This is a genomic window from Chryseobacterium sp. SIMBA_038 (assembly GCF_046535115.1).
In the GTDB taxonomy this organism is placed as follows: domain Bacteria; phylum Bacteroidota; class Bacteroidia; order Flavobacteriales; family Weeksellaceae; genus Chryseobacterium.
Genome location: NZ_JAWRXH010000001.1, coordinates 1,268,772 through 1,353,591, shown reverse-complemented (window position 1 = coordinate 1,353,591; position 84,820 = coordinate 1,268,772). Strand labels below are relative to the sequence as shown.

General features: G+C 34.5%; 76 protein-coding genes and 2 pseudogenes (1 of these 78 running past the window's edge). 47 read left to right on the top strand and 31 right to left on the bottom strand.

Going from position 1 to position 84,820, the window contains the following annotated elements; genetic code table 11:
• The first annotated feature begins 838 nt into the window (after positions 1-838).
• Together SB689_RS06160 and SB689_RS06155 are read left to right on the top strand one after the other, a co-directional pair.
• Positions 839-1,195 (top strand): MBL fold metallo-hydrolase, encoded by a 357-nt coding sequence (locus tag SB689_RS06160; protein ID WP_410691274.1) that lies wholly within the window; start codon positions 839-841, stop codon positions 1,193-1,195.
• Between the two features lie 17 nt (positions 1,196-1,212).
• Entirely contained in the window at positions 1,213-1,896 is a 684-nt protein-coding gene (locus SB689_RS06155; RefSeq protein ID WP_410691273.1) for a hypothetical protein, read from the top strand.
• Positions 1,897-4,893: 2,997 nt separating this feature from the next.
• Here the strand turns inward: SB689_RS06155 and ygiD are convergent.
• The 3 genes from ygiD to SB689_RS06140 all read right to left on the bottom strand — a co-directional run bounded on the left by ygiD (position 4,894) and on the right by SB689_RS06140 (position 7,418).
• Positions 4,894-5,913, bottom strand: a complete 1,020-nt coding sequence (gene ygiD, locus SB689_RS06150; RefSeq protein WP_410691272.1) for a 4,5-DOPA dioxygenase extradiol — start codon at positions 5,911-5,913, stop codon at positions 4,894-4,896.
• A 22-nt stretch (positions 5,914-5,935) separates the two neighbouring features.
• Positions 5,936-6,502 carry an ester cyclase gene (locus SB689_RS06145; protein WP_410691271.1) on the bottom strand — a complete coding sequence of 189 codons (567 nt, stop codon included), beginning with the start codon at positions 6,500-6,502 and terminating at the stop codon, positions 5,936-5,938.
• An 85-nt stretch (positions 6,503-6,587) separates the two neighbouring features.
• A complete protein-coding gene (locus SB689_RS06140) occupies positions 6,588-7,418 on the bottom strand; it encodes a helix-turn-helix domain-containing protein (RefSeq protein ID WP_410691270.1) in 831 nt (276 codons plus the stop codon).
• Positions 7,419-7,592: 174 nt separating this feature from the next.
• On the opposite strand from SB689_RS06140, the gene SB689_RS06135 reads away from it, so the two are divergent.
• Positions 7,593-7,772 (top strand): SDR family NAD(P)-dependent oxidoreductase, encoded by a 180-nt coding sequence (locus SB689_RS06135; RefSeq protein WP_410691269.1) that lies wholly within the window; start codon positions 7,593-7,595, stop codon positions 7,770-7,772.
• Positions 7,711-8,253 (top strand): SDR family oxidoreductase, encoded by a 543-nt coding sequence (locus tag SB689_RS06130; RefSeq protein ID WP_410691268.1) that lies wholly within the window; start codon positions 7,711-7,713, stop codon positions 8,251-8,253. The genes SB689_RS06135 and SB689_RS06130 overlap by 62 nt, the downstream gene beginning before the upstream one ends.
• 24 nt (positions 8,254-8,277) lie before the next feature.
• On the opposite strand, the gene SB689_RS06125 is transcribed toward SB689_RS06130, so the two are convergent.
• From SB689_RS06125 to SB689_RS06105, 5 genes and pseudogenes are all read right to left on the bottom strand, one after another.
• Positions 8,278-8,409, bottom strand: a complete 132-nt coding sequence (locus SB689_RS06125; RefSeq protein WP_410691267.1) for a hypothetical protein — start codon at positions 8,407-8,409, stop codon at positions 8,278-8,280.
• Positions 8,406-8,702 (bottom strand): hypothetical protein, encoded by a 297-nt coding sequence (locus SB689_RS06120; RefSeq protein ID WP_410691266.1) that lies wholly within the window; start codon positions 8,700-8,702, stop codon positions 8,406-8,408. Before SB689_RS06120 ends, SB689_RS06125 begins: the two co-directional genes overlap by 4 nt.
• The gene (locus SB689_RS06115; RefSeq protein ID WP_410691265.1) at positions 8,703-9,125 is read right to left on the bottom strand and encodes a hypothetical protein; all 423 of its coding nucleotides are present in this window, start codon (positions 9,123-9,125) and stop codon (positions 8,703-8,705) included.
• 58 nt (positions 9,126-9,183) lie between these two features.
• A pseudogene (locus tag SB689_RS06110) lies at positions 9,184-10,228 on the bottom strand (SDR family NAD(P)-dependent oxidoreductase).
• A gap of 214 nt (positions 10,229-10,442) precedes the next feature.
• Entirely contained in the window at positions 10,443-12,908 is a 2,466-nt protein-coding gene (locus SB689_RS06105) for a glycosyl hydrolase family 95 catalytic domain-containing protein (RefSeq protein WP_410691264.1), read from the bottom strand.
• 396 nt (positions 12,909-13,304) lie between these two features.
• Here SB689_RS06105 and SB689_RS06100 point away from each other — a divergent pair, with 396 nt between their 5' ends.
• Positions 13,305-13,550 carry a hypothetical protein gene (locus SB689_RS06100; RefSeq protein ID WP_410691263.1) on the top strand — a complete coding sequence of 82 codons (246 nt, stop codon included), beginning with the start codon at positions 13,305-13,307 and terminating at the stop codon, positions 13,548-13,550.
• Between the two features lie 340 nt (positions 13,551-13,890).
• On the opposite strand, the gene SB689_RS06095 is transcribed toward SB689_RS06100, so the two are convergent.
• Positions 13,891-14,226: a hypothetical protein gene (locus SB689_RS06095; RefSeq protein WP_410691262.1), complete on the bottom strand. Its 336-nt coding sequence runs from the start codon at positions 14,224-14,226 to the stop codon at positions 13,891-13,893.
• Positions 14,187-14,717 (bottom strand): glycosyltransferase, encoded by a 531-nt coding sequence (locus tag SB689_RS06090; protein WP_410691261.1) that lies wholly within the window; start codon positions 14,715-14,717, stop codon positions 14,187-14,189. The genes SB689_RS06095 and SB689_RS06090 overlap by 40 nt, the downstream gene beginning before the upstream one ends.
• A 381-nt stretch (positions 14,718-15,098) precedes the next feature.
• Between SB689_RS06090 and SB689_RS06085 the strand changes: the two genes are divergently transcribed.
• Positions 15,099-15,515: a hypothetical protein gene (locus tag SB689_RS06085; RefSeq protein WP_410691260.1), complete on the top strand. Its 417-nt coding sequence runs from the start codon at positions 15,099-15,101 to the stop codon at positions 15,513-15,515.
• A gap of 298 nt (positions 15,516-15,813) precedes the next feature.
• Here SB689_RS06085 and SB689_RS06080 read toward each other — a convergent pair whose 3' ends face one another.
• Together SB689_RS06080 and SB689_RS06075 are read right to left on the bottom strand one after the other, a co-directional pair.
• On the bottom strand, positions 15,814-15,981 hold the full coding sequence (locus tag SB689_RS06080) for a bacteriocin-like protein (protein WP_410691259.1): 168 nt from the start codon (positions 15,979-15,981) through the stop codon (positions 15,814-15,816).
• Between the two features lie 62 nt (positions 15,982-16,043).
• Positions 16,044-21,914, bottom strand: a complete 5,871-nt coding sequence (locus SB689_RS06075) for a PKD domain-containing protein (protein WP_410691258.1) — start codon at positions 21,912-21,914, stop codon at positions 16,044-16,046.
• A gap of 241 nt (positions 21,915-22,155) precedes the next feature.
• On the opposite strand from SB689_RS06075, the gene SB689_RS06070 reads away from it, so the two are divergent.
• Together SB689_RS06070 and SB689_RS06065 are read left to right on the top strand one after the other, a co-directional pair.
• Positions 22,156-23,874: a helix-turn-helix domain-containing protein gene (locus tag SB689_RS06070; protein ID WP_410691257.1), complete on the top strand. Its 1,719-nt coding sequence runs from the start codon at positions 22,156-22,158 to the stop codon at positions 23,872-23,874.
• 473 nt (positions 23,875-24,347) lie between these two features.
• Complete coding sequence (locus SB689_RS06065; protein ID WP_410691256.1) at positions 24,348-25,097, top strand: hypothetical protein; 750 nt, start codon at positions 24,348-24,350, stop codon at positions 25,095-25,097.
• 106 nt (positions 25,098-25,203) lie between these two features.
• On the opposite strand, the gene SB689_RS06060 is transcribed toward SB689_RS06065, so the two are convergent.
• Positions 25,204-25,533, bottom strand: coding sequence for a helix-turn-helix domain-containing protein (locus tag SB689_RS06060; protein ID WP_410691255.1), 330 nt, complete (start codon positions 25,531-25,533; stop codon positions 25,204-25,206).
• A 1,319-nt stretch (positions 25,534-26,852) separates the two neighbouring features.
• Here SB689_RS06060 and SB689_RS06055 point away from each other — a divergent pair.
• The 8 genes from SB689_RS06055 (at position 26,853) to SB689_RS06020 (ending at position 37,779) form a co-directional block, all read left to right on the top strand.
• Positions 26,853-27,785 (top strand): hypothetical protein, encoded by a 933-nt coding sequence (locus SB689_RS06055; RefSeq protein WP_410691254.1) that lies wholly within the window; start codon positions 26,853-26,855, stop codon positions 27,783-27,785.
• Between the two features lie 4 nt (positions 27,786-27,789).
• Positions 27,790-28,767, top strand: a complete 978-nt coding sequence (locus SB689_RS06050; RefSeq protein ID WP_410691253.1) for a hypothetical protein — start codon at positions 27,790-27,792, stop codon at positions 28,765-28,767.
• Between the two features lie 525 nt (positions 28,768-29,292).
• Complete coding sequence (locus SB689_RS06045) at positions 29,293-30,435, top strand: tetratricopeptide repeat protein (protein WP_410691252.1); 1,143 nt, start codon at positions 29,293-29,295, stop codon at positions 30,433-30,435.
• A gap of 160 nt (positions 30,436-30,595) precedes the next feature.
• Positions 30,596-31,978, top strand: a complete 1,383-nt coding sequence (locus SB689_RS06040; protein ID WP_410691251.1) for a tetratricopeptide repeat protein — start codon at positions 30,596-30,598, stop codon at positions 31,976-31,978.
• Between the two features lie 64 nt (positions 31,979-32,042).
• Positions 32,043-33,491: a transcriptional regulator gene (locus tag SB689_RS06035; protein ID WP_410691250.1), complete on the top strand. Its 1,449-nt coding sequence runs from the start codon at positions 32,043-32,045 to the stop codon at positions 33,489-33,491.
• 388 nt (positions 33,492-33,879) lie between these two features.
• Positions 33,880-36,780, top strand: a complete 2,901-nt coding sequence (locus tag SB689_RS06030; protein WP_410691249.1) for a DUF6923 family protein — start codon at positions 33,880-33,882, stop codon at positions 36,778-36,780.
• A 34-nt stretch (positions 36,781-36,814) separates the two neighbouring features.
• Positions 36,815-37,336, top strand: coding sequence for a hypothetical protein (locus tag SB689_RS06025; RefSeq protein ID WP_410691248.1), 522 nt, complete (start codon positions 36,815-36,817; stop codon positions 37,334-37,336).
• 23 nt (positions 37,337-37,359) lie between these two features.
• On the top strand, positions 37,360-37,779 hold the full coding sequence (locus SB689_RS06020) for a transposase (protein WP_410691247.1): 420 nt from the start codon (positions 37,360-37,362) through the stop codon (positions 37,777-37,779).
• Between the two features lie 437 nt (positions 37,780-38,216).
• Here the strand turns inward: SB689_RS06020 and SB689_RS06015 are convergent, their stop codons facing one another.
• Entirely contained in the window at positions 38,217-38,690 is a 474-nt protein-coding gene (locus SB689_RS06015; RefSeq protein ID WP_410691246.1) for a hypothetical protein, read from the bottom strand.
• 599 nt (positions 38,691-39,289) lie between these two features.
• Between SB689_RS06015 and SB689_RS06010 the strand changes: the two genes are divergently transcribed.
• Both SB689_RS06010 and SB689_RS06005 read left to right on the top strand, forming a co-directional pair.
• On the top strand, positions 39,290-40,720 hold the full coding sequence (locus SB689_RS06010; RefSeq protein WP_410691245.1) for a transcriptional regulator: 1,431 nt from the start codon (positions 39,290-39,292) through the stop codon (positions 40,718-40,720).
• Between the two features lie 346 nt (positions 40,721-41,066).
• On the top strand, positions 41,067-42,032 hold the full coding sequence (locus SB689_RS06005; RefSeq protein WP_410691244.1) for a hypothetical protein: 966 nt from the start codon (positions 41,067-41,069) through the stop codon (positions 42,030-42,032).
• A gap of 410 nt (positions 42,033-42,442) precedes the next feature.
• On the opposite strand, the gene SB689_RS06000 is transcribed toward SB689_RS06005, so the two are convergent.
• Both SB689_RS06000 and SB689_RS05995 read right to left on the bottom strand, forming a co-directional pair.
• Entirely contained in the window at positions 42,443-43,039 is a 597-nt protein-coding gene (locus SB689_RS06000; protein WP_410691243.1) for a Crp/Fnr family transcriptional regulator, read from the bottom strand.
• Between the two features lie 537 nt (positions 43,040-43,576).
• Positions 43,577-44,173, bottom strand: a complete 597-nt coding sequence (locus SB689_RS05995) for a Crp/Fnr family transcriptional regulator (protein ID WP_410691242.1) — start codon at positions 44,171-44,173, stop codon at positions 43,577-43,579.
• Between the two features lie 361 nt (positions 44,174-44,534).
• Here SB689_RS05995 and SB689_RS05990 point away from each other — a divergent pair, with 361 nt between their 5' ends.
• The 12 genes from SB689_RS05990 to SB689_RS05935 all read left to right on the top strand — a co-directional run bounded on the left by SB689_RS05990 (position 44,535) and on the right by SB689_RS05935 (position 56,088).
• Complete coding sequence (locus SB689_RS05990) at positions 44,535-45,131, top strand: Crp/Fnr family transcriptional regulator (RefSeq protein ID WP_164463292.1); 597 nt, start codon at positions 44,535-44,537, stop codon at positions 45,129-45,131.
• A 540-nt stretch (positions 45,132-45,671) separates the two neighbouring features.
• Positions 45,672-47,816: a catalase gene (locus SB689_RS05985; protein ID WP_410691241.1), complete on the top strand. Its 2,145-nt coding sequence runs from the start codon at positions 45,672-45,674 to the stop codon at positions 47,814-47,816.
• 54 nt (positions 47,817-47,870) lie between these two features.
• The gene (locus tag SB689_RS05980) at positions 47,871-48,482 is read left to right on the top strand and encodes a DUF4142 domain-containing protein (protein ID WP_410691240.1); all 612 of its coding nucleotides are present in this window, start codon (positions 47,871-47,873) and stop codon (positions 48,480-48,482) included.
• Between the two features lie 215 nt (positions 48,483-48,697).
• Positions 48,698-48,958 carry a CCC motif membrane protein gene (locus SB689_RS05975; RefSeq protein WP_410691239.1) on the top strand — a complete coding sequence of 87 codons (261 nt, stop codon included), beginning with the start codon at positions 48,698-48,700 and terminating at the stop codon, positions 48,956-48,958.
• Between the two features lie 179 nt (positions 48,959-49,137).
• On the top strand, positions 49,138-50,304 hold the full coding sequence (locus SB689_RS05970; RefSeq protein ID WP_410691238.1) for a zinc-dependent alcohol dehydrogenase: 1,167 nt from the start codon (positions 49,138-49,140) through the stop codon (positions 50,302-50,304).
• 57 nt (positions 50,305-50,361) lie between these two features.
• Positions 50,362-50,862 (top strand): CinA family protein, encoded by a 501-nt coding sequence (locus tag SB689_RS05965; RefSeq protein WP_410691237.1) that lies wholly within the window; start codon positions 50,362-50,364, stop codon positions 50,860-50,862.
• A 5-nt stretch (positions 50,863-50,867) separates the two neighbouring features.
• Entirely contained in the window at positions 50,868-51,662 is a 795-nt protein-coding gene (locus tag SB689_RS05960; protein WP_290300587.1) for an SDR family NAD(P)-dependent oxidoreductase, read from the top strand.
• A gap of 11 nt (positions 51,663-51,673) precedes the next feature.
• Positions 51,674-52,426, top strand: coding sequence for an SDR family oxidoreductase (locus SB689_RS05955; RefSeq protein ID WP_410691236.1), 753 nt, complete (start codon positions 51,674-51,676; stop codon positions 52,424-52,426).
• Positions 52,427-52,436: 10 nt separating this feature from the next.
• Complete coding sequence (locus tag SB689_RS05950) at positions 52,437-53,906, top strand: alpha-amylase (RefSeq protein WP_410691235.1); 1,470 nt, start codon at positions 52,437-52,439, stop codon at positions 53,904-53,906.
• A gap of 48 nt (positions 53,907-53,954) precedes the next feature.
• On the top strand, positions 53,955-54,608 hold the full coding sequence (locus SB689_RS05945) for a DUF6766 family protein (protein WP_410691234.1): 654 nt from the start codon (positions 53,955-53,957) through the stop codon (positions 54,606-54,608).
• 28 nt (positions 54,609-54,636) lie between these two features.
• The gene (locus SB689_RS05940; protein ID WP_410691233.1) at positions 54,637-54,843 is read left to right on the top strand and encodes a hypothetical protein; all 207 of its coding nucleotides are present in this window, start codon (positions 54,637-54,639) and stop codon (positions 54,841-54,843) included.
• Positions 54,844-55,818: 975 nt separating this feature from the next.
• Complete coding sequence (locus tag SB689_RS05935) at positions 55,819-56,088, top strand: DDE-type integrase/transposase/recombinase (protein WP_410691232.1); 270 nt, start codon at positions 55,819-55,821, stop codon at positions 56,086-56,088.
• Positions 56,089-56,362: 274 nt separating this feature from the next.
• On the opposite strand, the gene SB689_RS05930 is transcribed toward SB689_RS05935, so the two are convergent.
• The 4 genes from SB689_RS05930 to SB689_RS05915 form a co-directional block, all read right to left on the bottom strand.
• The gene (locus tag SB689_RS05930; protein ID WP_410691231.1) at positions 56,363-57,658 is read right to left on the bottom strand and encodes a hypothetical protein; all 1,296 of its coding nucleotides are present in this window, start codon (positions 57,656-57,658) and stop codon (positions 56,363-56,365) included.
• A 248-nt stretch (positions 57,659-57,906) separates the two neighbouring features.
• Positions 57,907-58,239 (bottom strand): helix-turn-helix domain-containing protein, encoded by a 333-nt coding sequence (locus SB689_RS05925; RefSeq protein ID WP_410691230.1) that lies wholly within the window; start codon positions 58,237-58,239, stop codon positions 57,907-57,909.
• 29 nt (positions 58,240-58,268) lie between these two features.
• Positions 58,269-58,730 (bottom strand): transposase, encoded by a 462-nt coding sequence (locus SB689_RS05920; RefSeq protein ID WP_410691229.1) that lies wholly within the window; start codon positions 58,728-58,730, stop codon positions 58,269-58,271.
• A gap of 161 nt (positions 58,731-58,891) precedes the next feature.
• Positions 58,892-59,185: a hypothetical protein gene (locus SB689_RS05915; protein WP_410691228.1), complete on the bottom strand. Its 294-nt coding sequence runs from the start codon at positions 59,183-59,185 to the stop codon at positions 58,892-58,894.
• Between the two features lie 465 nt (positions 59,186-59,650).
• On the opposite strand from SB689_RS05915, the gene SB689_RS05910 reads away from it, so the two are divergent.
• The 13 genes and pseudogenes from SB689_RS05910 to SB689_RS05850 all read left to right on the top strand — a co-directional run bounded on the left by SB689_RS05910 (position 59,651) and on the right by SB689_RS05850 (position 72,289).
• Entirely contained in the window at positions 59,651-61,252 is a 1,602-nt protein-coding gene (locus SB689_RS05910) for a helix-turn-helix domain-containing protein (protein ID WP_410691227.1), read from the top strand.
• A gap of 960 nt (positions 61,253-62,212) precedes the next feature.
• On the top strand, positions 62,213-63,619 hold the full coding sequence (locus SB689_RS05905) for a hypothetical protein (RefSeq protein WP_410691226.1): 1,407 nt from the start codon (positions 62,213-62,215) through the stop codon (positions 63,617-63,619).
• Between the two features lie 138 nt (positions 63,620-63,757).
• Positions 63,758-64,193, top strand: a pseudogene (locus SB689_RS05900) (IS3 family transposase).
• Positions 64,194-64,314: 121 nt separating this feature from the next.
• Positions 64,315-66,129, top strand: a complete 1,815-nt coding sequence (locus SB689_RS05895; protein WP_410691225.1) for a hypothetical protein — start codon at positions 64,315-64,317, stop codon at positions 66,127-66,129.
• Positions 66,130-66,227: 98 nt separating this feature from the next.
• Complete coding sequence (locus SB689_RS05890; protein ID WP_410691224.1) at positions 66,228-66,812, top strand: hypothetical protein; 585 nt, start codon at positions 66,228-66,230, stop codon at positions 66,810-66,812.
• A 247-nt stretch (positions 66,813-67,059) separates the two neighbouring features.
• Entirely contained in the window at positions 67,060-68,067 is a 1,008-nt protein-coding gene (locus SB689_RS05885; RefSeq protein WP_410691223.1) for a terpene synthase family protein, read from the top strand.
• Positions 68,068-68,179: 112 nt separating this feature from the next.
• The gene (locus SB689_RS05880) at positions 68,180-68,521 is read left to right on the top strand and encodes a site-specific integrase (RefSeq protein WP_410691222.1); all 342 of its coding nucleotides are present in this window, start codon (positions 68,180-68,182) and stop codon (positions 68,519-68,521) included.
• Between the two features lie 94 nt (positions 68,522-68,615).
• On the top strand, positions 68,616-68,924 hold the full coding sequence (locus SB689_RS05875) for a tyrosine-type recombinase/integrase (RefSeq protein WP_410691295.1): 309 nt from the start codon (positions 68,616-68,618) through the stop codon (positions 68,922-68,924).
• Positions 68,925-69,178: 254 nt separating this feature from the next.
• Entirely contained in the window at positions 69,179-69,496 is a 318-nt protein-coding gene (locus SB689_RS05870) for a hypothetical protein (protein WP_410691221.1), read from the top strand.
• Positions 69,497-69,702: 206 nt separating this feature from the next.
• Entirely contained in the window at positions 69,703-69,924 is a 222-nt protein-coding gene (locus SB689_RS05865) for a hypothetical protein (protein ID WP_410691220.1), read from the top strand.
• Between the two features lie 187 nt (positions 69,925-70,111).
• Positions 70,112-70,936 carry a KGG domain-containing protein gene (locus SB689_RS05860; RefSeq protein WP_410691219.1) on the top strand — a complete coding sequence of 275 codons (825 nt, stop codon included), beginning with the start codon at positions 70,112-70,114 and terminating at the stop codon, positions 70,934-70,936.
• A 63-nt stretch (positions 70,937-70,999) separates the two neighbouring features.
• Complete coding sequence (locus tag SB689_RS05855; protein ID WP_410691218.1) at positions 71,000-71,587, top strand: ferritin-like domain-containing protein; 588 nt, start codon at positions 71,000-71,002, stop codon at positions 71,585-71,587.
• 162 nt (positions 71,588-71,749) lie between these two features.
• Positions 71,750-72,289, top strand: coding sequence for a CinA family protein (locus SB689_RS05850; protein ID WP_410691217.1), 540 nt, complete (start codon positions 71,750-71,752; stop codon positions 72,287-72,289).
• A 113-nt stretch (positions 72,290-72,402) separates the two neighbouring features.
• Here the strand turns inward: SB689_RS05850 and ccoG are convergent, their stop codons facing one another.
• The 8 genes from ccoG to SB689_RS05810 form a co-directional block, all read right to left on the bottom strand.
• Positions 72,403-73,857, bottom strand: coding sequence for a cytochrome c oxidase accessory protein CcoG (ccoG, locus tag SB689_RS05845; protein WP_410691216.1), 1,455 nt, complete (start codon positions 73,855-73,857; stop codon positions 72,403-72,405).
• 65 nt (positions 73,858-73,922) lie between these two features.
• Positions 73,923-75,440 (bottom strand): FAD-dependent oxidoreductase, encoded by a 1,518-nt coding sequence (locus SB689_RS05840; RefSeq protein ID WP_410691215.1) that lies wholly within the window; start codon positions 75,438-75,440, stop codon positions 73,923-73,925.
• Positions 75,441-75,517: 77 nt separating this feature from the next.
• Positions 75,518-75,775 carry a GlsB/YeaQ/YmgE family stress response membrane protein gene (locus SB689_RS05835; RefSeq protein ID WP_346585912.1) on the bottom strand — a complete coding sequence of 86 codons (258 nt, stop codon included), beginning with the start codon at positions 75,773-75,775 and terminating at the stop codon, positions 75,518-75,520.
• Between the two features lie 190 nt (positions 75,776-75,965).
• Entirely contained in the window at positions 75,966-76,808 is an 843-nt protein-coding gene (locus tag SB689_RS05830) for a transporter (RefSeq protein WP_410691214.1), read from the bottom strand.
• A 24-nt stretch (positions 76,809-76,832) separates the two neighbouring features.
• Positions 76,833-77,795 (bottom strand): YihY/virulence factor BrkB family protein, encoded by a 963-nt coding sequence (locus tag SB689_RS05825; protein ID WP_410691213.1) that lies wholly within the window; start codon positions 77,793-77,795, stop codon positions 76,833-76,835.
• Positions 77,796-77,946: 151 nt separating this feature from the next.
• Complete coding sequence (locus SB689_RS05820) at positions 77,947-78,414, bottom strand: PA2169 family four-helix-bundle protein (RefSeq protein ID WP_410691212.1); 468 nt, start codon at positions 78,412-78,414, stop codon at positions 77,947-77,949.
• A 295-nt stretch (positions 78,415-78,709) separates the two neighbouring features.
• On the bottom strand, positions 78,710-79,117 hold the full coding sequence (locus SB689_RS05815) for a hypothetical protein (protein ID WP_265427265.1): 408 nt from the start codon (positions 79,115-79,117) through the stop codon (positions 78,710-78,712).
• Positions 79,118-79,134: 17 nt separating this feature from the next.
• Entirely contained in the window at positions 79,135-80,409 is a 1,275-nt protein-coding gene (locus tag SB689_RS05810; RefSeq protein ID WP_410691211.1) for an NAD(P)/FAD-dependent oxidoreductase, read from the bottom strand.
• A 239-nt stretch (positions 80,410-80,648) separates the two neighbouring features.
• On the opposite strand from SB689_RS05810, the gene SB689_RS05805 reads away from it, so the two are divergent.
• The 4 genes from SB689_RS05805 (at position 80,649) to SB689_RS05790 (ending at position 83,310) form a co-directional block, all read left to right on the top strand.
• Complete coding sequence (locus SB689_RS05805) at positions 80,649-80,891, top strand: hypothetical protein (protein WP_410691210.1); 243 nt, start codon at positions 80,649-80,651, stop codon at positions 80,889-80,891.
• A gap of 393 nt (positions 80,892-81,284) precedes the next feature.
• Positions 81,285-81,695, top strand: coding sequence for a single-stranded DNA-binding protein (locus SB689_RS05800; protein ID WP_410691209.1), 411 nt, complete (start codon positions 81,285-81,287; stop codon positions 81,693-81,695).
• Positions 81,696-81,736: 41 nt separating this feature from the next.
• The gene (locus SB689_RS05795) at positions 81,737-82,810 is read left to right on the top strand and encodes a DUF932 domain-containing protein (protein ID WP_410691208.1); all 1,074 of its coding nucleotides are present in this window, start codon (positions 81,737-81,739) and stop codon (positions 82,808-82,810) included.
• 56 nt (positions 82,811-82,866) lie between these two features.
• The gene (locus SB689_RS05790; protein WP_410691207.1) at positions 82,867-83,310 is read left to right on the top strand and encodes a JAB domain-containing protein; all 444 of its coding nucleotides are present in this window, start codon (positions 82,867-82,869) and stop codon (positions 83,308-83,310) included.
• A 393-nt stretch (positions 83,311-83,703) separates the two neighbouring features.
• Here the strand turns inward: SB689_RS05790 and SB689_RS05785 are convergent, their stop codons facing one another.
• The 3 genes in view from SB689_RS05785 to traN are tightly spaced (at most 9 nt apart) and all read right to left on the bottom strand, a layout consistent with a single transcriptional unit that may run on beyond the window.
• Positions 83,704-84,150: a DUF3872 domain-containing protein gene (locus SB689_RS05785; protein WP_410691206.1), complete on the bottom strand. Its 447-nt coding sequence runs from the start codon at positions 84,148-84,150 to the stop codon at positions 83,704-83,706.
• A 9-nt stretch (positions 84,151-84,159) separates the two neighbouring features.
• Positions 84,160-84,720: a conjugal transfer protein TraO gene (locus tag SB689_RS05780; protein WP_410691205.1), complete on the bottom strand. Its 561-nt coding sequence runs from the start codon at positions 84,718-84,720 to the stop codon at positions 84,160-84,162.
• Between the two features lies 1 nt (position 84,721).
• Positions 84,722-84,820, bottom strand: partial view of a conjugative transposon protein TraN gene (gene traN / locus SB689_RS05775; protein ID WP_410691204.1) — the 3' end only. 801 nt of this gene lie beyond the right edge of the window; the window shows 99 of its 900 coding nt (coding positions 802-900); the start codon falls outside the window, past its right edge; it ends in the stop codon at positions 84,722-84,724.

Genomic DNA, 84,820 nt, shown 5'->3' with positions numbered 1-84,820 from the left:
TTAGTAAGTTTATAAACCGAAAATCCTCCTTAAAGATTTAAACCAAAATGTCTAAATTGGTTTGAAGACATACATTTAATGACCAAGAGAATGTCAATAATTTCTAATAGGTATCATTTACTAAAATTTTTTTTATGTTTCATACCTAGAATTACCAAAACAATAAAAAAGATTAATCTGGCTTATTTTGGAATCAAAAACAAAAAAAATGGCTCAATTTAGATTAAATTGGAGCCATTTGGGCGTTTGTGAACTTACCAGGACTCTATTCAAACCATTTACTACAAGACATAGATAATATTTTGAAGGTTCTAGATGGTATTTAAGTTATACTTTGATATATTAAAAATCATAAGAATACCAAATTGTATTCAGGATTTGTCTCATTTAGTGATAGGAGCGATGGCTGGATGTTTTTACCTTGGCTGCATTTTTATCCGTTTCATATTGAAAAACTTCCTAATCCAGTTATCTAATCAATCAACAAGTGGTATATGCGGCATGGAATTAACTGGCTGATTATTAGTTAGATTTTGCCGTTCGGTTGGATTAGTGTAGTAGATTGCCAGTAGTTTACGGACAAATCGATTATATTGTATAGGTAAAATCCTTATTTTTATAAAAAACTAAAAACTCTCAACTATGAAACTACAAATTACCCAGATGGTCAATCGGGGCAAGCATGATTATGAGAAGGTACTGATCAATACCTTAGATAATACGAATCTCCTTCTTTCTATACATCAGGATCAGAACAACGATTCCAGAAAATCACTTTGCACATCTAAGATTAAAACAAACCTTTAATTTAAATCGACACAAATACTCCAACGATAAAATGAGTTTATTGATAAGAATTTTACAGACAAAATGTGGTGATTCCATACTTATAAAATTAGGTAAGGCACCTGTTCAAAATATATTGGTTGATTCGGGTTATGTGGATACCTATAAAACCGCGCTAAAACCACAGATGAATGAATTTGACAAACCAAGTGAAAATTTTAAACTGTGGATTCTAACCCATCTTGATGCGGACCATATCAATGGATCTGTTGCTTTTTTTCGTGACAAAAAATTCGCACCCTCCCGAATGCCGGAAGAAATTTGGTTCAACTGTTTCAACCGCTTCAACATCATTGAGAAATCGTCCGCAAAAAGTGTAGAAAAAGGTATCGAATCAGAGACTTTCTAAAGGGTACCAAAACGCTATTGAACAATGAAGTCCTTGCAGAAAAACAATGGGAGATTAATGGACTAGCAATAGAGGTAATTGCGCCAGAAAAACCCCAATACGATTTGCTGGGGGAAAAATGGGAAAAAGAGGAAGCAGCATTTCATAAAAAAAACTCCAACAAGCTTAAAGCTGTAGAAGAGAGTGACTACAAATATCCGATAGAAGAACTAGTTAAAAAATCCGATAGGAAAGAGAGCAAGAAGGATATTAATAACTTGAGCAGCATAGCGTTTATATTAACCTACGATGGTAAAAGGATCTTGTTTCTAGGTGATGCAACCCCAACAACAATAAAGCAGGGATTACAGGAATATCTGAACAAAAGCGGTGAGCAGAGGATCAAGTGTGAATACGTAAAGTTGCCGCATCATGGAAGCATCTATAATTATAGCGAATCGCTCTTTGACCTGATCGACTGCAACCAGTTTGTTATCTGTGCCAATGGGGATAACTCGCATAAACTTCCAAACAAGGAGACGCTCTCGAAGATTTTATGCCACCCTAAAAGGAATATAGAAGAGAAAATAAATTTCATATTCAATTACAGTAATCCGACGTTAAAATCGATATTCAAGGTTGATAAAAGCGCAAGTAAGAAATACAATTTTGACTGTTCGTTCCCTAAAGGATCTGAAAAATACTATGAAATAAAACTTTAGCGCTCATGGGAAATGGGAATTTAATTTCAAAAGTTGCGGTTAGGATAAATTCTAAAGATAAATATACCGGCAGTGGTTACGTTTATCTACCCAACGTGGAATCTGAATGGATTTACATTATTACAGCTAAACACTGTATTTACGGTAAAGCATTTAGGGCCTTGCCTGACGAGAATAGGATTAAAATATCAAGAAAGATAGGGGATTCGGATGGACTTGTCTCTTATCAGTTAACAGACTCCGATTCAATTATTGTAAAGAAACAAAACAAACCGGATATTGTTGTGCTCCGAGTGTGGCGTAAAAGTATAGAAGCCGTTTTAGGAAAATTCCCGGTTACTTATCTTTCAAATTTTGAGCAGGAAGAGCTTAGCGGTGTTTTCAAAGGTTTTCCTTCGCTGACCAACAACGAGATTCCTTGGACTGCCAATGTTAATATTATCGCTCCAGATAGTGAAGGGGCGAATATCCATGGGCAATGCAGTATAGATTTCAACGATGAAAATACTTCTGGGGACTACAATGTAGAAGGCTTTTCCGGAAGTGGTTTATGTATTGAAGTCAATGGGAAATTATTTTTAATAGGTATAGTATCTGAGTACCACGAAGCAGGGCGCCGTTTCGTAGCCGGTAAAGTGGCTCCTTGGATAACAGATCAAATTAAGGATATGGCCATAGTAAGTGCTAGGGCTGAACGTGTTCTTCCATCAGAAAATGTGCTACAGCATAACAAAACGGCTATTCGCTCCCTTGGACCGCGATATTCCCCCGATATAAATGTAGAAGTTCCGATCCTTCGAAATTTTGAGTCACTTGCAGCAACCAAAGTAAAAAGTGAAGAACTAGAGCAGGCCTTAAAAACGGTGACTAATGCCTATACAAGACTACTGGATCCCTATTCAAAATTGATAAAGACTGAACGGACTCATTTTAATAGGAAACGGGTGACTATATCCTTCTCTGATGACCCATCTGTTACGGTAAGCGGTAAAGGAATTATCATTGCCATCGGTGAATTTATATCATATTTTTCAAAAGCATTTAAATCCGAAAGACTGCTTGAGCTTGACTGGTTAGAGCTCGCTAAGAAGCGACGTAGAATGTATGATTTCAGTTCGAGACTTTATAGCATGATCTACTCAAATCGTAGCTCTAATATATTTACGGCCACGGTTGTATATGAGGATTTTGAAAAAGCTTCTTCAAATCTGTATCAGGAGTCAGAAATGTTTCTTGGAGCGGGGTATGGGTACGGCGAGCAGGTCATCGTCCTAGATGGTGAGCCGGGATCCGGAAAGTCACATCTTCTGGCAGACATCGTGACGAAAAGAGCGATAGAAAATAAATTTACCCTGTTTTTCCTCGGGCAGAATTTTGATGGAAAAAACGAGCCTTGGAATCAGATACTGACGCAACTCAACTTCAGTTGTGATCTGCAAACCTTTTTTAACATTGTTAATGAAAAAGGTAAAATTATAAATGAGCGGGTCTTAGTAATGGTTGATGCCATTAATGAAGGTGAAGGAGTTGTTGCCTGGAAAAGTGGTTTTCGGGAGTTTATCGAACATATAAAACCATATCCATACATGGGACTCGTTATCAGTTACAGGACAACGTATAGGACATTTATGTTTGGGGATGATAATTTTTTAGGCATCCGTACAATCCATCATTCTGGCTTTTCTGGCTTTGAGCGTGAAGCATTTGCCTCTTTCGCAAAACACTATGGTGTGCCTGTTGATAGTATTCCGGTTCTTACCAAGGAATTTGGTAATCCATTATTCTTGAAACTATTATGTATTGGGCTGAAAAGGGATACAAGCAATATCAGAAATTTGAAGAAAATTGGTATTGACAGGATATTTAGATACTACATTGAACATGTTAACCGTGAAATAGGACAAGGAAAACACTTTAAGTATGCGTGGCATAAAATAAACCATGTCAGCCGTGTTCTTAAGCGTTTTACTTCTACTGTTGTGGTTGATGGTGAGCGTGACATCGAATATGAGAAAGCTTTTTTGCTTACTGAGGATGTTGTGCACCGTTTTTTGGGAAAACCCCAGTTTTTGGATAAACTTATAGAAGAAAATATTTTTATCGACAGCATCAGATATACATCACCAAAAGAACTAGGTTATTGCGTTACCTATGGCTACGAAAGGATGGGAGATCACCTGATAGCGACAGAACTTATAGCCGGTCTTCAATTTCCACTGGCATCGGATTGGCACAAGGTAGGAATGTTTGGTAAAATTCTTTTAGATCGTGATTCAAGAATAGAGAATCAGGGATTAATCGAAGCCTTAAGTATCCAGTTTCCAGAACAAAAGCAGACTGAATTTTTTGAAGTCCTACCTGACAACTTACGATATGATCTATCAATCGTAAAGGGTTTTTATACTAGTTTTTCTTGGCGTGTTGTACAGGTCGACACCAACAAACTCGAAACGTTTACCGAAGGTTATATAGAAAACCAAGGTCTATCGAATACTTCATTCTATGACGAGATCGTTGGCATGTGTTTAGAGACGGATCAGCCTTTCAATGCCCATTTTCTGCATAGAATGCTGCTTGGTTTCTCATTGGCTGACCGTGATGCATCATGGACAATTTATTTAAGTGACAAGCATACTGATGGTTCAGAAGATAATGAGATAAATGCGGTATCAAGGCTTTTGAAATGGGGCTGGGGGATTAATGATGGATCTGTTTATGACGATGAAACAATAACACTTGCGGTGACAACGATTGGTTGGTTTCTGACCAGTACCAATAGAAGCCTGCGGGATATATCGACCAAAGTCCTGATTTATATTTTCCTGACCTATCAGGATCACCTGCTTGATTGGATTGAAAAGTTCAGGTCTGTCAACGATCCATATGTAACCCAGCGTGTTTTTGCAGTTGCATATGGATGTGCCATAAAATCCTCCGGGGAACGTCTAAAATCAATAGCAGATTTAGTTTACAATAAATTCTTTAAAACTACAGAGGTTAATCCGGATATACTCGCCCGCGACTATGCAAGAAGTATAATTGAATACGCTGTCTTCCGCAAAGTAGGTGTTTATGAACGTGATAAAATGCGTCCCCCATACAAGAGTTATATTGAAACCACACTTCCATCCAATAAGAAATCTCTGCCTTGGAAGAAGAAGTGAAAAATGGTACTGGAAGTGAATTTAATGGCGCTACCTTAATTTTCAATTCGATGGTGACAGAGAAAGGTAGAAGCGGTAAGTAATGTTCAGGAGTTGGGATAGACATTTGAACTTCTTTTCCCAACTGGTCATATCTGATTAAAGATTTGTGGTCGCCTTTTGTGATGAGGTTTTTCAGTTTTTCATTCGCAGTTGTTGCCCAGTCAAAAGCATATCCCGGAACCATCATTTTATCCCACGCGGCCATTCTCAGATTGTGAACGGTATTTCCACTTCCGATAATTAAAACGCCTTTTCTTCTCAATGCTGAAAGTTCTTTTCCTAAAGCATAATGATATTCAGGACCTTTGGTATAGTCCATACTCATTTCGATAACAGGAATATCTGCGTTGGGATAAAGAAATTTTACAACCGTCCAGCATCCGTGGTCAAGCCCCCAGTCTTCATTCAGTCCAACTTGTGTCGAAGTGATGAGTTTCTGTGTTTCCAAAGCCAGGTCCGGACTTCCCGGCGCAGGATATTGCACATCAAATAATGCCTGAGGAAATCCGCCAAAATCGTGGATGGTCTGTGGCTGCTGCATTGCGGTTACAAATGTTCCTCTTGTTTCCCAGTGTGCAGAGATACAAAGGATTGCTCTCGGTTTCGGCAATGTTTTTGCGACAGCCTGGAAACCCTGTGTAAAGATGTTGTCATCAATTGCATTCATCGGGTTTCCGTGTCCCAAAAAAAGTACCGGCATTCGTTCTGTGGGAGCCAGATTGTCTGTTAAACTGTGCAATGTATTGAGTTTCATCGCAGCGGCTCCAAGTGGTAAAAGTGCCATAGCTTTTAAAAAATCTTTTCTATTCATAAAAAATCTGTAGCCAGATTTGTTATTTGTTCATAATTTGATCCATATAAGACTTGTTGTCCCAGAACAGGTACTCTTCGCTCATTGTTCCGTCTGTATTCCAGATTCCGATGGTTGCCATTGGAAGTTTGAATTTTTTTCCTGTTGGCTGAATGAATGTTCCGTCACCAAGCGGCATTGGTTTGGTGAAAGTCCCTTCCATATAACCCATCACGGCAGTCATATTTCCGCTACCCAATTTCAACGGGTGTTCTTTGATTCTTGTATCCGGTGCGTAAACGAACATTGCATCCAAAGTTTTGATGTGTTGCTCAATTCCTTTTTCGGTGTGTCCGTCAGGGAAATGTACCAGGATATCTTTAGCGTGGCTTTCGTGAAGTCTCGTCCAGTCTCTGTTGCTGAATACGGTGTAATCCAAAGTGTCGAAAGTTGCTAGGTTTTTAGCGATGATTTCGTTGGACGCAGCTAATTCTTTAATTTGTTTTAAAGCTTTATCAGATTCAGCTGATTTTTTAGTTTGTGCGTTGGCTGTGAACATTGTTACGAATGCTGCAGCGATTAATCCTTTTGTTAAGAATGATGTTTTCATTTTTTGTTTGTTTAAAAATTATGGTACAAATTTCCGAAACAAACGATATGAAGAGATAACACAAATCGGCAGAATAGTTGTGATTTTAGGAAATGATCTTTGCCATTTCTTTTCGGTATTCCGAAGGCGTGAAGCCGGATTTCTTTTTAAAAGCGTGGGTGAAATAGGTTTTTTCATTAAAGCCAAGCTCGTAGCCGATCTCGGCAATCGTCTTATCGGTGGTGAGTAGGAGATTTTTGGCTTCGGTCAGTTTTCTGGTTTCAATGATCTCTGAAACGCTTTGATGTAAAATATCCTGACAGATGAGGTTCAAGTTTCTTGTACTCATAAAAAGCTTCTCTGCATAGAAATTCACATCTTTGGCTTCCATAAAATATTCATCCAAAAGTTTCAAAAAATTCTTGAACGTATTGCTCTGGATTTTTTTAGATTCATCATTATTGAGGTTGAGCTTTTTCCTTTCTGATTCAATAATTGTAAATAAACTGCTGAGTAATTGTCGTATAACTGACAAATCGGGGTTTGGTTGATTGTATTCCTGAAAGATAATTTCACAAATAACATTCAATCTGCCAAAACATTCATCCGTTTTCAGACAAATGTTCGCCTTGTCGTGATACGTAGAGTAGAGCTGAAAAACCGTATCAGCAATGAATTCACTTTTAAAACGAATCGCCCAGATGTCACATTTTCCATCTTTTGCCAATGGTCTCACGCGATGAACTTTGCCCTGCGCAATGAAGCTGACGAACGGTGCGTCCATTACTTGAGATTTAAAATCGATAAAATGTTCCAGCTGACCGGACTTTCCAATCAATAATTCTTCGAAATCGTGGTTGTGTGGTTCATTGTCTAACTCGCTGATTCTTTGGGATTCAGCTAAATCTATTTTAAACATTTTGAAAATGTCATTCATCATCTTAAATTAAACAATAAATTTAATGAAATTTGCTTTACAACAATCATTATTTTGTACTGAAGCTATAGATAAATTATTCAGCCAGATTGTTTTTTTTGAACATATCTTTTGGTAAATTTATGTCTTAACACAGTTTGATTAAAATCAACAATAGCTTAAAAATAATCCGTTATGAATATTGACCTCAAAAATAAAAACGCACTAGTCGGTGCAGCTACGCAAGGAATTGGAGTGCGAATTGCAGTAGAATTGGCAAAATGCGGAGCCAACGTGACTTTGATGGCTCGGAATGAAGAGAAACTTAAAAAATCTGTTGCTGAACTTCCTGTTATTAATGGGAATGGCGGTTGATAAAGGTGTTGATGATTTCCAGAAAGCTTTTGATTTGCTTTTTAAAACCGTTTGTGAGACGACCGCTTTGGCCTTACCTTATATGATTGAACAAAAGAACGGACGAATCATCAATGTTTCCTCTTTGTCTGTGAAAGAACCTATCAATAATTTGGTGCTTTCAAACTCGATCCGTTCTGCGGTTGCTGCGTGGTCAAAGTCTTTGTCTAATGAAGTGGCGCAGCATAATGTGACCATCAATAACGTGTTGACCTGCTATTTTGATACCGAAAGAATTCAGAAATTAATTAAAGTTGAATCTGAACAAACTGGAAAGTCACCTGAAGAAATTAGAAAAGCGAGAGAAAACAAAATCCCGATGAAACGTTTGGGAAAACCTGAAGAATACGGTCATCTCGTAGCCTTTTTGGCTTCAGAATATGCGGCTTACATTACCGGAACGAGTATTCCGCTGGATGGCGGATTGGCGAATGTTTATTAAATAAATGCAAAGATCGGATAAGCTCTAAAGTCTTTTTTCTGAAAGCTTTGTAGGTGCGTAACCAAAACGTTTTTTAAAGGCAAAAGAAAAGTGCGATAAGTTTTCGAATCCTGTTTCGTAATATACATCTACCGGTTTTCTTTTTTTCTCGCTCAATTCATAATATGCGAGTTCCAAACGTTTCTCGGTAAGCCATTTTGTGGTGTGGTTTTAAAAGCGATCTTAAAATCCTTTTTAAAGGTCGTCAGGCTTCTTCCGGTGAGATAAGCAAATTTTTCAATCACCATATTGAACATAAAATTCTTCTCCATAAAATCTGCAATACTGATCTTTCCGGGTTCTGATAAATCAGCCAAAATACCGTCTATATTTTGATCGATATTGCGAAGGATGGTCAGTATTTCCTCTATTTTTAAAGCGGTTATTTTTTCAGGCAGTTCACTTTCCAATTAGAAATATGGTTGTATTGATGAAAAAAAACTTTCCAGCAAAGGATGTTTTTCAAAGGTGAGGATCTTCTGCTGATGATGTTCTGATGATCTGATGGGATTTTTAGTAAAAAAAGTCTTCAGCCTCTCGGTGGTCAGAGTCATAACCACAGATCTGTAGTTTCTGCCATCTTTCGGATATTTGATCAGCGTACATAATTGATTTCTAGGGAACAGCAGCATATCGCCGGATCCAAAAGTATGTGTTTTATCTGCCAAGATGATCTTCATCTCACCTGAGATGATCTTTACAAAAGAATGGTGCTCAAGGACAATTTCATCCTTGAAATATTTTTCCTCTATGCAGGCAAGAACGATCTCAGCATAGTTGTTTTGTTTTTTTTCTGCTATAGAACTTAAATCTATCAAATTTACAAAAAACATATCAGAGCAGTTTTTTTTTGCTCTGAAATGTTTTTATTTCAACTTCTGATGTATGTTTTTAGAATCTATTAATTATGAATTTTACGCCGGTCAAATTTTCGCTTAAGATCCACAGATCCTTTGCCGATGCTTCATCCAGTGCATAATCCAGAACACCCGATAATTTTTTAATATCCGTCATTCTGTCTGCAAAATTTTCCTGACTTTCATCTATAGAGTGATCTACTTCCGCGATATTGTTGTTTTCGCAATAAACGCCTCCTATTTCATTCAAATCCGGGCTGGTGGCTGCCCATACGGTTGTAGAAGCACCTTGAGAAATTGTTTTTAATCCTTTCAACGCATCTCTTACTACGTCACCATTTTCATCATAAACACCTAAACCGGAAAGTTGTTCATATGTAAGATGTCTTTTAATGTCTGTTTCTACAATGGCTCCGGGATGTAATGAATAAGCTCTTACACCATAATCTTTACCTCTGTTATCCAGCTCTACCGAGAACAGGATATTGGCAGTCTTGGATTGACCATAACCCAGCAAGGTTTCATATTCCCTTTTCTCAAAATTAGGATCTTCAAAATTGAATTTTGAATAATGGTGTCCCCAGGAAGAAACATTAATCACTCTGGCGCCCTTGGCTTTGATCAAAGCTTTCCACAGTCTGGAAGTTAATTGGAAATGTCCAAGATGGTTTGTCGATAGTTGAGATTCATAACCACGACTGTCCCTTTGCAAAGGTACCCACATAATTCCGGCGTTGTTGATCAGAAGATGCAATGGTCTTTGAGATGACATAAATTTTTCTGCAAATGAATCTATGGAGACAGGATTCATCAGATCCATTGTTTCCAACTCCACATTAGCAATCCCAACCAGATTATTCTTAGCTTTTTCCGTATCTCTTGCCGGTACGATCACCGTTGCTCCGGCCGATGTCAGTGCTTTAACGGTTTCTAGTCCTATCCCCGCATAGCCACCAGTGACGATAGCGATTTTCCCTGTCAGATCGATTCCCTTAATAACTTCTACTGAAGTTGAAGCCCCCATTAAATCCTGAGTTGATTGGTTGCTGTAATGCACCTTGGTAATTGTTGTTTGACATATAAATCTGTTTTTAGTTGATACAAATTTAGATTGATATGCAAAGGTCAACTTTGTTTATAGGTCGTGGCAATTATTTACAATTTTGATGATTTAATCAAAGATTTAGACAATGCGGTTCCATTGATATATATTTAATGAAGAGTATTTTTTAAATAACAAAAACTCCTGATAAAAATATTTATCAGGAGTTTTATTTTAGATTGAAGACTAATTTATTTCACTTCAAAAATGTAAGTTTTACCTTTTTCAGTATTAAAATCCAAAAGTTGAGTTTCTGTAACAGCGAATCCTTTCATTTCGGCCTTATCAGATTTTAAAGGTGTTTTAATGGAATTAACCTGATAAAATTCGTTGGGGTTTTCACCTTTTGCGGTGATGAAAGTTGTTTTTGATTTTAGCTGAATATCTTTTGCCAATCTAATTCTCGCATTCCCACCCAAAGTAGATTTGATGGTCAGTTTTGTCAGCTTGGAATTTTTCCAATCCATATCGATTTCAAAACCACCTCTTGCTGTCAATCCTTTCACAGAGCCGTTTGGTAAAGCATCGGGAAGTGCTGGAAGTAAGTAAAGATAACCATCATAACTTTGTAAAAGCATCTCAGCAATCCCGGAAGTACAGCCAAAATTTCCGTCGATTTGAAACGGCGGATGTGCGTCCAAAAGATTAGGATAAGTTCCTCCAGATTGTCCTTTGGTTTCCATCGGAGCTGGCGTCAACTGGTCTGAAATCAATTTGAAAGCACGGTTTCCATCAAGCAATCTTGCCCACCAGTTCACTTTCCAACCCATCGACCAACCTGTGGATTTATCGCCACGGTAAATCATAGAATTCTTTGCTGCTTCCGCCAAATTTGCATTTCTGAACGGCGAAATCTGACCTGATGGAAACAAACCATACAGATGAGAAATATGTCTGTGTTTATCATCGGTTCTGTCCATATCGGTAAGCCATTCCTGCAACTGGGCGTGTTGTCCGATTTGCATTGGCGGAAGTTTGCTCAAAGCCGATTTTATCTCATCCGAAAGACTTTTGTCCAGATTTAAAGCTTTTGAAGCATTGATGAAATTATTAAACACATCAAACACCAACTGGTTGTCCATCGTCGTTCCCGCGGTGATGCTTACGTTTTTAAAGTATTTATTTTCGGGAGACATTGATGGTGACACCACGAGATACTTTTTCGAAGGGTCTTGTTGAAGAACATCCAAATAAAATAAGGCGCATCCTTTCAAAGCTTCGTAGTTTTTCTTTAGAAATTCTTTATCTCCGGTGTACAGATAATGGTTCCAGACGTGTTGGGTCAGCCACGCACCGCCCATCGGCCACATTCCGTAGAAGCCGCCGTCCACAACGCCTGTAATTCGCCAAAGGTCGGTGTTGTGGTGCATATTCCAGCCTCTTGCGTGGTACATTTCTTTGGCAGATTCCTGTCCGGTAACCGACAAATCCTGAATCATATCAAACAAAGGCTCGTGCATTTCGGAAAGATTGGTGTTTTCTGCCGGCCAATAATTCATTTCTGTGTTAATGTTCACTGTGTATTTACTGTCCCAGGCCGGATTTAATTTATAATTCCAGATTCCCTGAAGGTTTGCGGGCTGCGTTCCCTGTTGTGACGAGGAAATCAAAAGATATCTTCCGAACTGAAAATACAGAGCCACCAAATCCGGGTCGCTGGAATTTCCAAACTCTTTAATTCTGACGTCTGTAGTTTTTTTCGCCTGCTCATTTGTCCCCAAATCTAGACTTACCCGTTTGAAATATTTTTGATATTTATCAATGTGAGCCTTAAGTTCAGCGTCGTACTTTTTATTTAAAGCTAAATTTAAATATTCTGAAACTCTCGCATCAGGATTTCCGCTAAGGTCATTGTGTTTTTTAAAATTTGTGGCGATAGAAACATAAATGATCACTTCATCTGCTCCTGTAATATTCAATCGGTCATTGGTCGAGGTCAGTTTTCCACCTTTTAAAACAGGAAGAGCGATGGTTTCAAAATTAATTTTTCCAATTTTATTATCAACAGAGCCGCTTGTTCCGTTGATGACCAGTTGGTTTTTCTCAGTAAAGATTGATTTTTTCAGATGTGGAGTAGAAGCATTGATATTGAAATTCAGACTTCCTTTTTTACTGGAAGTTAATTTAATCATAATCACATTATCCGCAAATGACGAGAAAATTTCACGTTTGAAAGTCACACCATTGACTTCATAAGAAACTGTGCTGATGGCTTTTTCAATATCTAAGGTTCGGTTGTAATTCTTAAAATTCTCGTGGCCTTTAAAATCCAAAAACAAATCGCCCATCGTTTGGTAGGGCATCCCGTAATTTAAATCTTTAGGGGCAGTTCTCGGGTAAGTATTATTGGTAAGATCCTGCGCTTTTTCAAACTGACCTTCATTGATCAATCTGCGAACTTTCTGAATGCTGTCAAACGTATTTTTGGGAACATTGTTTCCGGGTTCTCCAGCCCAGATGGTCTCCTCATTCAACTGCAGATGTTCCTGAATGGCGCCACCAAAAACCATTGCACCCAACTTTCCGTTTCCGATGGGCAAAGCTTCATTCCAGTTTTCTGCAGGTTTGTTATAATTTAATTTTAAATTTTGCTGTGCCTGAACGGAAATTGAAATGACTGTTCCGACGATAAAAAATGCTATTTTACTTCTAATCATTATCAATTAAAGTTTTAATCTGACGTCATTTTGAAACGACAGGATAGGGTTTTAAAACTAATGATTTTAAATCATATGCAACCATATCTTTAATTATATGATAAGGGTATATTGTTTATTGTTTTACATTTTGACAATCAGTTAGTTGTATTGTTATGTTTCATTTTATAGTAGCTCGTTTTTAATGATTTGATGTGTTTTGTAATTCATTTTGATTACCAAAAACCACCAGTATTTCACTAAAAAGTAATCGATTACACAGAATATCTACATTCTACAGATATTTCACAAAAAGCTTTGGATCTTGCTGCTTCACGCTGCGTAGATATAAAAAATGTGTCTTTTAAAAAACTCAATTTTCAAAATTAGCTTCCAGATGACCAATATGACTTAATCATGATCTCAGAAGTAGCGTATTATCTCTCACCAACTGACTGGAAATCGGCTATTTTAAGTTTGTTTGACAGGTTAAAATCTAATGGGAATATTTTTTTAATACATTGGTTGCCCGAAGTTCATGATTATCCACAGACAGGCGATGAGGTACATCAAAGTTTTGAAAAACTAATGCAAGGAAAAATGATCAATGTTTTCAGCAACAGAGCAGAAAATTATAGAATTGATGTCTGGGAAAAATTGTGATTAGAATACTCCTGAAGCTTCATTTGCAATTCGTTAATTGCAGTGTCAATAGAAGAACTGTCAGGGCTTTTGTCTTTATAAATTGTATGCTGGAGTTTCATTAATTTTTCATAGCACTCCCCAAAATAGATGCTGTCTAGAAAAATATTATGTAACTTTTCGTCCACAATAATCTCTGGAATGTTTTCTTTGATAGTTTCGTAAAAATCTAATTCTGTTATTTGATTCTTTATTTTCCACAAATCATTGAGATTTCTCTTTTGAGTAAGCCTTTTTGTGATGGAAGCGCAAGATTCAACGAAATATTGATCAACATTTTTCCCTAAATTTTTCCATACGTTTATACGTTTAATTGATAGGAAAGTCCGATTTGAGCCCGCCCTACACATCTTGCAGAAGTATAAACTTTTACATCAAAGCTGTGGCGAATTTTGGTATCCAGGGCTTGTAATTGCTCAAAAAATGCACAATCTTCCAAATGTTCTACAATAGGAACACCGCCTGATTTTGCATACGATTCAGAAGTTATCGCAAAACTGCCGTTGAAATGTTGATGATGTCTTGGGAAAGGATCAAAATCGGAATCGATTATTTTACCTTCCAGTTCGGCAACTAGGAGCTGGTATTTTTCGTCTTTTAAATGAAGTAAACGGGTAAGTTGATCCAAACTTTCCATTTCATCTTTATATAGTAATATTCTACCCCTACGACCTCTGCTCCATTATTAATCTCCCGATAAGTCTGAGAAATCCAGTCTGGTGCCACGGTAGTATCACCGTCTGTCGTCATAATGATGCCACCACCATTTTTATGTAATCTTGTATAGGCACATTCCATTAATTTTCTGCGCACATATCCAATATTCGCCTGCTTCGCAGACAATATGACTTCTTCTAAATAGATATTAAGTTCCGGATGATTATTTTGAAACTGTTTTATAAGAGCTACAGACTGATCCGAGCAATTATTCGCCAAAATCAAAATTTCAAATTGCTTTGAATCCAAAGATTTTCCAAACAGGTCGACTTGCCTGGAAAAGGCAGTAAGTGTCTTAAAAATATATGCTTCTTCATCCTTCACAGGAATAAAGATGCTAAATTTTACACTAGGTAAAATTGAAAATCTCGAGAAGAGTGAGTCTATAAAACGTTCCGTAAAATTTTTCATTTACTGTTTTTTTTAACACTTTGGTATTAACATGTACTTCAGGTTACTGTAATTTTTTTAATAAATATCAGAATTGATCGTATTCAGATATTTGCAATTCTGATACCAATGAGTTTGGTTAAAGGATTATTACAGCAGTTTTTATTTAAAAGTTATTAATTGCAAAAAAAATATGGTTTTATAGATGTTGTAACATCTGAGAATAAAACACAAAGCACCTAATTCTAACTCCTATTTTTTCATTATTTTTATAAAATATAACAGACGGAAGGAGTGAAAATAAGTGATTGATTCTTTTCTTATTCACAATTTAAGATTCTGAAAATTACAAATGTTCTCATTTTTATAGTTTGTATTGTTACACGAAAAAAATTAAAAAACATGATAAATATAAAGATCAAACGTGAAAAAATGAATGCTGTATTTATGAAACATCATTTAAAAGGTTTGCCTTTTGATGCGGTCATTCATCATTTCAGCGAAAAAGACCAGAATGAGCATATACATGATCATCCGTTCAGTTTCACGACGCACATTCTAAAAGGGAGCTATGTCGAAAGGATTTATGAAATTCATGAAGACGGAATCTATAATTCCTCAATACATCACAGGGTTGAAGGGACTTCACACTTTGTTTCGGCCAATACAATACATGAGATTATTGAGCTTCCGGAAGGCGAATGTTTTACACTACTCAGACCCAATGAAAAAGAAAAAGAAACGTGTTTCTATAAGTTCGAATATGGGAAGGTTTTTGTGAGGCAGTGGAACCAAAGAAAATTTAGAGAATGGCATTGAAACCACTTCTGCAGAGCAAGGGGCAAAAGATAATATTAACTGGAAATCTGTAGTAATAAGAATTAATCTATTTAATATATTAGCTAATAATAATTTACAGTTTACATATTTGACGATATTGATTTAAGTCAAAGAAAATTTGTAATAAAAAATGGCGCTACTTAAATACAAGTATCGCCATTTTGTTTTTTATCGAGATGAGCGTATCTTCGAATACTTTTGTAGTATGATTTAGTTCGTTTAAACCAAATTAAACCTCATGTAACATGAGGCTTAACTTTTCTTGTGTTTTTTTTAATTAGCCAGGCTTATAACACGTATTACCTAATGGAATGCACACTCCATTACATCTGTATTGTGTATGGGGGTTGCAAGGGCAATCTGCCGGTGGAATGTTTGCACAATTGTAGATTCCTCCATGGATTGATTTTAATTCACTTCTTGAAATTTTCTTGAAATTTTTCATTTTGATAAAATTTTAAAATTAATATTATATAAAAAGGCTAAGTTTTAAATTTTGGTAAAACATTATTTCTTAATAACTTTTACCATTGCTTCAGAATCATTAATCCTTATAAGATAAGCTCCTGAAATTAGCGAAGAAACATCAGTCTGTTTATTTTCAAACTTTCCGGTTTTTACTAATTGTCCAGACATGTTATAAATTTGATAATAATAGTCTTTAGTATCTTTTGCGTTAATGTATAATACCGTGCTTACCGGATTTGGATACACTACAAGTTTGTCAGAATTTACTTTTTGCTCAATTTCTTTTTTAGCAAAAGTATTGACCGCTTGTTTTCCTGTATTTGGCGTCACAGGTATTGCATTTGGATCATATCTTCCGATTTCTTTACCTGTTGTGGCATCGTACTGGATTTTTGCACAACGACATGACATTCCTAATTGTATCTCATAATATTGTCCTGTCTGCATCTTCTGAAGACGTGTTGAAAATGCGTTGGCTATACCGGCTTCTGATGAAGCAGCCCAAACTCCCATTTCGTTCACACTTGTAGAAACTCCACTCAGATTACGGATACCGGAAATAGGGTAATTTCCAATTTTGTAATTAATGGTTGCATCATTAAAAATCCATCCTGCCCATTTGTTATCTGATGTTTTTATTAATTTTCCATTATAAACATTTGATGCCGCATTTGCTATTGTCGGGTTGCTTCCATTGGTGTCCCAAATCTGTAAAACTCCTTTTTTGGAAGGATTTAAAGGATCCACAATATCCCCAAGATACCAAGGTGAAGTTCCTTTTTGCAAAGAGCTGATGTTGAAAGAAAAATCTGGGATTCTCCATCCATCCGGGCAAGGATCAAAAGGCGATTTTTCGGTAGCATGTCCCCATCTGTCATTAGCAGCTCCTTTATCATTAGTAAGCCAGTCAGTAGCTGCAGAAGAATCATTATACATAAATGTTAAAGGATTAGCTGCTGAATATCCTAATATTTTCTGAGTTTTAATATAACGTTTGTCTGATGCTCCGATTCCTGTTAACGAAGAATACTGAGAATATTTGCTTATAAAACTACTTAGGAATTGACTTGAATTAATCGTATTAACTCCTTTATAAATCATATCCTGGTCCAAAAATGTAGGTAAAGGATCTTTTCTTCCCCATTGATAATGTAATCCTATAGATTTTTTATAAATAATATCATCTACATTGTCTGTCACCGTTGGAAAAGCAACCAAAGCTCCTAAGTTCCTGTCCATAAAAATGGTTTTTAATTGAGGCGCAATTAAATTATATGGAGGGTTAATAACCTGACCTGCAGAACTTGGCGCCGGTGTTTCGGTGGTATATACCGGTAATTCTGAAGGATCGGTTTCAGGAGCCCAAATATGCCAGCTCCAGATAACAGGATCAGAAGATGTACCAGTTTCACCAACATGCATCGCAACAACTGCATTACCATATTCACCAGGTTTTCTATTAATAGTCAATAAGCTATTTTCAATTGTAGAACCTGAAGATAAATTAAGACTTTCTATTAAGAGAGGATTGGTTGTCCAGTAAACTTCTAATGAAGGTGTTCCGGAAGGAAAATCGTTATTTGCAGAAGTATATACCTGATGCATTGCATATGCCTTTCTTGAATTAAAGGTTTTAGAGTTTTCAGTTGTTTTTATAATATAACTGTTGGCTTCTTTAGTCCATGCCTTAACTGTTTCAACAGGATATTGTACAGAAGTTGCTGCAATAAAATCTGTTTTAAAAGCATTAAAATCTACAGCGGCAAATGTACTATTGTAATATGGATCTCTCATACATCTTACAGTACCTGCTCCTTTGGTGGGAGATGTCTGATTAACACTGATTTTATACGCTGCATTTTCAGGTGTGGTATGATAATCTGATACCAAACCAAAACCTCGAACCCCGTTCCATGGAGAATAAGTAGAAGTAGGTGCACCACCAGTAGAAAGCCAATTGACATAGTTTACCATTGGTGTACTGTGGTAATAATCGCTTAATTCATTGGGGCCTACAAATACAAACGCTCCTGTTATCGGGAATAATCCCATATTTCTGTCTGTACTTCCACCCGAAGCGGTAGTTTGATTTCTAAAATCAAATCCAATTTGAGGATATACTTTAACCTTTTCTAAAAATGTAGTTGGAGTATTCAAATAAAATGAAGCTTTAGCTGCATCAGTGTCATCATTTACTCCACTATTTGATCTTCCAAAAGGATTAAGATTGTTATTAATAGTAGCTCCTCCTAAATGTGAAGGGATTCTCCATCCGCAAGGGCAAGGATCAAACGCAGATTTTAATTCATATGAATATCCGTCAACACTATACGTTGTAGCACTTGCTGTTGCATTTGAAAAGAAGCCAGTTCTATTATCTGCCCATAAATCCCAAGATACTCTTGTAGCTTCATTGGATCCTACAGATTTATATTCCTGATCCGAAAACCAGGTTTCGTTCAACCTACTGATATATGTAATAAGTTGTGCAGGATTCTGAGTTGCATATTTTAAATTCTTAACCACTTCTGAGTGATTCGTAGAGTTATTATTAGGTCTAACAATCCATCCGTATGGTGAAGCATTTTGCTGGAAATTAGTAGCAATAAGTCTACCCACTTCTCCATATACTTCATACGCTGTTCCGTCTTTATAAGTAAGAGGAGGGATAGGATCTTTTCTTCCCCACTGATACATAAGACCTGAAGATTTGTTCCAGTCATTTCCTAAAAACTCGGCATTGGTTGCACCTAGGTTTCTATCCATCCATTTCCAGTCAGAAGCTGGGATTGGTTCAGTTCCTCCCGCGATATTTTTTCTGGTTTCTGATCCGCTAGATCGATAGGTACTTCCGTTTACAGTAGGATTATCTGTTTTCCAAATATGCCAACTCCAGTAAATAGGGTCTGTGTTATTACCATTTGCACCTGCATGAAGTGCAATTAATGCATTTCCTTTCCCTTTAGATTTATCAATTAATACTTTAATTTTAGAAGCGTCACCTGTTCCTTCCATTTCCAGCTTATAATCACCTGCTGATTTTATTAAGCCTGAAACATCTTCCCAATATACATATGCAGATAGCACTGCTGTACTTGGGATTGCATTATTGAAAGAAATTGTTTGATCCATATTGTCTTTCCACATTTCAAAAGCTTTCTTTACAGGTATTTTTATACCGTCTGCTTCAGCTCCTGAATCATCATTTCCAGTAAAAATATAGCTATTTGGTGCATACGCCCATATAGGCTGATCAGACGCCAGAATCTTTACTTTTACCGTTTCTGTAGCCGTACATCCGCTTTGTACACAAGTGAATTGTATAGTATAATCACCAGGAACAGCAGTTGCTTTTGTTCTTATGATGCGGGTATATCCTACAAGTTCTGATATAGTACCAAAATAGAAATTGGCATCACTCGAAATATTTGTAATAGTCCCCGATGAATTAGTAACAGTCCCTGAAAAAGTTGCAGTAGTGGGCATATTAAATCTTGCTATTTCATTGATAGCTCCCGTTCTTACTACTGCATTCAGACCTCCGGCAATTAAACTCATATTTTGAGTTATTGTAATAGTATGATTAAAACTAATACAAGGATTATTAAATGTATTATTTGAAGGTGTAAAAGTATAGATGGTAGTAATTTTATTATCAACAGAAGCAGGATACCAGGTTCCTGTCATAGATTGAGTTGCTCCATTTACTGTTACAGATACGGTATTTGGTAAGATTGTCGTAGAGGTTCCATTGATAGTAGGAATTGCACCATAACAAATAGTAGTTGGCAATTGGCTAAAAGTAGCTGCATACGTTGGATATATACTGATATCTTTTGTAATTGTACCACATGTAGCTGAAGTAAACTTGACTGTTGCAGTAACTTTAGCGGTAAGATTAGTTGCAGCTGCCACAGTTAAAAGACCTGTATTAGAAATACTGATTCCTGCTGTAGCAGGCGAAGTCGTTACAGACCATGTACCTGTAGCTGTACTGCTAAGAGAAAGCTGTAATGTGCTTATCGTATTTGCAGTTTTACAAATAGTACTGCTTGGCGAACTTATTGAAAGGGTAGAATTTATAGTAACCGTTTTAGGTAATGATGTACATTCATTTACCATATCTTTTACTAAAACAATATAATCTCCACCCAATAGGCCAGTTTTTGAATTTGATGTTTGGTAGGTTTGTCCATTATCAAAACTATACTGTGTTGTAGCTGTTACAGGTGTAGCTGTTACAACAATACTTCCCGTAGTTGTACAGGTAGCCTGGGTCACCTGAGATGTAAAAGTAGGTAATACAGGAGTATTTAATACTACATTTGGAGAGGCAGTTGCCGTACAACCTCCCGATGTGGTCACCGAAACAGAGTATGTTCCCGGCTGTAGACCCGTAAATGTATAACTGCTGTCTGTACCACTTGCAGAATAAGTATAATCTGGACTAGCTGCTTTTAAGGACCATCCTGTAATTGGCAAACTATTTACGGTTATACTTCCTCCGTTAGAACATGTTGGTTGAACAACGGTACCTATTGACAAGGTAGGATTTGCAGCCGGTGCAATAGTTACGCTGTCTGAATTTAAAGAAACGCAGCCTGTTGCTACATCCGTAGCCGTAAAGGTATAAGTTCCAGGTGATAAATTTGAAATATTTTGCGTAGTTCCTATTTGATTCGTCAAAATTACAATACCGTTTTTACTGATATTATATGGCGAATCTGCAGACAGGTTACTTAATACAACAGAACCTGATGAAGCAGAACAACCGGACTGACTTACAGAAACGATAGGTGCAGAAGGCGTAGCAGAGCTCTGTATGAAATTATTTATTTTTAATGAAGAAAGCATATAATCTCCAAAATCAGAGGTAAGTTCAGCATAATGGGTTCCTGCATTGGTAAATGAGACCGAAGGATTATTCTGATTGGATGTCAGTACGTTTGCTCCATCATCAAATTTCCAGTTATTACTTATTGCTCCCGATGGATTCGGGGTAGTTGTCAGTTGTACACTGCTTCCATTACAAATTGTTGAAGCTGAAGCTGAAAAATCCACTATAGGAGAAACTGTGACAGCTTTTCCGAATGAAATATTTGCATTGACATCTGTTGCCTGTCTTTGTGCCGTGCTATTGGTATATACTTTTACTCTAATAAAATATTTACCGGGCGCCAAAGCATAATTCATAACTTCCGGACTTCTTGAATTCAGCCAGCCTTTAGCGCCATCACTCATAAAAGTGGTTGCGGTGACCTGTGTTTCCGTAATACTGCCATCGGCATTCAATTTTTCTAGATAGGTCCAGTTTCTTACGAATGATAGCGAGCGAAGATTAAGAACAGCATCCGCAACATTTTCCGGAATCGTAAATTGCTTGCTGTCATATAAATGATATCCGATATCTACATTATTACCTGTTATCCAGCTTGTAACACCTGCTATTCCTCCTGTAGAAGCAGAAGACCATCCTGCCGCAGTTGCAGCATATCTTGCTACAGGAGTTGTAATTGCGCCGCTAGGATGGGTATATGTCCAGTCCGGATCAGCAATACCATCGGCCATTATTGTTCCGTCATCATATTTACCGGATGATAAATCAATAATATTTCCTGCCGAAATTTTTATCGTTCTTGTAGACACGGAATTTCCTGAAGCATTGCTGACAGTAAGCTTTGCTGTATATATTCCCGCGGCCAAATAGGAAACAGAGGGATTGGGATCAGTAGATGTAGAAGGACTGCCTCCCGTAAACTCCCATAAGACAGAATTTGGACTTCCACTACTTGTATTTGAATAGTTAATGGTATTTGTTCCTACAACTGTTGCAGTGAATTTAGATAATGGACTTTGTGCATGGATATGCATGATCAACAGTAATCCAAAAAAAAGAATAATTTTTTTCATAAATGTTTTTTTAATTAAAAACACAAACCTATCTAAATACTATGCTGTTCAAAAGAATATAGTAATCAGATTTATAAATTTGAAAATATTGTTTGATTTTAATATATGTAAACTGTTGATAATACATCTGTTGAGTTGTTGTTTTATTTTATGTTATTTGCTGATTTTATAACATTATTTTTTATATTTATTTGTTTTATGCGAATAATTTAAACTAAATTTGAAATATTTTAACACACAAATGATTCCAGCAAAAAAGATATTTTATATACTTTTCTTTATATCTATAAGGATTTTTTCCCAAAACTCATTTTTCCAAAAGACGTCATTAGAAATTGATAGCTTAATTAAGAAAGATCAGTGGGAATTGGTACATTTTAAATTAAATGACGAGAATTTAAAATTTAAAAGAATTTCTAAATATCCATTACGATATCATTTATTAATTAAGGTCGATTCTGCTTCTGTATTGTATAAGAAAGGGAAGTATTCGGAAGCAAAAAATGCAATTTTATCTTCACTAAATCAGATCGAAAATAGTCGAAATACACTTCAGATTCCAGATTATGAAGGATTAAAACATATTGCCATAACAAGATTGTTTTATATTGAGAAAAGATCGGGAAATATCTTGCAGGGACTTAAGTATTTAAATTATTTTTCAAAAGGGATGAGCCCAGTGTATAAGAAAAAACAAATAATTTTTTTAGCTGTTGCCTATTCCGAATTAGGAAATTATACAAAAAGTATTGAGCTTTTGAATATACATTTAAAAGATATCAAATTTGATGTGAAAAACTCTCTTTACAGCAGTTTTCTTAAAAATGGAGAAATAGCTGCAGCCTACAATACAAAAGGAGATACATTTGTTAAATGGTATAAAGATGTTGGTGATAGTAAACTTTTAGATTCTGCCCAATATAGTTATGAAAATGCTTATAAAATAATGAAAGGTCTTTCAAATTTTTCTTTATACTCCAAAGCTTTATTAATAAGTAGACAAGCTAATCTCAAATTACTGAAAAAACAATATGCGGCTTCATTGTTACTTTATAATAAATGCGAAAAGGATTCTGTAATAATGAATAAAAACTTATCTCGAGAGATAATTTGGTTGGGAAAAGCAGAAATATATACTTTCATTAAAAAACCGGACTCTGCTTTTTATTACATCAAAAAGCTGTATAACGAGAAATCTTCTTCAAAATGTAGTTATGAAAACAAGCTAAAAATATATCATTTGCTAAGCATCAATTATGAAAATATAAAAGATAATAAAAACGCATACAAATTTGCTAAATTAAGTCTTGTTGAAATAGAGAAAAAAAATATTCAGAATACTTCCGGTACTAATTTTTTAGGGAAATATGAACAGCAAGAAATTAGATCTATTTCTGAGGAAACGATAAAAGACAATAAGAAATATATCTTTTTATTAATAATCTGTACAATACTAATTGCTATTGTTATTATTTTTTATATCAGATACCGTTACAACAAGAAGAAAATGATTTTTATAGAGTTTCAGAAAAAAGATGATGAAAAAAAGACTCTTAAGGTAGCAGTTGAAAATGATAAGAATTTAATAGTGATTGAAGATGAGCTTGTTAAAAGAGTTCTCAAGAATCTTGAGTTGCTAGAATCAGAGAAAAAATTTCTATCAAACGATTTTAAACTTGCCAGTATTGCTAAAACGCTTAATACGAACACAGCCTATTTATCTAAAATAATAAATGAACATAAAGGAATATCTTTTTCCGAATATGTAAATGATCTTAGGATAAATTACTTGCTAAAAGAATTGCAGGAAAATCAAACACTTCGTAAGTATACTATTCAAACTATATCTGAAGAGTTTGGATATAAAAGTCCTACAACGTTCATTAAAGCATTTAAAGACAGGACTCAAATGACACCATCTGACTATATTAAAGAACTAAATAATAGTGCAGTAAAATAACGGCAGGAGACAACATTTTGTAGGAATCGATTCATAACAATGATGATTGTATTGCTTTGAAATAACTCTTATATTTTAATTTTAGGTGAACATATAATCGATAAATATCTATGTGTTTGTCGATATATTTCGATCTATATTCTAAAGTATTTTATATCGAAATATCGGTACTTTGCATCATGAAAAAAAATAATTGAAAATGATTTTTTAATTTATAAAATGCTTAATTATTATCAAACATTAGTAATAATTCTTAATTAAATAGGTAATAATAAGAAAAGGTTGGTAGCTCGTATAAAGGTTGTTATAAATGCTAAAAAGTCCAATACGGGACTGCAGCTTCAATAGATTCTTCAGATTCTAAGAACATAAATGAATAATGTAATGGCCTCCATTTAGTTTTCTTTAATCCCTGAAAATGATATGAGAAATGAGGCTATTTTTAAATTTATCTAGACAAAAATATATTACAAATGGGAAAAATATTGTTTTTATTAGTTTTTTCAATATACACAGCAGCTTTTGCTCAAGTTGGTATCAATACTGCAAATCCGCAAAATATGTTGCATATTGTAGGCAATGGAACAACTGATCCTTTACGCATTGAAGGAATAAAACCTGGATCCGGAACTTATTTGTTAGTAGACTCAAATGGAGTGGTAAAAGCATCTACTGATAGAAGCAACCTTACATTTGTTTTACCTTCCGTAAGTAATAGTACGGGATTACTGTTAAGCCAAGCCGGGCAAACAGGATCAACGACCTATAATGAGAACAGTGCGCCTGCCAGCAGTATTATGCCGGGAAATGGAAGTTGGACCAAAATATCGGGACTGCAATCAACTTTGAATATTATTCAGCCAGCTAATACAATAAATATTTCTGTAGAAGGAATGGTGCAATATGATTCAACAGCAGCAATGACCAATACAATGACGGTTTCATATGCTATTGGGATATTTTTAGATGGTAAATTAATTGCGACAAGAATGTTTGCGATATCAGGAAATGGTTTTTCAGGGACTACTGATAAGTGGTCTGTGCTTGGGCAATCTTCAAATTTATCAGTTGGATCTCACACGATAGAGATATATGCGACCAGAAGAAATACTACTGGAAGTGCCACCGCAGATCTAGCCATAGCAAGACCTGCTTCGTCAGTAAGTTCTTTAAATCAATTTATGGCCAAAGCTGTCTTACAAATAAATGGGGTTTATCAATAATGATACAGAAATAGTTGTAAGAGTAAGAACTTACTAATGATCACTACAACCACCAGATTTTTTTACGAATATCAAAAGAAGATCGTAATGAAATTTGACAACCAGTCTATAGATTTTTCAGATATTTTTTCTTCCATTTTGCAATACTGTTCCTGCTTAATTTAAATTCCAAAGCAATTTGTGTATTATTAAGGTCATTTTTTTTCTGATATTGAAGAATCTCTTTTATTGATTCATCGTTATATGATCTATGTCTTTGATTAAAAAAAGATGTTTCTCGATCCTGCTTGTCAAATATAATTTTATTTAGAGTGATTACATCTAAGCTAGACAGTACTTTCTTAGTTAGTATTCGCTGGCACTGAGGTATTTTATCAGGATATAAAGTGTTTAGTATGTCACTATAAATACGTTTATAATCAGGGGCTTCTTCCATGGTATTCTAGTTTTATTTATTTTCAGTTATTTGTAAAAAACAATTGTAGGTATATATAATTACAGATGATACCAAAACTTTCATAATATCAATTTTCACTATATTTAAAAAAGTTACAATAAGAGATATTTTTTTATATTCTTGCTGTAGCTTTACTTTAACTTATTTATAATCAGTATTTTATTCATGTTGCTTTTCTGTCGTTTCTCGATCAGTATTATCGAAAAATGATATTGTAATACTATTTAATCGTAAGGGCAATTTGCCAATTGACTTTCTTATCATCAACAATAAGCAATAAACCGAGCGGTTTATCTGTTCGTATTGCTGTTATATGTAGTGTAGCTCTTGAATCAGAAATCTTCCTTATCAACTTGTTTACAAAATAATAGATAATAAAGATGAATGCAAAAAAAAGACATCCGTCACAAATACTACATTTTTTAAATAATTGATTTTCAAAATACAAGAAGAAATTATCTATTCTTCATAATAATAAAATGTTCAATAAATTATTTTGAATAACAGAGATTAGTACTGAATTGTCGTAATGGAAAGCTTTACAAAGTTTTAAAACATTAAAATTACGTTTGGGAGCAGGTAAAATAAGGTGTTTGAATCTTAAATAATATTGCTGTAATAGTTGAAAAATAACTTTATTATAAGACATATATAATAAAGAAAAGAGACAATATTTTTATAAAGTATGAAAATATAAAGTTTGAGTATAATTAATATTTTTATTTTGTGATTTAACTCATAAAACTGAATTAATCATATTGATAATTTCGTATTAAAGTGTTAGACTTGTCGATTTTATGTTTATAATAGTGTTTGTGTTGTTATTTAGTAATTTTTTTAGTGAGATGTGGATATACTACAAAAAATTTATGTTATTAAATATATGTCTAGAACTATAAAATCAATAAACTATCATTTATTATTTGTAATAAGTCCACTTTTTTATATTAATTTTAAGTACCATGTTTAATTATCAATTTATTGATTATGAGTGTTTTGAATATTTTCAAACATTGCGCAGTGCAGATGCAGTGTTAGGTTTTTCGATTTTATATTTAATTTTGAACCCAATTCTATCACCTAAAATTTTATGCTGATTTGGTAGTAATTAAAACACTTAAATGATTAAAAATTTACATGATACAAACTTCTTTTACTTGGATAAATATTTCTGAATTTTCAAATCAGGAAATGATCACATCATTTATGATTTTGATACCGATTATATTCATAACAACCAGTCTATTTTAGCTCTCATGGAATATTCTCAATCTAACCTTATAAATTAATTAAAAATAATGAAAACTAATTTACTTTTTTTCGTAAATGTCTTATTCTCGACATTTACTTTTGCACAAGTTGGCATTAATGAAATAGTACCGACCGCCACTTTAGACATCAAATCTAAAGGAAATACAAATGCTACTAAAGCTTTGGAGATTAATAATTCTTCAGGCACCGAGATGTTAACAATTTTAGATAATGGAAATGTTGGAATAAACACAGCTAACCCAACTGCTAAATTACATACAAGCGGACTGGTGAGATATGATAATTTACCTCAAATTACCTCAGGGATTTCTCCTCTGGCAATTGATGCAAATGGGTACGTTGGAACGTATGTGCCACTTGTTATGTATTCTTATATGACAATAGATGCTTCACAAACAACCAATAATTTTTCTTTGTATGATAATACTGTTTTTTTTAGTATTCCCTTTATAACTTCCGGAATCAGTGCTAACCCATTAGGTGTAACGCTTGGAATTGATGCTTCTGCAACACTTACCCGGACAAGTGGAGCGACTGCTTCAGCCTCACAGATAGGATATATTACAATTCCAAATCCAGGTATTTACAAATTAAATTTAAATTATTATACATCTTGCACGGGAAACAAATCGGGAACTAGTGGAGGAACCAATCTTTTGGGAATAGGTACCGGTATTTACTTGGGAACTTCCGGGAGTACGTCGTATCAGGAGCTCACAACAATTCGATATAATTCTTTTCCTATGAGAGATAACGCAGGAGCTTTGTCCAGTCCCGGACAATATAACTATCCGTTTCCACATAATATATTTTCGGTAGTTCAAACTACGGCAGCTAATCAAAAAGTTGCATTTGTTATCAATTGGGGAACTGGAGATCAGTTTAATACCACAGCATGCTCTCTGTCGGCTCCCAATGGGTTGGATAAAAAAGTTACATTAATTATTTCAAAATTATAATATCATGAGAAATACTTTTGTACTTTGCTTTTTAGTTTCATTTTTTCTGATAAATGGTCAAAATATCGGAGTAAACACGGCAACACCTTCTGCAATGCTTGATATTGTTTCAAAAGGGAATACAAATACAACAGGAGCGCTTAACATCAAAAACTCTTCTTCTTCAGCACTTCTAAGAGCAACAGATCAGGGCTATGTCGGCATTAATTTAGGAGCTACACTTCCGGCTGCTGTTTTACATGTTAATTCCGCAGGTACTACTAATATCAGGCATCAAAACCTTCCTGTATTGACTTCACCGGACTTTACACCTCCTTTCAATAGTCTGGGAATTTCAACAGCTGGCAATGGAGTAGGGATAGCGGGTTTGGTAAAATATATGTATTATCAAAATGCAGCAATATATCCAACAACTTATAATCTAACAACCAATACGGGCGGATTTTCTTTATCGAGTATCAATCAATATACCAATCTTGCGATAAAAAACGATTCCGGGCTTAAAGGAAATACGCTGGGTTTTACATTTGGAACTGATGTGTCGGCTACAATTAATGGCCAATCGGTATCTGATGTAAACTATGTAATAGTCCCTGAACCAGGTGTCTATTTATTTGAATTCTATGGAACATCTAGATGTAATCGGTATAATAATACTCAGAATTATACATTTACAGGCCAGATGCAGGTCAACACAATTTTTGCAACCGGCTCTGGGAGTGCATATACTACCAATACTATATTTAGAGGGATGATGGAAGGAATGAGAAACGATAATGGTTCTACTCATAACACGACATACAGTGTTGCAAATCCTCAAACCCTTACGGTAGCGTTGCAAACTACGCAGGTTAACCAAAAGATAGCCTTGTTTTTTCAATATGCAAGTGGGGAGCCTAATCAGTTTACACACGACGAATGTTACTTTAATATCCCGGCAGGTTCTAATTTTAGCTATTATTTTATAGTAACAAAAATGTAATTAAATTGTCCTCTTTTGATCGTAAAATAGATTCTGAAAACACAAAATACTTCTGATTCCCTCAGTCAGAAGTATTTCATCAATTTTGATAAAGATTAATTTTGATGAAAAATAATTAATTTTATAATTTTAATGAATATTTTATGTGTTTTTTAATTATTTAATAATTATAATTAACTTAATAGTAATAATTGATTTATTATTTTTATAATGAAATAAAAATTTATTAATTCCATGAAAGTTTCTTCACCTTTAAAAATCGTTTATATTTTATTTTTATTCATTTGTTTGGTCGGATTTAATGCTCAAAAACCAACAATTCATGAAATTGATAGTTTACAAACAGTATACAGTCAAAAACTTCAACAGAATGGTAAATTTCCGGAACTGATAGCAATACATAAAATAGCCTTGAAAAAATCAACTGATATTAATTATGTCAAAGGTGAATTGAAAGGATATATCGAACTTGCAAATTTCCTCTGCGGAATGAATAGGAATCAGGAAAGCTTACATTATCTTAAATTGGCAGAAGAAAAATTAAATCACTTTAATCATCCAATTTTTAGCACACGTCTCAAAATAATTTACGGACGAAATTATCAGGCGCTGGGTTTATATAATCAGGCAATTGAAAGCTTTAATCAGGCAATAAAGCGCAGCTATAAAATACCAAGTAAAGAGGATAGGGATGAACGGCTTTTTTTTATTTATGATTGGAAAAGATTTACATTCACCAAAATGAATATTCCGGATTCTGTAAGATCTATGGAGAATAAATGTCTGGCAATGCCGAACCGGGGATTTATAATTTACCTGGTACTTGCAGACAAATGTATCGTTCGAAAGCAATTGGATTCAGCAGAATATTTTTTAACTAAAAGTATTGCCACCATTAAGGTAGACAATTTTGAAGCGAGTTCGATGATAATGCTATCATTTGGTAAATTATATATAGCGAAAAAAGAATATGATAAAGCACTGGAGTTTTTAATAAAATCAGAAAGCATTACTGAAAAAGCAAAATTGAAAGGAAGAAATTTAGAAGTATATCAAGCCATTGCAACAGTATATAATAAGCTTAATGATAAATCAAAGGAAAATGAATATCTGCTGAAATATTTCAGACTTAATGACAGTTTGAATCAGGCTGAAAAAAAGGCTCTAAATATTTCTGTAGAAAGAATTTTTAAAGAGCAGAAAGAAGAGGAGGATGCGAATAAAAAACAATTATACTTAATTATTTTAAGCACAATTTTAGGTGGATCTGTCATAGTGATCATTATTATGAGGTTATATAATTCTAAAGAAAAGAAAAGAAATATTTTAATTGATCAGAAGAATATAGAGACGCATAATCTTAGGAAAAAATTAGACAATAGCTTTGAAGAATTAATACAGTTAGCAATACATGATGACCCTCTTTTTATTCCAAAATTTAAAGAAATCTATTTTGAATTTTATACTATTTTAATCTCCGGTTATCCTCAGCTTACTGCCAGTGATATAAAGTTTTGCGCATTTATAAAACTTAATTTCTCCAACAAAGAAATAGCTGAATATGGGCATATGTCGATCCGGACGGTAGAATCAAAAAAGTACAGAATACGAAAAAAAATTGAACTAGATCAGGAAATAGATTTTAATAATTGGATTTTGAACTTATAAGCCCTTTTAATCTTTTGAAATTTTCTTAAAGACCTTTTTAATTTTCACGATAATCATAAGCGATACCGCTTAATTTTTTATTAATTATTTCTAAACACAAATGTTCCGTATTTCATTTATCTTAATTTTTTTTCTTGCTGTTTGTAATGGCCAGGAAAAAGTGTATTCGAAAATAGATCGCGATTTATCCGAGAGTTATAATAATGCTCATCTCACAGGGTGTTTTGAAAAAGGTATCATTATCACAAATGATATAATTAAAAGATCCCGGCAACTTAATTATCGAAAAGGTATAGGAACAGGATATTTGAATATTGCCAATTTTTTATGTTCCATTGATCACTATAAAGAAAGTATGTATTACCTTGAGCTTGCTGAAAAAGAAGTAAATAGTATAAATGATAACAATCTAAAAAGCCAGCTCTATAACGAATATGGTAATGTTTACCAATATCTCGGACTGTTTGAGATTTCTATTAAATATTACAACAAGGTTATAAAACTAAATAAAAACATACTTTCTGCAAAAGAAAGGAAGGGAAAACTTATATATGCATACACGAATAAAGCCGATGTATTTGAAAATCTTAAAAGAAGTGATTCTGCTTATATTTACTATCATAAAGCTTACAAAATTATTCCAGATCCTCTCGCAGCAGCAAATATTGCGAGCTGTTTTATAAATTACAAGAAAAATAATATAGATTCTGCAGGATATTATCTGCAGATTGCAAGTGATAGCTTAAGGTCTTATACTTACAGTTCCTATCAAAAACTGATTGTATTGGAAATGTATGGAGAATTTTATTATTATAAAAAAAATTACAGAAAAGCTATTGATTATTTTCAACATTCGTTAGCAATGTCTAAAAAGCAGAATAATTATGATGAAATGAAGTTGATTTATCAGTCTATTTCTAAAACCTATGAAGCGCTAAACGATGATCAGAAATCTGCAGACTATCTCGAAAAATATATGTCTCTAAATGACAGCCTTAATTATGCTGACAAAAAAACCTTAAATATATCGGTAGATAAATTGATTCTGATGAAAGATCTAGAGATAACTAAAGAGAAAGAGCAAATAAAGTATACTATTTATTATGCATTGGGATATGTAGTACTTATTGTTTTAGTTTGTTTTTTTCTTTACAGAAGAAATAAAAGACGAAACGAATTGTTACTTCAAAATCAGCAACAAGAAATTAATCAACAAGAAATTGAAAAAAGAAATCTGGAAAGTAAAATAAATTACTCTTTTAGTGAAGTACTACAACTGGCAAGAAGTAATGATCCTCATTTTTTGGTAAGATTCAAGGAAGTATATCCTGAATTCTGTAATAAAATTGTAGCACTTGATCCTACCATTCTCAACTCTGAGCTCACTTTTTTCGCCTATCTCAAACTTAATTTTTCAACCAAAGAGATTGCCAATTATACTTTTGTAACTGTCAAAGCTGTGCAGGCAAGGAAGAGCCGCATCAGAAAGAAAATGAATATTCCATCTGATGAAGATCTTTATAATTGGATAAATAACATTTAAATATACCTCTTCTTTTTAGTAAGAATATATCATTCTAAACACATTTGAAAAATAAATTAACTACATGTTTCGGATCATAATTTTTTTTATTTTGATGTTCATTATGGGTAATGGACAAGGGAAATCTTATCATAAAATAGACTCATCATTCTACTCGGTACTTCTTACAACTCATACAACAGGAAAATTTGAAGAAGGTATTACTAAGACTGAGGAATTAATGAAACAGTCCCAAAGACTTAATTATGAAAAAGGGATTGCAACGGGATATATCAATATTGCCAATATTTTATGCAACCTTAATAAATATGAAGCGAGTTTACAATATGCTGCCTTAGCCGAAAAAACAATGCTTAGAATAAAAGATAATGATTTAAAAGCAACTGTTTACATTGAGTCAGGAAAAGTATATCTGTTTTTGGGCCTGTATGAAACTTCTTTAAATTATTATAACAAAGCAATTACTGCATCCCAAAAAATTGAAGATACAGAAAGGAAAATAAATCGTTTACATTACGCATATGCCTGTAAGGCAGATAATTTCAGCTATCTTAATCAACATGATTCTACATACATCTATTTTCACAAGGCTTATAATGCAATTGCTGACCCTATTACAGCAGCCAATATTGCCGATTTTTTTATAGTGAATAAGAAAAGTGAATTAGATTCGGCTGAACATTATCTTAAATCAGCACTGTATCTATATTCCTTGAAAAAAAATAAATATCCACTGTTTCAGAAATTAATTGTTTTCCAAAAATATGGAGATTTTTTTTATACCAAAAGAGAGTATAAGAGGTCTTTAGATTATTATTACCAATCTCTGGCTCTCTCCAGGCAGATTAAAAGAGCGGATAAAGTAAGGGATATGTATCAGCTTATCCATAAATCTTACAAAGCTTTAAATGATGTAAAAAAAACAAAGGAATATATTGTAAAATATGCAGAACTTAATGATAGTCTGGATATTGCGAATAAAAGAGCTTTAAATGTATCTGTGAACAAACTTTTGAAAGATCGGGATAACGTGAAAAAGAAAATAAGCGATAGTAATTATACGTTGGTAGGATGTTTTTGTATTATTTTTTTATTGTTAAGTGTCTTAGGTTACCGTTTTTATAAAAAGAATAAAAAAGAAACGGAATTACAGAATGAATATCAGCAGAAAAAGATCACTCAGCAAGAAATTGAAAAAATAAATATGGAATGTAAAGTGAATGATGCTTATCATGAAGTGTTGCAGTTGGCAAAAAACAATGACTCCTCTTTTCTTGCACGATTTAAAGAAGTTTATCCTGAATTTTGTAAAAAGATTTTAATTTTATATCCGGATATAGTAAGTTCTGAACTCACTTTTTGTGCTTACCTGAAGCTTAATTTATCTACGAAAGATATTGCTGACCATATTTTTATCAGTAAAAAAGCAGTGCAGGTTCGTAAAAGCCGCATCCGAAAAAAGTTAAATATTTCTTCGGATGAAGATCTTTACATTTGGATTAATAATTTATAATATTTATTGAAAATTAAAACATAAACGGACCACTAGAAAATCTAATGGTGTTTTTTATATTTGAAAAATAATGATTTCAATAAATTCAGTGAAGCCAATTATTATTCTGATGTCTCTCTTTTTACATCAGCTGATTTTATCTTTTTTATCACCAATAGGAAAATTATAGATGTTATATTTGATAACTGATAATCAATTGTTTATGAAAATGTAGTATCCCTGTTGGATGCTTTTTTTTCTAATTTTTCTAAACATTTCTTTCATTTGCTAAGCTTTTCGGAAAACATATAATTCACGCTTCCCTTTGTGAAATTTTCTGATTAGTGAAACACAGGTGATGAAGAAAAATAACTAATTATTTTTTCTAAGCCTAAAAAAAATAATTAAGATGAAATTTAAAATCTATTTTGACGTAATAAAAGTATTGACTATGCTTTTATTGTCTTGTATGCCCTGGGCAGGAACTATTAAAGCACAGGTCACGTGCAGTGGCGGAACTACTAATATACCAAGATCAGGTTCTGTGGTAGTAAATGGTGTTACCATTAGTACATCCTATAGCGGAGATGTACAAAACTATCCATATTCATATTCAGTATGTAGCGGAAATGTTTCTACATCAGCCAATTCTCTTTTTGTAGGAGAGGGAAATCCTTCTAATCCTGCAACTCAAAGTCCATGGAGTATAACATTAAACTTCAACAAAGCTGTTAATAATTTGGTGGTTGTTTTGACGGCTACCGGATCAGGTTTTGCTCCTTCATGGAACGAAAATTTTATATTTAATTCCAATGGTGGAGCTGTTTCTATTACTGCAGGAACCAATTGTTATTCAACAATAAGCGGAAATACGATTTACTCTGGTGGAGGCGCTCCCGTTCAAGCAAATGGTGGCGGTGGCGGATTATTTAAAATTACATCACCGAGTGCATATACAACATTAACGATCTCCGGTAATGGAGGTTTAAATGGTACACTGATGGCGGTATGTGGCTTATCAATACAGCCAGCATGTAATGCTGGGACTACCGGGCCAAAAGTAACTTCTACCTTAAATAATACGTGCCCTGCAACATCGGCAAACCTTACTACAGCACATACAGGAACAACACCGTCTGGTACAAGTTTAGTTTGGTATAAAAATAATACCCATACGGGAACACCGCTTACCGCTACTGAAGTTGCAAATGCAACCGCAGGAACCTATTATGCTTTCTACTTTGATGCAACGAATAATTGTTACAGCCCGGTAAGTTATCCGGTAACAGTAAGTATATTAAATTGTTGCGCTTCCATAGCAGCACCGAGCCTTAATAATACGTCAGTGTATTCTAATGTAAATTCTGTTTACACTATTGTCTGCGGAAGTACAACTGCCAATTTATCTACATTAGCAGCATCTAACACACCATCAGGGAGTATTCTCACATGGCATACAAATTCTGTGGCTACAGCTGCAAACAGGGTTAATCCGGTTACTTCTGTCTCTGGAACGACTAAATTATATGCCTCATTTTATAACTCATCAGCTTCTTGTTACTCTACTACAAAAATGGTAACCATTGCTGCTCCAATTTGTGCAGTAGATGATGATTATTCATCAACACCGATCATTGCAGGAGTCGGGGGTACGCTTCCCTCTATTTTTGGTAATGATACCTACAACGGAATTAATCTTGCAACAATGCCTGCAAATTCGGTAGATTTCTTTTACGAATTATGGACACCCGGAAATGCTACGGTAGATGGGAATGGTAATCTAATTATCCCCGCAACAACACCTCCGGGAAGCTACACCTATATTTATAAAATTTGTGATAAGGATCCAGATATATCTGGAGGATCAAATTGTAGTCTGGCACAGGTAACTTTTAAAGTGGTTGGAGCTTTTGGATGTAATAGTAATATGTATCTTTCTCAAAGTGATAAACTTTATAATGTAGGTACATCCACGAACCCATTTACTTATCCTCTTATAGGGACATCTTCCGTAAACTATAATGCTATCGGTATCAATCCTTCAAATGGTATAATGTATGGAATGCAGAATTCTAATTCTTCAAATTTATTAATGATAAATACAGACGGTACTTCAGTAAATTTAGGCTCAATTACAGGATTACCTGCATCTACCTATTTTGCAGGAGAAATAGATCATCTTGGAAACTACTTTATAAAATCAAATGTAAATGATAATCTCCTTTACAAAATTAATCTCACTACAAAAACAGCTACATTAATTACACTTAGTGCAAATCTCAATATACCTGATTTCGCATACAATATAACAACCGGGCTTTTATATGGAGTGAATGCTACAAATGGGCAACTTGTTTCTATTAATCCAAGTACAGGGTCAGTTACAGGAATAGGAGCTACGTCTGGTGCTGCTAATTATGGAGCCATGTATTCTTCGAGTACCGGTGAATTGTTTGGAGTTAATAATGCCGGAGGATTTTACCAGTTTAATCTTACAACGGGGCAAAGGGTATTAATTTCCGATGCAGCTGCAAGTTCAGGTAATGATGGTGCACATTGCGTGACTGCCCCTATCACTTTCAGTACGGATCTTTCTATAACTAAAACTGATGGATCCAATACTTTTGCTTCAGGAACAAGTACTACTTATACAATCATAGTAAAAAACAATGGGCCCTTCGGAGTACTTAATGCAGTTGTTGAAGATTCTGTTCCTGCAGGTATCCCTGCTGCAAATGTAAGTTATACTGCAGTCGCTTCTTCTGGTTCAACTACGACGGTAACAGGAGTACAGACAGGAGCTATAAATGATATTGTAAATCTTCCGATGGGAGGTACAGTGACTTATTCTGTGGTAATCAATATTCCGTTTGCGTATACAGGAAGTCTAATTAATATTGCTAAAGTGACTGTTCCTTCAAACATTACTGATACAAATACTGTAAACAATACAGCTATTGATGAAGATACTCAATCTGTATGCTACAAACCTGCAACTACGTCGGGAGGACAAGCGCTGATCAGTAAAATTGGAATCACTTCATTAAACAGAGGAACAGCACAAATGGATAATTGGCCGGCGGTACGAAAAGGAGCGTGGCTAGTATTAGAGGCTAGAACAAAAGGTTTTGTACTTAATAGGGTGGCCTTTGACGCTTCAGGAAATCCTATTGGAATACCGGCAAGTAATTTTGTAGAAGGAATGATGGTGTATGATGTTACCAACAAATGTTTGAAATTATATACCTCAACAGACGGAGGAAATACATTCAATTGGAAATGTTTAACCTCGCAAACCTGTCCGGATTAAAATTCAGATGACATTTAAAAAATTAAAAATAATAATGAAAAAAATATTAATTCCCCTTATAATCTCAGTTGGCTGCCTGATAAATGCACAAATCGGGATAAGCAGAGCAAGTGTTTCCAATAATTCCGTTTCCTTACAATTCGGAGATAATGAAAATAAAGGTTTAATACTGCCATATGTTACTGATAAAAACAGTATTACAGAAAAAGGTACAATGATTTACGACACTACGGATAACAAAGTGAAATACCTTAAAGATACAAATACTTGGTTTGATTTGAGCGTAAACACAATAGGTATAGCAGATCTCAGTTTACAAGGAAGTGATAAAACAGAACAGCCAGGAGCAAAGGTTTCCATAGATACAACAGGTGGTAATAAATCTACTGCTGGAATATTGGTGCTGGAAGATACAAATAAGGCGATGGTCTTACCAAAAGTGGCAAATCCGCATCTTACTATTATTAATCCTGATGCCGGTATGATTGTATATGATACCTCAAAAAGGCAGCTAGCTGTTTTTAATGGCAAAATGTGGTCTTTTTGGAAGCCTTAACTTTTCTATGATTTAAATATAAAATGAATTTTAAAGAGATCCATATTGGAAAAATAATTGAAACAAATGTTGCAGAGAGCGGGATAGAAATATCCCGCATCTGTAATTTTATAAAATGTACTGAATTAGAAGTCAGCGAAATGTACAGAGCAAAAAGTATTGATGCTCATATTCTTTTACGTTGGAGCAAACTTTTAGAGTATGATTTTTTCAGACCGTATTCTCAACATTTGATATTATATGCACCAACTTCTTCTGTAGACAAATCAGAAAAAAAGAAACCTACTCTCAGGAAAAATATTTATACAAAAGAGATTATAGATTTTATTCTAAATCAGATAAAGAATAAGCAACGAACAAAATTGGAGATTATTAAAGAATATAAAATTCCAAAAACCACATTGTACAAATGGTTAAGGAAGTACAAGAATGAAGTACTATAATAAAAGAGAATTTTCATTTAATCTAAAGAATTCCCCGGGGCAGAATTTCTCCTCTGCACACACACGGTAGAAGATCTCTTTAAAGTGTGGAAAAAACTAATAAGCGGCTTACTGTAAACAGTAAATTTTCAATGATGAAAACGCTTCCATATAACGTTTCTTGCTGCTGGTTTCTCACTTACAGCATGTAAACGATCAAAAAAGACACAATAACGATGGGGTGCTTATAAATACGAAGAAGCTAAAGATTTATGTGTTTATGTTAAAACAAAAGCTTTACCGGTAAACAGGAAACCTTAGTTTATAACGTAAACAATAATGAATTCACAATGGATTGGGATAAAATCTCAACTTCTGTAGAGATCAAATAAATTAAATATGAGAAATTAAAATCTCGTTTATACGGGATTTTTTTGTTTAAATTAAAGTTTTCATTATTATTCAATGTGTTGTAAAAATTTCTTACTTATTTCTTCTTTTATATAATTTTCGTCATCTTTATTTAGAAAACCTAGAGGTGCGTAATCTGTATATTTCTTTTTAAAATCTTCGACGATTTTATGATATACATTATCCTTTTGAATGTATGGGGAATTGTATCGTTTAATTTCTTCAAAATCTCTTTCAATATCATTAAAAAATATTTTAAAGTAGGTTCTATCATTAATTTCCCTTTTCCACATCAAGAGCCAATTAATTTGACTTGCTATTGTATTAGTATTTTCAGGATATCTTAGCTCCTGTTTTAAAAAAAAGCGAGGATTTTCGTTTGTAAACCTACAAACAAGGTCATAGTTTTTACCCATTCTTTTGTTGAAATCTGAGAGATTGAGCTGAGCCATTCTTAAATTTTCTGCATTTTTGTCGATTGTTTCCTGAAATACATGTTTTTCAATTGAAATTATATTCACAGCTGTAATATTTTTAAATTTTAACAAATATAGTAAAGAAATTACTGCATGCTTTTTAAAATCAGCTAAACGTAGAAGAAATTGATAAGCTGATTACTTGAGTCATATACATTGATATTAGCTGAATGGTGAGCGATCAAGGAATCGATATGTAAACAAAAGATAACTGGAAATACATTGATATTCTAATACAATTTTCAAAATGGGAAAGATGCACAAACAAAATTATGTAAAATCTACATGAGAGGGCAAAGTATTCATTGCCATTATAAAGAATACTCTTAAATACGAATAACAATCTTTTACAATCTTTCATTAGCAACCATTTTTTCAAAATGTAGTATCTGTGTGGTATATCTATACTTGCGTATTTTATGTTTTTTATTTTTATTTGTTAGCAACCTGCAGGTATATTAAATCATCTTATAGAAGACACTCTTTTAAAAAAAATGTTCAGTTCGGATTTATAGTTAATTCACCAATGATTATATTTAATGACTGATTGTCACAATAAATAAATATATCTTATAAGTAACTTCATATTTAAACTAATCTATAATTTAAGATTTTAATATGTGTAATTTTTTATGAAATTTATAATGGATATAAAGAAATACTTAAAATTTGGGGTAAATAAATTTCTATTTATTCTGTTTTTTACATGTATTAATATTAGTTCTCAGAATCCAATAAAAGAAGATATTGTTGAATTTCAATTTCAAAAACTTATAAGAGATGGTGATTTTAAAGGAGCTATTTATCAAGAAAATATCAATATTGAGAAATATAAAATACTTAAATATAAAAAAGAAGAAATAAGAGGATATATAAATATTGCAAAGGCTTTTAATGGTATAAATAAAAATAAGGAAAGCTTTAAATTTCTCGAAAAAGCAGATTCTGAACTTAAAAACTTCAATAATGATGAACTGAAGGCATATTTATACCACGTTTATGGGGTAAATTTTTATTCATTAGGCTTACATGCTAGGGCAATTAATAGTTTTGATAAGGCTCTAATCTTTAGCAAAAAAATTAAAGATAAAACGGAAAGAGAAAAAAGACAATATACAATTTATGACTGGAAACGCTCGAGCTTTGAATTCTTGGGTCTTATGGATTCTGTATATAGCAATGAAAAAAAATGTATGAAGTCTCCTATGCCAATGCTATATATTGATATAGCCCAGAGACATTTTAAAAATAAAAATATTGATTCCGCAGAATATTATATAAATAAAGCAAATAATCTATTATCTACAAAACAAATTACTATTGAAGGTAAATCCAACGTTCTGCGAGCCTTTGGGGAGCTTTATCTAGAGAAAAAGAACTATAAGTTATCACTCGATTACCTTATTAAATCACTGGCCATAACACAAAAAGCGCATCTTGGGAAGAGAAATTTAGAATCATATAAACTTATGGCTGCTGTTTATCATGGGCTCAAGGATCCCGAGAAAGAAAACGAATTTTTAACTCAATATGCTCAATTGAAAGACAGCTTACAAGTAGTTGAAGGTGAGGTATTAAACATCTCTGTTGAGAAAAATCTTATTGAAAATGAAAAAATAAAAGAAAAAGATAACCTTATTTTAAAATATATAATTTGTGCTATGGTTATTTTCGCTAGTGCTGCTATAGTATTTACTTATGTTTTATATAAAAGAAAACAAAACTATAAAGATTTCATTATCATACAGCAAAATAAGGAAAAAGAGGCTTTAAAGGGGCAGGTAGATACTGCTGCTGAAGAAGTAATTCAGCTCGCAATAAAGCAAGATCCTGCTTTTATAACTCGTTTCAAACAACTATACCCAGAGTTTTGTAATAATCTTAATACATATCCAGGACTTACATCAAATGATATACGTTTATGTGCATTTATAAAATTGAATTTTTCTAATAAGGAAATTGCAGAATATGCTAATATTTCAGTACGAACTGTTGAATCTCAAAAGTATAGATTAAGAGTAAAAATAGGTCTTTCTCCTGGTATTGATTTAAATAAATGGGTAGTAGATCAATAATAATTCTAATAATTCTGTCTTTTTTTAATCCAAAAGTAATGTGATATTTGATTTTTTTATTACTGTAAATCAGTTTGTTACGGCGTGAAGTGTGAATGCAGTGTTAGTTTTATTCGTAAATTAACGTTATTTTGTCAATAAATAAATCGATGTTATATTCCTTTGTTATACATTAAGTAATCTTTCAAAGAAATTATAGCATATGTTAAATATAACTCTCATACAAATTAATTTAAAATGTACAATACAATCTACAAGACTCGTTAATTTCTTAACAATCAAAGATTAAATCTCCTCACAAAATGATTTATGAGAATCAGGCTTTAAAATTCTAAAAACAAACAAAATGAAAAAACTATTATCTTTTTTAAATCTGCTTTTTTTCAGTTGCGCTTTCTTCGCGCAAGTTGGCATTAATACTTCTATTCCAGGGAGTACATTAACAGTAAACGGTTCAATGGCAGGGACCTATAAAACTTCCACGACTTCTGTTACCTTAGGAGCGAGTGATTTTTATATGGCATTTAATGGTAGCACACCATCAACATTTACTTTACCGCTTGCTACAATAGCATCTCCTGGATCAGGAAATATTTCAGGAAGAGTATACTGTATTAAAAACACAGGATCAGGTCAGCTTACAATTGCTGCTTCCGGGAGCCAATTAATAGATAATCAATCAGGATCAGGGGTGGCAAATTTTAAACTTAATCCTGGTGGATATGCAATGATAATTAGTAAGGGAACTATTTCAGGTACAACTTGGGAACTCTCTACCTTTATTGATAAAACAACATCAACTATTGCAGCATTAGGATCTACCGATACTGTGACCTATACAGGCACTGCTCTTACAAATTTTAATAATAGTATTCCTCAAATTATTCCATTTTCCTCAAGTGACCTGATTGTTAATCAAGGAGGTTCGGTATCATGGAATGATGCAGGAGATTACTGGCTGATTTTAGAGTCTGGAGTTTATAAAATAGAAGGATATTCGTACTTCGGGAGTGGAGGTGCACCATCAGGTACCTATCAATGGACCGGTATTAATCTTAATATAACCAAAAATGGCACAGCTTTGTCCAATATTATAGGAGGTAACAGAGGTAACTTTATGAATAATATTGCTGAAATAGCTAATTCATCTATTAATGTTAATTGTATAGTTCGTTTAAGTGCGGGCGACCGTGTATATTTAACAATGAATTGGGGAGCGGGAAATAAGCCAGTTACCAATGCTGCAATTACCGCGCCTAATTCCCTAGTGGAAAGTAGAAATTTCTCTATGCAGCAATTATCTGTACCTTAATTAGCTAAGATGTATGTTTTCTAGCTTTGGTGAATCATTTAATAAATTACTTTAGTTAAAAAGCGCGTATTTCATCAGATAACTTCTTTTTACAATAGTATACGTGAATTAATCAAACTATAGTCCCAATAAAGAATAAGTCCCGGAATGCTTACCAACGGGAAGTTGGAGTTGCTAACTTTGTTAGGACACAATTCTTATACTCTTTAACTTTAATATGAAAAAGATCAGAAAAAATTACAGTTTAGAGTTTAGAGTTTAAGATCCAAGCAGTATCTTTAAGTGAACAGCGAGGCAATGTCTCCTTGGTGGCTCAAGAATTGGGGATTTGCAAAGAAAGTCTACGTTCCTTTTTATCTATAGGATTAAACTGTAATATAATTGTCCCACCATGGGGACATGCCCAAAGATCAATACATAATTTTTCGGTTTGTAATCCGGACTATTTTTTCTTGCTCCATTTTTTTTATAGCTCTGATAGTCGTTTCAACACATAATCCTGTTAAAGAAGCTAATTGTTGACGTGTCATGGGAACCTCATACGTAAATGGAGTTTTATTTTCTTGATCATGCTTCATGAGCTCCAATACTTCCTTAATCCTTTCAACTGCACTGGGAGAAGATATTTTCTTCATGAGAATAAATTTACGGTACAGGTTCTTTGATAAGGATTTACAAAGTTCCAAATAATGATTAGGGTGTTGATCTAAGTAATGCGTTAATTTATCTGCAGATAATTTAAGAATAGTACAATTTGAAAGAGCTACGGCATTTACGGGATATGTCTGCTCTAGATATAACATGTAATCTCCTACGGGATCTTTTGAACTCAGTATACTTTGAATAAATTCTTTACCTGAACTATTATAGTTATTTAGTTTAACATCACCGTCAATAATCTGAAAATAAAATTTGGGACTTACGCCTTCTCGGAATATGTAATCTCCCGGATTGTAATATTGTTCTACAGCTCCAATAGCGCGTAAAAGTTCTTCTTTAAAAAACATAATATTAATTTTTGTAGTTAGTGATAAGGGTGGATTTAAATTCCCGATATAAGGATCATTAAAGTGCCATGGGGAATCGTAATTTTACTTCATGTTACAATATAATTTTTTAATAAACAATCTAACTTAGAGTTGACTAAAACCCATAAAGTGGATCGTGCCATTTAAATTAAATATTTATCAGCGACTTCCGGATGAAAATTGCTGAGGCTCCATAATTGGTTATGGAGAAATTATAATTAATCGGTAAATTATATGCAGCAAATATAATGCAAATGCTTTATAAATGATATGCTTTTAATCATATAGTAGTATATTTACTATTATTTATGATTATAAAATTAATTTATTGTAAAATATAAAATACATTGGTAGAGGCAGTCGAAAACCAATTTTAAGCTTTATAATTTAAATATGTTAATTAAATCATAATTGTTTTATCTTAATCCTATATTGCGATTTATATATGGATTAAAGTACCTCCTATAATTTGAGGTAAAGACAGCTCTCTCCAATACGAATTATCATGAGTAAGTTTTAGTAAAATATTTTACTGTTAATCAATTTTAATATATGATCACTTTCCATTTTCTTAATAGTTCTAATCACGGTTTCAATTCGTAAGCCTGTGATGGCAGCCATCTGTTTTCTGGTTAAATACACTTCAAATGAATATTTTTCTTTGTTATTGCTATAGCTTTTAAAGTAGTCAAGAATTCCCAAAAGTCTAACCTCTGGTCTCAATGATAAATTATGCTGCATCATGACAAATTTTTGATAGAGTCTTTCAGATATGAATTTGTTGATGTCGAGAGAAACACTGGGATGATCACCAAGTAATTTAAAGAAGTTGTCTTTTGGAATGGTAATGATTTCACAAGGTGTTAATGTTATCGCGTTGACAGGATATTTTTCGGTGATAAAAAGAAGTAACTCACAAACGCTCTGTCCTGAAAACAAAATACTTTGAATAATCTCTTTCCCATCTTCATCGTAATGATTTAATTTAACTCTTCCTTCTGTTATTTGATAATAACGTTTTGGAGTTTCACCTTCCTGAAATATTGTTTCATGGGGCTTAAACTGTGATATTTCTGCACCGTATAACTGCAAAAGATTTTGATCGATAATCATAATAATGTGGTGTTGAAGTTAATAGAATATCAAAAATTAAATATTCCTTATTATACTAGATCTTTTAATAATAAATAGTACAATTCTTATCTAAAGATAATACAAAAACCAGCAACCAAAAATCTCTTGATTGTATTGGTTACCTAAATTTTTAAATATATATAGGTAAAATTGTTCCTTTGACAGATTGACATTTTGTACTCATAATTCGTACGTATGATTTAGGTCATACATGTGAAATGTCCTTTACCGTTACCTTTGGATGCTGGTTAATTGCACACTTATCAGTGATATATGTCGCTTTTTTTTGTTCTGCAATTTAATTAGTACAAGTTTAATACCCCCTAATAATTTTTTCAATATGCTGGTTGATGAAGATTTACTCTTTCATTATGGAGGACAATTAGTGAAATTCACCAAAAATGATATGATATTTAGAGAATCGGAAATACCAAAATTTTATTATCAGATAAAATATGGCAATGTAAAAATCAACAATTATCATCAGGAAGGAAAAGAGTTTATCCATAGTTTACCTTCGACCGGGCACTGTCTTGGAGAAACTTTTATATTTTCCGAAAGACCTTATCCCGTCAATGCAGTAGCAATGAATGATGTAGCAGTTATTAAAGTTGGAATAGCCAGATTCTTTGATCTGATTCACAGTGATAAAAGCATATTATTTAAACTTTATCAATATACCTCTGAAAGAATGCACTACCGTTATGTGATGTTAAATAATTTATCATCCACAAACACCTTCAGTAAAATAATCTGTGTGATGGACTGTTTGAAGCAATATCATAATGTGACAGAACAATACGCTTATCAAATTCCCTACACCCGTCTTGAAATTGCGTCGCTAACAGGGCTAAGAATAGAAACAGTGATAAGAGTATTAAAAAAGATGGAACGTGAAAATATTGTAAAAAATATTGGTGGAAAAATATTTTATTAATCCTTTCAGTCATACCTATTTATCCTATTGCTGGTTAGCCTGTTATTTTATCATTCGATGTTATCTAATGATTGGAATAAATTTAATAATACCAAAGAGTTTAAAAAGCATATTCTTTTATACCTGGAATAGATAATTTGGCAATTAATATTTAAGGATTTATAATTTTTTCATAGCTATTACTACAATAAATTATTGCTATATGACTTAAGTCATAGGGTAGATTTTTATGGATTTGTAATTTTGAAATACACCATAAAATAAAGATTATATGAACACCAGTTACAAAAATACTGACACAGATTAACCTGTGCGGCTTACTTTTTTATAATATGTTATAGAAAGTTGAGGTAATGCACTCTATTTTCTAGTAGGCACAGCTCAATTAGTTGATTTTCTTTTTTTCCAAAGAAACTTTATTCAGAATATAATAATGAGTTGGATAATCATCCTAAAACAATCTGCTGTATCGCTTTTTCTGATACTGTACATTAAATACAAATTCAATAGCACCTACATCAAATCGCAATAACAAGAAATATGGAAAATGAAAATTTAGGATCAAACTCGAAGCGTGATCAACTTCAAGATCATACAACGGATAACAGCAATGAAAAACTGAATACCAATCAGGGATTAAAAATCAATAATAATCAAGATTCCCTGAAAGCAGGTGAAAGAGGTCCATCTCTTCTTGAAGATTTTATTCTTAGAGAAAAAATTACTCATTTCGATCACGAACGAATTCCGGAGAGAGTAGTTCACGCAAGAGGCTCTGGAGCTCACGGTGTTTTTAAATTAAATAACAGTCTGGCAAAATATACGAAAGCTAGATTTTTAAACAATATAGATGAAGAAACTCCTGTATTTGTACGTTTTTCTACCGTTGCCGGAAGCAGAGGAAGTACAGATCTGGCTCGTGATGTAAGGGGATTTGCTGTAAAATTTTATACTGAAGAAGGCGTTTATGACTTGGTAGGTAATAATATGCCTGTTTTTTTTATTCAGGATGCTATAAAATTTCCAGATCTGGTCCATGCTGTAAAACCTGAACCGGATAATGAGATTCCACAAGCTGCTTCGGCTCACAACACTTTTTGGGATTTCATTTCATTAATGCCAGAGAGTACCCATATGATCATGTGGTTAATGAGTGACCGTGCGATTCCGAGAAGCTTCCGTATGATGGAAGGTTTTGGCGTGCATTCATTTAAATTTATCAATGAACAGGGAGATGTACACTTTGTGAAATTCCATTTTAAACCCAGATTGGGAGTTCATTCAGTCGCTTGGCCGGAAGCACAGAAGATTTCAGGAAATGATCCTGATTTTCATCGCCGTGACCTTTGGGAAGCCATCGAGAATGGAGCTTTCCCTGAGTGGGATTTCGGAGTGCAGGTAGTTCCTGAAGGAGATGAACACAAATTTGATTTTGATCTTCTTGACCCGACAAAAATTATCCCGGAAGAGCTTGTTCCTGTGGAACTTGTAGGAACTTTAACATTAAACAGAAATCCGGATAATTTCTTTGCAGAAACGGAGCAGGTAGCATTTCATCCCGGTCATATTGTTCCCGGTATAGATTTCACCAATGATCCTCTTTTACAGGGAAGGCTTTTCTCATATACCGATACTCAGCTTACCAGATTAGGCTCTCCTAATTTTCATGAAATTCCAATCAACAGATCCATTACAACCATTCACAATAATCAGCGTGACGGACACATGCGTCAGCAGATCATTAAAGGAAAAGTAAGTTACGAACCGAATTCAATGGGTGGGGGGTGTCCGTTTCAGGCTATGATGAAAGAAGGAGGTTTTGTCTCTCAGGAGGAGCGGGTAGAAGGACATAAAGTAAGGGCAAGAAGTTCAAGTTTTGTAGACCATTATTCTCAAGCAAAATTATTTTACAACAGTCAGTCTGCCTTTGAAAAAACGCATCTGCAAAATGCATTGGTTTTTGAGCTTTCAAAAGTAACGCTTCCTGCCATCAGAGAACGAATGGTTGGTCAGTTAGCTTTTGTAGACAAAGATTTGGCAACAAATGTCGCACTTAGACTAGGTGTTGAGGTTAAAATTCTCGATCAGCCCAATCAAAGTATTCCTGCAGATGCCAATCCAGCAAGCCTCCAAAGTGCAGAAACTGAACCTTCCATAAAATTTTCAGAAGCGCTAAGTATGGCCAATACCGTTAAAGATACCATTGAGAGCCGTGTAATTGGCTTTATGATGACTAATGGGTTTGATGCTGCTTCTACCGATCATTTAATAGAAAAATTAGAAGGGCAGGGTGCAGTTGTACAATATATTGCTGATTCCGTAGCGCCGGTAAAATCTTCGGACGGCCAGGCGTACATTCCGGATCATTCATTATCTACGACTTCAAGTGTTTTTTTTGATGCCCTGTATATCTGTGGCGGTGCAAAATCTGCAGAAGGCTTTGTAAAGCCTGGAAATAAAAATATGACGGTTGATTTTATTAATGAAGCATTCCGTCACTGTAAAGCCATTTACTTTGGATATGATACTGAAGTAATCAAAGACCTTACAGATGTGGCATCGATCAACCATGATGATCCAGGAGTAATTTTTGCTAAGGATGCTGATTCTGATGACTTATTTGTTGAGGCGATAGCTAATCACAGGGTTTGGCAGTTTGAAAAAGAAAGAAACGGATTAGTATAAAAAATGAGTAGAAAATACTTGACATTCATATCAACACCAACAAATTATAATATTATGAAAAAAACAATTCTAATCATTGTAGCCATTGCTGCAATAACGGCATGTAACAAAAAAGATACCGCTACTGTTGATCATTCAGCTGATCACAGCGAAATGTCTGCTCCTGTTGATTCGGGTGCAATGCATGGAGATTCTCTTTCAACTTCCCAAACGTCTTCTGAAGCAACATCATTAAATAATCAGGATCGAAAGTTTGCTGATGCAGCGGCAAAAGGAGGAATGATGGAAGTGATGGCGGGAAAACTAGCATCTCAAAATGCGACCAACTCAGCGGTTAAAAAACTGGGTGAAATGATGGTAAAGGATCACACCAAAGCCAACGAAGGATTACAGCAATGGGCCTCTAAAACCGCTTACACTCTGCCTACCGGTTTAGATGCAGATCAACAGAAGTCATACGATGATCTGAAGGCAAAAAAAGGGGCAGATTTTGATCGCATGTATACCGATATGATGGTTAAGGATCATGAAAAAACAATAGCTGATTTCAAGAAAGAAGCTGCTGACGGTTCCGAATCCTCTCTGAAAAATTTTGCCACTAAAACGCTTCCCACTTTAGATCATCATTTAATGGAATCTAAAAAAGCAAAAGATGCTGTAAAATAATGTCGAATAAATATCCGATAATCTGCCTTGAAAGGGTTATCGGATATTATTCGAAGGACTTTATATTGTTTCTGAAAATCTGATGCTGACGGTTCGATGGTTTAAATTATTTATTTATAACCCAGAAAATTAATGTTTATAAAGACAGTGTTTAATCATTAATGCCGGCTGCATTTTATTACTGAAATAATCTACTGGCTTCAAAACCTATCATCATGAGAAATTCCAAATTACCCAATGCCACAGCAGTGCTAGTGCTCGGAATTTCTTCTGTAGCCTTATGCTGTTGTTACGGAGTCCCGGGAATACTTACAGGGGGCATCGCTCTTTTTCTTTACAGAAAAGATAAAAAAGTATACGATAAAAATAAAGGAGGTTACTCCAATTTCGACAATTTAAAAACAGGAAGAATGCTAAGCATTTTTGGGATAAGTCTAAGCTCCCTTTGCCTCATTTATTTATTGTTGGTACACTAGCTTTAGTTGTTCAGGGAGGGGGATATCCTCTACGATTGCTGAGGTATAAAAAACTTTACCCAGGTCTTGTGTCAGCCATTTTAATCAAATTACAATTTGAAATGGCCAACGCATCAGTTTTTTAGAGTGTGATGACCACATTGATAACGAATAAACACCAAACCATAAAATATAACAATATGAAAGCAGCAGTTTTTCATTCGCCGGGTAACATTACCTGCGATACCGTCGATGATCCAAAGATTGAAGATCAAAATGATATCATTCTTCGTGTAACTTCCACCGCAATCTGTGGTAGTGACCTTCACATGTATTCGGGAGGAATTCCTCAGCCGCGTCCTATGGTAATGGGACATGAGTTTATGGGAATTGTGGAGGAAGTAGGAAAAAATATCCATCATCTACAAGCAGGCGACAGAGTTGTTGTACCATTTCCGATTGCATGCGGAGGGTGTTACTTCTGTCAGCATGATTTACCATCAGGCTGTGAAAACTCCAATATAGAAAATTATGGTCCCGAAGGAGGCTTGGTTACTGAAAAAGGAGGTGGAATGTTTGGTTATACCGATCTGTATGGTGGGTATAATGGCGGGCAGGCACAATATGTAAGAGTTCCTTATGCTAATTTCGGGCCTAGAAAGGTTTCTGATTCATTGACCGATGAACAGGTTCTTTTTCTTACCGATATTTTTCCTACAGGGTACACAGGCGTGATGTGGGCTGACCTTAAAGGCGGGGAAACCGTAGCCATTTTTGGTGCAGGACCCGTAGGATCAATGGCCGTAAAAAGTGCTATTCTTCATCATGCAAAAAAAGTAATTGTTATTGATACCCTTCAATATAGATTGGATCAGATAAAAAATCTTACAGGATGCGAAACTATTCTTTGGGAAGATGCTAAACGGACTGTTGACGAAATCAGAAGCATGACCAATGGCAGAGGTGCCGATTTATGTATAGATGCTGTAGGCTTTGAACCGGACAGGAATCTTATGGATAAAGCAAAGGCAGTTGTCAATTTTGAAAAAGGTTCTATCAAAGTGCTGGATGCGTGTATGAGTGGAGTAAGACGCGGAGGTTTTGTTTCCATATTAGGAGTCTATCCCATGAATTATGACAATTTTAGGGTAGGTCAGCTTTTTGATAAAGGCATTACGCTTAAAGCGGGGCAATCTCCGGTTCATGCAATCATTGATAAATTAATGAAATATGTGGAAACCGGGCAGGTAAAACTCGATGATATCATAACGCACCGCCTTTCCCTTAATGAAGTGGCAAAAGGATATGAAATATTTGATAAAAAGCAGGACGGATGTGTAAAAGTCGTGCTTGATCCCTGGAGATAAGTAAAAGCTTTATGGTATTAGGAGAGGCGTATTCTTAATTAATTAAAATGTATTCTCATGGAATTTAAACAGTCTTTGTTGGATTATATCGGCGGGGCGCTGAAATCTGCCCATGAATCAGTTTCTGTGGCAGAAAGTGTTACTGCTGGCTGCCTGCAGTTTTCATTTTCGCAGATGAAAGATGCCTCTGAATTTTTTAAAGGCGGCATAACCGCCTATACTCTTGAGGAAAAAGTAAAACTTTTGAAAGTTGATGAGCAGGAAGCGATAAAGTGTGATTGTGTTTCTAAGGAAGTTGCCGATGAAATGGCGTTGAATGTTAGTGCATTATTCAATACAGACTGGGGAATATCTGTCACCGGATATGCAACTCCTGTGAAAGAATCGGATCAAAAAATTTTCGCGCATTTTTCATTCGCCTACAAAAATGAAATCATTTTATCAAAAAAACTGGAACTACACCATAAAACAAAGGCTTCAACAGCCCAGCTATATTATGCGGAATTTATTCTCGGATGCTTTAAATGTGAACTCAATCAAATGATTATTTTAAAATAAACGATATGGAAATCAAAAATCAATATGTACTGATCACCGGTGCAACCAGCGGAATCGGATATGAACTGGCGAAATTATTCGCAAAAAATGGCTACCATCTGGTTATTGTATCGCGCAGTCATGATCAACTGCTTGAAAAAGCCAATGAATTTAAAAAATATGGTGTTAAGGTGGTAACCCAGGCAAAAAATCTCTTTAAAGAAGATGATGTTTTTTCTATGTATGCCGAACTTAGACTCAATGATATTAGCCCGGAAATATTGGTGAACGACGCAGGACAGGGCTTCTATGGAAAATTTGAAGATACAGATATACATCGGGAATTGGATATTGTCAGGCTCAATATAAATGCAGTTCTGATTTTAACCAAACTTTTCCTAAAGGATCGTATCAGCAAAGGATCAGGAAAAATACTGAATCTGGCTTCAATCGCAAGTAAAGCACCCGGTCCATGGCAATCAGTTTATCATGGAAGTAAAGCTTTTATCTTATCATGGTCTGAGGCGATTCGTGAAGAGTTAAAAGATACCGGAATTACGGTTACGGCACTTCTTCCAGGACCGACCGATACAGATTTTTTCAACAAAGCCCAGATGAACAGAAGTAAGATTATGGAAGATAAAGAGAGTTTCAGCACTCCGGAAGAAGTGGCTAAGGATGGCTATGATGCTTTGATGAATGGAGAGGATAAAATAATCTCGGGGTTGAAAAATAAATTAACGGTAGCCATGTCTAATTTGGCAAGCGATAGCATGGCAGCATATCGTATGGGAAAAATGCAGGAACCTCAGGATGTATAAATTTTAATAGTATGGAGAGGTTGCAATTAGAGAATAAATCAGTGCTCATTACAGGAGCAGACAGCGGAATAGGTAAAGCAATTGCCTTATTATTTGCCAAAGAAGGTGCGGATATTTCGTTTATCTATTATAAAGACGACAAAGATGCAGAAAAAACAAAATTAGAAATTGAAGCTCTAGGCAGGCGTGCTATATGTTTTGGCGGAGATATCAATGATATAGATTTTTGTAAAGTAACCGTCTCAAAAACAGTTGCCGAGTTTGGGAAAATAGACATTTTGGTAAACAATGCAGGAACACAAATTCCTGCAGATAATATTATTGACCTTAAAGAAGAAAACATCAGAAAGACATTTAATTCCAATATCATTGGAATGATTTTACTTACCAAGGAAGTTTTTTCCCATTTAAGAAAAGGGAGTTCCATTGTTAATACGACTTCCGCAGTGGCTTATATGGGGCATGAAGAATTATTAGATTATTCAGCTACAAAAGGGGCAATTGTTTCTTTTACGAGATCGCTGGCATTACAGGCGAAACCTAAAGGTATTCGGGTTAATGCAGTAGCACCTGGACCGGTAGCGACACCTCTTACTGAAAAAACTTTTGGTGAAGAAGAAGACGATCAAAGCGAGCCTCCACTGGAAAGAAATGCTAATACGGATGAGATTGCTTCAAGTTATCTGTTTTTAGCTACCGATGCTTCAGCACAGATGACGGGGCAGGTTCTCCATCCGAACGGTGGGCTTATTGTCAATGGTTAAATTATGGGTTATGAACGGAGTAATGATTCAGTTTTTTCATTGGTACCATCCCGGGAATTTATGGAATGAGTTTACAGAAAAGGCTGTTTATTTAAAACAGCTTGGTTTTACTGCGGTATGGTTTCCTCCTGCAACAAAGTGCTTTCTCGGTAAGGAAGGCCGGGGTTATGACGTATATGATCTATATGATTTAGGGGAATTTGACCAGAAAGGCAGTATTGCAACCAGATACGGAACTAAGGAAGAATACCTTAATGCAATTGAAGCAGCACATGAAGCAGGTATGGGTGTATATGCCGATATTGTTCTTAATCACAGAATTGGTGGAGACGAACCAGAAAATATCATCGTGCAACAGGTTGAGGAGGATAATCGTATTAAGACTAAAGAACAACCTTTTGAAGCATCAGCAATGACAAAATTTACTTTTTCTGCCCGGAATGGAATGTATTCAGATTTTAACTGGGACCATCGTTGTTTTAGTGGAATAGACTGCATTAAGAGAAATGGAGAGGAGGTACTGGGTATCTTCAAGATTATAAATGAGTATGGCACCGAATGGGACCCTTCAGTGAGTAATCAGTTCGGAAATTATGATTATCTCATGGGCGCCGATGTAGAATACAGAAACCCAGATGTTGTTCAGGAGATGAAAAGCTGGATCAAATGGTATCTTGAAAGTACCAAAGTCGACGGGGTAAGGTTGGATGCCTTAAAGCATATTTCTTCAGAATTTTTAAAAGAGTGGATTACTTATATTAAAACAGAAATTAATTCTGACTATTATATTTTGGGGGAGTTTTGGAAAGAAGAGGTCGGAAAAATAAATTATTTCTCTAATGAAATGAGTAATTTAATTTCATGTTTCGATGTGCCCCTACACTATAATTTTTTCAAAGCATCTGAAGAAGGAGATCAGTACGACCTGCGTCAGATTCTTGATAATTCTTTGTTACAACAGATGCCTGTTTTTACCGTTTCTTTTGTTGAAAATCATGATACCCAGAAACTTCAGGCGTTGGAGTCCACTGTCAAAGAATGGTTTAAACCAATAGCTTATTCCATCATTTTGTTATCTGAAAAAGCCTATCCATGTGTCTTTTATCCTGACCTTTTCGGAGCCAAGTATTCGGATATGAAAGACGGTAAAGAAGTACATGTTGAAATCCATAAAGTTGAGAACCTACCAAAATTAATGGAGGCAAGACAACAATTTGGATACGGCTTACAAGTCAATTTTTTTGATGATCCCAATTGTATTGCATTCATGCGTACGGGTGATAAAAAGAATAAAGGCTGTCTGGTCATTATTTCAAATAATGGAAAAGCCTGCAAAGAAATAATGTGGGGTGAAGAATATTCAAATGCTGTATTCTATGATTTTTTGCAACAAAGACAAGAAGAAATTGTGGTGGATAACAATGGTAAAGGAATTTTTAAAGTAAATGCAAGGTCAGTAAGCGTTTGGGTTAAAAAATAAATAAACCCTATTTTAAAAATAAATTCAATCAAATAAAATCAGGTATCAATGAATAAACATAATTTCTTTTACCGCAACAGTTTAAGTATTATTCTTTTTATATTGATGTTTGTCTGCCTGTACGGGCAGGTCATGACGGGTTGGAAAACTGAAAACAAAGAATTGGCTGAAGAAGGGCAGCATCTTTTAAGTATCGGAGAATATCTACATAGCGGCCATTTTGTTCAGGCCACTTTTGAAAACTGGGAAAGTGAATTTTTACAAATGATGCTGTATGTTGTTCTGACTGTTTTTCTCAGACAGAAGGGGTCAAGTGAATCAAAGTCTTTGGATGAAAAAGAAGATGTTGATAAAGAACCTCGACCTCATTCCAATGCACCATGGCCGGTTAAACAGGGTGGTGTATGGCTTATTCTCTATAAACATTCACTATCAATTGCTTTTGGTATTCTTTTTCTTATCAGTTTTACCTGTCATTTTTATGGAAGCTATGAAGAATACAGTGGTGAACAGATTGCTAAAGAACTGCCTGTGATGCCGATTCAGGAATATTTGTATGATGCCCGTTTTTGGTTTGAGTCGTTTCAAAACTGGCAGAGTGAGTTTTTAGCAGTTGCTTCGCTGGTTATACTTTCAATTTGGCTCAGAGAAAAAGGTTCTCCGGAATCAAAGCCAGTTGATATGCCGCATAATGAAAATTAAATGTTTAGTTACACAAAAAAAATACGAAATGAAGCCACAATTGATCACAGGGGTACCCCTGCAAGAAAAAGGAAGTTTTCACGATACGGAAAGTATTCGTTTAGCTAAAGATTTTGAAGATATAGTTGATTTGTATAAGACTTTAAAAGATCGCCTTTTGTCGGTAAATTACTGGAATTATTATGCTAGTGGAGTTGGTGCGGATTTTAAACTGCATTATCAAAAGTTTTTTTAAATCAAAAGTTTATTTTAGTTATGATTGTAAGTTGCTGAAAACTAAGAGTTCTTTTGATAACTAAGATATTTAACCTTAAACTCGATATGTATTTGAATTTCATTAAAAAGAAAAGCATTTAACAAATCTGCAATGTAAACTGTTATTTTATATAAATGATATGTTTTAAGTTATTAACTACTAATCAATAATAACTTAATTTAAAATGAAGTTGAATCTACCAAGAATTATAGTAATGATCTCATAATTTTTGATGTGAACAAGAATGGACGCCATGTACTGCTATTAGATGATATGATTCATAGACGTATTCAAATTTTATATGAAATTGATTTAAAAACCTTAGATAAAAATACAATTGGTAATCCTGTTAAATTAGTTGTTGATAGCAACTATAGTAGGGGCAATTGAAAAATGAATCTAAAGAATCAAATGATATAAAATTAGGAGAAATAAATTTTACTCTAAAAATTGGCCGCTCAACAAATTATATTATTAAGGAAAGGCAAACGATAAAAAAGACAAAATTATCATACGGTAAAGAGAATAAAACTACTGTTGAAAATTTGTACTATCAAAATATCTTAAAAAAAATGAAACTCTTTTTCCTTAGTCTAAAAAGTAAGAATATCATTCACCCCTTTCATTTATCAATTTCATTATTTGTATTTTCAAACGTGTTTTTATAACGAAAAAGGTGTAATCCTTTTTCGTTTTTTTTAATTTTTATATTTTTAATTCCCAGTTTTACTAGCTTACTTAATATATGACTAATTTCGCTTTCTGGTATTTTTAAAACCACTTTTATCATAATCTGTGAATCTGTTTATCGATTGATAATTAATGGATTAAAATTTTAGATATATAATTTATACTTTACGGCTTGACACCGCTTTTACAAATGACAACCACCATCCAACAACAGTAAAACCTAAAAATGTATTTATTAAAAGAACAGTTATAAACTTAAACTTTATGATCGGAATTCTTACGGTCATTGATCTGTTTGACAGAAAAGTTATAGGCTGGTCATTGAGTGAAACGATGAAAGCCCAAGATACAAGTATTGCAGCCTTGAAAATGGCGAGGCTTCACCGTCCTTTACAAGATCAGGACAATTTAATTTTCCATTCGGACAGGGGGATACAGTATGCGTGCACAGAATTTACGTCAATAGTCGGAAAAAACATTACCCGAAGTATGAGCGGAAAAGGAAATTACTATGACTGTGATTTTGCAAAGTAAATGTGATAAATTACAAAGTAAGTGCGAAAGCTATACTTAATTTATAATCCAAAAGATATGATTAGAAAATCTGAGAGAAAGTCATGAACCTGATCTTTTTTAGACTGTTTTTAGATATTATTTTTACAAATACAATTATAAAAAACCACTACATTTTTGTAGTGGTTTTATATCAATGATAGATCTGTGCTATTCAAGACTATATCTTTTTCAAATAGCAGTGATTTAAAATGTAATTAATTTTATATAATCCGTAAACAAATGAGATATGCTGTTAATTCATTGGCACTGCAAAAAGATAGTTTTCTCCATTGGTGCCTATCGTAGCTGCCGGTGGCGTACCTACGGAGGAGTTTTGATCAAACCATGTATGGAGTGTCATACTGGCATTAACCTGTACGGGCATGACGCCTGATAAAAAAGAGAAACCTCCAGTACTTGATATGCTCGGTGATAGCCAACCGGAAACTAAGCTGCTTCCTAAAAAGCTGAAATTTGTTGTGGAAGTAGCGGAAGAGCTGCTGCTGCTTAAGGTAATTCTCATCCACTTATTATTGGTGCTTGTCGCAGCAACAGAAGTGTTAACAAGCTGACCGACATAAACAAGCCATCTTCCGGGAGGAAGTGTTAGGGAAGAACCGATGGACATTGTGGTAGTAACCGTTTTATTTACAGTATTTAAGGTGCCTAATATAGTAGGGGTAACACCTGAACTGTTTACCCAGGTAGCTTTTCCGTCGGCATCACTGATTAGTACTTTATTAATTCCTTCACTGCCATCCTGCATCTGGAAAGCCGTGTATTGACCGGAACCCATAACGTGCAATTTTGCATCAGGATTATTTGTTCCAATACCCACATTTCCTTCTCCTGTAATGGTCATTCTTGTTTCTCCCAACGCTCCATTTCCTGAACTGGTAATAAAGTTGATGGGAGCTGAATGTAAAGTAGCATGTGTACCAAATGCAATACTATTTACTTCATCTGTGGCTAGCATCTGAAGATAATTGTCTGCAAACATCTGCATATCAAAGTAAGGCTTGGATCCATTTCCATTAAGGTCCTCTGTAGTTAATCTTATAAATGCCGAATTATTACCCTTAGAGCCTACTATAAGCCAGCCGCTTTCATCAAAAGTCACCGTCTGCTCGGAGCCTATAAAATTCAGATCACTTCCATTTAAAGTTAACTCACGGTCATTGGTAAGTGAGCCATTCGAATTATAAATATTTTTAATGATTTTCTGCCATGTGGTCCCGTCAAAATAATAATAGCCGATGGTATCAATATTAGCTCTTTGTCCAGAGGTGTCACCACCTGAGATATCGGTAATATAAATTAAGGCTCCCTTTTGATTGGTGCCGTAAGTTGCTATATTGGCTGTTAATTCTGTACGGGTGAGGCGGGGCGCTTGTAATCCTATTAATTGAGCATTGTCAGTCAGAAGACCTGCTGCATTTCTTTTGGCACTTACATCCATCGTGCTTTTAGGATTTTCGGTATTAAGACCCACCTGGGCATAGGCTGTTATGCCCGTTAGAATGACAATCGAAAATAATGTCTTTTTCATAAGTATTTGAGTAATTTTAAAATCTTTGTGTTATTTTTATATAGTATATGCCTGAATATACAGGACCTATAGTTAATGAAGATTAAAAATATACTGAGGCTCAATTGAGATAACGGCTAACTTGTTTTCTTAATGAACAGTATATCCAGGGCATATTCCTATTTATGTAGTATTGTTTCTGAGACTTATCGTTTTTCTTTTTAATAAATTCTGATTTGTGATAATTCAATAGGGATTATCTGTTATGATTACCTTAGATAAATCCTTTTCCATTTGGTTATCGTGTTCCTGCTTACTTTAAAATGAAGAGCTAATTGTGAATTGGTGTATTTCCATTTTTTTTGATAGTCCAAAATTTCAAATATTGCCTGCCTGTCATATGCACGATGGTTTTGATCAAAATCAGACGTTTCTTTATCTTTGATCTCATTATTAAAAAGAATTTTATTAAGAGTGATCACATCAAGTACTGATAATTTTTTCTTGGATAGAATGGAAGCAGATACTTCTTTTTTATTAGCATACTTTGCATTGACAAGGTCTGTATAAATCCTTTTATAATCCGGTTCAGATTTTTCCATAGTTTTTATGAATATTTGATTGTGTTGCTTTAACTTTCTGTATTCTCTTTGTTATTGATCATTTCTCCATATTTACTCATCCATTTGTAAAGGGTAGTTTTTGGAATCTTATATTCGTCAATGATTTGTAGTCTTGTCATTTCTCCCTTGCTGATCCTGCCCAGCATAAATTCAATGATTTCTTTCGTGTAAATATTTTTACGGAATTGTGGTAATGAAGATTTATTCTTTTTACGATCAATTTTGTTATGGTTGCGGGATGATACCGGAGCATACAATATCAGATGCTGTGAATAAAGCCTGAAAAAATCATATTCCAGGAGCTTAGACCACCGAAGCAAAGTTTTTGTATCCAGATCATTAGATTTATACATCTGTAAAATATCTTCCTCAGTGGAATTAAAAAAATTGCAGATACGACCCATTTCTATCCCGCGCTCTGCAACACCCGTTTCTATCATTAACCCAATGTTGATTTCCTTTAATTCCATTTCTAAATTATCTTTTGTGAAATTTTCCTTTCAAAGTGCTTCCTGTATTGTGAAAAAAAACATAAATAAAAGCTTTAAATATTATTCTTATCCCAATACATCAGTAAACAGGATGACGAAATTCCGGTTGTGGCCTGAAGCAAATAATAGCCGAAAATATATTATGCGTTAAAACCGCTTACCACTTTGTATTTTTCTGAATTTCCGCCGTAGTACAGCAGGCACCTAAGTTCCCACCATAAAAAATATTCCGTTATAATGATGCCCACTACATAATGATCTTCAAAAATAAAAGCAATCTTATCATGGAAAAATCCAAGGTGATACCTTTTATAAAACCAGATTTCATTTTCGGATTTTTTATCGAACATTCCCCAATCCTCAAAAATATGCCTTGAAGATTTACCAAGATATTTATTTATGAGATTTTCTATTTTTTCTGTACTTCCATTCATTCATTATATAGTTTTATAGTATGTCAGCTTTACATTTTCTCACCTTTCTTTAATAAGATTCCCAAATGCGAGCCTTCTCTAATTTATAGCCATAATAGTTTTTAAATAAATGAATTGACTGCCGGTGATTCCTTTTGATAAATAAATATTTTGTTTAAAAATGAGGGCCAATGCAAAATAAACTATTGATTTTTAGGCGAAAATATCCTGCTTTTTTCATATTGACAATAAAATATTAACATAAATACGGGATTTAATGGTTCTTTTTTTTCTAAATTTAAAGAATGCGTGAAAAAATATTTTACAAGCGAACTATATTGATTAAGAGATACTTAATTAAATAAATGCTAATTATAAAGACATTGATATTCGGAATATTGTATGTATAGTCATGCATACGGGAATTAAGATGCTTTATGTTTGCAAAAATTAAATAACAATTACTAATCATTAAAATAATATACCATGAAAAAGCTTTATTGCCTTTTTTTTATTCTTATTTATTTTCAATTTTTTTGTGCACAAAATATTCTTTTAACAAAGTCATATCTTGATGAGCAATACAATAAAATTGATAATTTCAGTAGTAGCAAGGATATAAAAAAAATAGAAGCACTTATTGAATCTTCAAAAAGGATAGACTATAAAAAAGGAGTTATTACAGGGCATTTTAAAATATTATATATCTATTATAAACTTTCAGATTACCAAAAAACGTTGAAATTAATAAAAGATATAGAAGCTTTAGGAATAAGTGATAATGAACAAATCTTTACATTGTATATTTATAAATCATTTGTAAATCAGGCATTAGGCATACGAAAAGAGGAATTTGAAAATATAAAAGACGCTTTAAAATATGCAAAATTAATTGTCAATCCTGATAAAAGGCACCTAAATATGTCAATTGCATATAACAGAACTGCATTATATTATGATTATAAATCACCAGATTCTTTAATTTCCAATCTTAAAAAGGAATTAAAAGAACTTGAACAAATAAGTGAGAGTGATTTAAAGATAAAAAATGAAAAGTACAGTAAAATTGCGCTTAACAATATCAATATAGGCAATTTTTATTTAGGTGTTCATAAGCCACAGAGATTGGACCTTGCAGAGCCATACTACCTTAAAATATATGAATACAGAAAAACACAACCAGAAGTTTTTGAGATGATGGATATGGAGATTTTGAACGGAGTAGGAAGGTTTTATCTTGAAAAAGGAGTATATAAAAAAACTATCACGCTTGCAAGTGAAGTCTTGCAGCGGGAAAAGCTTAAAAAAAATCCTGCTCATAGGTTATTTGCTTACCAACTTCTTGCAGATTCAAATGAAGAATTGAAAAATTCAAAAGAACAGGCAAAATATACTTTGTTATATGCAAAGTTAAATGACAGTCTCAACGAAGCAGCTAAAAGGCAAGTCAGTCATCAGTTCGACACGCTTATAGCAAAAACAAAAGAAAAAAAAGATAAAGAGTACAGTTCAAGGTTAAAATTTATACTCTTAGGGATAGGCTGTTTCATATTATTTTCGAGCCTTATAATTTGGCTTTACTGGAAGCGAAATAATCGAATAATTCATGCCGAATATGAGGGACTGATTAGGAAACTAAGCGCAGAAAGTAAACAAAAAAGTAGTAATGGAGAGTCTATATTAACAAAATCTGTAAGCAATATTACCGATGAAACTACTATACAGCTTCTTGCAAAACTTGCAAAATTTGAAACAAACCACAAGTTTCTGAAAAAAGACATTACTCTGATTTGGCTCTGCAATTACCTTAATACCAACACCAAATACCTCTCTGAACTTATTAAAGTCAATAAGAATCAAAATTTCAATACCTACATCCACTCATTAAGAATAAACTATATTATCCGCAAACTATATGAAAACCCCATTTATCGCGAATACAAAATAAGCTATCTCGCTGAAGAATGCGGATATTCATCTGCACAGGTATTTGCTCTTGCTTTTAAAAAAGAAACAGGTTTTACGCCCTCTTACTTTATTGAAAATTTAAAGAAGGAATCTCTTGAAAAGGACTCTGAAAGAATTTAAAAATAAGTCATCAAGTTCAAAAAAAGAGGAATTTCATCAATAGTGTTATTCTTTAATTAACAGACACAATATTTCTCATAAACTAGCACTATCAACTGCTTAAAAGTAAATATTATAGTGAATAAATTCGGTATTTCTTCAATTATATGTCGATTGATACCCATTAAAATGTTGTAGAATTGCCACAACATTAACAATTTCAGTTCTAACAAATTAATACAGCAAAAAATGAAAAAAACTCTAGTAACCGGAATATTTCTCATGTAGCAATTGTTCTCTCGCAGGTAGGCATTAATACAGCTATTCTAATAACTCCTTTACAAGATCGTCTTCGTATTTAATTTCAATTAATATAGCTTTTGAGCTTTCAGAGGAAAATCGATAATGCCAATAAAATAGAAAATCAGGTGTGTAGGATATAGATTTTTTTCTCCGTATAATAATTAGCTTTTAAAATTTAAAAAAAACATTATTTCACTCATAATAGAGTTAATTTTAATATATTTGAAATAACCAAAAAATAACTAATACTATGAAAGAACAAATAAAAAAACAAAAAATTGTTTCTCTATAGTTTGCGTACATCGATGTCCTTTATTAAGACGTAATTCTTACACTCTTTAACTTAAAGAGAATGAAAAAGATCAGAAAAAATTACAGTTTAGAATGTAGTTACAATTAGAATCTCTAAGTTAACTGAATACATAGTATTATTGTGTATTCCAGTTTATTTGCAATTGTTTCTTTTTAGAGATACAGGTCAATTTGAGTATAGCATATATTAATTACCAATAGAATTATTATTGAATAAATATTATTGATGCAAATAGTTAGAATTGAATTGCAATCCTTGGAAAGAGGGATTTTAACAAACATAAATGCTTATTTCAAAAACGAGAAAAGTCTCATATAGTAAATATTGATTACACATAATATACTAATAAACAAATTCTAACACTCATGAAAAATTTAACATTATTACCAGGACTACTTTTATTGATTACTGCAACATTTTCAGCTCAAGTCGGAGTAAATACAGCAGATCCCAAAACTACAATGGATGTAAGTGCCAAAAGAGATTTGGGAGGAAATATAACCGACAATACTCAAATAATTGGACTTCAGGCACCACGTCTTACCCGTGCAGAACTTACTGCTAATACAGGCACCTATGGTACCAATCAACAGGGAGCGTTGATTTATATTACCGACATCACGGGAGGTACTGCTACAGGGCAGAGAATTAATATTGATTCTGTTGGATATTATTCTTTTGATGGAAGCCTTTGGCAGAAGATTAAAGTGAGTGATATTAATATCTATAACAATAATGGTATACTGACAAGCAATAGAACTTTAACCAATAATGGATTTACACTTAATTTTATTGGAACCGACCAGTCTACAAGTTGGTCAGCTGCTGGAGGAGTTACGCAAAGAGGGTTTGGTACTATCAATAAGAGAGCAAGTGTTATTTTATCATCGGATGATAATAATAGTAATGGAGTGACCTCCAGAATGCAATTGTTTCAGGATCCAGAAAGTGTTGGTCAAATAACGGCAACAAATGATTCACGTGGATTGAATATAGGTTCTACTGGAACTACTACTACTGCACCTATTACTTTTATTACAAGTGTAGGAAGTAATGCGAATGGTACGGAAAAGATGAGAATTAATGGAGATGGGAATGTTGCTATTAATATTTCTTCTCCTACTGAAAGATTTGATGTTAACGGAAATACTCGCTTAAGAAATCTTCCATTGAACGGAACAGCTAATGCAATTTATACGCAAAGTGGAGGTACGGCCTCTACCACTCAAGATCAAACCTTTACAGCGACTAGAACTGTTGTTGCGGATAATAATGGAGTTTTAGGATATGTAAATTCTTTACCCTCAGATGCAGGAACATCTAGAGCGCTTCTAATTACAAATGCACCAGGGACACAAAATGTAGGAAGTCAGTTTACTCCTAATGCGGCCATCGGTCAATTTACTAATGAGAGTCTTGATATATATAATGCATGGAATAATAATGTTTTTACAGTTCCTGCAAATATGGGAGGTGTTTACATAATAGTTATGCAAAATTCTAATACCCATGTTAGCACCGGAACGGCAACACCTACCTGGCATACCGCAGCTTATTACGAAAAAAGTACTGATGGTGGAACAAGCTGGAATACAATGATTAAACATACCTATGCTGACCTGGCTGGTACAATTGTAGATAATGGCAATACATTATACTGGACAGGCTTCCTGAATGTGGGAGATCAAGTAAGAGTTCGTTTCAGTTGTAATGCTACAACAAACAATATAGTGAATTATGGAGGACTTTCTATAACAAAACTGGCCCAATAATATAATACATTTTTTAGTTGATATACAATCTTACACAAGATTAAAGTCTATGTATATAATAACTGGATAATTCACAAAAGTATATAAAGACATTTCCAGTCTGGAGTTGCTAACTTTGTTAGGAACTCCACTACGGTCATTGATCTGTTTGACAGAAAAGTTATAGGCTGGTCATTGAGTGAAACGATGAAAGCCCAAAATACAAGTATTGCAGCCTTGAAAATGGCGAGGCTTCACCGTCCTTTACAAGATCAGGACAATTTAATTTTCCATTCGGACAGGGGGATACAGTATGCGTGCACAGAATTTACGTCAATGGTCGGAAAAAACATTACCCGAAGTATGAGCGGAAAAGGAAATTGCTATGACAATGCTGTATCGGAGAGTTTCTTTAAAACTCTGAAAACCGAACTTGTCTATCAAAATAAATATGAAACTAGAGACCATGCCAAAAACTGTGTTTGAATATATAGAAACATTTTACAACACTCAGAGAAGGCATTCTGCCTTAGGAAATTTAACCATAAGAGAGTATCAAAATTTAATATCTAATCAATCTAAAAATGTAGCATAAAGAGTATATAAGTTTTGTCTCAAAAATAGTTGCAAGTTCAGACGATCCATTTTAACCAGTGTAATAAGTGAAAAATAAATAATACAATTATAAAAATTATAAAAAACATAATTAACAATAAATGAAAAAGATTACAACAACTTTTACTCTCATTATCAGTATGGCTGCATTCAGCCAGGTGGGTATCAAAACAGCCAATCCACACACAAGCTCAGACTTGGAGCTTGGTTCAACTAACAAAACGTTGTACCTGAACAGAGTAACCAACCCTGCAGCTGATATTGCCAGTCCACAGCCGGGGATGATTCTTTTTGATACAACGAATAAGTGTCTAAGAGCTTATCAGGGAACTCCTGCGGCATGGTCAGGATGTCTGGATGGCTCCAACGGCGTAGTTACAGGTATCATTACATCACTTTTGTGTAATTCTGCAAAAGCCACCCCTGCAGCTGCGACCAATGGAAGTGCTTATAATGGACCGATTGAAGTACCGTATACAGGTGGAAATGGCGGATATTTTGCAGCCCAAAGTATTGCTTCTACAGGTGTGACAGGGCTTACTGCAACATTACCTGCGGGGGTATTTGCCACTGGTAACGGTACTCTTACCTTTACGGTAACCGGTACACCTACTTCAACAGGCAATGCCTTATTCGCTATCACGATAGGCGGGCAGAGCTGTACTGTTTCTTTACCGGTAAACGCGAGCACTACGGGAGTTTTGCCGGGAACCGTGGCATTGGTACAAAACAGCCGTTACTGGATAGCATCTGTATATGACAATGATTATATGCCTTATACCGCTCCTACAGGCCCTGCAACAACAGCAAGACCTGTAAATGCTGACGGAACTACGGAACTTTTAGTAGATGCGCAGGGAAGCATCACCACTACAGGTATTACCGTGTATATCCCGACAACGGTAACAGGAGTCGGAGGTACTGTGGCAGCATATAGTAATACCATCACTATACCTGCGAATTTTACCGAAGACGGAATCTCCAGACAGTTGGAATTATCGTGGGCTTCCCAGTCCATTACTACCAGCAGCCCCGCTTTAGTAGCTACCATAAAAGCAATTGGCGGAACATTGAATGCTAGGAAACTGGACATCAATGCGGGTATCGGTAATAATTATCTGGGAGTATTGATGGGTACTTTTGTTTATCCTTACAATGCAGCAGGTACATTGACTAATTATGAAGTACGAGACATCCCAGGTATACCAGACAGAATGTTTGGACAGATAGACAATGCGGGCAAATATCAGCACAACTTCCTTTATTTACCCGTACAGGCAGAGGATGGTAAAATCTGGCTGAACAACAACCTCGGGGCAAACTACACCAATATAGATCACCCAAGCTTTAACCTTACCCAACAGGCAACAAGCACAACGGATGTAAATGCTATGGGTTCTCTTCTTCAATGGGGTAGAAAAGCAGATGGACATGAACTTATGGAAAGAAATATTAGCGGTTCAAGTTATGGGACTTTTAAATACGGAGTTGTATATGGACAAGTAGCAACTTGGAGTCCTACCTATCCTTATAGGATATTTTCAACACCAAATCATGTTCCCTCTGAATGGACATCGATCACTGTACCACCAGCAGGAAACAGATGGCTGCCTTCTTCTCCCAACAACCCGTGCCCTCAAGGTTTCAAAGTACCCGTAAAGGCAGAATGGGATGCAGAAATTACTGCAGCTGGCAGTGGTGGCATATATTCAGCAACTAAAAAACTAAAATTAACTTATGCCGGAGAAGGCTTTGATGATGCAGTAATATTTAACCCAACTGTCCCTGTCTATTCGGTTGCAGACGGTTATAATGGTACTCAGACATACACTTTAATGAATAATTCCGTTGTCGGACCTAATATAGGTAATGCTGAAGTAGATAAGGCTAAATCAGTACGTTGTATTCAAGAATAATATATAGTAAAGCCATCTGTCACTAAGGCAGATGGTTTATCAACCCGTTTTTTAAATAAATGAAACCGGTCTATTAAATATCAATTAAATATAAAAACATGAATAGATATATAACAGGATTATTTTTTATGATGAGCGTAATGATATTCTCGCAGGTGGGAATCAACACAAATAATCCAAATTTAAATTCTGATCTGGAGCTGGCCTCCATGAATAAAGCTCTCTATTTAAACAGAGTTGCAAACCCGGAAAATGATATTCTTAATCCTCAGTTAGGAATGATGCTCTATGATATCACAATGAATTGTGTCAGAGTGTATAAGGGAGACCCGGCTGCATGGTCAGGCTGTCTTAGGGGTACTGCTGTTCCAGGAACAGTTGCTTCATTAACATGTGGTTCGGTAGCCTTTTCACCTGCCGATGCTACTAAAGGAGCTCCTTATACGGGACAGTTGACAGTGCCTTATACAGGAGGTAATAGTGGTACTTATGGTGCACAGTCATTTATCGTGAACGGTCTTACTTTTACATTGCCGGCGGGCAACTTCAATAATGGTTCTGGTAATTTACTTTACAGTATAAGTGGTACTCCCGCTGTTGAAGGTACAACAACAGTATCAATTACTGTAAGTGATAAAAGCTGTACAAATGCTGGAAGTCTGATTATAGATGCAGGATCATAAATATAATTGCATTACGATCTTTAACTATTACAAGATTAGCTCAATAAATATAAAAAATTGATTTGATAGCAAATAGTAATGATTCTTTTGTCTTGATGAAATTAAGTTTTCAGAAAAGGATTATTAAAAATGATAAAAAATTTCGGCACATGGATGATCGGTCTGTAGGATTAATAGTTCACGATATTTTGATTTATAAAATATTATTTTATATCTTTAACACAGCCACATCATAAAAACAAATACCATGAATCAAACAATTTCAAATGAGGAATTTTACGCGGCTTTAGAACAACTTCCAAAACCGCATTATCCTTTCCCTGATTTTATTCATCCTGATTTTCATCAACAACGAGAGGAATATTATACTTGGATTGATACAGAATATATTATCCACAGTAAGGAAGCACGTGAAAAACACAAACAACATCAACTAACTGATATTGCATCTCGAGGTTGCCCTTTCCTAAAGACAATTGCTGAATTACGTCCCTTAGCCAATTACACAGCTAATGGAGCAATGATGGATGATTACTTTGACCGTTGTTCTCGTGAGGAAATGTATAAAATAACTAATCGTATAATGGCATTGGTAACTGGTGAAAATCCAGTAGAGCCTAGTGAAAATGGTATATTTCACTTATTTTGGGTCTTAAAACAAGATGCCGTTAAATGTGGAATTCCAGAACATATTTACAAGAGATTTACAAAATCAATGAAAGATGTATTTATGGGCTATGCAGAAGAAAAGGTATATTACCGAACCAACACAATACCTCCACTATCTATGTATCTGCTTATCCGAGAGGAAACAAGTGGTGTTAAGCCTTATTGCTATTATGTCGCTCTACAAAAAGAATATCGCAATATACCTAATGATGTTTTTGATCATCCTTTTATTAAACGCATATACGCACTTTCTTCTTTAATGATAGGTATACACAACGATATTATTTCGTTACCAAAAGAACTCAGCCGTGAAGGAGATACCATGAATCTTGTAAAAGTACTACAACAAGAAAAAAAAATATCATTAACACAGGCTTATATGGAAGCTCTTGAACTACATAATATTTATTTAGAAGAGTTTTTATTATTACAAAAAAACCTTCCCACTTTTGATAATCACCAAGAACTTATTTATGATTATGTTCAGGACTTGGGTATTATGATTGCAGGTGTTTACGCATGGCATACAAACGACACATTCCGCTATTTAAATAATGGTTATGTGGAAGGAGAATATCCCAGCTAAAGTTAGTTTTTTACTAAATAACTAATAATTTAAGAGCCTGATTATTAATTTGCATAAAATCAGGCTCTTTTTTTTTCACGTTTCTCGCTAAAAATTGTGAAAAAATATTATTTTGAAAAATAGCCCAAACGAATATTTTAGGTATATAAATAATAATGAACTTGCAACTATTTTTGAGACAATGACAGATTTTAAATATTTAGAAAAGTATTTTCATAAATATTTGATTGGCGAGTATGGGGCGTCAAAACATACAATTAGGGCATATAGAGATAGCTTTGCGTTATTGTTGTCTTTTATGTATAAGGTTAAATTTATAGATGCTGATAAAATTGAACTTAAGAATATTAGTAAAGATGTAATACTGGATTTTTTGTCATGGCTTGAGTATGAACATAATAATAATGTAGCAACAAGAAATCAGCGTTGTGCAGCTATTCGATCCTTTTTTTAATTCTTAATGTATGAAGAACCAACTAGGATAGGAGAATGGCAAAATATCCGATCAATTAAATTAAAGAAAACAATCATCTGCGGGAGTTACATATATATTAAAAAAGTATGCTAATGCAGCTAGATTTGTTGATCTTGAAATTATTCCCGAAGTAATTAGCCCACACACTTTAAGACATTCACGAGCGATGCATCTTGCTGAAGCGGGGCTAAGTTTATTTTGGATAAGAGATTTTCTTGGTCACTCGAGTATACAAACCACAGATAGATATACTCGAACCAATTCGAAACAGATAAGAAAAGCTTTAGAATCTGTTTATGAGGATGTATTACCTCAAATTAATAATGAACGTTCATGGGAGAAAAATTCTGCATTAAAAGAATTCCTTAAAGGTTTGAGGTAATTTTAATAGTGTAATCAAAAGTCTAAGTACAAAGCTAATAGCCTAACTAATTGATTTGTTAATATTTATTTTTTAGACTTTTGATTATATTTAAGTTTTGATAACAGACTTTATCAAAAGCTTTTGATAAATTTCACGATAAAAATGGGAATTTAAAAAAGAGATTACCTGAAAAAGGAGATTTCATTAGGATTGATATTCCAGGGCCGGGCAATTTTGAAGCAAGAGGGTTTGATTGGGTCGAGATAACAGATATGTATGAAAATTTATCTGCTAATGATGAAATTTTGGAGCAGCTGATTATTGAGTGTAAACCATCGGGGATACCGGGTAAAATAAATACGCACACCGCACACTTTTACACGGGAGATGCAAGCTCTACCTTTATTGTGTCACGAGGGAAAGACTTTATAAAAGCAGGTATTTACGGACGTAACGAGACACCGAATATGGATGCTCAGATCGCAGACAAAGCAAGGAATTTAGCTATTGCCCTTGGAGGAATGGTGGGAATTTCAAAAATTCAATGGAAAATTTTGACAGATGGGTTAGTTGAGTTTCGATCTTGGTGATATATAGATTTTGAAATCATATTAATTCTTCTAAAGAAAGTAATAATTACTATCTAAAAAAAATGTTAGAGGGATTCTATTCTTTCTTATCATATAAATAGCTGAAGAGTAAAATTTAATAAAATTTATGAATCGATTATGATCATTGTCATAGGATTTGCCTTACTGAGCTTGTAGCTTTGATACACCAAATTAAAATATGTTATATGAAAGCAATAATCTCTTTAGCTCTTCTTCTCGGGCTTTTGGCAATCAGTTGTAAAAAAGAAGTACAAACAGCACCACCAATTACTGCTGATACATCTGCTATAGATTCAATGAATATAAATTCCACTCGGCCAGATACAGCAGGTACTAAATCAAGAAATCCAAATGATAGTGTTGCCACTATTAAGATGAAGGATTCAGCTGGAGTGAGCTCTAAATAGGGACACGTATCATTTAACTTATTACAGAATAATAGAATAACTAAAAGTATTATTAATTATGTTTCACACTGTTTCTACGGTGTGCAGGTATTGTATTGTCTAAACATTAAAAATAAACCGACTGTAGTCTGATACTAGTCAAGGACTGCGGTACATCACTAAATATTAATTTCAAAAAGTAAAATTTATGAACACTAGAAATTCAAACAACAGAAGTTCAGGCAGAAATTCATCAGATGATGACCAATCAATGCTTGAGGAAGCGTACCAATTAGGTTATGAGCATGGTTATAACGACGGAAGTGAGGATGAGGAGTACGATGATGATTTCTCAGATTTTGAAGACTATTTCGATGAGGAAGGAGGGAATGATGACGAAGATTATGATGACGAAGATTATGATGACGATGAGGATTATGACGACGATGATGATTATGATGATGACGACGATGACGACGACGATAATAGGGGCAGAGGTTCAAGAGGCGGAAGCAGAGGTTCAAGAGGTGGTAGTCAAAACAGGGATAGTCAGGGAAGATTTAGTTCTGGTAGTAGAGGAAGTTCTGGCAGTAGCTCTCGTGGAGGATCTCGTTCAGGTTCTGGATCAAGGTCAGGAGGAAGCGGAAGATCTTCCGGATCTGGGTCAGGATCAAGATCAAATTCAGGATCAGGAAGATCAGGATCAAACAGTGGAGGAAGCTCAAGAAACTCCAATTCAAGATCGGGCGGAAACAGTGGTTCAGGAAGAGGGCGTAGTTCAAGCTCCGGTTCAGGAAATAGCCGTGGATCAAACTCCAGTTCAGGAAGCGGTCGTAGCTCTAATTCTAACTCCGGGTCAGGAGGTAGCAACAGAGGTTCTAATTCAGGAGGGGGAACATCAAAAAGAGGTTTTGCTTCAATGAGTAAATCTGAACGTACAAGAATAGCCAGAATGGGAGGTCAGGCTTCTCATGGTGGTGGAAGATCTTCAGGATCCGGCAGATCCGGATTCGGAGGCAGACGTAATTCATAATTCTTTTTAGGCTGTCTCTGTGAAATAGGGGCAGCCTTTTAACCTTTTAAATCCCATTATCTTATGGCAACTAAAACAACAGAAAACACGACAACCGGTGCTGCTGACAAAAAAATGACAGTAGAGAATGCTACAGTAAAACAAAGTGAGATGAAAAATGCTCCGCTGCATAAATTTTTTGTAGATGCACTAAAAGACATTTATTACGCTGAGCATAAATTAGTAGATGCGTTGCAGACTATGCATGACGCAGCAACAACCGAAGAGCTTAAAGATGCTTTTGAGGATCATCAGTTACAGACTAAAAAGCATATAAGCCGCTTGGAGAAAGTTTTTAAACTCATTAATGAGAGTCCAGAGCAGAAAAAATGTGAAGCAATGGATGGATTGATTAAGGAAGGCGAAGAAATCATTAAATCTACGGAAGAAGGCACGATGACAAGAGATGCAGCTCTGATAATCGCGGCGCAGAAGGTAGAACATTACGAGATCGCAAGCTATGGAGGCTTAACGCAACTTGCTATTACTATGGGACACGATAAGGCTGCTGAGCTGTTAGAAAAAACACTGCAGGAGGAAGAAGATACAGATTACAACCTTACGGAGATTGCAGAGACTAACATTAATTTTGATGCCCAGCAGGAAGATTAAACATATAAAATTTAAACAAGCCATACACTATCAGCTGTATGGCTTGTTTTCAATAATATAAAGTAGCTTTCATTTAAAGAATAAACACTAACCTAATTTCGTTAATACATTAATGAAATACAGATCAATTTTAAGTTCGTAAAATCTATATTATAAAGTATCATGGAATTTAACAAGATCCTTTTGGAACAAATCAATGAAGAATTTATGAGTTGTGATCAAACCATTTCCATTGCAGAAAGTGTTACCGCTGGTGCGATGCAGCTTGCGTTTTCGGAAATGACTAATTCAAAATTATTTTATAAAGGCGGTATCACGGTACATACTCCTGATAAAATAGTGAAGCTTTTGAAGGTCGAGGCTTCTGAGATCAAAAATTCTAATTGTGTATCCAGCCTTATTGCTGACAAGTTGGGACTGTATGCATCCACAATGTTTGAAAGTGATTGGTGTATTGCTACATCCGGATACTGTACACCGGAAAGACATTCGGTATTTGAAATTTATGTCTATTACTCGATTCTGTATAAAAAACAGATTGTTTTTTCAGATAAAATAGAGTTCAATAATTATAAAAATAAACTTAGCCCTCTTTCTGTAAAGTTATATTACACGGAAGAGATTTTACGAAAATTTCTAAGCCAGTTGAAACTGACTCTTATCCTAAACAGTAGAGAAACTAACGACAGATCAACATTATAAAAAGAAGAAATAAGTATAAAAATCCAAGCCTGACTTTTAACTTACACCCTTTGCAAGACAGCCTTCAATTTTAAAGAATATGGTCTTAGAAGTTCAATCCATATCAATTTATTTTAAAATTGTATTTTAAATGGACCTTCAAAATAGGTTTCATACGTATCCAGGAGATTTCCTTCCTGATCATAAACTCCAAGTTTTAGATTTTGTTTTGACAGTGTTATCTGTTTTTCGGGAAAGCTTATGTTAATGGTTCCTTTCACAATTTTGTCACGTTCGACTATTATTTTACTGGAAGCGCTGAAGGTAATTTCACCATTTGCTGGTTCTAATATTCGAATACTGACTACTTTTTTGTCATTTGTTTTATTTAGAAAAGTAAAGTTATAAGTATTGGTAATTTTTCCGTCCCGCACGAAAAAGGTACTGCCTGCGGGTTTAATAAATTTGGCTTCCATATCGGCACGGTTGTAAAGAAGATATCCCAATAAAAATTGTAAAGCAACTAAAAGAATAACAAAACCTTTCATTCGTGCATTAAATTTAACAGGCTTACCGGTCTCTATTTCCTTTTCTGAAGCATATCGTATTAGACCTCTTGGTAATCCTACCTTATCCATTACTTCGTCACATGCATCAATGCAAGCTGTACAGTTGACACATTCAAGCTGCTGACCATCTCTGATATCAATCCCTGTGGGGCAGACCACAACGCATTGATAACAATCAATACAGTCGCCTTTTCCCGCAGCTCTCCTGTCTTCACCCTTTCTCCATTTTGCTCTGTTCTCCCCTCTGTTGAAATCATAGAAAACATTAATCGTTTCTTTATCTATCAGTACTGCCTGTAATCTTCCATAAGGGCAAACCAATGTGCATACCTGTTCCCTAAACCATGCAAAAACAAAATAAAATGCAGCCGATAAGAGAATCATAACTATGAAATTGGTCGGATGTTCAAAAGGTCCCTCCTGAACGATCCTGAAAACCTCCTTATATCCCACAATATACATAAACATAAAATGGGTGAAAATCAAAGAAAGTAAAATGAAGATGAACCATTTCAAGCTTCTTTTCCCTATTTTTTCAGCATTCCACTCCTGACGGTCAAGCTTCATCTGTCTGTTTCTATCACCTTCTATAGCATATTCAATTTTTCTGAAAACGTTTTCCAGAAAGATCGTCTGAGGACAGATCCATCCACAGAATATTCTCCCAAATGCAATTGTAAATATAATAATGCATATTAATGATACGATAGCGCCCAAAGTGAGTATGAAAAAATCTTGAGGGTAAAAGGGCTGACCGGCAATAAAAATCTGACGGTTAAAAACATCAAATTGTAATGAGGGGTTACCATTTATCGTGATAAATGGGAATGTAAAATAAAATAGCAGTAAACAAAAGGCTACTAAATTCCTGTAATTGGTATATCTGCCTTTAGGCTTTTTGGGAAATACCCACTTTCTTTTACCGGATTGTTCCATTGTACCAATTGAATCCCTGTAAGTTTCCGGCTCTAATACCTGTCCCTCGCCGCCTTTAAAATTTGATTTATTATGATCTTTCATGTGCTATTTTTTATTTGATTACGGCTGAAATAAATGTTCACCAATGTTGAGGTAATTGTCGGCTATTAAATTTCATTGTCAATTTTTTTTAAATTCGACATTGCAGGTCCGTTGAGCAATTTGCCTTCAATATCAAAACGTGATCCGTGGTACGGACAGTCCCAAGAAACTTCGGAAGGATTCCATGCCACATTACAGCCCGTATGAGGACATATGGGGCTTAGCAGATGCAATTCATCTTTATCATCGCGATAAGCAGCATACGTATTGCCGTCATGCTTGATTATTCTTCCCTCACCACTGCTTATCTCATTGAGTTCAGTAATTTTATCTGCCGCAAATTTATCTTTTACAAAATGGATAGAAGCATTGACCACTTCATCGAGAATGTTTCCTGCGCTAACTATAGGCTTGATACGTGCAGGAGATAGGAGTTTAGCTAACTCTGTTATTTTATTCTCCATTAAATCGGGAATAATCAGTGACGTCATCGATCCGAAAGTCATTCCATTACCTGTGAAACCTGTAGAAATATAGATATTGTCTTCACCCGGCATTTTTCCAATATAGGGTAAGCCATCTGCAGACTGATAATATTGAGATGACCATTTTGCCGTAACTTCTTTATACTTAAAATTGTTATCTACATATTCCATGAGATCTTCAAAATGTTTTTCGGTATCATTTTCATCACCAGTTTTATGGTCGAAACCTCCAACAATTAGGAAGTAATTATTGTCTGACTTATGATAACGGGCATAGTGATATGGATTATAAAGATCGGCAGTCTGCGCCATTGATTTTACAGGGTTGGCAAGCTTCAGGGTAACCGAATAACTTCTATAAGGAGCCAAAAGAACACTGAAACGGTTGTTTCCTGGGGGAATATGGGTAGCCCAAACTAAATTTCTTGCCGTGAATATTGTATGATCGTTAGTTGTAACCTTAACGATTCCGTCTTTATTTTTTAAGTCTGTAACTTGTGCTCCTGTTACAATTGCTCCGCCTTGTTTAATATATTCTTTGAGTAACTTATTGATATATCTGAGCGGGTGAAATTGTGCCTGACTTTTAATTTCAATGGCTTTTTCAAATTTCAGGGTAAATGGAATGCTGAAAACCTGTTGAGTATCTATTCCTACTTGATGATGGGCTTCTAAGATATCATCCAACTTTTTAGATTGCTTTTCATCAGTACTGAAAAGATAATAACTACATTCGTTAAAGTCACAAGAGATATGGTATTGCAGAATATTATGCTTGATATACCGCACTGTTTCTTTTGCGGAATTGGCTAGTAATACCGCTGAGCTTTCCCCAAAATTTTTAATGATTTCGTCGTAAGATGAATCAAAAAAATTATTGATATGTGCAGTAGTTCCACCGGTTGTTCCAAATCCAGGATTTTCTTTTTCAATGAGAAGACAATTACGACCTCTATTCTGAAGTTCCTTTGCTAAAGTCACTCCTGTTATTCCTGCACCAACAATGATGGTGTCAAAATCATTCGCTGTATAAGTTTGTAACGCTTCTTGCTCTATGTTATACTGCCATAAGCTTTTATTATTACCGTCTCTGTTCATAATAATTTTTTTTAGTGATTGGTGTAACAGAAAAGTGCCGGCATACTTTTAATGAACCGACACCCAGGTGTAAATAATTATCTTTTTTTAGTAAAGGCTCCATAAATGATCAGAACAATAATGGCTCCTAGAACAGAGATTCCTATAGTTCCCAGATCCCAGGGATTTCCATCATCCCCAATTCCGAGTACCCCTGCAATAAAACCTCCTACCAATGCGCCCACTATTCCAAGAATAATGGTTATAATCCATCCGCCGCCTTGATTTCCAGGCATTAAAAACTTGGCGATTGCCCCTACTATTAATCCAAAAAGGATCCATGCTAAAATTCCCATAATATATTTTTTTGTGATAGTAATGTGGTTTGTGTTAGCAGGCAGAGAACCAAATGTATACCAATCAGATCCATCAACAGCAGCGGAAAATTAATAATTATTATACTATGATTATGGTCATAAATGATGTGAATTATAGCGGAAACTTTCCAATTTTCAAAGAATTATAAAAACTTTTAAATAATAGAATTTAATGACGGTAAGAAGCACCGATGAAATAATGTTTTGCTGCGGTATCTTGTATTCCATAATTAATTCCGATATCTAATTTAAAGTCTTTGACAACTTCCATTTGAATTGCAGCATTAATAAAATTGGAAAGCTCATGGGCTTTAAAATTATAGGTGTAATAAGTTTCAGCTATCCAGTCTATTCCTTTTGATAATGGATGACTAATTGTCAATGTTTGCAGGAATTCAGTATGCATTTCCGGTTGATCAAGATCCTTGAGTCTATCCACTTCCACCTGTAGACCCAATTTCCATTTTCCAGGTAACTTATAGGACATAGGTACAATTAGTCCACCTTCCAGGCAGCTCTCTTGGTTATATTTTGAAGTAGGCAATTTGACGTAGGGCAGGATGGCCAGAGCAAAGTCACCATGGTCGTTTCCTATTATATTCTGTTTAATCCTGAATGTTATATCACCGATTCCGTCAGTTTTTACTACAGAATTTGAAACTAAGTCTGTTTCCTTTTGCCGACCGTAGGTTTGAAAACCAATCTGTATGGCTGTGCCTCCCGTGATTCCAATTTTTAAGTTGGCCTGATTGATCAGTAATGTGCTTGTTTCCAGTAAATCTGATTTTTCTTTTATCAGCCGTACTATATCTGTTTCATATTGAATATGCCCAGCATCGATCGTGTAGGGAGATTCTGTAACATCGGGACGGTCAGTTTCCATTTCCCTCATATGCTCCTTTGGTACAGGATGAAAAAGTGAATAGTTCAGATGCTTTTGCTGTGCAAGGCACACCGCTGGCAGACATACAACACTAAACGTTAACTTTAAAAAAAAGTGAAAATTATTCATGGTTTTTATTTTAAGTTTTTGAAACTAAATCGTCGAATCTTTCACCGTTTTATCAGGAGTTTTTTCAGCAGTTATTATGTTTTTCGAGTCTTCTTTAGATACTATTTGCGGGCTCCATTTTGCATGTTTTGAAGGTTTAAGTTGATGCCCCATTTTTTTAGCATAGACCTTAGTAAATTCTGCACCAAAGAAAATAATCTGACAGGTATAATTAATCCACAACAACAGTAAAATAACAGTCCCGGCAGTACCAAACGCAGAACTGGGATTGAACGTTTCAAAATAAAAAGTGAGGATATACTTTCCAAGTGTAAACAGTGCAGCAGTTACTGCAGCTCCAACCCACACTGATTTCCATTGTAACTCAACATCCGGCAGAATTTTGAACATGGCTGCGAAAAGAAACAGTGTAACAAGAAAGCCTACAACAATATTAATAATATTCACCAAAACCAGGGTTTCCAATCCGAAACGGTGGATAACCCAATCGTTAGCAAGACCGATGAAAGAACTTAGCAGCAAGGTAATGAGCATAAGAAATGCAATGACAATAATCATCCCCAGAGAATTCGCACGGTCGAGAAGATATTTTTCCCAAGCCTTTTTAGGAGTTGCCACGATATCCCACAGCTTATTGAGGGATTTTTGAAATTGGAAGAAAAGTGAAGTTGCCCCAAAAACAAGCGTAACGATTCCAATGATTTTCATAACGATGTTCTTTTTATCCACCATGCCGGCTACGACCATTTCTTCAAGACTCTTACCAACATCTTTCCCCATCATGCTCCCGATAAGTTTAGTGATTTCTCCCCGTACCGCTTCTTCACCAAAGAATATACCCGTGAGCCATATAACTATAATTAAGAGTCCAGGAATTGAAAAAATGGCGGTATAGGCTAAGCTGGCAGCCTCGGTTCCCAGATCCCGTGCACTCCAGTCCTTGTATGTACCTTTAAGTATTTCCCAAAAATTATTAATTGCTTTCATGATGTATAGTATTACCGGTAAAAATCAGGTATATAATTTTTACTTAATATTGTGAAACTAACAGAATCATAAGGTTATTACTTGGATATCACTTCCGATTCTTAAATTAGTCTGTGAAAATTATGATAGAGCTTGCTAGATACGAAACAGATTATTCATCTTTCTTTTTATAATGTTCGATGTTATTGAACTGATGGTAAGAAATGCGCAGCTGTCTCAACTGTTCCGCAATTATCTTTGAACTTTCGCTGCAAAGATCACCGCTTTTTAATGCATTATCGTATGCTTCAATGGCATGTTTTTCACCAAAAACTACATTCTCCAAGGTTTCTTTATCACTATTACTTGTCGGTATGGAATTTTTAATATCGATCCACGTCCGGTGTAGACTACCAGCCAATGATGATGTTTCTTCATCAGGATTTCCACCTCTTTCAGTAATGAGATTAATAATTTCATTCTTCATTATTTTTGACTGAGAGATCATTTTATCATATTCACCCTTTAGATCAGAATAGCTTTCCCAAACTTTTCCTTCTACGCTTTCAAAACCTTTAATTCTGTCATTGGTAATATGAAGTAATTCATTAAGTGCTGAAATTGTTTTATTATTTTCCATACTGAATATTTTTGAATGATTGAACAATAAATATGCCTATACTGTTTATTTTGTGGTATGTTAAGGCTTTATTTTTATAAAATTCGCAAACGGATAATGTGTGAATCTATTAAATCTGAGATTTAATTATTTGAACAGCAGTTTATTAATTATTGTCATACATAAAAAGTGTTATTTTTAAAAACATAGTAGTAAAATGTTAATAATCATTTGCTGTATACTGAAGTATTTATAAGTCTTATTCCTATATTTTACATGGTAAAAAAATTACCCCTGCGAGCAGGGGTAATGAGTCTTACTTAATTTTATCATAGATAAATTTGGTAACTATTGCACCGAAAATATAGTATCCGACGGTCATGAATTTCTTTTTATTATTCTCTGCTACAGGATGATCATTCAAACCCATTTTTTGAGGAAGAACAATGGCTCCTATTCCGGCTGCAATTCCGCTTGCGAAATTATGATTTGTTGCTGTGGTTCCATAGTAAATAGCGTTGCTCACAATGTCACCAGCTAAAGTTGCTGCATACAATTTATCAGGATCAGAAATTTCAAGTGCCGTAGAATCGGTTACTTTTTTTAACGCTTCTTCGCCCACCTCATTGATATGGGGTACGTTGTCAAAATTTTTTCTGACGATTTCGTGGAGTAGGTTAAGTGCGATGGCTCCGCCCAAACCTGCTAACATTTTCTTAAGCATAATATGTATTTTAAAAGTTAATTTTTATTATTCTGACCATTTTTGCCAGGTTGCAAAATCATTCTTATAGAAGGATTATTGGTTATAAATAATCTGAACCATTCCAAGGCAAGCCTTACTCTGTTTCTAAAGCCTGTCAATGGAATGATATGTATAAAAAGCCAGGTAAGCCATGCGAAAAAACCTGTATAAGAGAATTTAGGCAGATCAACCACGGCTTTGTATTTTGAAATAATGGCCATGCTGCCTTTGTCTTTATACACAAAAGATTGTAAAGGTTTCTGATTATGGAGTTTTATAAAATTTTTAGCGGCTAATTTTGCTTGTTGAATAGCAACCTGAGCAAGCTGAGGATGTCCTTTAGGATAATTTTTATCCGTTAACTGCAAACAGATATCTCCTAATGCCCAGACATTATTAAACCCTAAAACTCTGTTGTATTCATCAACTAATAATCTTCTTCCTTTACCTATACTCGTTTCGGGAATACCCAATACTTCACGACCGACTACCCCGGAGGTCCAGATGAGTGTTTCTGTTTTTATTTTTCTTCCATCTGATAGTATAACATTTCCCTCAACGTAATCTTTTACTGAAACGTTCAGAAGAATATTAACGCCGAGTCTTTTTAAATTATCATATGCGGTTTTTTTTGCAGCATCGCTCATAGGAGCTAACAATGATGGGAGCGCATCGATCAGATAAAGATGGGAGAGATTAAGTGCAATTTCAGGATATTCCTTTTCTGCGACAAAAGCACCCATCTCTGCGATCATCCCTGCCAGTTCAACTCCGGTCGGTCCACCCCCTGCAATCACGATATTCTGTAACCTTTCTGCTTTATTCTCATCTTGATTTCTTGAAGCTTTTTCAAGGTTTAGCAGTAAGTGATTCTTAATATATAAGGCTTCATTAATGGTTTTCATAGGCAACGCACACTCTTGTACATGATCTAGCCCAAAAAAATTAGTTTCGGTTCCCAGCGCAAAAATCGCATGATCATATGTTATTGAGCCGGTATCTGTCTCAATGATCTGAAGTTCTGTATTAATGGATGTAAAACTTCCCATATGATACTGAACATTTATATAATCTGAGAATAACTTTCTGAATGGATAGCTGATGTGTGAAGGTTCAATAAATGCAGTAGCTACCTGATAAATTAACGGAGGAAAGAAATGGTAATTATTTTGGTCAACCAATGTAATAATGAAATCATTAGATTTAGCAATAGTTTTGATGAAATTAATACCTGCAAAACCTCCTCCTATGATGACGATATGTTTTTTCATAAAAGAATATTTTTATGATTGGTGTAATAAAATGTAATCAATAATAAGACCAATTTCCCCGATAAATGGTTTTGTGGTACTTTTTATAAAATACATAAATATCAATAATCATAATTTAAAATTTATAAACCGATTGATTCTAAATATTTACATTTGCTAAAATCACTATTATATTCTTGGATGTAAAAATTTGGATGAATGTATAATATATTCTAAGAAATGCACATCTGGCAAAATACATGTTCTATTTGTTACTGAATCGAAAAAAAGTAAACATGAGAAAAGAAGAACAATTTCAACAGACTTTATTACGAAAAACAGTCGTAATAACAGGCTCTAGCAGTGGAGTACGAAGAACTGCTGCAGAAGATTTTGCTTTGGAAGGATCACTGCTTCGTAAATCCATAGCTACTTTCGGGTTTCCAACCAGAAGAATACTTGCTTTACCAATATTATCTACTAATAAGTTTTTACTTTTGTAGTAGCATTTGTTTTAATTGCTATTGGATTTGTAGGACTTAGCATGCATACACCCATCTGATTGTTAATCTATTTATTCTTTACTCGATGGTTCGTTTTAAATGTAAATTAAATATTTAACAAAATAAACCAGTAAAAAGGCAGCTAAGGTATATCAGTCATCCATTTCTTTACCCAGCCAAAAGACTACGGCATAAACGGTTTCCTCCCTGAAGGTGCCCTCCAATTATTCCGTTTCCTTTTGGCTTTTCCCCCTGTCCGCTAAGATTATCTGCTTTCTTTTTTCCGGTTTTTCTTTTGAAAAATATTCAGCGAAGCCTGAAAGGCTTTTAGGGGATGGATCGGAGAAAAGATTAACAAAAATCAAAATGTACAATCTTTAAAAACCTACGATTATGAACATCATCGGAAGACTGACAAGGAATGCGGAAGTACGCAAACTGTCAAATGAAAAACAGGTAGTTAATTTTTCAATTGCTACAAACGACAACTATCGTAATAAGCAGGGCGAACGAATTGAACAGATCACCTATTTTGAATGTGCCTATTGGAAATCTCCAAAGGTGGCTGACTTTTTAACAAAAGGCACTTTAGTAGAGCTAAGCGGTAGAGCCTACACATCTGCATGGTTGGGGAAAGATGGAGAACCTCATGCAGGTTTAAATTTTCACACCTCACTGATCAAGGTTCATAGCGGTGGTAAAAAAACTGAAAATAATTCTAACGAATCCAACAAAACAACCAAGAAAGAAATTGGTAATTCCAAATCAAATGAAAACGATAAGGATGATGACCTCCCATTTTAAAACAATCAAAGACAATTTTCTAACATTTTAATACTAACATCATGGCACATAATTTAAATTTCAACAACAGAACAGGAAAATATTCATTTTTCAGTGTAAAAGAAAAAGTATGGCACAACTTAGGGCAAGTTGTACAGGAGTATCCAACAAGTGAAGAAGCCATCAGATTCGCAGGGCTTGATTATGAGGTTGAAAAGTCTCCCATATTCACTAAAGGCACTGGTATTATAGAAAATGATGAGGAAATAATCATGAATGATTCAGCATTGGAAGTTCCCAACTATTTTGCCAACATTCGTACCGATAATAATACGGTATTAGGTGTAGTTGGAAAAGACTACCAAATTGTACAAAACCGTGAAGCCTTTTCTTTCTTTGATGCTATCGTAGGCGGGGGAGATGGTATTTTGTACGAGACTGCAGGAGTTTTGGGTAACGGTGAAAGAATCTTCATTACGGCTAAACTCCCTGACTATATTCGTGTAGGAAATGGTGATGATATAACGGAAAAATATATTTTTCTTACAACCTCTCACGATGGAAACGGAAGCATAACCGCTGCATTTACTCCCGTCCGCATTGTCTGTCAAAACACTTTAAACGCTTCATTGAAAAATATGAGTAATGTCGTACGAATCAGACATACAGCGGGAGCAAAACAGCGTTTGGAAGATGCTCACAAAGTGATGGATTTAGCCAATCAATTAAGCTATGAATTAGAAAACACTTTTAATCATTGGGCAAAAATAACCGTCGGAGACGATGAAATGAAAAGACTGATTCAGCTGGCACTTTGTCCTAATAAAGAAACTCTAACTCATTTACAGAAAGGAAATTTTGATGAAATTTCAGCACTCTTTAAAAATACGGTAGATGATGCTTTTGCTTATGCAATGATTAGTGAAAGTCAGCAAATGGAAACAACCAAAGGAACATTATATGGTGCGTACAACGCCGTGACAGGATATTTTCAGAATGTCAGGAACTATAAAAACAATGAAGCAAAATTACAGTCGATTGTTTTAGGCGGAACCGCACAAATGAAATCCCAAAAAGCATTTGAACTTTGTAAAACTTTCTCCCGTCTGGGTTCTAATTCACTTATTCTCAATTAATCTCATAATTTATAAGCACGGGAAATCTGAGACTCTGCCGTGCAGGAGCAAAAAACATGAATTACAATATTGTTAACGAAATAAAGCTGACCTACACAAGAAAAGGAAATTCTGAAAAAATCATTTCCTCATCAAGAGATGCTGTAAAAGTATTTCGCCAGCATTTTGACACAGGCGAAATGGATTACAGAGAATCTTTCTACGCACTTTATCTGAATCAGGCTAATAAAGTTTTAGGGATAAAAAAAATTTCGGAATGCGGAATTGCTTCCACAGTTGTAGATGTAAGAATTATCATGCAGGCTGCACTTTTGTGTAATGCATCAGGAATTATTTTAGCACATAATCATCCATCGGGTAATCTGAAACCATCACAGGAAGACTTAAATGTTACGCAAAAAATTAAGGAGGCATCGCAGTTTTTAAATATTCAATTGCTCGACCATTGTATATTAACTTCCACTGCTTATATATCATTTGCTGATGACGGTCATTTGTAAATATTAAAATAAGAAAACGGCAATCTTTAGGTTGCCGTTTTTTCCGATTCGGGCGAAAAAACAATTCCTTCCGGTGGTCGGAAACGTCTTTTCGCATGTGTTATGGAGCAATAACTTTGATGAATTTGTTATCAGTAATTCAAAGTTTCATCAAAGATATTACAGATATGATTTGGCCTATTTAGAATAGTACGATATTTCTTTAAGTTGGGAAAACATAAAATTTCTCTTTACTGTCGAAAACTTCTTTTTGTTATACAAACGTAACACAATACGCCATAAGACGAGGCCTGCAGCTTTATTAAGTTACGTCATTAATCTTTACTTTTATTTGCAAATTGTACTCTTTCTAATCAATAAAAAATCCCACAATTTTAGTGGGATGTGTTACTGCTAATCTTTAGTATTAAATTGAAAACTAGTTGGTCTTTCATTTCCAAAACTATCGTAAATCCAGACATCAAAACTTTGCGAAACAGTTGATGTTGATGTGTAATACAGTCTAAATTCTTTTTCGCTAAGCTCGTATGAATCATTGGGTATGTAAGGTGGTTCATTGTTATAACGCAGTATTCCGTTGCCATCAAACTGAAAATACCTGAGATAATATTTAGTTTCGGCATAATTACCTTTTGAAATAATTTTCAATCTGATTTCAACAGTTTCTCCATTAGCAATATCTTTTGGAATTGGCATAATATTCAGTTCAAATGGGAAATTTTGCTGTATTTCCAAATCATTTGTCGAGCAGGATGACAGACTCAATTCAAAAAGTATCATGACCGGAATAATCAGTAGTAAGGCAAGCCCTTTTTTTATGATGATTTTAATATTTTTCATGGGTAAATTTTATAAATTAATTCTTATTCCCAGACCTGCCGAAGGTCTGATCAGTTCACGGGAGGAATTCCACAAGGCTTTTGCTTTTATATGAGGGATCAAAGCAATTCGGTCAGAAATATAAATCTCTACGGAAATTTTCCCGCCGACACCATAAACCAAATTGGATTCACTCAAAATCTCAGCTCCGTCAAAAAGCAGATCATTTCCTTTATTAATACTTTCAAAACCTGCTGTTGCAGATAACGAGAAATTAAATAACACGTACTTTTTGTGATCTGATATCAGATTAAAACTGTAACCGGCTTCCGCAAGAAAGGTTTCAACGGGTATTGTGATAGTTTCGTAGTTCTGCTTTTCTTTCAGGTATTCAAAACTGAAAAAACTGTAATTTCCTTTCCCTGACTGATTCGTTATTGTTGTGTTGAGAAAATAATTCTCGCTTTTAGAATCATTTAAAAGAAATCCGGCGTTGAATTCAATCGCTTTCTGTTTAGGGATTAACCGCTGAGCTTTTGTTGTTAAGCTTATCAGAAATAAGCCTATGATATAAAGGTGTAGCCTTTTCATGTTATTTCAGTTTTAGATTTATATCCTTAAAAACAGATGCGCCAATCAGGTCGTTATTGGTAACCTGCATTTTTAAATGCCGACCGCCATTTTTTTCTAA

Coding starts and splice junctions, on each gene's coding strand:
- SB689_RS06160 (WP_410691274.1), top strand. CDS start 839: ATGAGTTTATTGATAAGAATTTTACAGACAAAATGTGGTGATTCCATA.
- ygiD (WP_410691272.1), bottom strand. CDS start 5,913: ATGAATAGAAAAGATTTTTTAAAAGCTATGGCACTTTTACCACTTGGA.
- SB689_RS06145 (WP_410691271.1), bottom strand. CDS start 6,502: ATGAAAACATCATTCTTAACAAAAGGATTAATCGCTGCAGCATTCGTA.
- SB689_RS06140 (WP_410691270.1), bottom strand. CDS start 7,418: ATGAATGACATTTTCAAAATGTTTAAAATAGATTTAGCTGAATCCCAA.
- SB689_RS06135 (WP_410691269.1), top strand. CDS start 7,593: ATGAATATTGACCTCAAAAATAAAAACGCACTAGTCGGTGCAGCTACG.
- SB689_RS06130 (WP_410691268.1), top strand. CDS start 7,711: ATGAAGAGAAACTTAAAAAATCTGTTGCTGAACTTCCTGTTATTAATG.
- SB689_RS06115 (WP_410691265.1), bottom strand. CDS start 9,125: ATGTTTTTTGTAAATTTGATAGATTTAAGTTCTATAGCAGAAAAAAAA.
- SB689_RS06105 (WP_410691264.1), bottom strand. CDS start 12,908: ATGATTAGAAGTAAAATAGCATTTTTTATCGTCGGAACAGTCATTTCA.
- SB689_RS06100 (WP_410691263.1), top strand. CDS start 13,305: ATGATCTCAGAAGTAGCGTATTATCTCTCACCAACTGACTGGAAATCG.
- SB689_RS06095 (WP_410691262.1), bottom strand. CDS start 14,226: ATGGAAAGTTTGGATCAACTTACCCGTTTACTTCATTTAAAAGACGAA.
- SB689_RS06090 (WP_410691261.1), bottom strand. CDS start 14,717: ATGAAAAATTTTACGGAACGTTTTATAGACTCACTCTTCTCGAGATTT.
- SB689_RS06085 (WP_410691260.1), top strand. CDS start 15,099: ATGATAAATATAAAGATCAAACGTGAAAAAATGAATGCTGTATTTATG.
- SB689_RS06080 (WP_410691259.1), bottom strand. CDS start 15,981: ATGAAAAATTTCAAGAAAATTTCAAGAAGTGAATTAAAATCAATCCAT.
- SB689_RS06075 (WP_410691258.1), bottom strand. CDS start 21,914: ATGAAAAAAATTATTCTTTTTTTTGGATTACTGTTGATCATGCATATC.
- SB689_RS06070 (WP_410691257.1), top strand. CDS start 22,156: ATGATTCCAGCAAAAAAGATATTTTATATACTTTTCTTTATATCTATA.
- SB689_RS06065 (WP_410691256.1), top strand. CDS start 24,348: ATGGGAAAAATATTGTTTTTATTAGTTTTTTCAATATACACAGCAGCT.
- SB689_RS06060 (WP_410691255.1), bottom strand. CDS start 25,533: ATGGAAGAAGCCCCTGATTATAAACGTATTTATAGTGACATACTAAAC.
- SB689_RS06055 (WP_410691254.1), top strand. CDS start 26,853: ATGAAAACTAATTTACTTTTTTTCGTAAATGTCTTATTCTCGACATTT.
- SB689_RS06050 (WP_410691253.1), top strand. CDS start 27,790: ATGAGAAATACTTTTGTACTTTGCTTTTTAGTTTCATTTTTTCTGATA.
- SB689_RS06035 (WP_410691250.1), top strand. CDS start 32,043: ATGTTTCGGATCATAATTTTTTTTATTTTGATGTTCATTATGGGTAAT.
- SB689_RS06030 (WP_410691249.1), top strand. CDS start 33,880: ATGAAATTTAAAATCTATTTTGACGTAATAAAAGTATTGACTATGCTT.
- SB689_RS06025 (WP_410691248.1), top strand. CDS start 36,815: ATGAAAAAAATATTAATTCCCCTTATAATCTCAGTTGGCTGCCTGATA.
- SB689_RS06020 (WP_410691247.1), top strand. CDS start 37,360: ATGAATTTTAAAGAGATCCATATTGGAAAAATAATTGAAACAAATGTT.
- SB689_RS06010 (WP_410691245.1), top strand. CDS start 39,290: ATGGATATAAAGAAATACTTAAAATTTGGGGTAAATAAATTTCTATTT.
- SB689_RS06005 (WP_410691244.1), top strand. CDS start 41,067: ATGAAAAAACTATTATCTTTTTTAAATCTGCTTTTTTTCAGTTGCGCT.
- SB689_RS06000 (WP_410691243.1), bottom strand. CDS start 43,039: ATGTTTTTTAAAGAAGAACTTTTACGCGCTATTGGAGCTGTAGAACAA.
- SB689_RS05995 (WP_410691242.1), bottom strand. CDS start 44,173: ATGATTATCGATCAAAATCTTTTGCAGTTATACGGTGCAGAAATATCA.
- SB689_RS05990 (WP_164463292.1), top strand. CDS start 44,535: ATGCTGGTTGATGAAGATTTACTCTTTCATTATGGAGGACAATTAGTG.
- SB689_RS05985 (WP_410691241.1), top strand. CDS start 45,672: ATGGAAAATGAAAATTTAGGATCAAACTCGAAGCGTGATCAACTTCAA.
- SB689_RS05980 (WP_410691240.1), top strand. CDS start 47,871: ATGAAAAAAACAATTCTAATCATTGTAGCCATTGCTGCAATAACGGCA.
- SB689_RS05975 (WP_410691239.1), top strand. CDS start 48,698: ATGAGAAATTCCAAATTACCCAATGCCACAGCAGTGCTAGTGCTCGGA.
- SB689_RS05970 (WP_410691238.1), top strand. CDS start 49,138: ATGAAAGCAGCAGTTTTTCATTCGCCGGGTAACATTACCTGCGATACC.
- SB689_RS05965 (WP_410691237.1), top strand. CDS start 50,362: ATGGAATTTAAACAGTCTTTGTTGGATTATATCGGCGGGGCGCTGAAA.
- SB689_RS05960 (WP_290300587.1), top strand. CDS start 50,868: ATGGAAATCAAAAATCAATATGTACTGATCACCGGTGCAACCAGCGGA.
- SB689_RS05955 (WP_410691236.1), top strand. CDS start 51,674: ATGGAGAGGTTGCAATTAGAGAATAAATCAGTGCTCATTACAGGAGCA.
- SB689_RS05950 (WP_410691235.1), top strand. CDS start 52,437: ATGAACGGAGTAATGATTCAGTTTTTTCATTGGTACCATCCCGGGAAT.
- SB689_RS05945 (WP_410691234.1), top strand. CDS start 53,955: ATGAATAAACATAATTTCTTTTACCGCAACAGTTTAAGTATTATTCTT.
- SB689_RS05940 (WP_410691233.1), top strand. CDS start 54,637: ATGAAGCCACAATTGATCACAGGGGTACCCCTGCAAGAAAAAGGAAGT.
- SB689_RS05935 (WP_410691232.1), top strand. CDS start 55,819: ATGATCGGAATTCTTACGGTCATTGATCTGTTTGACAGAAAAGTTATA.
- SB689_RS05930 (WP_410691231.1), bottom strand. CDS start 57,658: ATGAAAAAGACATTATTTTCGATTGTCATTCTAACGGGCATAACAGCC.
- SB689_RS05925 (WP_410691230.1), bottom strand. CDS start 58,239: ATGGAAAAATCTGAACCGGATTATAAAAGGATTTATACAGACCTTGTC.
- SB689_RS05920 (WP_410691229.1), bottom strand. CDS start 58,730: ATGGAATTAAAGGAAATCAACATTGGGTTAATGATAGAAACGGGTGTT.
- SB689_RS05915 (WP_410691228.1), bottom strand. CDS start 59,185: ATGAATGGAAGTACAGAAAAAATAGAAAATCTCATAAATAAATATCTT.
- SB689_RS05910 (WP_410691227.1), top strand. CDS start 59,651: ATGAAAAAGCTTTATTGCCTTTTTTTTATTCTTATTTATTTTCAATTT.
- SB689_RS05905 (WP_410691226.1), top strand. CDS start 62,213: ATGAAAAATTTAACATTATTACCAGGACTACTTTTATTGATTACTGCA.
- SB689_RS05895 (WP_410691225.1), top strand. CDS start 64,315: ATGAAAAAGATTACAACAACTTTTACTCTCATTATCAGTATGGCTGCA.
- SB689_RS05890 (WP_410691224.1), top strand. CDS start 66,228: ATGAATAGATATATAACAGGATTATTTTTTATGATGAGCGTAATGATA.
- SB689_RS05885 (WP_410691223.1), top strand. CDS start 67,060: ATGAATCAAACAATTTCAAATGAGGAATTTTACGCGGCTTTAGAACAA.
- SB689_RS05870 (WP_410691221.1), top strand. CDS start 69,179: ATGTATGAAAATTTATCTGCTAATGATGAAATTTTGGAGCAGCTGATT.
- SB689_RS05865 (WP_410691220.1), top strand. CDS start 69,703: ATGAAAGCAATAATCTCTTTAGCTCTTCTTCTCGGGCTTTTGGCAATC.
- SB689_RS05860 (WP_410691219.1), top strand. CDS start 70,112: ATGAACACTAGAAATTCAAACAACAGAAGTTCAGGCAGAAATTCATCA.
- SB689_RS05855 (WP_410691218.1), top strand. CDS start 71,000: ATGGCAACTAAAACAACAGAAAACACGACAACCGGTGCTGCTGACAAA.
- SB689_RS05850 (WP_410691217.1), top strand. CDS start 71,750: ATGGAATTTAACAAGATCCTTTTGGAACAAATCAATGAAGAATTTATG.
- ccoG (WP_410691216.1), bottom strand. CDS start 73,857: ATGAAAGATCATAATAAATCAAATTTTAAAGGCGGCGAGGGACAGGTA.
- SB689_RS05840 (WP_410691215.1), bottom strand. CDS start 75,440: ATGAACAGAGACGGTAATAATAAAAGCTTATGGCAGTATAACATAGAG.
- SB689_RS05835 (WP_346585912.1), bottom strand. CDS start 75,775: ATGGGAATTTTAGCATGGATCCTTTTTGGATTAATAGTAGGGGCAATC.
- SB689_RS05830 (WP_410691214.1), bottom strand. CDS start 76,808: ATGAATAATTTTCACTTTTTTTTAAAGTTAACGTTTAGTGTTGTATGT.
- SB689_RS05825 (WP_410691213.1), bottom strand. CDS start 77,795: ATGAAAGCAATTAATAATTTTTGGGAAATACTTAAAGGTACATACAAG.
- SB689_RS05820 (WP_410691212.1), bottom strand. CDS start 78,414: ATGGAAAATAATAAAACAATTTCAGCACTTAATGAATTACTTCATATT.
- SB689_RS05815 (WP_265427265.1), bottom strand. CDS start 79,117: ATGCTTAAGAAAATGTTAGCAGGTTTGGGCGGAGCCATCGCACTTAAC.
- SB689_RS05810 (WP_410691211.1), bottom strand. CDS start 80,409: ATGAAAAAACATATCGTCATCATAGGAGGAGGTTTTGCAGGTATTAAT.
- SB689_RS05805 (WP_410691210.1), top strand. CDS start 80,649: ATGTTCTATTTGTTACTGAATCGAAAAAAAGTAAACATGAGAAAAGAA.
- SB689_RS05800 (WP_410691209.1), top strand. CDS start 81,285: ATGAACATCATCGGAAGACTGACAAGGAATGCGGAAGTACGCAAACTG.
- SB689_RS05795 (WP_410691208.1), top strand. CDS start 81,737: ATGGCACATAATTTAAATTTCAACAACAGAACAGGAAAATATTCATTT.
- SB689_RS05790 (WP_410691207.1), top strand. CDS start 82,867: ATGAATTACAATATTGTTAACGAAATAAAGCTGACCTACACAAGAAAA.
- SB689_RS05785 (WP_410691206.1), bottom strand. CDS start 84,150: ATGAAAAATATTAAAATCATCATAAAAAAAGGGCTTGCCTTACTACTG.
- SB689_RS05780 (WP_410691205.1), bottom strand. CDS start 84,720: ATGAAAAGGCTACACCTTTATATCATAGGCTTATTTCTGATAAGCTTA.